The organism is Pseudomonas sp. WS 5059, from assembly GCF_012985525.1.
Taxonomy (GTDB): Bacteria; Pseudomonadota; Gammaproteobacteria; order Pseudomonadales; family Pseudomonadaceae; genus Aquipseudomonas.
The window spans coordinates 345158-460500 of record NZ_JAAQWO010000004.1 but is presented as its reverse complement, the minus strand read 5'-3'; the positions used below and the strand labels follow the sequence as shown (position 1 = coordinate 460500).

The following is a 115343-nucleotide window of genomic DNA, read 5'->3' as shown; positions in this document are numbered from 1 at the left end:
GGCCGCTTCGTCGGCACCAGCAACGTGCACCTGGCCCGCGAGCTGGACATGAAGCCCCTGGGCACCATGGCCCATGAATGGATCATGGCCCACCAGCAACTGGGCCCGCGCCTGATCGACAGCCAGATCGCCGCCCTCGATTGCTGGGTCCGCGAGTACCGTGGCCTGCTGGGCATCGCCCTGACCGACTGCATCACCACCGATGCCTTCCTCAGCGATTTCGATCTGTACTTCGCCAAGCTGTTCGACGGCCTGCGCCATGACTCCGGCGACCCGGTGCAGTGGGCCGAAAAAGCCATCGCCCATTACCACAAGCTGGGCATCGAGCCGATGAGCAAGACCCTGGTGTTCTCCGACAGCCTGACGCTGCCCAAGGCCCTGGAGATTTTCCGTGCGCTGCGCGGGCGGATCAATGTCAGCTTTGGCATCGGCACCAACCTGACCTGTGACATTCCAGGTGTGGAACCGATGAGCATCGTGCTTAAAATGACCGCCTGCAATGGCCAGCCCGTGGCGAAGATCTCCGATGAAGCGGGCAAGACCCACTGCACGGATCCGAACTTCGTCGCCTATTTGCGCCACGTTTTCAAAGTACCTGCCATCTCTAGCGAGGAGTGAATCATGCAAGCCGTACAGCGTGAGATTGCCCAACAGCTCAAGGTCCAACCACCGTTCCAGGACCACGCCGCCCTTGAAGCGGAAGTGGCCCGGCGGATTACCTTTATCCAGGACTGCCTGCTCAACTCGGGGCTCAAGACCCTGGTACTGGGCATCAGCGGCGGTGTCGACTCCCTGACCGCAGGCCTGCTGGCCCAGCGGGCGATGAAAGAGCTGCGCGCGCTCAAAGGTGATGAGGCTTACCGCTTTATCGCGGTGCGCCTGCCTTACGAGACCCAGTTCGACGAGCACGATGCCCAGGCCAGCGTGGACTTTATCAACCCCGACGAACGCCACACGGTCAATATCGGCCCGGCGGTCAAGGCCCTGGCCAACGAAGTAGCGGCCTTCGAAGGCAAGGCTGCGGTGTCTCGTGACTTTGTGCTGGGCAATACCAAGGCGCGGATGCGCATGGTTGCGCAATACACTATCGCCGGCGCAGCGAGCGGCCTGGTGATCGGCACCGACCATGCGGCGGAAGCGGTGATGGGGTTTTTCACCAAGTTCGGTGATGGCGCGTGCGACCTGGCACCGTTGAGCGGGCTGGTGAAAAACCAGGTACGCGCGATTGCGCGGCACTTTGGTGCGCCGGAGTCGCTGGTGGAAAAAATCCCGACGGCCGACCTGGAAGACCTGTCACCGGGCAAGCCGGATGAAGCGTCCCATGGCGTGACCTATACCGAGATCGATGCGTTCCTGCACGGCCAGCCGGTGCGTGAGGAAGCGTTCAGGATTATCTGCGAGACCTATCGCAAGACTGAGCACAAGCGGGTGATGCCGTTTGCGCCTTGAGGTGAGGCGGGGGGTTGTGTATTGATTGTCAGGCCGCTATCGCGGGCAAGCCCGCTCCCACAGTTGAATGTATTCATACATCAAAATGTGGGGGCGGGCTTGCCGGTGATGAACGATAACGCGGCCTGTGGCCTTACTTCAGGGTCACAGTGCCTTTCATCATCGAGATGTGGCCTGGGAACGAGCAGAAGAACATGTACTTGCCGTCAGCCTTGAGCTTGGACACGTCGAAAGTCACCGAATCAGTCTCGCCAGCGCCGATGATCTTGGTGTGGGCGATGATGCGGGCGTCGTCTTTTTTCAGGTAGTTGTTGTCGATACCGGCGGCCATGCCTTCGGTTGCAACCGGCTGCATATCCGCCTCAGTGGTCAGCACCCAGTTATGGCCCATGACGTTCTTTGGCAGGTTACCGGAGTGCTTGAGCTCAACGGTGAACGTCTTGCAGCTCTTGTCGATTTCAATGGCCTTGGTGTCAAAGGACATTTGGTCGGTGGAGTCGACAGTGACCTTGCACTCTGCAGCAAGCAACTGGCCGCTAGCCAGAGTCAGCAGGGAAACAGCAACGATTTTGGCAAACATGTGAATCTCCAAGGCAGGGTTTAGAAAACGCATATGCGACAAGGGTGCCTGAGGCAGGCAGATGTTCCAATGATCTGAATCAACAAATTGTATACAACTTTAGGCTATCAGACTGATCGACAGAATCAACCAGCCAAAGTGCCGCACGGGGCCTATGATCGGCTCATCTTTGTTTCCTGGAGTCCGAGCCATGCACCTCAATAGCCTGTTATGCAGCCTGCTTGCCGCTTATGCCTGTGGCGCCAGCGGTACTTACGAAACGGTTAATGTCGACTAACGTTTAACCTAGAGAGGCGATTCTGAAACCCGATTAACCCTTGGGGCACGTTTAAAGGCAGAATACCCGCCGCTCAACCTCACCTTCGACCCCAGAGGATCGCCCATGGCAAAACCTAATTACTCCTTCGCCAAACGTCAGAGAGACTTGGCCAAGGAACAGAAGAAAGAGGAAAAGCTGCAACGCAAGAAAGCTGCGGCCGACGAAGAAGCAGGCGCACTGAACCCGGATGCCGAGGGTGAAGTGGCTGCTGACGATACCCAAACACCGAAAGACCAGGCACCCGAGGCCTGAGTAACCACACAGGCTTATGTAGGAGTCGGCTTGCCGGCGATGGCGGCGCCCGGTAGACCACTGTCGCCGGCAAGCCGGCTCTTACAGTGGGTCTAATGGCATCACCGTCACTCGCACTTCCGGGTCATGGCTGCCCCCTCCCAGGATCACCCCGCGCAACGGCGAGACATCGGAGAAATCCCGGCCCCAGGCCAGGGTGATGTGTTCCAGTGCCGGCTGCACATTGTTGGTCGGATCAAAATCCACCCAGCCCGACAACGGGCAAAACACCGACACCCATGCGTGCGACGCATCGGCGCCGATCAGCCGTGGCTGGCCGGGCGGCGGCTGGGTCAGCAGGTAGCCACTGATATAACGCGCCGCCAGGCCCCGTGAGCGCAGGCAGGCGAGCATCAGGTGGGCAAAGTCCTGGCACACACCCCGTCGACGCTCCAGCACCTCCACCAGCGGCGTGGCCACCTGGGTGGCTTCGGCATCGAAGGTGAACTCGCAAAAAATCTTCTCCATCAACGCCTGTACCCCCAGCAACAGCGGCCGGCCGGGCGCAAAGCAGCTCTGGGAGAACTCGACGAAGTTTTTCTTCAAGTGCACGTAGGGCGACTCGAAACGATAGCGGCACGCCTCGATGGCCTCCAACGACAATGGCTGGCCGCTGTAGGTCAGGCGGTTGCGGGTCTGGTCCCAGGGCGGTGACTGGCTGAAGTCCAGCACAGGCCGGGCCAGCACTTCCACGGTCAAGCCAGCGTTGACCAGCAATTCATCATGGGGCCGCTCGAACGCCAGCCGGGTGATCGGGTTGCCAAACACGTCCAGCTCGTCACGACGCGCCGTCGGCTCGGGGCTGATCTCCAGTTGCCGCAAAGTGCAGCGCTGCCAGGCACACGGGCGCGGCCATAAGTGCGCCAGTTGCTGGGCCAGGGACACCGGGCTGTCATAGTGGTAATGGGTATCGTGAAATATCTGGTAGCGCGCGCTCATCACACAGACACCGTTTGCTGGCTGACATCATCTACATGGGCAAAATGGCGCAGGGCCAGGCGATCGGAGACCTGCCCGCTTTCATCGGCGACGGCCTGCAGCAGGTCCGCCAGGCCATCGAGGGCCGCGCGCACGCTGGCATCACCAAACAGCGGGTTCTCCAGGCAGCCCAGGTCAAAGCGCGCCAGGCGCTCTACCAACGGCGCCAGCCCGGCCTCGCGGGGCACGCCGAAATCATCGTTGAGCCGACGCAAGGTGCGGCTCACCAGCTTGAGCTGGAACAGCACCGCATGGGGGTTCTGTTCATCCAGCAACAGCAGGTCCAGCACCGGAATCAATTGCGGCACCGCCAGGTAGCGCGAACGGTAGGTGATGCTGCTGTTGCCCAGCTCCAGCAACCATTCCAGCCCGGCCTGGTCGAACACCGCCACCCCGCGCAGGAAGGCCGCGAGGCTGCTGCTGAGAAATTGCAGGCGCTCGATGCGCCGGCCCATCATCAGAAAACGCCAGCCTTCGTCGCGGGTCATGTCGTCGAGGGCAAAGCCGGACAGCGCCGCCAGGGACATCACCAGGCGGTTGAGGAAGTCCAGCAACTGGCCAAAGTCCGGCGCTTCGCGCTCCAGCTCTATGGCTTCGCGCTGCAGCTCCACCAGAGCCTGCCAGTTCTCCCGGGACAGCTTGCCGCGCACCTGGGACGCCGCCCACTGCAAGCGCTGCAGGTTGGCACGCAGGCTCGACGGCCAGTCATCACCGAGCAGGGCCTGTAGCAGGCGCTCGGGCAACTCGCCCTCCTCCGGCAGCAGGCGCAGGCTTTCGCCGAGTTCCACGGCGGCCTGCAAGGCCAACGGGTCGTCACCATCGACATAGCGGGCGAGGACGATGCGCAGCCAGCGCGCGCTGTCATCGCAGCGCTCGCAGTAGCGGCCGAACCAGAACAGGTTTTCTACCACGCGCGACGGCAGGTACGGATCGCGGCGCACCAGGTCATGGGTGCCGATCACCCTTTGCGCGCGCCATTGCTCGCCGCCGGGGGCACGCTCGCCCAGCACCCAGGTGTCCTTGCTCGCCCCGCCACGCTGCATCGACACCACTTCGGCGTCCGCATGGGCTGCCACGCGGGTCAGGCCACCCGGCAGCACCCGGTAGCCATCCTCACCGGCCACCGCGTACACACGCATGCCGATGGCGCGATGTTGCAGATGGTCATCCACGGTGTGCCAGACCGGCGCCTGAGACAGCTGCGCCAGCTCCTGGGCCACGTAGGCGTATGGGCGCGCCTGCATGCGTTCGGCCAGGGCCTGGCGTTGTTCGGCATTCAAGTCGCGGCCAAATACCGGGGCAAAACTCTGCGAGGGAAATGCTGGCTTGATCAGCAGCTCCGGCAGTTTTTCCAGGGCTTCGGCCAGCACCGGCGCTTCGCCGCACCACCAAGTGGCGATGGACGGCAGGATCAGTTCTTCGCCAAACAGAAACTGATTGATCTTCGGCAGGAAACCCAGCAGCCCAGGGGACTCCAGCACGCCGGCGCCCAGGGCGTTGGCCACCAGCACATTGCCCTGGCGCACCGCGTCCAGCAGGCCGGGCACGCCCAGGGCCGAGTCGGTGCGCAGCTCCAGGGGGTCGCAAAAATCATCGTCCAGCCGCCGCATGATCGCGTGCACGCGGCGCAGGCCGCTGAGGGTTTTCAGGTACACGGTGCTGTCGCGCACGGTCAGGTCGCCGCCTTCTACCAGGGGGTAGCCAAGCTGGCGGGCCAGGTACAGGTGTTCGAAATAGCTTTCATTGAAGCGCCCTGGGGTCAGCAGCACGATCAGCGGCGGCTGGTCATCGCCGGGGGCCTGGCGGGCCAGGGTTTCCTGCAAGGTGCGGAAGAACCCGGTGAGGTGCTGCACCTGCAAGTCGCGATACAAATCCGGGAATGCGCGGGAAACGATGGTGCGGTTTTCCAGGGCGTAGCCGGCACCGGACGGCGCCTGGGTACGGTCCGCCGTGACCCACCAGCGGCCATCCGGGGTGCGCGCCAGGTCCACCGCGTACAGGTGCAGGAACACCCCATCGGGCGGCTGGATGCCCTGGCAAGGCCACAGGAAGTTGTTATGCCCAAACACCAGCTCTGCCGGCAGCAAGCCTTCGGCAATCAGGCGTTGCGGGCCGTACAGGTCGGCCAGCACCGCATTGAGCAAGCGCGCGCGTTGGGCAATGCCTGCCGACAAATGCGCCCACTCATCCGCCGCCAATACGTGGGGCAGCAGGTCCAGTTCCCATGGGCGATCGGCGCCCTTGGGGTCGGCATAGACGTTGTAGGTCACGCCGTTTTCCTGGATCTGCCGCGTCAACAACGCCTGGCGCTGGGCCAGTTGCGCCGGGGTGCTGCGTTGCAGATGGTCGAGCAGGCGCTGCCAATGGGCGCGCACGGCGCCGCTGTCATCCAGCAGTTCGTGATAGGTGCCCGCAGTCAGCGGGTAACGGTCGAGCAAGTCGGACATGGAACGCTCGGCAGGGGCAAGGGGGCTCAGATTAACCCAACAAACATTGCAAATCCTCTGTGGAAACTGGGCTTGCGTGGGAGCGGGTTTGCTCGCGATAGCGGTGGGTCGGCCAATGCATGTACTGGCTGGTACTCCGTCATCGCGGGCAAGCCCGCTCCCACACAAGCCCGCTCCTATAGGTGGAGTTGTGTTTAGTCATTTTTATTGGCGAAGCGCCGCAGATCCAGGGTCATTGGCAGTTCATCGTTGATCACCACCGTCGGCACCGGCAATTTCCCCGGGCTGTGGCCCAAACGGAAGAACCGCGCCATGCGTCGGCTTTCCGCTTCGTTGGCATTCACCGGCAAGCTGTCGTAATTGCGCCCGCCCGGATGGGCCACGTGGTATTGGCAACCACCCAGGGAGCGTTGCATCCAGGTATCCAGCAAGTCGAATACCAACGGCGCATGCACGGCGATGGTCGGCTGCAGGCAATTGGCCGGTTGCCAGGCGCGATAACGCACACCCGCCACAAACTCGCCGACCCGGCCGGTAGCGTGCAGTGGCACGGCCACCCCGTTGCAGGTCAGCACATAGCGCTGTGGCGCCAGGCCGCTGAGTTTTACCTGCAGGCGCTCAAGGGATGAATCCACATAGCGCACCGTACCGCCCGCCGCGCCCTCTTCGCCCAGTACATGCCAGGGCTCCAGGGCCTGGCGCAGTTCCAACTCGATACCGCTGACGGCATAGTCGCCGACCTTGGGAAAGCGAAACTCCAGGTGTGCCGCGAACCACTCGGCACGCAGCGGATAACCGGTGGCGTTGAGCTCGACAATTACGTCGGCAAAGTCCTGCTCGATAAAGTGCGGCAGCAGGAAGCGATCGTGCAGCTCCGTGCCCCAGCGCGCCAGCTTCGGCGGCGCGTAGGGCTCACGCCAGAAGCGCGCCACCAGGGCGCGCAGCAGCAACTGTTGGGTCAGGCTCATGCGCGCATGGGGCGGCATTTCAAAAGCGCGCAACTCCAGCAGGCCCAGGCGCCCGGTGGCGCCATCCGGCGAGTAGAGCTTGTCGATGCAGAATTCGGCGCGGTGGGTATTGCCGGTGACGTCGATCAACAGGTTGCGCAGCAAGCGGTCCACCCGCCACGGCGGGCATTCCTCGCCTGGCGCCGGCATTTGCGCGAAGGCGATTTCCAGTTCATACAGCGCGTCGTTGCGCGCCTCATCCACCCGTGGTGCCTGGGAGGTCGGGCCGATAAACAGCCCGGAAAACAGGTACGACAGCGACGGGTGGTTATGCCAGTAGCTGATCAGGCTGCGCAACAGGTCCGGGCGGCGCAGGAACGGCGAATCCTTGGGCGTGGCCCCACCCAGCACAAAGTGGTTACCGCCGCCGGTGCCGGTGTGGCGCCCGTCGATCATGAATTTTTCGGTGGTCAGGCGGGTTTGCCGGGCCTCTTCATAGAGGAACTCGGTGCGCTCCACCAGTTCGTCCCAGGTGGCGGACGGCTGCACGTTGACTTCGATCACGCCAGGGTCTGGCGTCACACGGAAGTTGCTCAGGCGTGGGTCACTCGGCGGCTCGTAACCTTCCAGCAGCACCGGGCAATGCAGTTCCTGGGCGGTGGCCTCGATGGCACTCACCAACTCCAGGTAATCCTCGACCCGCTCCAGGGGCGGCATGAACAGGTAGAGCCGCCCGCCCCGCGCTTCGGCGCACAAGGCGGTACGGGTCAGCCAGTCGGCAGACTCGTCGATCTTGGGCACACGCTCATCGCTGGGCGCAGGCTCGCCAGGGCCTGGCGTGGTGATGGCCAGCGCCGGCAGATCCTGATTGGGATCGGTCGGATGCACAAAGGGGTAATCTGCCGCCGTCACCCAGGGCTGCGCGGCCAGGGGCAGGCGATAGCCCAGTGGCGAATCACCCGGCACCAGCCGGCAGTGGGTGTCGCGCAGGTACCAACGGCCACTCTGCCAGCGGTCGTTGGCCGCCGTGCGCGCCAGGGGCAGTACGTGGCCGATGACTTTATCCAGGCCCTGGCTGAACACCTTGCGCAGGCGTTCACGCTCCAGCTCATCGTCCAGGCGCGAATCCTGGGGGCTGACGTTCTGCGGCAAGGCTCCTTCGCGCCACAGGTAGTAAAAATTGTCCTCGAAGGCCGGGAATACAAAGCGTGCGGGGAGCTTCAGGCGCTCGGCAATGCTCGCCAGGAAGCGCCCGGCCATCACGTCATCCGCACCGTAGTCCTGCTGCTCGTCGGCAATCAACGCGTCGTTGTGCCAGACCGGCACGCCGTCCCGACGCCAATGGCAATTGAGCGACCAGCGCGGCAGTTGCTCGCCGGGGTACCACTTGCCCTGGCCGAAGTGCACCAGGCCCTTGGGCGCGTAGTGCTTGCGCATGCGCTGGAACAGCTCGGCAGACAGCCGGCGCTTGTCCGGGCCGAGGGCGGCGGTGTTCCACTCGGCGCTGTCGGGGTCGTCGATGGAAACAAATGTCGGCTCGCCGCCCATGGTCAGGCGCACATCGTCCCTGAGCAGGTCGCTATCAATCTGCCGCCCGAGGGCCTGGATCGCCAGCCATTGCTCTTCGGTGTAGGGCTTGGTGACGCGCGGCGCTTCCCAGATGCGCTCTACCGACATTTCGTGGGTAAATTCGCACTCGCACGGTTCCACCAGCCCACTGATCGGGGCGGCAGACGATGGATCGGGGCTACACGCCAACGGGATATGCCCTTCACCAGCGAACAGGCCGGAGGTGGCATCCAGGCCAATCCAGCCGGCACCGGGCAAGTACACCTCGCACCAGGCATGCAGGTCGGTGAAGTCCACCTCGGTACCGGAGGGCCCGTCGAGGGCCTTGACGTCGGCGGTCAACTGGATCAGGTAGCCGGAGACAAACCGTGCCGCCAAGCCCAGGTTGCGCAGCAATTGCACCAGCAGCCAGGCCGAGTCACGGCAGGAGCCGGAGGCGTTTTCCAGGGTGAATTCGGGGGTTTGTACGCCAGGCTCCATGCGGATCAGGTAGCCGATATCGGCGGCCAGGCGCTGGTTGAGGCCGACCAGGAAATCCACGGCCGGCAGCGGCGTGCGGTCGATACCGGCCAAGTACGCGGCAAACTTGGGGGTCAGCGGCAGGGTTTCCAGATACGGTGCCAGCTCGCGCTGCTCATCGGCGGCGTAGCTGAAGGGGATGTGTTCGGCGTAGGGCTCAAGGAAAAAGTCGAACGGATTGAACACCGCCATCTCGGCCACCAGATCGACCTCGATGCGCAGCTCGTCAGTCTTTTCCGGGAACACCAGGCGCGCCAGGTAATTGCCCTGGGGATCTTGCTGCCAATTGATGAAATGCTGCTCGGGCAGCACCTTCAGCGCGTAGGACAGGATCCGCGTGCGGCTATGGGCTGCCGGGCGCAGGCGTACAATCTGCGGGCCAAGCTCCACAGCGCGGTCGTAGCGGTAATGCGTAACGTGGTGCAACGCGACATGAATCGACACGGCGGCCTCCTGCGAGCCAGGGCATGGAAACAAAGCGCGCAAGACTTATGCCAGTGCGGCGGTCATTGCGCTTTATCGAGGGACCCGGTGCAGTACAGCACCAAAACGGCGCGAGAGTGACCGCCGTGGTGCGAGGGTTGCACATATTTGTGGCGCAAGCGCGGGGCGCAGTGGTGAATCTACCCAATCAGCGCGTTTTGCGCGCGGCGATGACGGCTTGGCGCATGGAGTATGTGGCGCTGGTGCTTGATGTTGAGCTGGTTTTCTCTCTCGAGGTCGAGGGTGGCTGGTCTGGCGTCATCGCAGGCAAGCCAGCCCCCACAATTTTAAATTGTGAACCTGATCAGATGTGGGAGCTGGCTTGCCTGCGATGACGGCTTGACGGGCGCCACCTTAACAAGCAGGTTTCCCACCCGCGACAAAGCAAAACGCCAGCACGGAGGCTGGCGTTTTGCATTTCAGGCGGCGATCAACGCGGCACGACCGGCTTGCGCGCAGGCTTCTTGCCTTTGCCCTTCGCCGCGTCAGTGCGTTCTTTAGCTGCCTGCTTGTTGCGCGCCATGGCCGCGGCCTTGGCTTGTTCGCGCTTGTCCCACGGGTTGCTGCCGTCGCTGCCACGGGGCGGCAGGCCGGTGTGCTGGGTGAGGATCTTGGTGGTGGTTTCCTTGGCGACCTTATGGCTGCCCACCGGCGTCGAGTTCTTGCGACGAGCACTCTGGTAGCTGTCGGTGGACGGCTGGTGCAGCGGGATCAACTGCTCCTTGCCCGGCCCGATCAGGTCGGCGCGGCCCATGCGCGTCAGCGCTTCACGCAGCATCGGCCAGCCTTTGGGGTCGTGGTAGCGCAGGAACGCCTTGTGCAGACGGCGCTGGTCTTCGCTCTTGACGATGGTCACCGCGTCGCTCTTGTAGGTGACCTTGCGCAGCGGGTTCTTGCCCGAGTGGTACATCGCGGTGGCGGTGGCCATTGGCGAGGGGTAGAACGCCTGCACCTGGTCGGCACGGAAGCCATTGCCCTTGAGCCACAGGGCCAGGTTCATCATGTCTTCATCGGTGGTGCCGGGGTGGGCGGCGATGAAGTACGGGATCAGGTACTGCTCCTTGCCCGCTTCCTTGGTGTACTTCTCGAACATGCGCTTGAACTTGTCATAGCTGCCGATGCCCGGTTTCATCATCTGGTTGAGCGGACCTTCCTCGGTGTGTTCCGGGGCGATCTTCAGGTAACCACCGACGTGGTGGGTCACCAGCTCTTTGACATATTCCGGCGACTCCACGGCCAGGTCGTAGCGCAGGCCGGAAGCGATCAGAATCTTCTTCACACCCGGCAACGCACGGGCGCTGCGGTACAGCTGGATCAACGACGAGTGGTCGGTGTTCAGGTTCGGGCAGATGCCTGGGAATACGCAGGACGGCTTGCGGCACGCGGATTCGATTTCCGGGCTCTTGCAGGCAATGCGGTACATGTTCGCGGTCGGCCCACCGAGGTCGGAAATCACCCCGGTAAAGCCCGGGACTTTGTCGCGGATTTCTTCGATCTCGCGAATGATCGACTCTTCGGAACGGTTCTGGATGATCCGGCCTTCGTGCTCGGTGATCGAGCAGAAGGTACAGCCGCCGAAGCAGCCACGCATGATGTTCACCGAGAAACGGATCATGTCGTAGGCGGGGATCTTCTCTTTGCCATACACCGGGTGTGGGACACGGGCGTAAGGCATGCCGAACACGTAGTCCATTTCTTCGGTGGTCATGGGAATGGGCGGCGGGTTGAACCACACGTCCACTTCGCCATGCTTCTGTACCAGCGCGCGGGCGTTGCCTGGGTTGGTTTCCAGGTGGAGCACGCGGTTGGCGTGGGCATACAGCACCGAGTCGCCACGGACTTTTTCCACGGACGGCAGACGAATGACCGTCTTGTCACGGGTCATGCGCGGGCTGGCCAGGATCTGTACGACCTTGGCCTCTTCCGGGTCTTCAACCGGGCCCTTTTCCTGCTCGATGGCACAGGCCTGGGTGTCCTGGGTATTCACGTACGGGTTGATGATCTTGTCGATCTTGCCCGGACGGTCGATACGGGTGGAGTCCACTTCGTACCAGCCTTCCGGCGTGTCACGGCGAATGAACGCGGTGCCGCGCACGTCGGTGATGTCTTCGATCTTGTGGCCCCACGACAGGCGCTGGGCAACTTCGACAATCGCCCGTTCGGCGTTGCCGTACAGCAGGATATCGGCGGTGGCGTCGATCAGGATCGAGTTGCGCACCCGGTCCTGCCAATAGTCGTAGTGGGCGATGCGGCGCAGCGAAGCCTCGATACCACCGAGCACGATCGGCACGTTTTTGTAGGCTTCCTTGCAGCGCTGGCTGTACACCAGGCTCGCCCGGTCCGGGCGTTTGCCGGCCATGCCGCCTGGGGTGTAGGCGTCGTCGGAGCGGATTTTCTTGTCGGCGGTGTAGCGGTTGATCATCGAATCCATGTTGCCGGCCGCGACGCCGAAGAACAGGTTCGGCTCGCCGAGCTTCATGAAGTCGTCTTTGGACTGCCAGTTGGGCTGGGCAATGATCCCGACGCGAAAGCCCTGGGACTCCAGCAGCCGGCCGATGATCGCCATGCCAAACGACGGATGGTCAACGTAGGCATCGCCGGTGACGATGATGATGTCGCATGAATCCCAGCCAAGCTGATCCATCTCCTCCCTGCTCATGGGCAGGAATGGCGCTGGACCGAAACATTCGGCCCAATACTTGGGATAGTCAAATAACGGCTTGGCTGTTTGCATGACGGTGACCGGTGTTGAGATGAAAAATCGCGGGCGCGGAATATAGCACAAATTTTGACCAATTCCGACCTTTGCAGTCGGAATTGGCGAGACCGTCTTTTACTCGTCCTCGAAGTTGTAGCTGCCCGGCGCGAGGTTTTCGAAACGTGTGTATTTACCGATAAACGCCAGGCGCGTGGTGCCGATCGGCCCGTTCCGCTGCTTACCGATAATGATCTCGGCGATGCCTTTGTGTTCGGTCTCCGGGTGATAAACCTCGTCCCGGTACACGAACATGATCACGTCGGCATCCTGCTCGATCGCTCCGGATTCACGCAAGTCGGAGTTGATCGGACGTTTGTTCGGGCGCTGCTCCAGGGAGCGGTTGAGCTGCGAGAGCGCAACCACCGGGCAGTTGAACTCCTTGGCCAGGGCCTTGAGGGAGCGCGAGATTTCGGAAATCTCGTTGGTCCGGTTGTCGCCGCCGGAACCAGGGATCTGCATCAATTGCAGGTAGTCGATCATGATCAGGCCGACATCGCCGTGCTCACGCACCAGGCGCCGGGTGCGTGCGCGCATTTCCGACGGGCTGATGCCCGCGGTGTCGTCGATGAACAGCTTACGGTCGTTGAGCAGGTTGACCGCCGAGGTCAGGCGCGGCCAATCGTCGTCTTCGAGGCGACCGGCACGCACCTTGGTCTGGTCGATGCGGCCCAGGGACGAGAGCATCCGCATGATCAGCGATTCACCTGGCATCTCCAGGGAGTACACCAGTACGGCCTTCTCGCTGCGCAGTACCGCGTTCTCCACCAGGTTCATGGCAAACGTGGTCTTACCCATGGACGGACGACCGGCGACGATGATCAAGTCAGCCGGTTGCAGGCCGCTGGTCATGCCGTCGAGGTCGGTGTAGCCAGTGGACAGGCCGGTGATGGCATTGTCGGTGTTAAACAGCGTGTCGATGCGGTCGATGGCCTTGGTCAACAGGTCGTTGACGCTGACCGGGCCGCCGGTCTTGGGCCGCGCTTCGGCGATCTGGAAGATCTGCCGTTCGGCTTCATCCAGGATTTCTTCTGCCGTGCGGCCTTCGGGGTTGAAGGCGCTGTCGGCGATTTCCGTGGCGATGCCAATCAGCTGTCGCAAGGTGGCCCGTGCGCGAACGATCTGCGCGTAGGCCTTGATGTTGGCGACAGATGGCGTGTTTTTCGCCAATTCGCCCAGGTAACCGAGGCCGCCCACCTGCGAGGTCTGACCTTCCTTGTCCAATTGCTCGGCAAGGGTCACGACATCGATGGGGGAGTTAAGGTCGGCCAGTTTGGCGATGGCGCGGAAAATCAGGCGGTGGTCATGGCGATAGAAATCACCGTCCGAGACTTGATCGAGCACGCGTTCCCAGGCGTTGTTGTCCAGCATCAAGCCACCGAGCACGGCCTGTTCGGCCTCGATGGAATGCGGCGGCACCTTCAGGGCAGCGGTTTGCAGATCGTATTGCTCAGGAGCGGAGATATCGTTCATGGCCACTTGAAATTAGGGGGTCTGAAAAAACAAAAGGCACGACCTGTAAACAGGATCGTGCCCGATGTTAACCGCCTGGCACCGGGGGTGCCAGTCAGTTAGCTTGCTTTAAGCTGCTACCACTACAACGCGTACGGTGGCTTCAACTTCAGCGTGCAGGTGCACGGCTACGTCGAATTCGCCTACGTTGCGGATGGTGCCGTTCGGCAGACGAACTTCGCTCTTCTGCACTTCAACGCCGGAGGCGGTCAGTGCATCAGCGATGTCGTGGGTGCCGATCGAACCGAACAGCTTGCCTTCGTCACCGGCGGTGGCAGTGATAGTCACTTCCAGCTCAGCCAGTTGGGCGGCACGGGTTTCAGCCGAAGCTTTCTTGTCTGCTGCAGCTTTTTCCAGCTCAGCGCGACGCTCTTCAAACGCGGCCAGGTTGGCAGCGGTTGCAGCGGTGGCTTTGCCGTATGGCAGCAGGTAGTTACGACCGTAGCCGGCCTTAACGTTTACTTTGTCGCCCAGGTTGCCCAGGTTGGCGACTTTTTCCAGAAGGATCAGTTGCATGTGAAAATCCTCTAACTTTTAACCTTCACCGTTCGCGTTATCGGCGTCTTTCGGCGCCAGACGACCGCGAAAATCAATCAGGCCGTCGACAATGGCCAAGACCACGAGTAACGGATAGATCAGTTGCATAAACAGCAACAGCGTCACGTACAACCCCACCAGCCAGAACCTGGCCAGGCGCTTTTGCGCCACCAGCCCGTGAATCAGGGCCAGCCCGGCAATCACCAGCGGTACGCTGCACAACGGCGTCAACATGGCCATTTGCGGACCGAAGTTCGGCCCTACAAGCATGCACGCCAGCAGCAACATCGCTGGTCCTGCGGGGATTCTGATACTGCGAAACTCGCGACCAAAACCACCTGGGTTATACAACAACGCCTGCCAGTAGCGCCCAAGAATCAGGCTCAGCACACTGACGATCTGCAACAGTGCCGCTATCAGGCCGGTAAGGACCGGAGCAATCAGTGTGGCCATGCGCGCTCGCTCATCTACCGACAATTGCTGGTAGAGATCCCCGAGGGCCAGTGGCAGGATTTTTACCAACTCCTGCGACAGCGCCTCGATTTGCGGGCGGAAAGCCGCGCCAAGCACCACTGAATACACCACTCCCAATGCCACGCTGACCAGCAGCGTACGGACCCAGGACTCACTTGCGCGCAGAACCAACGCAAGGCTCGAAGACCCCAGCAGTACCAGAAGTACCCGTGGATCGTCGAATTGCAGCCACCAGATCAAGGCCGGCAGCAACCCCAGGGCAAGGACGCCCAGGGCGTCCTTCAAACCGCGCCGCAGCAGCACAAGGCTTCCTGCGGCAGCACCCAACCAATACAACAACGGCAATGCAGCACATCCAGCCACTACCAGAGTGGCCTGCACACGACCGCGCATGATGAACTCAGCTAAGGCGCGCATGCATTCAATCCCTTACTACTTGTCGACTGCCCGGTCTCAGCGGCCGTGGCTGTCGGTGTAGGCCAGCAGGGCCAGGAAGCGGGCGCGCTTGATAGCGGTGGCCAGCTGACGCTGATAACGAGCTTTGGTACCGGTGATACGGCTTGGAACAATTTTGCCGGTCTCGGATACGTAGGCTTTCAGAGTGTTGAGATCTTTGTAGTCGATCTCCTTCACTTCTTCAGCGGTGAAGCGGCAAAACTTACGACGACGGAAGAAACGTGCCATTTGATAGGCTCCTTAATAAGGTCCGTGGATTACTCGTCAGCGTTATCGCTGTTGTCGCTGTCATCACTATCAGCGCTTTCAGCGCCTTCGTGCTCAGGACGGTCGCGACGCTCACGGCGCTCACTGCGGTTTTCTTCAGCCTTGAGCATCTCGGATTGGCCGGTAACGGCTTCTTCGCGACGGATGACCAGGTTACGGATCACTGCATCGTTGTAGCGGAAGTTGTCTTCCAGCTCGGCCAGGGCCTTGCCAGTGCACTCAACGTTCAGCATCACGTAGTGAGCCTTGTGAACATTGTTGATTGCGTAGGCCAGTTGACGACGGCCCCAATCTTCCAGACGGTGGATTTTGCCGCCGTCTTCTTCGATCAGCTTGGTGTAACGCTCAACCATGCCGCCGACTTGCTCGCTTTGATCCGGGTGGACCAAAAAGATGATTTCGTAATGACGCATGAATGCTCCTTACGGGTTGTAGCCTGCCGCTCAAAAACGGTCAGACAAGGAGTGAATGACACTTAGGAATCTTGCCGAAGGGAGGCACATCGGTGCCCGCCAGGAAGGCAAGGGGCGCAATTGTAGAGAAGGGGGAGAAAGGGTGCAAGGCAATTGGTGATTATTTGACCAAAAACCAATGTGGGAACAGGCTTGTGTGGGAGCTGGCTTGCCTGCGATGCAGACACCTCGGCACATCAGGTGTACTGAGGTGATGCTATCGCAGGCGAGCCAGCTCCCACACAAGCCCGCTCCCACATTTGGACCTGCGCCAGACCTGATTACTTCTTGGCCTTGGCCTTGGCACCGCGCTGACGCTGCGCCTCGAACAGGCATACGCCGGTCGCAACCGATACGTTCAAGCTGCTGACGCTACCCGCCATCGGCAAGTGCACCAGGTAATCGCAATGCTCACGGGTCAGGCGCCGCATACCCTTGCCTTCGGCACCCATGATCAGGATGGTCGGGCCAGTGAGGTCCTGGTCATAAATGCTGACCTCGGCCTCCCCCGCCGTGCCCACGACCCACAAGCCGCGCTGCTGGAGTTTTTCCAGGGTGCGCGCCAGGTTGGTCACGGCCACCAGCGGAATCACTTCCGCCGCGCCGCAGGCGACTTTACGCACAACCGGCGTCAACGTGGCCGACTTGTCTTTAGGCACGATCACCGCCAGCGCACCGGCAGCATCCGCCGAACGCAGGCAGGCGCCGAGGTTATGCGGGTCGGTCACGCCGTCCAGCACCAGCAACAGCGGCGCGCCTTCGGTACGGTCCAGCAGCTCGTCGAGCATCGCTTCGCCCCAGACCTGGCTCGGACTCACGTCCGCTACCACGCCCTGGTGCACGCCTTCGACCCACACATCCATTTCGCGACGCTCGGCCTGGCCGATGGCAACCTTGTTCTGGTTGGCCAGCTCCACCAACGCTTGCACGCGCGGCTCGCTACGACCTTCGGCCAACCACACTTGCTTGACGCGCTTGGGATGGTGACGCAGCAACGCTTCTACGGCGTGTACGCCGTAGATTTTTTCCAGACTCATGACTTGGCCTTAGGTTTGCGCGACCCGCCGCTCTTGGCAGGGGCCGAACCCGCTTTTGGCGGGCCTTTACGGTGTTTACTCGGTTTGCTCGACGGCTTGTCGGCGGCCTGGGACTTTCCCCCAGACGCCGCTTTACCACCGCTTTTGGCTTCATTGAGCAACTGCTGCTTCAACTCGCGACTCTTGCGCAGCTCGGCGTTTTTCGCCGCCGCATCGCTAGGGCGGTAAGCGTCACTGACCTTTTCCTTGCTCGACGAACGGCGAGCAGGCTTGGCGGCTGGCTCGGCGGCAACAGCCGCGGCAGCTTTGGCCGGAGCGCCTTTTTTCGCCGGCGCTGCAGTTTCAGCACCACGCTTCTTGCGACCAATCGGTGCATCGATGGTTTTTTCGGCCATCTCGAAGTCGATCTTGCGCTCGTCGAGATCGACGCGCATGACCCGCACTTCCACGGTATCGCCCAAGCGGAAGCTGCGACCGGTGCGCTCGCCCGCCAGGCGGTGATGCACAGGGTCGAAGTGGTAGTAGTCACCCGGCAAGGCAGTGACGTGCACCAGGCCTTCGACGTAGATATCGGTCAGCTCGACGAACAGGCCAAAGCCAGTCACCGCGGTGATCACGCCCGGGAACGACTCGCCTACGCGGTCTTTCATGAACTCGCACTTGAGCCAGTTCACCACGTCACGGGTGGCTTCGTCAGCACGGCGCTCGCTCATGGAGCACTGCTCGCCCAACTGTTCCAGGGCCGCTTCGTCGTACGGATAGATCCGTGCCTTCGGAATGGTCATGGCACCGGCACGCTTGACGTGCGGGGTGTTCTGCTTGGAATGGATCACGCTGCGGATAGCACGGTGCGTGAGCAGGTCCGGGTAGCGGCGGATCGGCGAGGTGAAGTGGGTATACGCCTCGTAATTCAGGCCGAAGTGGCCCTGGTTGTCGGCGCTGTACACCGCCTGGCTGAGGGAGCGCAGCATGACGGTCTGGATCAGGTGGAAATCCGGACGGTCCTTGATGCTGGCCAGCAGAGCCTGGTAGTCCTTGGGCGACGGGCCGTCCTTGCCTTTGTGCAGGGATAGGCCAAGCTCACCGAGGAAGGCGCGCAGTTTTTCCAGGCGCTCCGGCGGCGGACCATCGTGCACTCGGTACAGCGCAGGAATCTCGTGCTTTTTCAGGAATTCGGCGGTGGCCACGTTGGCCGCCAGCATGCATTCCTCGATCAGCTTGTGCGCGTCATTACGGGTGGTCGGCGTGATTTCGGCGATTTTGCGCTCGGAACCGAAAATGATCCGGGTTTCCTGGGTTTCAAAATCGATCGCGCCACGCACATGACGTGCGCCCAGCAACACCTTGTACAGCGAGTAGAGCTGCTTGAGGTGCGGGACTACGTCGGCGTACTGGCTGCGCAAAGCCTTGGCTTCGCTGGTCTTCGGTGTTTCCAGGATGGTGCTGACCTTGTTGTAGGTCAGGCGCGCCTGGGAGTGGATCACCGCTTCATAGAACTGGTAATCGGTCATTTCGCCGGTTTTCGAGATAGTCATCTCGCACACCATGGCCAAACGGTCGACTTTCGGGTTCAGGGAGCACAGGCCGTTGGACAGCTGCTCCGGCAGCATCGGGATCACGCGCTCAGGGAAGTACACGGAGTTGCCGCGCACCTGGGCTTCGTTATCCAGGGCCGAACCGATCTTCACGTAGCTGGATACGTCGGCAATCGCGACAAACAACTTCCAGCCGCCGGAGAACAGGCGCAGCTTGCCGGGCTTGGCTTCGCAGTAGACCGCATCGTCGAAGTCGCGGGCATCTTCGCCGTCAATGGTGACGAACGGCAGATGGCGCAGGTCGATGCGTTTCTCTTTGTCTTTTTCTTCGACTTCCGGCTTGAGCTTGGCGGCTTCTTTGAGCACTGCCTCAGGCCAGACGTGAGGAATATCGTAGGTGCGCAGCGCAACGTCGATTTCCATGCCCGGCGCCATGTAGTTGCCGACCACTTCGACGATATCGCCCTGTGGTTGGAAGCGCGGGGTTGGCCAGTGGGTGATTTTCACCTCGACGAACTGACCGACCTTGGCAGCGCCGTTGCGGCCCGGGGTCACCAGCACTTCCTGCTGGACCTTGGGGTTGTCCGGAATCACGAAGCCGATGCCGCCTTCTTCGAAGTAACGGCCGACGATGGACTCGTGGGCACGGGACACCACTTCGACGATCACGCCTTCGCGCCGACCGCGACGATCCAGGCCCGACACACGCGCCAGGGCACGGTCGCCATCAAACACCAGGCGCATTTGCGCCGGGCTCATGAACAGGTCATCGCTGCCATCATCAGGGATCAGGAAGCCGAAGCCGTCACGGTGACCGGCAATGCGGCCAAGGATCAGGTCGAGCTTGTCCACCGGTGCGTAAGTGCCGCGGCGGGTGTAGATCAACTGTGCATCGCGCTCCATGGCGCGCAGGCGGCGGCGCAGCGCTTCGAGTTGGTCTTCGGTGGTCAGACCGAATTCTTCAACCAGCTGCTCGCGGCTAGCAGGCGAACCCCGATCGGCGAGATGCGCCAGGATCAGTTCGCGGCTAGGAATAGGGTTTTCATATTTTTCCGCTTCACGAGCGGCCTCGGGATCGAGGGACTGCCAATCGGCCATTAGAGAGTTTTCACCTTGTCTATATGTGGGTTAGTTTGGCATACGCGTATTGAAACGGGAAATTTCCAGCAATAACTAGCCGGGAAATGCGTTTTATAGCCCCGCAAAACCACCTTGCGCGACCGCCCGCGAAATTTTCCAGGCTTTTTTGATGACGGGGGTTTACAGCTCAAAAGTCACTCCGTATAGTGCGCGCCATCGACGACGGCAACGTTGAAGATACTGCCCAGATGGTGAAATTGGTAGACACGCCAGCTTCAGGTGCTGGTGACCGCAAGGTCGTGGAAGTTCGAGTCTTCTTCTGGGCACCAATTCAAAACTTGAGGTTTGCGCCTTGAGTCTCACAAAAACCCGCGAAAGCGGGTTTTTGCGTTACAGGCCTTTGATTTTTAACCGAAAAATTGATTTATAAAATCAAATCAGGGGTTTACAGATCAAAAAGCCCGCCGTATAGTTCGCCCCATCAACAGCGGCAACGTTGTTTGATAATGCCCAGGTGGTGAAATTGGTAGACACGCCAGCTTCAGGTGCTGGTGATCGCAAGGTCGTGGAAGTTCGAGTCTTCTCCTGGGCACCAAATTCAGATCAAACCCGCGAAAGCGGGTTTTTTCGTTTCTGGGGTTTAAAAACTCCCACTGCATTGCTCCCCTGTCCGCACTTGAGAAGTTTTATCGTTTATCCTTGCAATGATTTGTTGCACTCAAGTGAGGAAAACCCCGGATGATGATCCGCGATACCCGTCTCAAGACATCCCTTCTGCGTGGCCTGACCATCACTCTGCTCGGCCTGACCCTGCTCTCTCCCGCCGCCTACGCCGCCGACAAGGTTGAACTGACCCTGTACAACGGCCAGCACAAGGAAGTCGGCGATGAACTCGCCAAGGCCTTCGAAGCCAAGACCGGCATTCATGTGAATGTGCGCAAGGGCAGCAGCAACCAATTGGCCAGCCAGGTCGTCGAAGAGGGTGAGCGCTCCCCCGCCGACGTGATCTACACCGAAGAATCCCCGCCGCTCAACAAGCTCGGCGAACAAGGCCTGCTGGCCACTATCGACGCCAGCACCCTGGATGTCTTGCCCAAGGAATACGTAGCTGCCAACGGCGCCTGGATGGGCGTGACCGCACGCACCCGGGTCGTGGCCTTCAACCCAAAGTTGATCAAGGAAGAAGAACTGCCCAAGTCGGTCCTGGATTTCGCCGGCCCCGAGTGGCAAGGCAAGGTTGGTTTCGTCCCCACCAGCGGCGCCTTCCAGGAACAGGCCGTGGCCATCATCAAGCTGCATGGTCGTGAAGCCGCCGAGGAATGGCTGACCGGCCTGCGCGCGTTCGGCAAGGTCTACAGCAACAATATGGTGGCCCTCAAAGCCGTGGAAAACGGCGAAGTCGCGACGGTATTGGTGAACAACTACTACTGGTTTGCCCTGAAAAAAGAAAAGACCAACCTGGATTCGCAACTGCACTATTTCACCGATGGCGATGCCGGCGGCCTGATCACCGTATCGGCAGCGGCGGCACTCAAATCCAGCAAGCACCCCAAGGAAGCCCAGCAACTGCTGGCTTTCATGGCCAGCGAAGAAGGCCAGCGGGTTATCACCAATACCTCGGCTGAATACCCGTTGCGCAAGGGCATGGAGTCCAATCGCGGCCTCAAGCCTTTCAGCGAGCTGCAACCGCCAAAAGTCACTCCCGCCGACCTGGGCAATGCCGAAGAAGCCCTGGAGCTGGAACGTGAGGTTGGCCTGAACTGATGAACCCATCGCTACCGACCCCCGCCTTGCGCGGGGGTTTTAGTCCACGGCGCAAGCGCCCTTCAATCTGGTTGCTGCTGCCGGTCTTGCTCCTGGTGGGCCTGAGCCTGCTGCCATTGGTGTATGTGGGCCTCAAGGCCTGGCAAGCGGGCTGGACCGAAGCGGTGCATCTGCTGTGGCGCCCGTATGTGTTCGGGTTGCTGCGCAACACGTTGGCACTGATGGTTGGCGTGACCATGGCCTGCGCGGTGATCGGCCTGTCCCTGGCCTGGCTGCTGGAGCGCAGCAACCTGCCGGGCCGGCGGATCTGGGGAGTGATCCTGTGCCTGCCGTTTGCCGTGCCAGCGTTTGTCAGCAGCTTTACCTGGGTGTCGCTGAGCGCCCAGTTCGAAGGCCTGGGCGGTGCGATCCTGGTGATGACCCTGTCCAAGTACCCATTGGTGTTCCTACCGGTGGCGGCCACCCTGCGCAACCTGGACCCATCCCTGGAAGAGTCGGCCCGCACCCTGGGCCTGAATCGCTGGGGGGTATTCTTTCGCATCACCCTGCCGCTGCTGTGGCCATCACTGTTGGCCGGCGCGCTGCTGATTGCCCTGCACATGCTGGTGGAATTCGGCGCCTTGTCGATCATCGGCCTGCAAACCTTCACCACGGCGATCTACCAACAGTTCGAGCTGGAATTTAGCAACGCCAATGCGGCGATGCTGTCTGCGGTACTGCTATTGATGTGCCTGACCCTGCTGTGGCTGGAGTTGCGCGTGCGCGGCAAGGGCCGGCATGTGCGCACTGGACAAGGCGCGGCGCGGCATGCCGAACAGGTTCGATTGGGCAGATGGGCGCCACTGGGCCAGTTGTATTGCGTGATGCTGGCGATCATTGGCAGTGGCATTCCGTTAGGGATGCTCGGTTACTGGCTGGCCGTGGGCTCTTCGGCGGCCTTCCCGGTTGCGCAAATCAGCGAGGCGCTGCTGTCGTCCCTGGCCCTTTCCCTCGGCGGCGCCGCACTGTGCCTGGCGCTGGCTGTGCCGGTAGGCCTTTTGGTGGTGCGCTACAAGGGTCAACTGGCGCTATGGGCCGAACGCCTGCCGTACCTGCTGCACGCCCTGCCCGGCCTGGTGATTGCCCTGACCCTGGTGTATTTCGCCCTGCATTACGTGCCGGCGCTGTACCAGACCTCGGCGCTGCTGCTGATCGCCTATGCGCTGTTGTTCCTGCCACTGGCCCAGGCACCCATCCGCACTGCGCTGAACAAGGCTGCGCCGCAGTTGGAAGAGGCGGCACGCACACTGGGCGCATCGTCGTTCAGCGCGTTCTGCCGGGTGACCCTGCCGATTATCTTTCCGGCATTGGGTGCGGCGTTTGCGCTGGTGTTCCTCGACGCGATGAAGGAATTGACCGCAACCTTGCTGCTCAGCCCTACGGGGCTGAATACCCTGGCCACGGCAGTATGGGCACACACCTCGAATGTGGAGTTTGCGGCGGCGGCGCCTTATGCGGCGTTGTTGATTCTGGTGTCGGGGTTGCCGGTGTATCTGCTGACGACGCGGATGTATCTGAGTCGCTGAGAGCGTTATCGCGGACAAGCCCGCTCCCACACCTGTGGAGCGGGCTTGCCCGTGATAGCGCCCGATGAGGCGACGCTAGGCCCGAAACTGCCCCAGGCTGGCCTTCAACTGCGCCGCCAACCCATCCAGCACCTTGCCACTGGCCGTGGTTTCCACCACCGCCTGCGCCGCACGCTCGGCCTGGGCGTGGATCACCTCGACCCGCCCCCGCACCGCATGCGCGCCCTGCGCCTGGTGCTCGGCAGCCCGGGTCGCCAGGCCAATCGCCGCGTGCACCTGCTCTACCGAGGCCTGCACCGTTTGCTGCAGGCGCACGCTGTCACGCAGCACCAGCAGACCTTCGCTGGCCTGGCGCCCGGCCTTGCCGATGGTTTCGACTGCCTCGCGCGCGCCTTGCTGCAACGCCACGATGTGCGCCTGGATATCACCAGTGGAGCTTTGGGTTTTACTCGCCAGCGCCCGCACTTCGTCCGCCACCACCGCAAAACCGCGCCCGGTCTCGCCGGCACGCGCCGCTTCGATGGCCGCATTCAGGGCCAGCAGGTTGGTCTGCTCGGCAATCCCGTGGATCACCGTCAGCACCACTTCAATCTGCTCGCTTTGCTGGGCCAGGCGCTCGATCACCTTGGAACCGGCCTGCACCTGGCCTGCCAGTGCTTCGATCAAACTGCCGACCTCAGCCGAGGTCCGCGAATTTTCATCGGTGGCCTGGCGGATATCCACCACCTGCTGCAACGCGGCCTGCATGGCGTGACTTTCGGCCTGGGCCTCGTCGGCCATTTGCGACAGCGCCCGCAGGCTTTCGGCCACTTCGTCGCGCTGCAAGCCCGCCGCCGCATCAGCACCAGCATTGCGTAGGGTCATCGCGCCGATTTCCACACCAGTACGCTGGGCCACATCGCCCGCCTCGCGCACGATGGGCTGCAACTTATCCACAAACCGATTGACCGCCGAAGCCATGGCGCCGATTTCGTCCTGGCTGTTGATCTGCACACGCTTGGTCAGGTCGCCCTCGCCAGCGGCCAAGTCATCCATGGCGGCAATCAGCAGCTTCAGGCGATTGACCACCCGCCGCCCCAGCACCACGGCAATCAGCAACAGCACGCCCAGGCCAACCACCGCCAGGCCCAGACCAATCCGCCAGCGCAGGGCCTGCGCGGCCTCTTGTACGGCGCTTGAGGTGTTAGCCGTCATTTGCGTGGCCGTGGCCTGCGCCGACTGCAAGCGTGCGCCCATGGCCGCTGCGCTGTCAGCCGCCGCGCCCTTGAGGCTATCGCCCACCAATTGACCGCCACTGGCGATCAGCGCAATGAAACGCTGGTCCAGCGCCGCCAGATCCGCCTCGACCGCAACGGTGGAAACCCCCATGAGCACCTTGCCGATCTCCACGCCATTGGGGCTGATCGATGCCTCAACGTAATACACCGACGGGTCGTTTTTCGCGGCATTCAACACTTTATCCAGCGCGCGGTCGCCTTCGCCTTTCTCCAACAGCGCCTTATTGATCGGGTTTTCCCGGTTCAGATAACGGGTCAGGTGCTGGCCCGTGGCATCGTCGTACACCACAAACAGCACGTTGGGGTTGCGCTGGGCGCGTCGGGCGAACTCGGACAGCGCCGGGACATCACTGTCCCACATGGCACGCGGCGCAACCGAGGCCAGCAACTGCGCCATGTCATTGGCAGAGTCCTTCAGGTCCTTTTCCAGGGTCGCACGCAGTTGCTGCTGCTCTTGCTTGAGGCGCGCAGAAAGCCCGGCCGTCAGGCGGTCGCTGGTGCTGGTCGACAGGCTGTCCAGGCTGGATGTCACTTCCTTGCCCGCCTGGGTCAATTCGCCCGACAGTTTCTGGCTGTCCACACCCAGACGCTTGCCCAAATCGGCTTCCAGGGCCGTGACTGTGCTCCGGGTCAGGGCGACCGCCACCAGCACTTGCACCAAAAGAGCGATACCAAGGGTAACGAACACCGGCCGCAGCAGCCGGCTTTGTAACAATGAGAGAACGGCAGACATCGGGAATCCCTCCACCACGGGTGCCATTAAATTGATAGCACCGCGAAAGAGAGAAACATAGCAAGGGTCGTGCCGTGCGCAAGGCAGAAACGACAAAGGGCCCCCGAAGGGACCCTTTGCTTTTTACATCAACAGCTTATTAAGCGAACGGATGACGCAGAACGATGGTCTCGTTGCGGTCCGGGCCGGTCGAAATAATGTCGATCGGCGCGCCAATCAGCTCTTCAACGCGCTTGATGTACGCACGGGCGTTAGCGGGCAGTTCTTCCAGGGTCTTGGCACCCACGGTCGATTCGGTCCAGCCTGGTACTTCTTCGTACACAGGCTGCAGGCCGACGTAGCTGTCAGCGTCAGTCGGGGCCACATCATTACCTTCTGCGTCTTTGTAGCCGATGCAGATGTTGATGGTTTCCAGGCCGTCGAGCACGTCCAGCTTGGTCAGGCAGATGCCCGAGATGCTGTTCACATCGATAGCGCGACGCAGGATAACGGCGTCAAACCAGCCACAACGACGGGCACGGCCGGTAGTGGCGCCGAACTCGTGGCCTTGCTTGGCCAGGTGCGCACCGACGTCGTCAAACAGCTCAGTCGGGAATGGGCCCGAACCTACGCGTGTGGTGTAGGCCTTGGTGATGCCCAGGATGTAGTCCAGGAACATCGGACCGACGCCCGAACCCGTCGCAACGCCGCCAGCGGTGGTGTTGGAGCTGGTCACGTACGGGTAGGTACCGTGGTCGATATCCAGCAACGAACCCTGGGCGCCTTCGAACATGATGTCTTTGCCGGCGCGACGCAGGTCGTGCAGCTCGGCAGTCACGTCCAGCATCAGCGGCTTGAGCAGTTCAGCGTACTCTTTGCACTCAGCCAGGGTCTTGTCGAATTCAATGGCGGGCTCTTTGTAGTAACCAACCAGCATGAAGTTGTGGTAATCCACCAGCTCACGCAGCTTGTCTTCAAAGCGCGGCATGTTGAGCAGGTCGCCCACACGCAGGCCACGACGTGCAACCTTGTCTTCGTAGGCCGGGCCGATGCCGCGACCGGTAGTACCGATCTTCAGCTCGCCACGGGCCTTTTCACGGGCCTGGTCCAGCGCAACGTGGAAGGACAGGATCAGCGGGCAGGACGGGCTGATACGCAGGCGCTCGCGCACCGGTACGCCTTTCTCTTCCAGCTTGGTGATCTCGCGCAGCAGGGCGTCAGGTGCAACCACGACGCCGTTGCCGATCAGGCACTGCACGCCTTCGCGCAGGACGCCCGACGGGATCAGGTGCAAGACGGTTTTTTCGCCATCGATGACCAGGGTGTGGCCAGCGTTGTGACCACCTTGGTAGCGCACTACGGCGGCAGCATGTTCGGTCAGCAGATCAACGATCTTGCCTTTGCCCTCATCACCCCATTGGGTGCCCAGGACTACGACATTCTTACCCATAACACTTGTCCTCATTCGCGCAAACTTGGTGCCGGCATTGGCCGGCAGGAAAACTCAAGAAGCCAGTGGCGATACTTGCCAAAGCCCGTTCTGCTGAATCAATTGCCGGTCGCAGTCCGCTTCACGGGCGGCGGCCAATGGCTGCCCAGGCAAGGCCTGGACGACACGCTGACCCTCACTGCGCAACTGGCAGACCTGCTGCCAGAGTGCCGCGTCCGTACTGTCTGGCATCCAGATACCGCCAGACGGTAGCTCGACTTCAGCACGCCCCAGGGTCACCAGGGTTTTCAAATCGGTAGAAAAGCCAGTCGCCGGACGGGCACGACCGAAGTCGGCGCCGATATCGTCATAACGACCGCCCTGGGCGATGGCCTGGCCAACACCCGGAACAAACACGGCGAACACCACACCGGTGTGGTAGTGGTAGCCGCGCAGCTCACCCAGGTCAAAATACAGCGGCAGTTGCGGGAAGCGCGCCGACAACTGCTCGGCAATCGCCAGCACGTCGTCCAGGGCCGCCAACACCGGGGCCGGTGCGTTGGCGAGGCGATCACGGGCAGCGGTCAGCACTTCGCGACCACCACACAGGCCCACCAGCGCACGCAGCATGCCGGCCAGATCCTCAGGCACGCCTTCGGTCAGGGCGATCACTTCGTCGATGGCCTTGCGTTGCAGGGCATCGAACAACTGTTGCTCAACTTCGCCAGACAAACCGGCCGCACGAGCCAGGCCACGGTAGATACCGACATGCCCCAGGTCCATGTGCACATCCGGCACGTCAGCCAGTTGCAGCATCGCCAGCATCAGGCTGATAACTTCGACGTCGCTGCTCGGGCTCGCATCGCCGTACAACTCGGCGCCCAGCTGGATCGGGCTACGGGACGATGACAGGGCGCGCGGTTGCGCGTGCAGCACGCTGCCGGCATAGCACAGGCGGCTCGGCCCTTCACGGCGCAGGGTATGCGCATCGATGCGCGCCACTTGCGGCGTGATGTCGGCGCGAAAGCCCATTTGCCGGCCCGATTGCGGGTCGATGACCTTGAAGGTGCGCAGATCCAGGTCCTGGCCCGCGCCGGTCAGCAGGGATTCCAGGTACTCGATATGGGGAGTCACGACAAACTCGTAACCCCAGCTCTGGAACAGATCCAACACCTGGCGACGCGCGACTTCAATACGCGCAGCCTCTGGTGGCAGTACTTCTTCGATGCCATCTGGCAGCAGCCAGCGGTCTACCGTTGCCATTACGCCATTCCCCTATGACCCGGCCTGCCCTTGGGCGAGCCTTGAGTGAAGCAGAAAATACCCGGCCCCTGCATAAACCACGCGCAAGAGCGACGTGACGAATGGCCTGTAAACGGCCTCGTCGGGCACTTTCCTCGAAAAACCTGTCACGCCTGCAGCGTAAAACAGCAATCAAACATGCAGACGCAAAAAAGCCGGGAATTTCCCGGCTGCCGCATCATACACCCGTTTTCCGAAAGGATCACCCCGCCAAGCGTTTTAGCCGCCCGACGGAGTGGGTCCAGACAGTCAGCGGGTTACTTGGACTTTTCCAGGTAGCGGAAGAAATCGCTACTTGGGTCCAGCACCATGACGTCGGTTTTGTTCGCAAAGCTTTCACGGTAGGCACGCAGGCTACGGTAGAACGCGTAGAACTCCTGGTCCTGGCCATAAGCCTTGGCGTAGATCGATGCGGCTTGAGCATCACCGTCACCGCGAGCCTCTTCAGACTCACGATAGGCTTCTGCCAACAGTACGCGACGCTGACGGTCGGCATCCGCACGGATACCTTCAGCCAGTTCGTTACCCTTGGCGCGGTGCTCACGAGCCTCACGCTCACGCTCGGTGCTCATCCGCTCGAACACGCTGCGGTTCACTTCTTTGGGCAGGTCAATGGCCTTGACCCGGACATCGACCACTTCGATGCCCAGCTCTTTTTCAGCCATGGTGTTCAACGAACGCGTGATGTCAGCCATCAGCGCATCACGTTCACCGGATACCACCTCGTGCAGGGTGCGCTTACCAAACTGGTCGCGCAGGCCCGATTCCAGACGACGGGACAAACGCTCGTCGGCAATCTGCTTGAGGCCGGAAGTCGCGGTGTAGAAACGCTCGGCATCCTTGACGCGCCACTTGGCGTAGGCGTCAACCATTACGGCTTTCTTTTCCAGGGTCAGGAAACGCTGTGTCGGTGCATCCAGGGTCATCAGGCGGGCGTCGAACTTGCGCACCTGGTTGACGTAGGGGACTTTCACATGCAGGCCCGGCTGGACATCCGCCTGGACCACACGCCCGAATTGCAGCAGCACCGCGCGCTCGGTCTGAGCCACGATGTAGAAGCAGTTCCAGGCAGCGATGACCACGACGACGCCCACAATCAGGGCGGTCAGCGATTTATTGCTCATCAACGACTCTCCCTGGAACGTGTTTGCTGTTGCTGCAGGTCAGCGGCCGCACGGGCGCTCGCTTCGTTGGCAGCGGCAGTCGAACTGGCGGAAGACGAAGTACTGCCGGCACTACGACCACCTTCGATCATCTTGTCCAGCGGCAGGTAGAGCAGGTTGTTCTGCCCACCCTTGTTGCCGGTCACGAGAACCTTGCTGGTGTTGGTGAAGACTTCCTGCATGGTGTCCAGGTACAGACGCTCGCGGGTGACTTCCGGTGCCTTGCGGTACTCGGCCACCAGCTTGGTGAAGCGATCGGCCTCACCCTTGGCGCGGGACACGACTTCGTCGCGGTAACCGTTGGCATCTTCAAGGATGCGCTGGGCCTGACCACGGGCTTCCGGCACGACGCCGTTGGCGTAGGTTTCAGCCTGGTTGCGCGAACGCTGCTCGTCTTCACGGGCACGGATCACGTCATCGAAGGCTTCCTGCACTTCACGCGGTGCAGCTGCGCTCTGTACGTTGACCTGGGTAACGGTGATACCGGTGCGATAAGTATCGAGGAACCGTTGCAGGCGCTCCTTGATCTCGCTGGCCATCAGTTCACGGCCTTCGGTCAGCACCTGGTCCATCGCAGTGGAACCCACTACGTGGCGCAGGGCGCTTTCGGTCGCGTGCTGCAAGCTGATTTCCGGCTGGTCGACGTTAAGCACGAAGTCCTGCAGGTTGCTGATCTTGTACTGCACGGTCAGCGGCACTTCGACGATGTTCTCATCTTCGGTCAGCATCTGGCCCTGCTTGGTGTAGGCACGCTCACGCGTGACGTTCTCCATGTACTTCTTGTCGATCGGCGGGAAGTAGATGTTCAGGCCGGGGCCGACAGTCTCGTAGTACTTGCCAAAGCGCAGCACCACGGCTTGCTCCTGCTCGTCGACTACATAAACCGCGCTGTACAGCCAGACAGCCGCCAGCGCCACGAGGCCGAGGCCAAGCAGGCCGTAGCCGCCGCCCTTGCCTGTGCGACCGCCGTCGTCACCACCACGTTTTTTTCCACCACCGAACAACCCATTCAGGCTTTCCTGCAGCTTTCGGAAGGCCTCGTCGAGATCTGGTGGCCCCTTGCGGTCGCCATTATTGCGGCGTTTACCACCCCAAGGATCCTGATTATTCGAGTTGCCACCCGGCTCATTCCAAGCCATAGCGCTCTCCATCTGATAAAGCAAAGACGCACCCACGGCGCGCCGACCAATGCTACAGAATGCCTGCCACAGCGGCACAACCGCTTTCTCAGGCTTTTATTGCAAAGTGTGTTGTTCGAGGAACTCCGTCGGTACAACGCCCTCACGACTCACCAGTCGATTGAGCTCCGAACGGGGCAAACGAACAGCCAGCAGGCTGACACCTTCTTCGTCGTGTTCTTCTTTCTGTACGGCGCCCAACTCAAAAAATTGAGCACGCAGTCGAGCAAAACGCTGCGGCAAGCGCAAGGTGCCGACGAACAAATCGCCGCCCAGCAACTCTGCGATCGCCTGTTCAAGCAGTTCCAGGCCGCTACCGTCCCGCGCCGAGAGCCAGACCCGCTGGGGCCTGCCGTTTTCGTCGCGCTGGATCTGCGGCTCTACACCCTCGAGCAAATCGAGTTTGTTATAGACCTCGAGGATCGGCAAGTCTTGGGCACCAATCTCACCCAGTACTACCATGACCTGCTCGATCTGCAACATCCGGTCAGGCTCGGCCGCATCGATGACGTGCAGCAGCAGGTCGGAGTTGCTCGACTCTTCGAGCGTAGACCGGAATGCCTCGACCAGCTTGTGCGGCAAGTGGCGGATGAAGCCCACGGTGTCGGCCAGCACAATCGGCCCCAGGTCGTCGAGTTCCAGACGGCGCAAGGTCGGGTCGAGGGTGGCGAACAACTGGTCTGCCGCGTACACGTCCGACTTGGTCACGTTGTTGAACAACGTGGATTTACCGGCGTTGGTGTAGCCCACCAGGGACACGGTAGGGATATCCGCACGGGTACGTCCACGGCGTGATTGCTCGCGCTGGCTGCGTACTTTTTCCAGACGGCCCTTGATCTGGCGCAGGCGCACCCGCAGCAGACGCCGGTCGGTTTCAAGTTGGGTTTCACCCGGGCCACGCATGCCGATACCACCACCCTGACGCTCAAGGTGAGTCCAGCCACGAACCAGGCGGGTGCTCATGTGGTCAAGCTGGGCCAGTTCGACCTGGAGCTTGCCTTCATGGGTACGGGCGCGCTGGGCGAAAATATCGAGAATCAGACCGGTGCGGTCAATCACGCGACACTCGAAGACACGTTCGAGGTTACGTTCCTGACTGGGCGTGAGGATGTGATTGAAGATCACCAGATCGGCTTCTTCGGCATGGACCAGGTCGCGTAGTTCCTCGACCTTGCCGCTGCCAATCAGAAATTTGGCGGTTGGCCGATGACGCGGCACGTTAAAAAACGCGACGGTCTCGGCGCCGGCCGAATTTGCCAGCTCCTGAAACTCCTGCGGATCTTCGCGCGCCTCAGGGTCCTGTCCATCCAAGTGAACGAGGATCACTCGCTCACCACCACCGTGGCGCTCAAAGAACAAAGGAGACTCCTATCAGGCGTTACCTGGCTCAGCGTCACCCTGTTCGGATTCGGTTGCGCTAGGCAGACGAATTGGACGAACCGGCACTACTGTCGAGATAGCGTGTTTGTAGACCATCTGGCTTACGGTGTTTTTCAGCAGGATCACGAACTGGTCGAAAGACTCGATCGTACCTTGCAGCTTGATGCCGTTGACCAGATAGATGGAAACCCCAACTTTCTCTTTACGTAAAGTATTCAAGTAAGGGTCTTGTAGCGAATGCCCTTTTGACATGTGCCGCACTCCTTTAAGGATCAATAATAAAAAATCGGAAAAATAGATAGTTTGTAGCCGTCACACCCCCAAGGATAGACGGCAATTGCAAGGACTCAGCTCAATATGGAGACCGTTCCCAAGTATTTCAAGGCGCGTGACAGATTGTCGCAATCCAGACTGTCCAGCCAATGCAAGTCAGTCCAGCTGCGCAGCCAAGTGAACTGGCGCTTTGCCAATTGGCGCGTGGCAATAATGCCGCGCTCCTGCATTTCGGCTGACGTCAGCTTGCCATCCAGATGATCCCAGACTTGGCGGTAGCCTACAGCACGTATCGAAGGCAATCCCGGATGCAGATCACCTCTTGAACGCAGTGCTACGACCTCTTCCACGAACCCCTGTTCCAACATAATTGTGAATCTTTGTGCAATTCGCTCATGCAGCACCTGACGATTCGCCGGAGCGATGGCCAGATTGGCGACAGTATAGGGCAATTGTCCCGGTCCAGAGGTGCCTGCGTCAGTACTTTGCGCAGATTGTCTGAGGCGATGGGCCGTCATTGTCTGGCCACTCACGCGCCAGACTTCCAGGGCCCGGCTTAGGCGCTGGGGGTCATTGGGGTGAATGCGCGCGGCAGACACCGGGTCAATCGCCGCCAATTGCTCGTGCAGGGCCTGCCAGCCAAGGCGCGCAGCCTCTTCTTCGATCTCGGCGCGCACCTGTGGATCGGCGGGCGGCATGTCTGCCAGGCCTTCCTGTAGAGCCTTGTAATAGAGCATCGTGCCGCCCACCAGCAGCGGGATATTGCCCCGCGCGGTGATCTCAGCCATGGCGGCGAGGGCATCGGTACGGAAGTCCGCCGCCGAGTAGCTTTGCGACGGATCGATAATGTCGATCAGACGATGGGGATGGGCAGCCAATAGCTCTTTGGACGGTTTGGCGGTGCCGATATCCATGCCTCGATAAACCAGGGCCGAATCGACGCTAATCAGCTCACAGGGCAGGACCTTGGTCAGCTCGATCGCCAAGTCGGTCTTGCCGGCCGCTGTCGGGCCCATCAGGAAGATGGCGGGAGGTAGGGCGCTCATCAGCGACCGCGCAGGAATAGTTTGTCCAGATCATCCAGGCCCATCTGGGTCCAGGTCGGTCGGCCGTGGTTGCACTGGCCACTGCGCTCGGTGTTTTCCATGTCCCGCAGCAGGCCGTTCATTTCCGGCAGGGCCAGGCGCCGGTTGGCGCGGATCGCGCCGTGGCAGGCCATGGTGCCGAGCAGTTCGTTGATATGTGCCTGGATCCGGTCACTGGTGCCGTACTCCATCAGGTCCGCCAGCACGTCAGCCACCAGCCGGTTAGCCTCAGCCTGCTTGAGCAAGGCGGGAATCTGCCGGATAGCCAGGGTTTCCGGGCCCAGTCGCTGCAATTCAAAGCCCAGTTTCTGGAACACCGCGAGGTGCTCCTCGGCGCAATCGGCTTCGCGCTGGCTGACGGCCAGGGACTCTGGCACCAGCAATGGCTGGCCGCTCAGGCCTTCGCTGGCCATGGCGATCTTCAGGCGCTCGTACATGATTCGCTCGTGGGCTGCGTGCATGTCCACCAGCACCAGGCCGTGGGCGTTTTCGGCGAGGATATAGATGCCCTTGAGCTGAGCCAGGGCATAACCGAGCGGCGGGATATCACCGCCACCTTCCGGCAGGGCCACCGCGCCCGGCTCGGCACCAGGCAGCGGCGCAAAAAATTCGCGATAGGCCGCCTGTGCCTCGGCCACTGGCACCGCCGACTGCGGACGCGGGGTGTATTGATACTGATAGCCCGCCCCCGCGCCGGAACCCGCCGCCGGGTAGCTTGGCTGGGATTGCGGCGCTTGCAGCAGGTTGGCCGCCAGGCTCATTTCGCCCTGGGGCCCGAATTCACCGGCCTCAGGACCCGTCGGGCGGACGATGGCGGTGACTATCGGTGCCGCCAGTTGATCATCCGGACGCACATCGCCCAAAGCACGGTGCAAGGTGCCATAGAGGAAATCGTGGACCATGCGCCCGTCACGGAAGCGCACCTCATGCTTGGTCGGGTGCACGTTGACGTCGACTACTGCCGGGTCCACTTCAAAAAACAGTACGAAGGTCGGATGCCGGCCATTGAACAGCACGTCGCGATAGGCCTGGCGCACCGCGTGGGCCACCAGTTTGTCGCGCACTGCACGACCATTCACAAAAAAATACTGCAAGTCGGCCTGGCTGCGGGAGAACGTCGGCAGGCCGACCCAACCCCACAAATGCAGGCCGTTGCGCTCGATTTCAATCGGCAGCGCCTGCTCCAGGAACCCAGCACCGCAGATCGCCGACACGCGCCGGGCGCGGGCGGCATCGTCGTTGGCCTCGTGCAGGCTAAGGATGGTCTTGCCGTTGTGGCGCAGATGGAAAGCCACGTCGAAACGGGCCAGGGCCAGGCGTTTGATGACTTCTTGCAGGTGATCGAATTCGGTTTTTTCGGCCTTGAGGAATTTGCGCCGTGCCGGAGTATTGAAGAACAGGTCGCGCACTTCCACCGAGGTGCCTACCGGATGGGCCGCCGGCTGGACCCGAGGGGCCATGTCGCGACCCTCGGTCTCGACCTGCCAGGCTTGATCGGCGCCGCGGGTGCGGGAAGTCAGGGTCAGGCGCGCCACGGAGCTGATCGACGCCAGGGCCTCACCGCGAAAGCCCAGGCTCATCACCCGCTCAAGGTCTTCCAGGTCACGGATCTTGCTGGTGGCATGGCGTGCCAGCGCCAGCGGCAGGTCGTCGGAGGAGATCCCGCTGCCGTCGTCACGCACCCGCAGCAACTTGACTCCGCCCTGCTCCACGTCCACGTCAATGCGCTTGGCGCCGGAGTCGAGGCTGTTTTCCAGCAACTCCTTGATCACCGAGGCCGGACGCTCAACTACTTCGCCCGCAGCGATCTGGTTGGCCAGCCGTGGGCTGAGCAGTTCGATGCGCGAAGCGCTGTTCAATACCGATTCGCTCATTACTGGGCTGCCAATTCAGTGCCGGGGATGGTCAATACCTGGCCGACTTTCAGTTCATCGGTTTTCAGGCTATTGGCGCTGCGCAAGGTGGCAGCCGAGACCTGGAAGCGTACGGCCAGCATGGCCAGGGTGTCGCCGGGCTGCACCCGATGGTCACGCGGGCCCTGGGCAATTTTCCCGGAGTCCCGCAGCCAGGCGATATAAGTGCCCGGTGGCGGGTTCTGCTGGAAGAACTGGCGCACGCCGGCGCTGATGGAGCGCGCCAGCGCCTGCTGGTGGCTGGCGGAGGCGAGCTTGTTGGCTTCGTTGGCGTTGGAGATAAAGCCGGTTTCGACCAGGATCGACGGGATATCCGGCGACTTGAGCACCATGAACCCGGCTTGCTCCACCCGCTGTTTGTGCAGCGGCGTGACCCGGCCCATGTTGCTCAACACCTTCTGCCCGACGTTCAGGCTGGAGGTCAGCGAGGCGGTCATCGACAGGTCCAGCAACACACCTGCGAGCATGCGGTCCTTGTCATCCAGGGACACGTTGCCGGCACCGCCGATCAAGTCGGAACGGTTTTCGCTGTCAGCCAGCCAGCGTGCGGTCTCGGACGTGGCGCCACGATCCGACAGGGCAAACACCGAGGCGCCGAAGGCTGCCTTCGACGGTGCGGCGTCGGCGTGGATCGAAACGAACAGGTCCGCGCCCTTTTTGCGGGCGATTTCAGTACGTCCACGCAATGGGATGAAGTAGTCGCCAGTACGGGTCAATTCGGCGCGATAACCCTTCATCCCGTTGATCTGGCGCTGCAGTTCACGGGCGATGGCCAGAACCACATCTTTTTCGTGCTGGCCACGGGAGCCCGAGGCGCCCGGGTCTTCACCGCCGTGCCCGGCGTCGATCACTACGATAATGTCGCGCTTGCCGGCCGGCGCGGGTGGCAGCGGTGGCAACTTGACCTGGGGCTGCGCAGGATTGACCGGCACCGCCGGGGTGGTGGCAACCGCAGGGGTCGGCGCCGGGGTGGGCGCGGCGTCGGCAGGATTGTCAAAGAGGTCGACCACCAGGCGGTTGCCATACTGGGCGTTCGGCGCGAGGGAAAAACTCTTGGGCGTCACGACTTTCTTCAGGTCGATGACCACCCGCAGGTCGGTCGGCGTGCGCTGGGCCGAGCGCATCGCGGTAATCGGCGTGTTGGCGGTGGAAACCTTCAAGGGCGCAGCCAGGGTTGCACCGTTGATGTCGATCACCAGGCGATCAGGCGCCGTCAGGGTAAAGACGCTGTGCTGGACCGGGCCAGACAGGTCGAACACCAGTCGCGTGTTATCCGGTGCTCGCCACAGGCGCACACTTTTTACCTGTGAAGCGGCCAGAGCATTGACAGTCATTGCCGCAAGCAACACCCCCACGACAGCAACCAACGCGCGAAAGCGCATACCTAACCCACCCATTATTAGAATTCCAAAGCCAAAGCGGCGCACCAAGACTCACTGCGCGCGCTCTGGGACAACAATTTCAACTGACGCCCATGGTTATGCGGGGTAATGGTAATGGTCAGGTCAGGCTTTGGCAAAAAGCCTGTGCCCTTGTCCGGCCACTCGATCAGACATAAAGCATCGCCATCGAAGTAATCGCGGATGCCCATGTACTCCAACTCCTCAGGATCCACCAGGCGGTACAGGTCGAAATGGAACGCGCGCAGGTCACCGATCTCGTAAGGTTCTACCAGGGTGAACGTCGGACTTTTCACCGCGCCGGCGTGCCCAAGCCCGCGAATGATGCCGCGCGACAGCGTGGTTTTGCCGGCACCCAGGTCACCCTGCAGAAAAATCAGGCCCACGCCCTGGGTGATCTCGGCAATGCGTTTACCAAAAGCCACCATGGCCTCTTCATCGGCAATAAACAGGGTTACTTCAGACACGGTGACTGCTCCTCCAGCAACTGACGAATGGCAGGAATCAGGTCGCTGGCTACCAGGCCGCGACCAAAGGTGCCCTGGCGATCGCCCGCCGTGGCGTGCAACCACACCGCCAGGCTGGCGGCCTCGAACGCCGGCATGCCCTGGGCCAGCAGCGCGCCGGTCAGGCCGGCGAGCACATCCCCCAGGCCCGCCGACGCCATGGCCGGATGCCCCTGGTCACAACGCGATACCCGCCCATCCGGGCTGGCGATCAGGCTGCCAGCGCCCTTGAGTACCGTAACGGCATTGAATTTCTGGCTCAGCGCGCGCGCCACCTTAAGTCGGTCGGCCTGAACCTCGGCTGTCGAAATACCCATCAGCCGCGCCGCTTCCCCCGGGTGCGGGGTGATCACACAATCGGCCGGCAAGGTTACATGGCCTGCGGCCAGCAGGTTCAGCGCGTCAGCATCCCAGACCTGGGGTTGCCGGGCATTGGCCGCCACCGACAGCAGGCTCTTGCCCCACGCCATGTCGCCCAGGCCAGGGCCGATAACAATCACCGAGACTTTTTCCAGCAGGCCCATCAATTGGTTGGCCGAATGCACGCCCCGCGCCATGATTTCCGGCAAGCGGGTCAAGGCCGCCGGGACGTGTTCGCTGCGGGTCGCCAGGGACACCAGGCCAGCACCGCTGCGCAGCGCGCTTTCGGCACTCAGCAACCCCGCCCCGCCAAAGCCATGGTCGCCGCCAATCACCAGGACATGGCCAAACTGGCCCTTGTGGGCCTCTGGGGAACGCGCAGCCAGTTGCGGCAAATGGCCGGGCAACAGGGGCTGAACGTCAGTTATTTCGTGTTTTGTCTGCGGCATGCGTCTTCAAGCTCCGATGTCTGGCAGAATTATACGCATCTAACCTGCGGTTTCTCTCGTCTCATGCCTGCTATTACCACCGATCTGCCCGCCCTCGCCCAATCGATCAAAGACTGGGGCCGCGAGTTGGGCTTTCAACAAGTCGGCATCAGCGGCCTGGACCTGGCCGAGCATGAACAGCACCTGCAGCGCTGGCTCGACGCGGGCTATCACGGCGAGATGGACTACATGGGCGCCCATGGCAGCAAACGCTCGCACCCTGACGAGCTGGTACCCGGCACCTTGCGCGTGGTGTCCCTGCGCATGGATTACCTGCCCGGCGACACGCAGATGGCGCAACTGCTGGCCCAACCCGAAAAAGCCTACATCTCCCGCTACGCCCTGGGCCGCGACTACCACAAGCTGATCCGCAAGCGCGTGCAGCAACTGGCCGACCGGATCCAGGCACAGATCGGCCCGTTTGGCTTTCGCGCCTTTGTCGACAGCGCCCCGGTGCTGGAAAAAGCCATCGCCGAACAGGCAGGTTTAGGCTGGATCGGCAAAAACACCCTGGTCCTCAACCGCAAGGCCGGTAGCTACTTCTTCCTCAGTGAGCTGTTTGTCGACCTGCCGCTGCCCATCGATCCGCCCCACAGCACCGAACACTGCGGCCGCTGCACCGCCTGCCTGGATATCTGCCCGACCAATGCCTTCGTCGGCCCCTATGTGCTGGACGCCCGGCGCTGCATTTCGTACCTGACCATCGAACTCAAGAGCGCGATCCCCGAAGAGCTGCGGCCGTTGATTGGCAACCGGGTTTTCGGCTGCGATGACTGTCAGATCGTTTGCCCATGGAATCGTTTCGCCCGCCCCTCAGGAGAAAGCGATTTCAAGCCGCGCCACAATCTGGATAACGCCGAACTGGCTGAGTTATTTATGTGGGATGAGGATAAATTCCTCAGCAGCACCGAAGGCTCGCCGCTGCGCCGCGCCGGCTATGAGCGCTGGCTGCGCAACCTGGCCGTGGGCCTGGGCAATGCGCCCTCGAGCATTCCGGTGCTGGAAGCCTTGAAGGCACGCCTGGACTACCCCAGCGAACTGGTCCGCGAACATGTGGAATGGGCGCTGAACCAGCACGCGCTCCGTCAATGTTCGTCGTTGTAGACGAACTTGGGCATTTCCCAATGAAAGCGGATCGCCAGCAGACGCAATAGAAAACCGCTGAACAAGGTCAGCAGGATCGCCTGCTCGCTGGGCAATTCGAGGTAGATGCACAGCATGTAGCACCAGGCGGCGAGGAACGACACGCTGGCGTACAGCTCGCGGCGGAAGATCAATGGGATATCGTTACAGAAGATATCCCGCAGGATCCCGCCGAAGACCCCGGTGATCACCCCGCTGACCGAGGCCACCAGCATGCCGTGGCCCATTTCCAGGGCCGTCATGCAGCCGATCAGGGTGAACGCCACCAGGCCCACGGCGTCCAGCGCCAAAAACAGCGAACGCAAATGACGCATCAATGGGGCGATAAAGATCGTCACCAATGCCGCTACCGAGGTCAGCACCAGGTATTCCGGGTGTTTGACCCAGGTGAGCGGGTAGTGGCCAAGTAACACATCGCGCACCGAACCGCCGCCGAGGGCTGTGACGCACGCAATCAGCACCACGCCGAACCAATCCATGCCACGACGGCCGGCCGACAAGGCACCAGTCATGGCTTCGGCGGTGATGGCGATGAGGTAGAGCATCAGCAGCATGATGGCGATCCTTGCAAAGAGGCGCGCAGTCTAATCATTTGGCAGGGGCACCAAAAGGGGGCGGCCAGAAAACCCGCGCGAACATCCGTGTAGGAGCCCCGCTTGCCGGCGATGGGGCCCTTGAGGACGCCATCGCCGGCAAGCGGGACTCCTACAGAGGGCACCGCCCTGCTGCAAGTCAGGCCTTGATGAAATGCTTGCGATAGTGCTGCAACTCGGCAATCGACTCGCGGATATCATCCAGGGCCAGGTGGGTGCTGCCCTTGTGGAAGCTGTCCTTGACCTCTGGCGCCCAGCGCGCGGCCAGTTCTTTCAAGGTCGACACATCTAGGTTGCGATAGTGGAAGTAGCTTTCCAGCCCCTTCATGTGGGTATAAAGGAAGCGACGGTCCTGGCAGATGCTGTTGCCACAGATCGGCGACTTGCCTTTGGGCACCCACTTTTCCAGGAACGCAATCGTCTCGGCCTCAGCCTCAGCCATGCTCACGCGGCTGTCGCGCACGCGCTGGGTCAGGCCCGAGTTGCCGTGGGTGCGGGTGTTCCACTCGTCCATGGTGGCCAGCACCGCGTCGCTGTGGTGGATGGCGATCACCGGACCTTCGGCCAAGGTGTTGAGGTTGCTGTCGGTGACAATGGTCGCCATCTCGATGATGACGTCGGTGTCAGGGTTCAGACCGGTCATTTCCAGATCGATCCAAATCAGGTTCTGTGGGTTTTGCATGTCGTGGTTCCTTGGCACCTTGGCGTAGCTGCGCAGTTTAGCAGGCGGGGCGTGCTAGACTCGCGACCGTTTTATCCAACCTTTGCATTATCGACACGGAACACCAATGGCCAAACGCCAGCTCAACCGCCGCCAAAACTGGCGCATCGAAAAGATCCAGGGTGAACGCGCTGCCCGCGCCGCCAAACGTGAATCCTCTGCCGTAGAAGCGCTGGAGGGTGGCGACCTCGGCCCCGAGCAAACGGGCCTGGTAATCGCGCACTTTGGGGTGCAGGTCGAAGTCGAGGCCCTGGAAGGCGAACTGGCCGGCGCAGTGTTCCGCTGCCACCTGCGCGCCAACCTGCCGGCGCTGGTCACTGGCGACAAAGTGGTATGGCGTGCCGGCAACCAGGGTATCGGGGTGATCGTCGCGCAACTGCCGCGCACCACCGAACTGCGTCGCCCCGACAGCCGTGGCCAACTCAAGCCGGTGGCGGCCAACGTCGACATGATTGTCATCGTCTTCGCCCCGCTGCCCGAGCCCCACGCCAACCTGATCGACCGCTACCTGGTGGCGGCCGAACACGCCGGCATCCGCCCGCTGTTGCTGCTGAACAAATTCGACCTGATCGACGAACAGAACGCCCCGGCGCTCAATGCATTGCTCGCGGTGTATCGGCAGTTGGGCTACCCGGTGCTGGAAGTCTCGGCGCACCATGGCAACGGCATGGAACAGCTGCAACAGCAGTTGGACGGGCGCATCAGCGTGTTCGTCGGCCAGTCGGGCGTGGGCAAGTCGTCTTTGGTCAACAGCCTGCTGCCGGAAGTCGAGACCCGCGTCGGCCCGCTGTCGGAACTGTCCGGCCAGGGCACGCACACCACCACCACCGCGCGCCTGTTCCACTTCCCGGGCGGTGGCGAGTTGATCGACTCCCCCGGCATCCGTGAGTTCGGCCTGGGCCACGTCAGCCGTGCTGATGTCGAAGCGGGTTTCATCGAGTTCAACGACCTGATCGGCACGTGCCGCTTTCGCGACTGCAAGCACGACCGCGAGCCAGGCTGCGCCTTGCTCAAGGCCCTGGACGATGGGCGCGTGCAGCAACAACGGATGAACAGCTATCGCTCGATCATCGCCAGCTTGCCCGAAAGCAGCTATTAAGTCGTAGGTATGCGCTTGTGTGGGACCGGGCTTGCCCGCGATGCAGATAACTCGGTGCAATTGATGCACCGAGGTGATGCTATCGCGAGCAAGCCCACTCCCACCTAAGCCGCATCAGCTACCGGCCGGGGCTTCTCCGGGAGCCTTCACCCCACCCTCATCAAACAAATTCAGCTTCTGGCGCAGCTCATGGGCCGGCAACGGCTGCTGCTCGGGTGGCAGGGCGTTCGGGTCCACCGGGACTTCACCCGGAGCGCCCTCGCCCTGGGTCGGCACTGGCGGTGGAGTGCCCTGCTCGCCTTCGATGGCGCGCTGGGCTTTTTTGGTCAGCACCACGATGTCGATGCGCCGGTTGATCGGGTTGAATGGGTCCTGGGTATCAAACAACTGCGATGAAGCAAAGCCCACCACGCGCGCCACCTGGGTGTCTGGGTAACTGCCAGCCACCAGGGCGCGGCGGGCGGCATTGGCGCGGTTGGCGGACAGTTCCCAGTTACCGAAATCGCCCAGGCCCGAATACGGCTTGGCATCGGTATGGCCGCTGACGCTGATCTTGTTCGGCACCGCCTTGATGGTGTCGGCCATGGCCAGCAGGATGTCTTCGAAGTAGGGCTTGAGGCGCGCACTGCCAGAGTCGAACATCGGTCGATTGGCGTCATCCATGATCTGGATACGCAGGCCGTCCGGGGTGATCTCGAAGTGGATCTGATCCTTGAATTTTTGCAGTTGCGGGTTCTCGTCGACCTTGTTCTGCAGCTCTTGCAGCAACAACTCCAGGCGTTCCTGCTCGACCTGTTCGGCCATGCTCTCGACGGTCTGGCGTTCGATCGGGATGTTTTTCTGGGGCGCTTCGGTCTGGACTTCCGGGTTGATGGTGCGCTCGGGAGCCAACTCTGGCGAACCACCCAGGTCGATCACAAACGGCGTGCCACTCTCGGAGAAGCCGATGGGATCCTTGAAATAACCGGCGATGGCGATCTTCTGTTCCGGCGTCGCAGTGGACATCAGCCACAGCACCAGGAAGAACGCCATCATCGCCGTCGCAAAGTCGGCGAAGGCGATTTTCCAGGCGCCGCCGTGGTGCCCGGCAGCAAAGCGCTTGACGCGCTTGATGATGATTGGCTGGTTGTTTTCCATGGCTTAGCGACCGCGAACTGCTTGTTCCAGCTCGGCAAAGCTCGGGCGGTGCTTCGGATACAGCACCTTGCGCCCGAATTCCACGGCCAGGGACGGCGGCATACCGGAAGCCGAAGCCACCAGCGACGCCTTGATTGCTTCGTAGATATTCAGCTCTTCCTTGGCATCGTGGGCCAGGGAGGTGGCCAGCGGGCCAAAGAAACCATAGGCCGCGAGAATACCGAAGAAGGTCCCCACCAGCGCCGCGCCTACGTGCATACCGATGGCCGCCTGGTCGCCCTCGCCCAGGGACGCCATGGTCACCACGATACCCAGTACCGCCGCGACAATACCGAAACCGGGCATGCCGTCGGCGATGCCGGTCACGGCGTGGGACGGGTGCTCCAGCTCTTCTTTCAAGCTGAACAGCTCCATGTCGAACAGACCTTCCAGCTCGTGCGGGGCCATGTTGCCGGAGGACATGATGCGCAGGTAGTCGCAGATGTAGGCGGTCATGCGCTCGTCCTTGAGCACGGCCGGGTACTTGGCGAAAATCGGGCTCGCTGCAGCGTCCTCGATATCTGCCTCAATGGCCATCATGCCTTCGCGGCGGCTCTTGTTGAGGATCTCGTAGACCAGGCCCAGCACTTCCAGATAGAACGTGTGGGAAAAGCGCGAGCTGAACATGCCCAGCGACTTTTTGACCACGTGCATGGTCATGTAGCCTGGGTTAGCCTGCAGGAAAGCGCCAAACGCCGCACCGCCGATGATCAGCACTTCGAAGGGCTGGATCAGCGCAGCAATTTTACCGTGGGACAGAACGTATCCGCCGAGCACGCTTGCGATGACGACGATGATGCCGATAATTTTAGCCATAGGGGATGAGTACTTGCGCCGTCGGGTTCATGGACATATTCGGAAGATCTAAAAACTCTTCTTCTACTTATCGGCAAAACTGCGCCAGACTATAGCCCGTTAAGGCGAAAAGCCAGTTCGGCCCACTCCGGGCGTGTTGACCGCAAGTGATGATCGCGCCCCAATCATGGCAAACGAAACGACAGTCCCAACTGCAAAACCCAACTCCCTGGCTGGCTGGATCAAGCGTCTGGACGAGGTGCACCTGCCCGTCCCGCAAGCGAGCCACGTTGCGGTGTGCAAGGCCATCGGCGACAGCCGCCGTTCGTTGCGAGATATTGCGGAGCTGATGCAAGACAGCCCGGCGCTAGTCCTGAGCGTCATGCGCGAAGCCAACAACCAGGCCCACGGCAGCCTGGCAGAGCCGGCAGAAAACCTTGAAGTGGCAATCAACCGCCTCGGCCTCAAGCGCACCGAAGAACTGCTCGTGCGCCTGCCGTCGGTGCCGCTCAATGAAATCCCCGTGGCCCTGCGTCAACTGCAACTGATCAGCCAGCACGCCTCGCAACAAGCCAATGGCCTGTTCGCCAGCCGCCTGGCGCGCCTGTGGCAAGACATTCATTGGGGCAGCCTGCTGTTTCTCTCGCCGCTGTGGCCGATGGCCGTGGCCTACCCAAAGCTTTTGGAAGAATGGGAACTGCGGGTGATCCACAAGGGCCAATCGGCACGCAAGGTCGAGCAGGAACTGTTCGGCGTGCGCCTGCTGGAACTGTGCCTGGGGCTGACCGAGGCCTGGCGCTTGCCGATCTGGGTATCCCAGGGCTACCAACTGCTGCTCAAGGAACAACGCTTGCTGGTCAAGGCCCTGCACATCGCCCGCGATGAAGCGCCCCTGAGCCAGCAGCAAAAACTCGATGACGACCCAGCGCTGCGGCGCTGGCTGAACCAGCCGGCCAACACCGTGCTGCTGGCCAATGGCATGGCGCTGGCAGCGCAGGAGTCCTGGACCTGCCCGCACACCCAGCGCTGGCAGTACCTCACCGCACTGTACCTGCAACAACCGCTGGCCGATGTGCAGCAACAGGTGCACCAGCAGGCAGCCATCAGCGCCCGCCATACCTTGACCGCCGGTCTCTGGCACCCAGCGTTGGCACTGATCTGGCCGTGGCATGTGCAGCGGGTGCATCGCGGCCTGCTGCCAGCACCGCCGCCCACCGCCGAATCCCTGGCGGTCTGGCGCAAGCGCTGCAGCGAACTGTTGGTGGAGCCCAGCCGCTTCGCCAACGCCATGCACCTGACCACCTGTGCCAAGGAGGCCCTGGTGGCCAGTGGCATGCAGCGCGTCATGTTGCTGATGGCCGACAAGGCCTTGACCACGCTACGCGTGCATCAGGTCGATGGCCTGCCCAAGGACGCCGCCAACCTGAGCCTTGAAACCGCACAAAGCACGCTGCTGCAACGCCTGCTGGAGAAGTCTGCGCAGGTGCGCCTTAACCCGGACAATCACGCGCAATTCGCGGCACTGCTGCCGACCTCATTGCGTCGCCTGTTTGTCGGCGAGCACCTGCTGTTGCGCTCCCTGAGCTGTAACGGCCGGGTGGTGATGCTGATGGTGGCCGACCAGGGTGGCGGGCCGTTCTCCGAAACCACCGTGCAGGCCTTCGGTAAAACCGCCCAATGCATCGAGAAAGCCCTGCACTGCTTTACCAACCGCACCACCTGATGCTTGCGTTACAATCGCCCTCTTTTATCGCCCAACCTAGTGCCCGGGAGACCTCACATGCCTGACTTTTCTGGCTTGCCGCTGGTGATCGAGCCCAGCGACCTGCTTGGCCGCCTCGCCGCCGAGCCGTTGATTCTGGTGGACCTCACCAGCGCCGCCCGTTATGCCCAGGGGCATATCCCCGGCGCGCACTTTGTTGATCCCAAACGCACCCAACTGGGCCAGCCTCCGGCACCGGGGCTGCTGCCGGCCAAGGCCGACCTGGAGAAGCTGTTCGGCGAACTGGGCCACACTCCGGACGCCACCTACGTGGTGTACGACGACGAAGGCGGCGGCTGGGCCGGGCGCTTTATCTGGCTGCTCGACGTGATCGGCCACAAAAAGTATCACTACCTCGATGGCGGCCTGCTGGCGTGGCTGGATGAGCAGCACCCGGTGTCCACCGAGGCAACCGCCGCCGTGGGTGGGCCGGTCAGCCTGACCCTGCACGACGAGCCCACCGCCACCCGCGAATACCTGCAAAGCCGCCTCGGCGCTGCCGACCTGGGCATCTGGGATGCACGCGGGCCGCTGGAATATTCGGGAGAGAAAGTCCTCGCCGCCAAGGGCGGACATATTCCCGGCGCAGTCAACTTCGAATGGACGGCGGGCATGGACAAGGCGCGCAACCTGCGAATCCGCCGCGACATGCCGCAGATCCTCGAAGGCCTGGGCCTGAGCAAAGACAAAGAAATCATTACCCACTGCCAGACTCACCACCGTTCTGGCTTCACCTACCTGGTGGCCAAGGCGCTCGGTTATCCGCGAGTCAAAGGTTATGCCGGTTCCTGGGGCGAATGGGGCAACCACCCCGACACCCCCGTCGAGATTTAAGGTTTAAGGACAGTTCATGAAAAAGCGTTTGTTTATCCTCAGCCAGTACCTGCTGCCCCACCACCTGCTGTCGCGCCTGGCCGGCTGCATCGCCGAATGCCGTGTGCGCTGGTTCAAGAATGCCTTCACCACCTGGTTCGCCAAGCGCTACCAGGTGGATATGTCCCAGGCGCTGGTGGAAGACGTGACCGCCTACGAGCACTTCAACGCCTTCTTCACCCGCGCCCTGAAGGACGGCGCGCGCCCACTGGACCCAACCCCGGGCGCGGTGTTGAGCCCGGCAGACGGCGCCGTCAGCCAGCTCGGCTCGATCGAGCACGGTCGTGTGTTCCAGGCCAAGGGCCACAGTTTCAGCGTGCTGGAGTTGCTCGGTGGCGACGCCGCCGTTGCCGCACCGTTCATGGGCGGCGACTTTGCCACCATCTACCTGTCGCCGAAGGACTACCACCGCGTGCACATGCCACTGGCCGGCACCCTGCGGGAAATGGTCTACGTGCCTGGGCGGATTTTCTCGGTCAACCAGACCACCGCCGAAAACGTGCCGGAACTGTTTGCGCGTAACGAGCGTGTTGTCTGCCTGTTCGATACCGAACGCGGCCCGATGGCCGTGGTATTGGTGGGCGCGATGATTGTCGCGTCGATTGAAACCGTATGGGCCGGGCTGGTGACGCCGCCCAAGCGCGAGCTGAAAACCGTGCGCTACGACGAAGCCGCCCGTGCACCGATCCACCTGGAAAAAGGTGCGGAACTGGGGCGCTTCAAGCTGGGTTCGACCGCTATCGTACTGTTTGGGCCGGATCAGGTGCAGTGGGCTGAAGAACTGGTGGCAGGCACGCCGGTGCAGATGGGCCAGGGTATCGCGCTGCCAAAAGCCTGATGCAGCCTTCATTGTAGGAGCCGGCTTGCCGGCGATGACGGTGGTGAATCCAACACCGCTATCGCTGGCAAGCCAGCTCCTACATTTTGATCTCGGCTTACAGCTGCCCGTCGCGGTCGCGCAGGCCCAACAGATACAGCACACCGTCCAACCCCAACGTCGAAATCGCCTGCTTGGCCGACTGCTTGACCAGCGGCTTGGCACGGAACGCTACGCCCAACCCGGCGATAGCCAGCATCGGCAGGTCATTGGCGCCGTCGCCGACCGCAATGGTCTGCTCCAGACGTAAACCTTCCTTGTGTGCCAGCTCCCGTAGCAGATCAGCTTTGCGCTGCGCGTCGACAATCGGCTCGACCGCCACGCCCGTCACCTTGCCATCCACCACTTCCAGCTCGTTGGCGAACACATAGTCGATGCCCAGCTTGGCCTGCAATTGCTTGGCGAAGTAGGTAAAGCCGCCCGAAAGGATCGCTGTCTTGTAGCCCAGGCGCTTGAGTTCGGCGAACAGGGTTTCGGCACCTTCGGTCAAGCGCAGGGAGGCGCCGATAGAGTCGAGGACGCTGACGTCCAGGCCCTTGAGCAGCGCCAGGCGCTCCTTGAAGCTGGCGCGAAAGTCCAGCTCACCCGCCATCGCGCGTTCAGTGATCTGGGAAACTTGCTCGCCAACGCCCGCAGCCTTGGCCAACTCGTCGATGACTTCGGCTTCAATCAGGGTCGAGTCCATGTCGAACACCGCCAGGCGGCGATTGCGACGGAACAGCGAGTCTTCCTGGAAGGCGATATCCACGTTCAGTTCCTGGGCGACGCTAAGGAACTCGGCGCGCAAGGCCTGTGGATCGGCCGGCTCACCGCGCACAGAGAACTCGATACAACCCTTGCCCTGGTCCGCCGGCATGTCCAGCGGCATACGACCCGACAGACGGTCGATATGGTCGATGTTCAAGCCGTATTGCGCGGTGATCGAGCTGACCCGCTGCAACTGTTCGGCGGTGACCTTGCGCGTCAGCAGCGTGACGATGTGGCGTTTCTTGCCTTGGCCGGCCACCCAGTGCTGGTAATCCTCTTCGGATACCGGAGTGAACCGCACCTGCTGATCCAGCTTATAGGCCGTAAACAGGATGTCCTTGAGCACGGACGAGGCCTGCTCGGTATCTGGAATCTCCACCAGAATGCCGAACGACAGGGTGTCGTGGATCACGGCCTGGCCGATGTCCAGAATGGTCACGCCACCCTGGGCCAGGACACCGGTGATGGCTGCGGTAAGACCCGGACGGTCCTCACCTGTGATGTTAATCAGGACAATTTCGCGCAAAGCGCACCCCCGAGCTGGAAAAAAACCGCATTCTACCCACTTTCAGTGACCATCGGGCACAGCCAGCGCTTTGCCGGTCTTGGGCCTGTCGCTATACTGCGCGTCAACTTCACGGACCAAGAGCCGAGCGCAAGTGAACCGGCCCACGCCAGTAAAAACCGATAACTTCTTCCTGCTGATCTTCCGGGCACTGCGCCACCGCCGTGTACCGATCGCATTACGCATTGCCAGCCATAACGTGATCCTGGTCGCCCTGGCCCTGGTGATCTACGCGTGCGTGATGGGTTTGCAGTTCAAACAGGCCATGCACGAGCAAGCCGACGCCCTGGGCGAGAGCTTGACGACCCAGACCGCCACCTCGGCGACCGAGCTGTTGGTGTCCAATGACATCCTCAGCCTCAACGTGCTGCTCAACAACCTGACCAAGAACCCGCTGGTGGCCCACGCCGCCATCTACAGCGTGGACAACCGGATCATGGCCGAAGCCGGGCAACGCCCGAAAAACGGCCTGTTGGGTGAAGCCGAAGGCTTGTACCAGAGCAATATCACGTTTCAGGATGTGAAAGCCGGCCAATTGCGCATCAGCCTGGACATGCAACAGTTCCAGCAGCCGATGACCATCAGCCTGCAAAGCATGGGCATCCTCAGCGCGATCCTGCTGGCCCTGGCCCTGGCCTTGAGCCTGCGTCTGGGCCGGCATATCTCCACGCCCCTGATGCAACTGCGCATCTGGTTGCGCGACATCGACGAACACACTCCGGCCACCGACCGCCAGGATGAGATCGGCGACCTTGCCCGCCAGTTGCACACCAGCTTTGCCCCGGAGCCGGTCGTACCCGAAGCCAAGCCGGAGTCTGAGCCAGAGTTCGACGACACCGACTATGACGACGAGCCCGAGTTCGAAGTGCGCAACCTGCGCGACCCGAGCTTCGACGAATCGGCGCCGGTGGCAGGCCTCAAGCCGCTACCGCGCACCCTCATCAAGGCCGACGAAGACAGCCTGGACGAAGACGACCCGTTTGCCGACCTGCGTGACGAGTCGGCACCAAGCCCGGTGGTCGCGCCCAAACCTGCGAACAGCCAGCCCCAGCACAGCGCGGTATTGGCCGTGCAACTGGGCGCCCAGGAACAATTGCGCCGCCTGCCACGGGCACGCCTGACCGAGTTGCTGGAACGCTACCGCGACTGCCTTGACCAGGCGGCGTCGCTGTACCAGAGCGAGCTGCACACCCTCAACGATGGCAGCACGCTGATGCTGTTCCACAGCGAAGACAGCGGCGAAGATTATTTGACCAACGCCATCTGCTGCGGTGAGCTGCTGCGCGCCCTGGGCCATGCCTTGCAGATCGAAGTCGCTGACAGCGGCATCACCCTGCAACTGCAACTGGGCCTGACCTTGGGCGACGATCTATATGGCATGAGCCAGATCGACCTGTTGCTGACCGAAAACGCCCAGGATGCCCTGGCCTTGTCGCAACACAGCCGCAACCTGCTGCTGGTGGAGCGCAAGATCAGCGACGACGCCTTGATCCGCCAACGCGCGCGTATCCGCCCGATTGCCAGCCCTGAAGGCGCGTGCTGTGTAGAGCGTTTGATGGAGCCTTACCCGTCGATGCTGGAGCGCCAGCTGGCGCGGATGCATGAGACTCGGAACAAGCCCTAAACAACACTGCGGGCCCGCTCCCACATTTGATCTGCACCAAACAAAAAGGCCCGCTTACTCAGCGGGCCTTTTATTTGGCTGCGATCCAGGTCAGAACCTGAACACTTCCATATCCGTACGAATCGGCGAAGCCATCGGGATCTTTGGCTTTTCCGGAGCTGCCGGCTTGGCCGGGGCCGGGGCCTGTTTGCGTGGGGCTTCGGCAATCGGTGGCTGGTTGGCCAGCGGCTTGAGGGCTACCGACAACTGCTCAGCCAAACGCTGCAACAACACACCCTGGGCCTGGACCTGTGAAGCGGTGCTGCCGGCATGTTGCTCCTGCAGATGCACGATGCGGTTGTCCCGCACCTGGCCGCGGCGGTCGATCAGGCGCCATTGCGCGTCAAGGATCGCCGGCTGGGAAGCCCCGGAGTCCAGGCGCGTGATGGTCAGCAATACCTGCACATCGGGGGAGAAGCTTGTAGGCGCCGGCGACAGCACCACACGCTGGCTGTCCAAGTGGCCAGCCACCTGGCGCAACATCAACTGGTTGATATCCGACGACAGGCTACCGGCCCAACGGCCGTCGACGGAGCCTTGCAGGCTGCCATCGTCCTGGCGTTGCAGCAGGGTTTCACGTTGCAGGTAATCGGCAACCACTACCGGCCCGAGCAAGACCGCCATGCCAGCACTTTGCGCTGGCTGCGCCGGATTTCCGCTATCCAGCTGGTACAGCGACACCGGTTGGTGCGTAGTGCAACCCGCCAACCCCAAAAGGCCGGCGAGCATCAAAAATAAAGGAAGGCGTGGAGCAGTCATCATCCCATCCAGGTGGCTGCCACAAGGCAAACCACAATGTAATACTAAAAATAACCTATACGCGCTCAGCCACGCCGGCGCTGGAAAGGCCATATCATCCGTGAATATGCGCCATGACTCCAGCGCGAAAGCGCCGATCTACGCGTTAAATCGTAGATCGGGCGCTCTATATCGCTTTAAGCGGGTGTTTCTACCAGCAATGCATCTACCCGCTGGAAGCCACGGGGCAATTTGTTCCCGCGGCGTCCACGTTCGCCCTTGTAGTGCTCAAGGTCGTCAGGACGCAGGGACAACGTGCGTTTACCGGCCTGCAGCACCAGGGTCGAGCCTTCCGGGATCACCGCGATGTCGGTCACGTACTCTTCGCGACTGGCCACCCGCTCCCCTGGGATACCAATGATCTTGTTGCCCTTGCCCTTGCCCAGTTGCGGCAGGTCGCTGATCTTGAACACCAGCAAGCGCCCTTCGGTGGTCACCGATGCCAGCCAATTGCCCTCGCGGTCCTCGACCGGGCGCGGCAGGATCACCTTGGCGTTGTTCGGCAGGCTCAGCAGGGCCTTGCCCGCCTTGTTCTTGGCCTGCAAGTCCTCACCCTTGACCACAAAACCGTAGCCGGCGTCGGAGGCGATCACGTACAGCGAGTCATCATCGGGCAGCAATACACATTCAAAACTTGCCCCTGGCGGCGGCGTCAGGCGGCCGGTCAGCGGTTCGCCCTGGCCCCGTGCAGACGGCAAAGTATGGGCCGGTACCGAATAACTGCGCCCGGTGGAGTCGATAAACACGGCAAACTGGTTGGAACGCCCGGCTGCGGCGGTCTTGAACCCATCGCCCGCCTTGTACGACAAGCCAGTGGCATCAATATCATGCCCCTTGGCAGAACGAACCCAACCCTTTTCCGACAGAACGACGGTAATTTTCTCGTTGGGCAACAGCTCGGTTTCAGTCAGGGCCTTGGCTTCGGCGCGCTCGACAATCGGCGAGCGGCGGTCGTCGCCATAGGTTTCGGCATCTTTGATCAGTTCGCTGCGCACCAGCTTCTTGAGCTTGGCTTCGCTACCCAGCAGCGCTTGCAGCTTGGCTTGTTCCTTGAGCAACGCGTCCTGCTCGTCGCGCAGCTTCATCTCTTCCAGGCGCGCCAACTGACGCAGACGGGTATCGAGGATGTAGTCGGCCTGGATCTCGCTCAGTTCGAAACGCGCGATCAACTCGGCCTTCGGGTGCTCGGCGGTGCGGATGATGTGGATCACTTCATCCAGGTTGAGGTAGGCAATCAGCAAGCCGTCCAACAGATGCAGGCGGCGCTCGACCTTGTCCAGGCGGAACTGCAGGCGGCGGCGCACGGTATTGACCCGGAACTCCAGCCACTCCACCAGCAGGTTGCGCAGGTTTTTCAGCTGCGGCTTGCCGTCCAGGCCGATGATGTTGACGTTGACCCGGTAGCTGGACTCCAGTTCGGTGCTGGCAAACAGATGCTGCATCAGCACTTCGTGATCGACCCGGCTATTGGTCGGGATGATCACGATGCGGCAAGGGTTCTCGTGGTCGGACTCGTCACGCAAGTCCGCGACTTGCGGCAGCTTCGACGGCTTGGCCTGCATCAGCGCGGCAATCTGTTCCAGCACCTTGGCGCCGGAGACCTGGTGCGGCAAGGCGGTGACGATGATGTCGCCATCTTCGACGTGGTACACCGCGCGCATGCGCACCGAGCCCTTGCCGGTCTCGTACATTTTCAGCAGGTCGGCACGCGGCGTGATGATTTCCGCTTCGGTCGGGTAGTCCGGACCCTGGATATGCTCGCACAGCTGCTCGACCGTGGCCTTGGGCTCATCGAGCAGGCGCACGCAGGCGCTGGCGACTTCACGCAGGTTGTGCGGCGGAACGTCGGTGGCCATGCCCACGGCGATGCCGGTGGTGCCGTTAAGCAGGATATTGGGCAGGCGCGCCGGCAAGACCAGAGGCTCGTCGAGGGTGCCGTCGAAGTTCGGGCCCCAGTCTGCCGTGCCCTGGCCCAGCTCGCTGAGCAGCACTTCGGAGTAACGCGACAGCCGCGCCTCGGTGTAACGCATGGCGGCGAACGACTTGGGATCATCCGGCGCACCCCAGTTGCCCTGGCCATCGACCAGGGTGTAGCGGTAGCTGAACGGCTGGGCCATCAGCACCATGGCTTCATAGCACGCCGAGTCGCCGTGGGGGTGGAACTTGCCGAGCACGTCACCGACGGTACGCGCCGACTTCTTGTGCTTGGAGTCCGCGTCCAGGCCCAACTCACTCATGGCGTAGATAATGCGCCGCTGTACCGGTTTCAGGCCGTCGCCGATATGCGGCAAGGCACGGTCCATGATCACGTACATGGAGTAGTTGAGGTAGGCATTTTCGGTGAAGTCAGCCAGCGACCGGCGTTCTACGCCGTCTAAGCTGTCTGCAAGGATGTCACTCATGCGGGCCTCATCATTGTCTGGTCTGGCGCAGCAGCAAGGTGCCGCCACGCTGGGTAAATTCAAGTTGTTTCAATGCGCTCATGCCCAACAGCACTTGCTCGCCACCCAGGCCCGGCGCCACCAGGGCGCGTACGTCCTGCAGGACGATATCGCCCAACTGCAGGCGGTCGAGGTGGGTGCGATAGCCCTGGCTACGGCCGTTGGCGGTGCTCAAGGTCACCGGCAAACCGCGCTTGAGCCCCAGGCGCTCGGCCAACTCGGCCGGCACCGCCACATCGGTGGCACCGGTGTCGAGCATGAAATCCACCGGCTGGCCGTTGATCTGGCCAGTGGCGACAAAATGCCCCTGGCCGTTGCCGACCAGTTTCACTTCTATATAACCCGCGTGTTGCTGCGAGGTGACCACGGCGTTGGGGTTTTCCTGCCGCGCCTCCCATTGCCCAAAAAACCGTGTTGCCAAAAACAGCCCCGCGCCCCAGGCCACGAACATCAATAGGCGTCCAGCGCGCTTGCCGGGCGGTTGCGTGCTCACGGCTGGGCGCTCCAGCCACCGGCCGGGGCGGCAAAACGATAGACCATCGGGCGTTTTTCACCATCGGCCCGGGCGCCGAAATTATTGTCGATGCCAACCCAGGCACCGTCAGCGTCAATCAGCAGCGCTTCCGCCAGCCCGTAACTCTGGGGGTAGCGCCGATTTGGCAGCAGGGCCTCATCGGCGTACGACCAGCACAACTCGACCTTGGCCGTCACGCTGTCGCGCCGGCAGATCTGGAACGCGTTGCGCTCCAGGGTAAACAGCTTGCCGTTGAACAGCGCCAGGTCGGCAAAATCCTTGGACACCGCCCTGGCCCCCGGAAACTGCGCCGGCTGCATTTCCTGGCCGGCTTCGCTCAACAGTACGCATGGGCCATCACAATCCCAAACGCTTTGCCCGCGCTTGATCGAGATCAGCCCACGCCGCTCGCGCTCGGCCGCCAGCCAGATCTGATTGCCCTCGGGGTTGATCGCCAGGCCTTCAAACAACGCATTGAAGTGCAGCAGCAAGCCACTGGCCCGCGCTTCGCGAACCATGCCAGGGGCAATTTTCAGCCACTCTGGATCACCGCTTGCCGGCACCTGCAGCACTGCCGCATGGGCTTCGCTGACGATGTAGCGATTACCTGCGGCGTCACAGCTGATGCCTTCAAAATCCAGGTCGCCGCCGCGTATCACCGACGCTGCCGTGGTGCGCGCGCGCAAGCCCCACGGCAGGCCCGACTCGGGCACTGGTGGCACGTCGAGCTTTACCGTCTCGGCCTGCCAGGTGTCGGCGCGGGTGTCGAGGCGGTAGATCTGGTCGTCGTCGCGGTCAGAGACCGTCCACAACTCCTTGCCACACAACGCCAGGCCCGACAGGTTGCCGCCGCGCATGCCGTCTACCGGGTGTTCGGACAGCAACTTGAGCTCGACCGCAGGCTGGGCAACTGCCTGGGTAGCTGCCAACCCGCTCAACAACAGTATCGCCAGGGCGAAACCGCTGCGCATCAGCCCAATACCTCGGCCAGGTTGCCTTTGGACTCCAGCCAGGCCTTGCGGTCGCCGGCGCGTTTCTTGGCCAGCAACATGTCCATCATTTCCGAGGTGGCGGCGTAGTCGTCCAGGGTCAACTGCACCAGGCGCCGAGTATTCGGGTCCATGGTGGTTTCGCGCAGTTGCGGCGGGTTCATTTCACCCAGGCCCTTGAATCGGGTGACCTGCGGTTTGCCGCGCTTCTTCTCGGCTACCAGGCGGTCGAGGATGCCGTCGCGCTCGGCTTCGTCCAGGGCGTAGAAAATCTCTTTGCCCAGGTCGATGCGGTACAGCGGCGGCATCGCCACGTAGACGTGACCGGCATCCACCAGCGGGCGGAAATGCTGGACGAACAAGGCACAGAGCAAGGTTGCGATGTGCAAGCCGTCGGAGTCGGCGTCGGCGAGGATGCAGATTTTGCCGTAGCGCAGCTGGCTCATGTCCTCGGCGCCTGGATCGACGCCAATGGCCACGGCGATGTTGTGCACTTCCTGGCTGGCCAGCACTTCGCTGCCATCGACTTCCCAGGTATTGAGGATCTTGCCGCGCAGCGGCAGGATCGCCTGGAACTCCTTGTCCCGTGCCTGCTTGGCCGAACCGCCGGCGGAATCACCCTCCACCAGGAACAGTTCGGAGCGCATCGGGTCCTGGCCGGCGCAGTCCGCCAGCTTGCCGGGCAATGCCGGGCCCTGGGTGATGCGCTTGCGCTCGACCTTTTTGCTGGCCTTGAGGCGACGGCCGGCGTTGTTGATCGCCAGTTCCGCCAGGGCCAGGCCCAGCTCCGGATGTTCGTTGAGCCACAGGCTGAACGCGTCCTTGACCACACCCGAGACAAACGCCGCGGCCTCGCGGGACGACAGGCGTTCCTTGGTCTGGCCGGAGAATTGCGGCTCCTGCATCTTCATCGACAGCACAAAGGCGATGCGCTCCCAGACGTCTTCCGGCGCCAGCTTCACGCCGCGCGGCAGCAGGCTGCGGTATTCGCAGAATTCACGCATCGCATCCAGCAGGCCCTGGCGCAGACCGTTGACGTGGGTACCGCCCTGGGCGGTGGGGATCAGGTTGACGTAGCTTTCCTGAACGCTGTCGCCACCCTCGGGCAACCACAGCAAGGCCCAGTCCACCGCCTCCTTGTTACCGGCCAGGCTGCCGCAGAACGGCTCGTTGGGCAGGCGTTCGAAGTCGCTGACCGAGTCTTCGAGGTAGGAGCGCAGGCCGTCTTCGTAGTGCCACTCGACCTTTTCGCCGGTGCCTTTGTCTTCAAAACTGACCAGCAAGCCCGGGCACAACACGGCCTTGGCCTTGAGTACGTGCTTGAGGCGGCTGATGGAAAATTTCGGGGAATCGAAGTATTTCGGATCCGGCGCAAAGTACACGCTGGTCCCGGTGTTGCGCTTGCCGACGGTGCCGACCACTTCCAGCTCGGTGGCCTTGTAGCCATCGGCGAAGGTCATCTGGTATTCGTTGCCGTCGCGCTTGACCTTGACCCGCACCTGCGTGGACAAGGCGTTGACCACGGAAATACCAACACCGTGCAAGCCACCGGAGAACTGGTAGTTCTTGTTGGAGAACTTGCCGCCGGCATGGAGCTTGGTGAGGATCAGCTCGACACCCGAAACCCCTTCCTCGGGGTGAATGTCCACCGGCATACCGCGCCCGTCGTCGGACACTTCCAGGGAGTGGTCGGCGTGCAAAATGACCTGGACCGACTTGGCGTGCCCGGCCAAGGCTTCGTCGACGCTGTTGTCGATGACTTCCTGGGCAAGGTGGTTCGGCCGACTGGTGTCGGTGTACATGCCGGGGCGTTTGCGCACCGGGTCGAGGCCCGAGAGGACTTCGATGGCGTCGGCGTTATAAGAGCTAGCGCTGGGAGTGGCCATGGGGTCTCGTCGTGAGTCGTTCGATTAAAAAGTAACCTGCGGTTTCACAATGCGGTGAAATCGAAGGATTGGTACTGATCTGCGCCAATGCCGGCAAAACTCAACAACGCCGGCAACTGTCGGCCAAAACCCTGGTAACCGTGGTCGCCGCCAGCCTGGATACGCAAGGCACAGGCCCGGTAATACTGCTCGGCGAGGCGATAATCCAGTGTTTCGTCCCCGGTCTGCAACCACACCTGATAGCGCTGGGCATCCTGGGGCGCTGCAACCTCAAGCTCAGCCAGGGCCGCGACGTGATCGTGGGTCAGTTCCCAGGTTTCATCGGTATAGAGGTTCTTCTGGGTGCCCAGGTAACCGTCGAACATGCGATGGGGGCTGACCGCCGGGTTGACCAGCAGCGCCTTGAGGCCATGGCGTTCGGCAAGATGGGTTGCATAGTAGCCGCCGAGTGAGCTGCCGACCAGCAGCGGCCGCCCCAGCTCGCCGATCGCCTGCTCCAGCTGGGCAATCGCCTGGCGCGGGTGGTGATGCAAGGCCGGCACCCGCAGTTGGTCGGCCAGACCGAGACTGTCCATCACGCCCATCAGCAAGCTGGCCTTGGTCGAGGCTGGCGCGCTGTTGAAACCGTGGATATACAAGATCGAAGCGGACATGCCGGGCTCTCCGTGCGTTATCGGCCAAAGGGGCGCAGTTTACAGGGAATGACGCAGTGTGAGCAGGGTTACTGCCGAACGCGGTCTGCCAGGGGTGTGGGAGCGGGCTTGCCCGCGATGGCGCTATATCAGTGATAGATTTGTTGGCTGACCCACCGCAATCGCGGGCAAGCCCGCTCCTACATTTTGATGTGTGTTTGCAGGTTTAGTAGCCGTTACTGCCGTAATCCACGGTAAAGGTGAAGTCTTTGACCCGCTCTACCCCAGTGTCCAGCCGTCCATCCGGATGCAGACGCAGCCAACGATAGCCTGGCGCCTCTTCACTGACCTTGAAATCCTCACTGCCGGGGGCGAACTGGATGCAGGTCGACGGCGACGCCAGCAAGCGCACGCCATGGCGTTCCCGGTCGATTTCCTGGTGCACATGCCCCCACAGCACCGCCCGCACCTGGGGGAAGCGATCGAGCACGGCGAACAGCGCCTCGGGGTTGCGCAGGCCAATCGGCTCCATCCAGGCACAACCGATAGGCACGGGGTGATGATGGAAGCACACTAGGTGATGGCGGCCCGGTGCTTCACTCAAGGCTTGCGCCAGCAATTGCAGTTGCGGCTCGGCCAGATAACCCGGCACCGAGCCCGGCACGGCGGAGTCCAGCAAAATCACCCGCCAGTTGCCCACATCCACCACCGGTTCCAGCAGTGCGCTGCCCATGGTCGCCTGGGCCATGACCTGCGGCTCATCGTGGTTGCCCGGAATCCAGCGCGCCGGGACGCCAAGCTGCTGGCTCAGGTCGCGAAACTGCTGGTACGACGCAAGCGTACCGTCCTGGGACAAGTCACCGGTGGCCAACAGCAAATCAATCTGCGGTTGCTGGGCCCGAACCAGCTCGATCACCCGTTGCAGGCTGTCGCGGGTGTTCATGCCCAGCAGCGTGCCGTCGGCCTCGGCAAACAGGTGGCTGTCGGACAGTTGCACCAGCAACGCCGGCGCATCAGGGTTCACGGTGGATACGCTCGGCAAGGCGTTCTCCCAGGGCGATCACAAAAATGGACAATGGGCGCAATTATGCTGGGGCAGGACACAAAGAGGAAACCCGTGAAGCGTACGCAGTTCACCTCTAGCGCACGACTTCAAACTCATGGCCCAAGGCCAGGCAATGACTCAACCATTCACCGAGGAACACATTGAGCTGTGCTTTCTCATCGGGCTGGTGCATGAACACATTGGGGTAAGGATAGATGCTGCGAAAGCGCCGCGCATGTTCGGCGCTGACCACTTCGGCCATCCGCGCATCGTGATACACCTGCACTTCCAGCTGCGGCACCGGCAGCCATGGCAGGCTGTGCTCCTGGCGCACGCGCAGGGTGCTGGTGTACGGGCAGGTGAGGATGACTTCCAGGTTCAGCACGCCGAGCATCTGGTCGCCGTGGGTCACGGCAATGCGCCGCGCTTGCGGCGTGCGGCGCATGTCTGGCAGCAGGCGCATCAGCCGCGCATAGTTAGCCTCGCAAGCGGCTTGCAAGCCGATCAGGTCGACCCGGTAGCGTTCCCGTGTCTTTACTGCCATAGCCCCCTCACTTCCGCGCGATTAAGCGCAAGCCATTGCAGGGCGATAATGCTGGCTGCGTTGGAAATCTTACCGTCGCGCACCGCTTGCAGGGCATCTTCAAATGCCCAGGTGGTGACGCGGATATCTTCTGCTTCTTCGGCCAGGCCGTGGATACCGCCGGCACCGGTACTGTCGCAACGCCCCAGGAACAGGTGGACGAATTCGGTGCTGCCACCCGGCGAGGGGAAATATTTGGTAATCGGCCACAGCGCCGAGAAGGTCAGCCCAGCTTCCTCCTCGGCTTCGCGGTGCGCAACCTCCTCCGGTTGCTCGTCCTTGTCGATCAGGCCGGCAACCATCTCCACCAGCCAGGGGTTGTCGGTGCGCCCCATGGCGCCCACGCGAAACTGTTCGATCAACACCACTTCATCGCGCTGCGGGTCGTAGGGCAGTACACACACGGCATCGTGGCGCACAAAGACTTCACGATTGATCACCGGGCTCATGCCACCATCGAACAGCTCGTGGCGCAGCTGTACACGATCGAGCTTGTAGAAGCCCTGGTAGGCATTGTCGCGCTGAACGATTTCAATTTTGTTCGGCGTCGATTTCGCACTGTCGGTCATATCAACCCTCGTTTAATACGGTGTGTGTCTGAGCATCGCGCCATCCTACAGCGCCCGCGTGCCTCGGTGCAGCCCCTTTGCAGTTGCCGGGACGGGCGGCGGCGGTCAAACTCACTGTAATCAGCTTAGTGGCGAACTGACTGGGATGCCGATAGTCCAAGCCCCATCTCTTTCGCTCTTCTCCGCTTTATGAAGGACGCCCATGTCGCTGTTAAAAGTCGCCTCCGTGGCCTGTATTGCCTTGACCCTCGGCGCTTGCCAGAGCCTGTTCCAATCCAGCTACCGTGCACCGCTGGAAGCCACCCGCGATGCCTCCGAGGTGGTGCAACCCGGCTGCACCACCGCCGACTGCCCACTGGTGAACATCGATACCGTGCATTTCGCCAACGAGCCCAAGCTCGATGCGCTGATCGAGCAACGCCTGCTGGAAATGACCCGCACCACGCCCGGCGCCCCATTGCCAGCGACACTGAACGCCTATCGGGAAAAATTCCTGCGCGAGTCCGGCCCGCGCAACAGCATGTACTTGCAGGCCAAGGTACGGGAGCAGCATGACGGCTTGGTGATCATCGAACTGTCCAGCTACCTGGACACCGGCGGCGCCCATGGCGAACCTGGCCGCGGCTTCATCAACTACTCGCGCCAGCAGCAAAAAAACCTGACCCTGGCGGACATGCTGCGCCCCGGCAAGGAAGACGCGTTCTGGAAAGCCGCCCAGGTGGCCCACAACAGCTGGCTGATCAGCACCCGCCTGAGCCTGGAGCCGGACTACGTGAAAAGCTGGCCCTTCCAGAAAACCCCGAACGTGGCGCTGACCTACGGCGCGGTAGTACTCAAGTACCCTACCGCCACCATCGCGCCCTACGCCATGGGCCACGTCGAGTTGCAGATTCCTTACGCTCGCCTCGACGGCATCATCAAGCCTGAGCTGGTGCCCGTGCGCCGCTGAAGGCGCGCCCGAGGATAAATTGCAGCAGCCCTGCCAGCACCAGTGCCGGCAGGGTCGCGCCAACATCCGGGTACAGATTGGCCAGCAGGTGATAGGTACTGATGCCCCCCAACCAAGCCAGCAGCGCCGGCCAACGCAGGCTTGCAACCAGCGCCTGGCCACGCCGGCGCAGGATGAAGTGGTCTACCAGCACCACACCAAACAGCGGCGCGAATACCGAGCCGATCAACAGCAGGAAGTTCTGATACTGGGCCAAGGGCGCAAAGCAGGCGATCAGCGTGCACACCAGCCCAATCGCCAGCGCCAGGTGCTCGACTTTCAGGCGCAACAGCATGCCGCTGGACACCGCCGCCGAGTGGATGTCGGCGAAGGCGTTTTCTGACTCATCCAACACAATCAGCAGCAGCGGAATCCCCAGGCCTGCCCCGGCCAACGCCAACAACAGCGCATTGACTTCACCACTGGGCGCGAACGCCAGGGTGTAGGCCACGCCCAGGCTCATCAGCCAGAAATTGCCGATAAAAAAGCCCAGGGCCGTGCCGCCGAACACACGGGTGGCGCGCTGGCCGAAACGTGAGTAATCGGCAATCAGCGGCAGCCAGGACAACGGCATGGCAATGGCGATATCAAACCCGACGGCAAACGGCAGCGAACCGTCGCCAGCCTGGGCCCACAGCGCGGCCAGGTCAGCCTTGGCGAACAGGTTCCAGGTCAGCCACAGGCACGCTGCCAGCAGCAGCCAGATTCCCCATTTGCGCAGGATCTTTCGCACAAAGGTCAACGGGCCGCTGATTGCGAGCAAAGTGGCGAGGCCGCCGAAGAACACGGTCCAGAGCAACGGGCTGGCCAACAGGCTGCCTGCACTGAAGGCGCGGGTGCCCAGCAGGCTGGCGGCATCGCGCATGACGATGATCTCGAACGAGCCCCAACCGATCAGTTGCAACAAGTTCAACAGCGCCGGCAGGCTGGCGCCTTTGGCACCCAGGCTGAGCTTGAGGGCGGCCATGGACGACAGGCCGGTGTCACTGCCGATCACCCCGACGGCGGCCAGTAACAGCACGCCCACCAGGGTCCCGAGGAAGATGGCCAGCAACGCCCCCGACAGGCCAAGCCCCGGCGCCAACAGTGCACCGGTTTGCAGGACCATCAGGCCGATGCCGAGGGAGAACCACAGGGAAAACAGATCGCGGGCGCCGAAGACACGTTTGTCTATTGGGACTGCAATGTCGGGAGAGTAGGTACTCGGTTGAATGCTCAAGGGGGTCATCTCAGAGGGACATTTGTTATTGGAGAGATTGCTATCGCGGGCAAGCCCGCTCCCACACATTCAAAAATGTGGGAACGAGCTTGCCCGCGATGAGGCCAGTAGAAGCACCTCCAATCCCAAGTCAGACCTTTTTGTAGAGCTGACTGCCTTCCTGCTTGAACCGCTGCGCCTGCTCGGCCAGGCCCTTGGCCACATCCACGTCCACCGCCTCGATGCGCTGGTTGGCCGCGTATTCGCGCACTTCCTGGGTGATTTTCATCGAGCAGAATTTCGGCCCGCACATCGAGCAAAAGTGCGCGACCTTGGCCGAATCCTTGGGCAGGGTTTCGTCGTGATAGGAGCGCGCGGTGTCCGGGTCCAGGCCGAGGTTGAACTGGTCTTCCCAGCGGAACTCGAACCGTGCCTTGCTCAACGCGTTGTCGCGGATCTGCGCACCGGGATGGCCCTTGGCCAAATCCGCCGCGTGGGCCGCAATCTTGTAGGTAATGATCCCGGTCTTCACGTCATCCTTGTTCGGCAAGCCCAGGTGCTCCTTGGGCGTGACGTAGCAAAGCATGGCGCAACCGAACCAGCCGATCATCGCCGCGCCGATGCCCGAGGTGATGTGGTCGTAGCCGGGCGCGATATCGGTGGTCAGCGGGCCCAGGGTGTAGAACGGCGCTTCGTCGCAGCACTCCAGCTGCTTGTCCATGTTCTCCTTGATCAACTGCATCGGCACGTGGCCGGGGCCTTCGATCATGGTTTGCACGTCGTGCTTCCAGGCGATCTTGGTCAGCTCGCCGAGGGTTTCCAACTCACCGAACTGCGCCGCATCGTTGGCGTCGGCAATCGAGCCCGGGCGCAGGCCATCGCCGAGGGAGAAGCTGACGTCATAGGCCTTCATGATTTCGCAGATTTCGTCGAAATGCGTGTAGGTAAAGTTCTCTTTGTGGTGCGCCAGGCACCACTTGGCCATGATTGAGCCGCCACGGGACACGATGCCGGTGACGCGCTTGGCGGTCAGCGGTACATAGCGCAGCAACACACCGGCGTGGATGGTGAAGTAATCGACGCCCTGCTCGGCCTGCTCGATCAAGGTGTCGCGGAACAGTTCCCAGGTCAGGTCTTCGGCGGCACCGCCGACTTTTTCCAGGGCCTGGTAGATCGGCACGGTGCCGATCGGCACCGGCGAGTTGCGGATGATCCACTCGCGGGTTTCGTGGATGTGCTTGCCGGTGGACAGGTCCATCACCGTGTCCGAGCCCCAGCGAATGCCCCAGGTCAGTTTCGCCACTTCTTCTTCGATGGACGAACCCAGGGCGCTGTTGCCGATGTTGCCGTTGATCTTCACCAGGAAGTTACGGCCGATGATCATCGGCTCCAGTTCGGTGTGGTTGATGTTGGCCGGGATGATGGCGCGGCCGCGGGCGATTTCTTCGCGTACAAATTCCGGGGTGATGATTTTCGGCACGCTGGCCCCGAAGCTGTGCCCGGCGTGTTGCTGGTCGAGCAGGCCACTGGCACGGGCTTCTTCAAGCTTCATGTTTTCGCGGATGGCGACGTATTCCATCTCGGCGGTAATGATGCCCTGGCGTGCGTAGTGCATCTGCGTGACGTTGGCCCCGGCCTTGGCGCGGCGCGGGTTTTTCACATGGGCAAAACGCAGGGCGGTCAGCTCGGCGTCGCTCAGGCGCTGTTGGCCGAAGTGCGAACTCAGGCCCGGCAGGCGCTCGGTGTCGCCACGGGATTCAATCCACGGCGAGCGCACATCGCCCAGGCCTTTGCGCACGTCAATGATCACGTTGGGGTCGGTGTACGGGCCGGAAGTGTCGTAGACCACCACGGGCGCATTGATCTCGCCGCCGAAATCGGTGGGGGTCACGTCCAGGCTGATTTCGCGCATCGGCACGCGGATATCCGGGCGAGTGCCCTGCACATAGACTTTTTGCGAGCGGGTAAACGGCTGCACGGATCCCGAGTCAACCTTGGCCGACTCACTCAAATGCACGGTGTTTTTTAGTTTTGTACTCATCACGGGCTCTCCAGACACATCCAGGCAGTGGATTTTTGTCGGAGCGAACCTGTGACGGACGGACGCACTGGAAGCAGTGCTGTGCTTGGCGCACGAGGGCTGTTCGATTGTCGAACAACATCCCGGACGAAGCACAAGAGGACTCGCCGGGTGACGAGAAATCTTGTTCCCTACGCAGGCGCTAACCTGATCAGGTTCAACGGGATCCGGTATTTACCGATCTCAGCCTCATAGCAAGGCACCCCGACAAGAACGCGGCCAGTCTAGACCATGGAGCAGGCAAATTGCCAATAGCGGTGCATTCAGCGTGATGAATGGCGCAATTACAGGATTGTTGTGCGGGGGTGTGGCCACTACACTCGCCTACTGTCTCAACGCCTTGACGCTATGGATTGCTCGTCGTAGCCTTGGGCGCTAAATTATCGCCGTAATATTTATCTAGGGATCGCCTCATGCTGCGCAAACTTTCACTGGCTCTTGCCGTGTCTTGTGCGACCAATGGAATGGTCTGGGCAGCAGAAGCGCCCTTGTCGACCAAAACCGACTTGGTCAGCGTCTACCAGGAAGCGGTGGACAACAACGCCGACCTGGCCGCCGCCCGCGCCCAGTACGGCGCGCAGAAAGAAGTGGTGCCCCAGGCCCGCGCCGGCCTGCTGCCCAACCTCTCGGCCGGTGCCGACGTGAACAACGTGCGCACCCAGATCGACACACCGTCGGCCACCGCCAATCGCGACGCCCATACCTGGCGCGCAACCCTGAGCCAGCCGCTGTTCCGCGCCGACCGCTGGTTCCAGTTGCAAGCTGCCGAAGCCGTCAATGAACAAGCTGCCCTGCAGCTGTCGGCCACCGAGCAGGAACTGATCCTGCAAAGCGCGGAAAACTACTTCGCCGTGCTACGCGCCCAGGACAACCTGGCCTCCACCAAGGCCGAAGAGGCCGCCTTCAAGCGCCAACTGGACCAGTCCAACGAGCGTTTTGACGTGGGCCTGTCGGACAAGACCGACGTGCTGCAATCCCAGGCCAGCTACGACACGGCGCGGGCCAACCGGATCCTCGCCCAGCGCCAGGTGGATGACGCGTTTGAAGCGCTGATCACCCTGACCAACCGCCAGTACAACGCGATCCAGGGCATTGTCCATACCCTGCCCGTTTTGCCGCCAGCACCCAACGACGCCAAGGCCTGGGTCGACACCGCCGGGCGCCAGAACCTGAACCTGCTGGCCAGCAACTATGCGGTCACCGCCGCCGAAGAAACCCTCAAGCAACGCAAGGCCGGCCACGCGCCGACCCTGGACGCGGTGGCGCAATACGAAAAAGGTGACAACGACGCCCTCGGTTTCAGCAACCCCAACGCCTTCGGCCAGCCCTATCGTGGCGACGTCGAGCAACGCACCATCGGCCTGCGCCTGAATATCCCGCTGTACAGCGGCGGCCTCACCAGCTCCCAGGTACGCGAATCCTATTCGCGCCTGGGCCAGACCGAACAGCAACGCGAAGGCCTGCGCCGCCAGGTGGTGGAAAACACCCGTAACCTGCACCGCGCGGTGAATACCGATGTAGAACAGGTGCAGGCACGCCGCCAGTCGATCATCTCCAACCAGAGCGCAGTGGAAGCCACGGAAATCGGTTACCAGGTGGGCACGCGCAATATCGTCGACGTGCTCGACGCCCAGCGCCAGCTGTACACCTCGGTGCGCAACTACAACAACAGCCGTTATGACTACATCCTCGACAACCTGCGCTTGAAACAGGCGGCGGGAACGTTGAACCCGGGGGATCTGCAGGACCTGGCGCGCTACCTGAAAGCTGACTACAACCCGGACAAGGATTTCCTGCCGCCGGACCTGGCCAAGGCCGCGGCCGAACAACTGAAGGCCCGCCCCAGCAACTAAACCCACCACATGACAACTGTGGGAGCGGGCTTGCCCGCGATGGCGGTGGGTCATGTAAGGATGTGCTGACTGGCCTACCGCTATCGCAGCGATGCGGCGACCCGACAAGCCAGCTCCTACATTTTTGACCGAGCTGGTTCAGGGTTTGAGCAGTCTGTCCAAGCCATCGAGCAAACGCTTCAACGCGCCCTGATTGGCCTGCATCACTTTGAGCCCCGCCAGCGCCCGCTTGTGCGCATCCTGTGGCAGTTCGAACAGTTGCCGCACTACCTCGGCCAACCCTTCGGCATCATCCACTTCCTGCAACGCCCCGGCGTCGCGCATCATTGCGGCGATTTCGAGGAAGTTGAACAGGTGCGGGCCGCTGATCACCGGCTTGGCCAGCGCCGCAGGCTCCAGCAGGTTGTGCCCGCCGTTGGGCACCAGGCTGCCGCCGACAAAGGCGCTGTCGGCCAAGGCGTAGAGAAACAGCAGCTCGCCCATGGTGTCGCCAAGCAATACCGAGGTGTCGGCATCGACCGGCGCCCCACTGGAGCGCTGCACCGTGGCAAAACCCTGCTGTTGGCACAGCTCCAGCACCGTGTTGAACCGCTCCGGATGACGGGGCACCAGGATCAACAGCGCGTTGGGGTAGCTGGCGAGCAACTGCCGGTGGGCTGCCAGCACCACTTCATCTTCGCCCTCGTGGGTACTGGCGGCGATCCATACCGGGCGCTCGCTGGCCTGCCACTGCTCACGCAACGCGGCGGCGCGTGCCAAAAGCGCTGGGTCGATGGTCAGGTCGAACTTGATCGAGCCGGTGACTTCGACCGTTTCCGGGCGCGCGCCCAGGCTGCGAAAGCGCTCGGCCTCGGTGGCGGTCTGCACCGCGAACAGGCTCATGTCTGCCAGCATCGGCGCGGTCAGCTTGGCGAAACGCCCGTAACCCTTGGCCGAACGTGCCGACAGCCGCGCATTGGCCAGGGCTACGGGTATCCCGCGCTTGGCGCATTGGTGAATATGGTTGGGCCACAGCTCGGTTTCCATGATGACCGCAAGCCTGGGCTGGACCCGGTCCAGGAAACGCTTGGCGGCACACGGCAAATCGTAGGGCAGGTAGCAATGCTGGATGCGCGGTTCGTTGGCAAACAGTGCCTGGATCCGCTCGGAACCGGTGGGCGTCATGCAGGTGACGGTGATCGGCAGCTGTGGATGACGCTCCAGCAAGCCGCGGATCATCGGTGCGGCGGCGATGCTCTCGCCCACCGACACCGCGTGCACCCAGATCCCGCCGGGTTTGAGTACCGGCAAACCGTAGGAAAAGCGCTCGCTGACGCGCTTGGCGTAGGCCGGCGCCTTGCGGGCACGTAGCCATAGTCGTAAGGCCACCAACGGCAGCGCCAGGTAAAACAGACAGCTGTAGAGAGTTCTATTCATGGCGGCGGAGTTTATCGGCTTTTTCAGCCGATCGCCTGCAAACACGCGGTAAAACGTTCGGCCAGAAAGCGCGCGGCCGGACCCAGGGGCTCATCGCGCCGCCACACCAGTTCCACCACCAAGGCCGGCGGCGTCCATTCGCTGTCCAGCTCGACCATCTGCCCGTGATAGGTCGGGTATTGCACCACATGCCGGGGCAACCAGGCCCAGCCCAGGCCACGGGCCAGCCATTCGGCCAGCACATAGAAGCTGTCGGCGCGCCACACCTGCGGGCTGGCCGCCTCGCTGCCGGGGTAGACGCTGGTCTGGGTCGACATCAGCAATTGGCGAAACTGCGCCAGGCGCTGGCAATCGACAAAACCTTCCCTGGCCAGCGGATGCCCGACGCCACACACCGTGACCATCTCCACACTGCCAACCACCCGCCGCTCAAGGGCTTCGGGGATCTGGTCGTGGTAAAACAGCAACCCCAGGTCAGCCTTGCGCTCCACCAGCTTGCGCGCGACATCGCCCTGGGCCGTGCTGGACAACTGCACCTCCAGGCTGGGAAATTTCCCCGCCAGCGCCTCTAGGCTGTCGAGTACCGGCTGATAGAGCATGGCTTCGTCCTGGGCCAGGCGCAGCCGTGCTTCTTCGCCGCGCATCAACGACAGGGCGCGGCCATTGAGGCGCTCACACTGGCGCAGCACTTCCCGGGCCTCCTCCAGCAGCACAGTGCCGGCCTCGGTCAGGCGTGGCTGGCGACCGCTACTACGCTCAAACAGGCTCACGCCCAGGTCGGCCTCCAGCAAGGCAATGCCGTTGCTCACCGCCGACTGCGCCTTGCGCTGGTGCCGTGCCACCGCCGAAAACGAGCGCTGCTCGGCGACGCTGACAAACAGGCGCATCTGCTCCAGGTTCCATTGCACGCTCATTGGCTAAACCCATCTTAAATTCGGATAGGTAATGACTTTACCCCATCTACGGATTCTCTAGAATGCCGGCCTTGTTATGCGCCCCTATTTCCGAGGAACACCCCCATGAACGCCGCCTACTACTACCTGGCCATTGCCATTTGCTCGGAAGTGATCGCCACCGTTTCCATGAAAGCGATCAAGGGCTGGAGCACGCCAATCCCGCTGCTGCTGGTTATCGTCGGCTACGGCGTGGCGTTCTGGATGCTCACGCTGGTGGTGCGCACCGTACCGGTGGGCGTGGCCTACGCGGTGTGGGCGGGGCTGGGGATCGTCATGGTCAGCATCGCAGCGCTGTTTATCTATGGGCAGAAGCTCGATCTGCCGGCGATGCTGGGGATGGGCTTGATCGTGCTGGGCGTGGTGGTGATTCAGTTGTTTTCGAAAACAGCCGGCCACTGACCTTCTACAGTTGTTGATCCTGGGCAAAGATCCCGCTGTCGAGTCTGTATACTTGGCCTCTTGTTCTGAACACTGAGGTCGCCCCATGCCATCCGTTATTTCCACCGACGTCCTGATTGTCGGCGCCGGGGTTGCCGGCCTCTGGCTCAACGCGCGCCTGCGCAGCCAGGGGTTTTCCACGATTGTGGTGGAAAACGCGACCCTGGGTGGCGGGCAGAGCGTGAAGTCCCAGGGGATCATTCACGGTGGTGCGAAATACGCCTTGCACGGTGCCCTGACCGGCGCTTCCGAAGCCATTGCCGACATGCCGCGACGCTGGCGTGAAGCGCTGGCGGGCACCGGCGAGCTGGACCTGACGGGCGTGCGCCTGCTGTCCCAGGCCCATTACCTGTGGTCGCCCGGCACCCTGGCCGGCAACCTCACCAGTTTCTTCGCCAGCAAGGCGGTGCGTGGCCGCGTCGACCAGGTCAAGGGCGACGATTTGCCGCCGGCCCTGCAAGACCGCCGCTTCAAGGGCAAGGTCTATCGCCTGGCCGAACTGGTGGTGGACGTGCCGAGCCTGATCGACCGCCTGGCGCAACTGGCCGGCGATGGCCTGCTCGCCGGGCAACAGATCGAGCCGCTGCTGGAAGGCGGCATCCTGGTCGGCCTGAAAGTCGATGGCCGGGCGATCCGCGCCCAGCGCATCGTGCTGAGTGCCGGCGGCGGCACCGCCGAGCTGCTGACGGCCCTGGGCCTGAGCCAGCCGGCCATGCAAAAGCGCCCGCTGCATATGATCATCGCCAAGGGCCCCGGCCTCAAACCCCTGTACGCGCACTGCCTGGGCGGCGGCACCAAGCCACGGATCACCATCACCACGCACCCGGCCGCCGATGGCCATTGGGTGTGGTACATGGGCGGTGATATTGCCGAGACCGAAGGCGTGCACCGCACGCCCGCCGAGCAAATCGCCACCGCGCAAAAGGAGCTGGCGCACCTGCTGCCGTGGATCGACATGAGCCAGACCCAGTGGGCAACCCTGCGGGTGGATCGCGCCGAGCCCCTGCAAACGGGCCTGACCCGGCCAGACAACGCGTTCCTCGCCGAACAGGGCCGCCTGTTGGTGGGCTGGCCAACCAAGCTGGCCCTGGCGCCGGACTTCGCCGACCGCGTGCTCAGCGCCCTGGAACGTGACGGCATCCAGCCAACCCCAAGCACGCCGCTGCCTGAACTGCCACGCCCAGCCATCGCCCAACCCGCCTGGGAGCAATTGTTGCCATGAGCCTGCCGACCCTGCATGACCTTCATCGCCCCCTGGGCAGCACCGGCCTGCTGGTATCGCCGCTGGGCCTGGGCACCGTGAAGCTGGGCCGCGACCAGGGGGTGAAGTACCCCAATGGTTTTCAGATCCCCAATGATGAAGAAGCGCGGATGTTGCTGCGCCAGGCGCGCGAGCTGGGGATCAACCTGATCGACACCGCACCGGCCTACGGCCATAGCGAAGAGCGCCTGGGGCCGCTGTTGCGCGGCCAGCGCCAGGACTGGGTGATTGTCAGCAAGGTCGGCGAAGAGTTTGCCGACGGCGTGTCCCACCATGACTTCAGCGCGGCCCATACCCGGTTGTCCGTGGAGCGCAGCCTGAAACGCCTGGAAACGGATTTCATCGACCTGGTGCTGGTGCATTCCGACGGCAATGACTTGCATATCCTTAATGACTGCGAGGTCTACCAGACCCTGGCGCAGCTCAAGGCCGAGGGCAAAATTCGCGGCTTCGGCTTCTCCGGCAAAACCGTCGAAGGCGGCGTGAAGGCTCTGGAACAAGGTGATTGCGCCATGGTCACCTACAATCTGAACGAGCAAAACGAAAAAGCCGTGATCGATTACGCCGCCGCCCATGGCAAAGGCATCCTGGTGAAAAAGGCCCTGGCCAGCGGCCATGCATGCCTTGAGCCTGGAGTGGATCCAATTCATGCCAGTTTCGTCTTGTTGTTTGCGCAAACGGGCGTGGCCAGTGCTATTGTCGGGACCATCAACCCGCTGCACCTTGCCCATAACGTGGCAACCGCTGCCAAGATCATTCGCCAATCCTGATGCCGCCGACGCGGCCGACCCCGACGCAAGAAGGAGCCGACATGCCGCGAACGCTCATAAGAAAAAACCCCAGTAACTTTAAAACACTGCCGCTGTACGTCGAAGCCACCCCCGAAGGCCTGAGCTACCAGAGCGTGGGCATGCCGCTCAACTTTGCCCAGACTCTGCAGCGGCGCAAGCCGGTGGAGGTGGCGGATGCCGAACGCTTCGCCCTGGAACTGGCCAACCTCGGCGTATCGGTGCGCCTGACACTGCACTGGCAAAACCGCGATTACTGGGTGTTGGTGCGCCAGCGCCGGCAGGACCGTGGCGATGTGGTGCTCAAGCTGATTTCCGGCTACGTACCGGCCCCTGAACTGAACCTGCCGTTGCACACGGCCATCCAGGAAATCGCCGAGGAATGCCTGCTGGAAACCCCGGAAGGCTGGCTCGGCGGGCGTTTCAACGACACCTGGCTGCCGGCGCCCTACTCCAGCGCGCTGCATTACCGTGAGGCCTTGCCGTTTCGCCTGTCACCGCTGTCCGGCGCCGCCCGCCCGGTGCGCTGCGCCAGCATGCAACTGATCGAACGCCCCCGGGCCTATGTGCACCTGCCCACGGCCTCCCTGCAATTGATCTATGACCTGCGCCTGGAAGTGCCCAAGGAAGCCAAGTCCTTGAGCCTGTTCCATGTGGACGAACGTCTGGAGGGCGATCAACTGGTGGCGCGCCTGGACCGCCAGCGCCCGGACCTGTACCTGATGCCCCTGAAGGACGGCCAGCCGTGCGCCGAGCTGTATACCCTGAAGAAGGATCAACTGATCCCGGCGAGCACACGCGGCTTGTACCTGGCCGAGAGTTTTGCCCAGCAGGAAGGCTGGCTGGTGCGCGATGAGCGGATCCGCTGGAAGGACTGGCTCAGGCAACAGGGCCTGAGCGCGCCAGAGAAGGAATCGAAGTTGAGCCAGTTGACCGGGCGGGCCAGGCAGATCTTGCGCAAGATGGTGCCGAAGAAGGCGGGTCGCTGAAGCAGCCCCGCCTGTGGCGAGCGGTATCTATTGGTTGAGTAGTTTTTCCAGCCCGGCCTTCAGCGGCGTCGGCTCAGGCAATGTGAAGCTCGCCGCCAAGCGCTGGTTGTTGGCCCTGGAATGCCGGATATCCCCCGAGCGCGGCGCGGTGTAGCTGACAGCCGGCAATGAGCCGACGATTTGCGACAGCGCCTGCAGCAACTGCTTGAGGGTGGTGGTGCGGTTCCAGCCGACATTGATCGCGCCCAGCGGCGCATCGGCCATTTCCACGGCTTGCACCAGCACGGCTACCAGATCCCCGACGTACATGAAGTCACGGGTTTGCTCACCGTCGCCGAATACGGCAATCGGCAGGCCTTTTTGCGCGCGCTCGCTGAAGATGCTGATCACCCCGGAATACGGCGATGAAGGATCCTGGCGCGGCCCAAAGATGTTGAAGAAGCGGAAAATCACCGGCTCCAGGCCATGCTGGCGACGGTAGAAGTCAAAATAGTGCTCGCTGGCCAGCTTGTCCGAAGCGTATGGCGTCAACGGTGCCTTGGCGGTTTGCTCATCGATGGAGTCGCCTTCGCCGTTGTTGCCATACACCGCCGCACTGGAAGCAAACACCACGCGCTTGACCCCAGCCTGGCGCATGGCTTCGCAAACATTGAGGCTACCCACGAAGTTGCTCTGGTGCGTACTGACCGGGTCATCCACCGACGCCTGCACCGAAGCGACTGCCGCCAGGTGCACTACCGCCGTAACCCCTACCGCTGCACGAGCGACCAGTGCGGCATCGGCCACATCGCCTTCGAGCAGTTGCAGGCGTGGGTTGTCCAGCGGCAGGTTGCTGCGCTTGCCGGTGGACAGGTTATCCAGCACGCGCACCGCGTAGCCCTTGGCCAGCAGTGCATCGACCAGATTGGAACCGATAAAGCCAGCACCACCGGTAATCAGTACGAGAGCATCAGACATAGCGGCAAACCCTATTGAGCAGCATCGTTGGTTTGGCGAATTTTTTCGACAATCGCGGTGGTCGAGCTGTTTTCCACCAACCCCAGGACTTTGACCTTGCCGCCATAGGCGTTGACGATATCGGCGCCGACCACCTGGTCGACCGAGTAGTCGCCGCCCTTGACCAACACGTCCGGCTTGACCTGGGCCAGCAGGTTTTCCGGGGTGCCCTCGGAGAAACTGATCACCCAGTCCACCGCGCCCAACCCAGCCAGGACCGCCATGCGCCGATCCACACTGTTGATTGGCCGGCCAGGGCCTTTGAGGCGGCTGACCGAAGCATCGTCGTTGATCGCCACGATCAGGCGATCACCCTGGGCGCGGGCCTGCTCCAGGTAAGTCACATGGCCGGCGTGCAGGATGTCGAAGCAACCGTTGGTGAAAACGATGCTTTCGTTATGGGCACGGGCATCGTCAATCGCCAGCAGCAATTGCTCAAGGCTCAACACGCCGCGCTCCGAGCCTTCCTCGCGCTGGATCGCACGGCGCAGTTCCGGGGCGCTGATGGATGCCGTACCCAGTTTGCCCACCACAATGCTCGCCGCCAGGTTGGCCAGGGCCACCGCGTGGGGCAATTCCTCACCGGCTGCGATCGCCGCCGCCAGGGTGGAAATAACGGTGTCGCCGGCGCCGGTGACGTCGAATACTTCCCGCGCCCGCGCCGGCAGGTGCATGGCCGGGTGGCCGGGGCGCAGCAGGGTCATGCCGTGTTCGCCACGGGTCACCAGCAAGGCACCGAGGTCGAGGTCGGCCATCAGGCGTGCGCCTTTGCTCACCAAGTCGTGCTCATCGGCGCAGCCGCCGACGATGGTTTCAAATTCGCTGAGGTTCGGCGTGATCAGGCTGGCGCCCCGGTAGACCGAGAAGTCCTTGCCCTTGGGATCGGCCAGCACCGGGATACCCCGGGCCTTGGCGGCCTGGATCAGCACCTGGTGGTTTTTCAACGCGCCTTTGCCGTAGTCCGACAGCACCAGCACCTTGATGCCTTCGAGCAACGTGTCGACCTGGTCACTGAGGGCCAGGGCGTCGGTGGCGAAGGGTTCTTCAAAATCGATACGCAGCAATTGCTGGTGACGGCTCATGACCCGCAGCTTGACGATGGTCGGCTGGTGGGCAATGCGCTGGAACAGGGCACGCACGCCAGCGCCGCGCAGGCTGTTGGTCAGGCTGTCGGCGGCTTCGTCGTCGCCGGTCACGCCGACCAGGGAGGCCGGGGCGCCGAGTGCAGCGATGTTAAGGGCGACGTTGGCAGCGCCGCCTGGACGGTCTTCGATTTGCTCGACCTTGACTACCGGTACCGGTGCCTCAGGGGAAATCCGTGAGGTACCGCCATGCCAGTAACGGTCGAGCATGACATCGCCGACCACCAAGACAGGGGCTTGATCGAATCGCGGCATGGACAACTTCATGGAGCAACCCACATACAAAATGAACAGGGGCGCGATATTAGCACAGGGAAAAGCATCGACCGATTCAATCCTGGCGGTCGATCCCAGCCTGGCTGCAATAGCGCCTCAATAGGCATCTGTCACGTGGGAGGGCGCCACAGGGTCACCTTCTTCGAACTCCTTGGCGTGCAAGCGGGCGTAGTAACCGTTCTTCGCCAGCAGCTCGACATGGGTGCCGCGCTCGACAATCTGGCCGTCGTCCATCACCAGGATCAGGTCGGCTTTCTCGATGGTGCTCAGGCGGTGGGCAATCACCAGGGTCGTGCGGTTCTTCACCACATGGTCCAGGGCCGCCTGGATATGGCGCTCGGACTCGGTGTCCAGGGCCGAAGTCGCCTCGTCGAGAATCAGCAGCGGCGCATCCTTGAGCAAGGCCCGGGCAATCGCAATGCGCTGGCGCTGGCCGCCAGACAGCAGCACGCCATTCTCGCCCACCAGGGTTTCGTAGCCCTGGGGCATCTTCACGATGAACTCGTCGGCATAGGCTTCGCGAGCGGCATGGTGTACCGCGTCTGCGGGCGCTCCGGCCAGGTCGCCATAGGCGATGTTGTTGGTCACGGTGTCATTGAACAAGGTGACCTGCTGGGTCACCAGGGCAATTTGCCGGCGCAGGTTGCGCAGGGTGAAATCCTGCACGCGTACGCCGTCGAGCAGAATCTGCCCCTGTTCGTGCTGATAGAAGCGCGGGATCAAGCCCGCCAGGGTCGACTTGCCGCTGCCCGAACGCCCCACCAGCGCGACCATTTGCCCAGGCTCGACGATAAAGCTGATGTCGTTGAGCACCTTCTTGTCGCTTTCCGGGTATTGGAAGCTGAGGTTGCGCACTTCAATGCGCCCAGCCAGACGTTCATGCTCGATCACGCCCTGGTCGACTTCGACCGGCTCATCCAACTGCTCGAAAATACTCTCGGCACCCGCCACGCCCTTTTGGATGGTCGAGCTGACTTCGGACAGCTGGCGAATCGGCTTGGGCAACAGGCCGGCCATGGTGATGTAGGCCACCAGGTCGCCGGGCGAGGCATCGCCACGCAAATACAGGACCAGGAACATGACCACGGCCATCGCACTGTAGGTCACCAACTGCAGCATCGGCGTGTACACCGCGCCGGTCTTGGTCATCGCCAGTTGTTTCTCGGTATTGCTCAGGCTCGCCTGCTCGAAGCGCACCTTTTCATATTTCTCGCCGCCAAAGCTGCGGACCACACGGTAGCCGTGGATCGTCTCGGAGGCCACATGGGTCACGTCGCCCATGGACACCTGGATTTTCTTGCTTTGCTTGCGGAATTTACGGCTGGTGCTGTTCACCATCATGCCGATCACCGGCAGGATCGCCAGCATCACCAGGGTCAGCTTCCAGTTCATCCACACCAGGGTGCAGAACAGGAAAATCACGGTCATGCCTTCGCGGATAACCACCTTGATCGCATCGGTGGCTGCACCGGTGACCATGGTGACGTTGAAGGTAATGCGCGAAATCAGGTGGCCGGAGTTGTTCTTGTCAAAAAAGCGGTTGGGCAACTCCAACAGTTTGTTGAACAGCACCACGCGCAGGTCGTGGACCAGGCCCAGGGAAACCCGTGCCAGGAAGAAGTTGCCGAGGAACGAACCCACGCCCTGCCAGGCCGCGATCAGCACGATCATCAGCGGCACGGTTTCCAGTAACTGCAACTTGCCCAGATAAGGGTTGCCGGGGAACAGGCTGGCCTCGGGATTCGCCAGGCCATCGACGAAATACTTGAGGATATAAGCGAGCATCGGCTGGGTCGATGCGAAGATCAGGAACCCGACGATACTCAGGATGAACAGACCCACATAAGGCCGTACGTAAGTCAGGAGGCGGAAGTAAATCGCCAGCGTCGACTGGGTTTTCGGTTCAGGACTGCTCATGGGAATCCGCGCAAATCAGTAAGGCGCGGATCATATCACAGGCCTCTTCGCCCCAAAAAACATGAGCAGGGGCCAGCCTTGCATCAAGTCGGTTAAGATAACCGGCTATTGATGGGAGTCAGGCATGCAAGTAATCGATCACAACACCTATGAGGCATTGCGCGCCGGCGCGCAGGTGCTGGAAGCCGATGGTTCTGGCGACAAGGTGCTCCGGTTGACCGATGGTTGCATGCTCAAACTGTTCCGGCGCAAGCGCCTGCTCAGTTCGGCGCTGTTCTACCCGTATGCCCAGCGCTTCGCCAACAACACCCGCGCATTGCAGCAACGGGATATCCCCTGCCCGCGCATCATTGCGGTGTATCGCATTCCCAGCATTGCGCGGGACGCGGTGTATTACAGCCCGCTGGCCGGGGAAACCATCCGCCAGTTGAAACTCGCCAAGGCCGAGGCCGACGCCTTGCGTGTGCGCCTGGGCTGTTTCATTGCGCAACTGCATGAGAAGGGCGTGTACTTTCGCTCGCTGCACTTTGGCAACGTGGTCCTGACTCCGGAAAACACCCTGGGGCTGATCGACATTGCCGACCTGAGTTGCCAGGCCGCCGCCCTGAGCCAGAGCAAGCGCCTGCGTAACTTCAGCCATCTGCGGCGCTATCCCGAGGATCGGCAATGGCTGCTGGGCGATGATGCCGGGCAAGCCTTCTTCGATGGCTATCGCCAGGGCTTGCCGGCCGGCAGTCGGCAGGCGCCGCTGATTGAGCGCCTGCGGCAATTACTGGACTGACTTCACCGGGTGATGATCAGCACCGTGGCGCCTCGGCGATTGGCGAAGCGCTCGACGATGCGCATGTTGCGCTCGGCCAGCCAACTGATGAGCCAGGGCTCGTTACCGCGGGCTTCGATCAGGAAATAGCGGAATTGATCCGCATAGGCCGGCGACATCGCCGCTTCCCGGGTCAATTGCTTGAGCAGATAACCACGCCCGGCGTAATAACCGATCCGGCCGTCATCGAAATACGCTGGGACATCCGGCTCGACATTCGCCGCCATCCAGCGCCCCGCGTCAACGTACTGGACCTTGCCCGGCCCGGTGGACACCACATTGGACAACATCACCAAAAGGCAGACCGCCACCAGACCCTTGCCCAGGCGCGGGAACTGTTGGGCAAACATCTGCATCGCCAAGGCCAGCGCCGGCACAAACAGTAGGTTCAGGAAGCTCATGTAGCGCAAGTTCATGAACTGCTGCTGGATAAAGAACAGCAGCAATACCAACAGGTACAACAGCGCCGCCCAGGCAAAAGGCCGGTATTCGTGCCAGTAGCGCTTGATCGCCTGCCAATTGCGGCCACGCAAAAACGGCACGGCAAACGGACCGCAAATATTTACAAAGCCGATGGCCATGGCCGCCAGGATGCCAAAAAAGATGATGCGTCCGGCTTCATCCTGGGAGTACTTGTTGATCAGCGAGTTGGCGAACTGATCGCGCAGCAAGTCAAACGACGCCAGCACCTGGTTGGGGTTGATCAAGCCCAGATAGTAGTCAACACGAGCCGATGTAAAACCATCCGTGGCCGAGACCAGCACTATCCCCGCCACGACACCCAACAGCGGCAGCGCCACAAACTGCAGGAGCGCCAGGCGCCGCTCGCGCACCCACAGGCCAGGCAACTGCCATAAGCCCAACGCCGGCAACAGCAACAACGCTTCCAGCCGGAAGGCTGCCGCCGCGACAATCACCAGGTGGATGATTGCCGCCCGCAGCCATCCACCGCGGGCCTGCCAGCGCATGGCCAGCCAAAGCGTCAGGATGCAGAAGAACCAGAAGCCGAACTCACGCAGGATCTCGCCACGAAACTGGTTGAACGCAGGCATCGCCAACACCACCAGGCAAGCCCAAGGCGCCACCTGCACCGAGCGTTGGCGCACGCAGTCAACCAGTAGCGCACAGGTCCCCGCAGCAAACAGCGAACACCACAAGTACGCACTCAGTTCTATGGGCAGGGCTGAAACCGAATGGGTGCCCGCCAGGAGCAGAGAGAACCAGGGCCAGTTGAATACGGCAAAGGCGGCTTTCGGGCCATGGACGTGAGCGTCCTGGGCAATGGTCAGGTAGAAAGCAGCATCACGTCCGACAGTCGCTGCGCCCAGCACAGCGATCAGGGACAGCAGCAGGCTCCCAAAAAATGCCACTCGAACAGGATGCTCGACGACAATACTCAACACCCGGGCCCACAACTTGCTGCCTATACCAACCACACCCCCCCCTTAAAACCTGGCGTCACATCGCGTGCACAAGATTTGAAAACATACATTCCAGAAAAACCACTGCACCACGAAAACCCAGCGCCCAGTCATTGCAATCAACTCGGTGCTGCATAGGTAATTCCCGGCGTAGCGTAACAGGCTATAAAGCGCTTACTTGAACATCAGCTGAAGCGCCTTGCGTGTGTACGACCAGCGCGTCAGGGCGCGCCAGTCGGTACGTACCGCCTGGCAGTAAAACTGCCTGGCAAGCGTGTATTCCCCAGCACTGAAGCAATTGCGAAACAACGACAGGCAGCGCTGCGCGAGAAACGCACTGCGCAGGCCTTGCAACTCTGCTGGCATACGCACCGGCGAAAACACCTCGTCTACCAGGCTCACGCCCGCCGCGACACTGTGGTTGATGTCATGTCGCAAGCTGTCCGCATGCTTGTAGATCAGCGCCAGTGGCTGGTCGATGACCGTGCAAGGCACGCGCGCCAGGGCCTGGGCAAACACCGGGATATCCTCGGCGTTACGCATGCGCTCCGGGTAGTTGCCCACCGCGAAGATGTCGCGGTGCATGGCGCAAGCGCCATTGGAGATCGCGATGGTCTTGTCCAGCAAGTACCCGCGAACCCGCTGGTATGGGGTGGCAGGCAGCGGCTTGACGGCATGCAGGCGGCGCTTGCCATCTTCAAATACCGACCAGTGGCCACCGATGATCAGGCGGCTATCCGGGTGAGCAGCAATATGCTGCGCAACCAGGGCCAGGGCGCCTGGGGCCATTTCATCATCGGCGTCGAGGAACATCAGGTACTGGCCCGCAGACTCCTCAATCCCGCGATTGCGCACCGAGGCCAGGCCGCCATTGGGCTTGCGCAGGGCCTGGAAACGCCCGGGGTGCTTGGCCAGCAGAGCTTCCAGCACCTGCGGCGTCTCATCGGTAGAGCCGTCATCAATCACCAACAGCTGCGCATCGGCTTCGTCGAGTTGCGCCAGCACCGACTCAACCGCGCGCCCCAGGGTGCGCGCGTAGTTGTAGGCCGGGATGACGACGCCAATCAGTGCTTCAGTCAACGGCTTGCCCTTCCACACCGTCTTTGACGACCAGGATGTCTTCCATGATCAGGTACTGCAGGTCGGAGCCGAAGAACATGTTCAGGGCGTCGGTCGGCGAGCAGATCATCGCTTCGCCGCGGCGGTTGAGCGAGGTGTTCAGGGACACACCGTTGCCGGTCAGCACTTCCAGCTCTTTCATCATGTCGTAGTAGCGCGGGTTGTACTCGCGCTTGAGCACCTGGGCGCGGGAGGTGCCATCTTCATGGACCACTTCCGGCACGCGGGTTTTCCACTCTTCGGCCACTTCAAAGGTGAAGGTCATGAACGGGGCCGGGTGATCGACCTTGATCATCTGCGGGGCCACGGTGTCGAGCATCGACGGGCAGAAAGGCCTCCAGCGCTCGCGGAACTTGATCTGGTGGTTGATCCGATCAGCCACGCCCACGGCGCTCGGGCAACCAATGATCGAACGCCCGCCCAGGGCGCGCGGGCCAAACTCCATGCGGCCCTGGAACCAGGCCACCGGGTTGCCGTCGACCATGATCTGGGCGATGCGCTTGGGCATGTCGTCGATCTGGCGCCACTTCGGCTTGCTCGGGTGCTTGGCGCACGCGGCAATCACTTCTTCATTGCTGTAGGACGGGCCGAGATAGACGTGTTCCATCTTCTCTACCGGTACCCCACGGGCATGGGACACATAGGCCGCCGCGCCCACGGCAGTGCCGGCATCGCCGGACGCCGGCTGCACGAACAGCTCCTTGACGTCGTCGCGGGCAATGATCTTCTGGTTCAACTTGACGTTCAGCGCGCAGCCGCCGGCGAAGGCCAGCTTGCCGGTTTCCTTGAGGATATCGCCCAGGTAATGGTCGATCATCTGCAAGGCCAGTTTCTCGAACAGCGCCTGCATGCTGGCTGCGTAGTGGATGTACGGCTCGTCGGCGATGTCGCCTTCACGCTTGGGACCCAGCCACTCAATCAGTTTTGGCGAGAAGTAGAAGCCCTTGCCCTTCTCTTTATAGCGGCGCAGGCCGATGACGTTGGCGTAGTCGGTGTTGATCACCAGCTCGCCATTTTCAAAGGAAGCCAGGCGCGAGAAATCGTACTTGCTGGCATCGCCATAGGGTGCCATGCCCATGACCTTGAACTCGCCGTCGAGCATTTCAAAGCCGAGGAACTCGGTGATCGCGCCGTACAGGCCGCCCAGGGAGTCCGGATCGTAGAATTCCTTGATCTTGTGGATCTTGCCGTTTTCGCCGTAGCCGAAGAAGGTGGTGGCGTACTCGCCCTTGCCGTCGATCCCGAGGATCGCGGTCTTCTCCTGGAAACCCGAGCAGTGATAGGCGCTGGAAGCGTGGGCCAGGTGGTGTTCAACCGGCTCGATCTTGATCTTCTTCGGATCGAAGCCCAGTTGTTCCAGGCACCAGACAATCTTGTTGCGGTAGCGCTTGTAGCGCCGGTTGCCCATCAGGATCGCGTCAAGGGCGCGGTCCGGGGCATACCAGTAACGCTTGGCATAGTGCCAGCGAGCCTCGCCGAACAAGCTGATCGGGGCAAACGGGATCGCCACCACATCAACGTCGGAGGGTTTGATGCCAGCCTGTTCCAGGCAGAACTTCGCCGACTCGTAGGGCATGCGGTTCTTTGCATGTTTATCGCGTACGAAGCGCTCTTCTTCGGCGGCCGCGATCAGCTTGCCGTCGATATACAACGCTGCGGAAGGATCATGGCTAAGGGCGCCGGACAGGCCAAGAATCGTCAATGCCACTGGGGTCTAGCCTCTTTTAGTCTGCATGCAGGCGCTGGCGCCTGAAAAAATGTGAGCCCCTCGCCTCGGCGAGAAAAGCTAAAGGGCGGGATTATAGCTTAAAAGCGGCAAAACGCCTCTAGCCGCAAATGGCACGGAGAAACAAGAGGCATCATCGGAAAATCTCGATACTGCCGTCTCGATTTTGCCGGTAGACGGTGTAGGGCAGTACCAAAGTATCGAGAACGCCCGATAGCACGAAATCAATGGCTATCCACGGCACCGAGGCGATCTGCTGGTCTTCCAGGCTTTTTTTGCTGTTGGGTTCGCCATTGAGGGAGCAGAAGTCATACACCACCCCGCTGTAGATACGGGGCACGCTCTCGCAGTGGCTGCGCAGGTCCTTGAGCTTCTGGCTGGCCACCGCGTCTTCGCGAAACACCGTATTCAGGGTGCCGCAGGCCGTGGTCGAAAGGACAATGGCGGCGAGCAGCAGAATGTTTGTAGGATTCACGGGTAACCCTCTTTGGTATGGGGCGCACAGCCTAACCCAAGACTGTGTAAGACGAATATGCCGGCATTTTGCGGGAATATTCTTCAAAAAACGCCGCGCAGAATCGTTAAACTCGCGCCCTTTTTCCGCGCCCGCGCTGCGCGTCATGGAAGTTGGTTTGCTCATGAAAGTTGTTGCTCCCACGTGTTTTGCGATGTTGCTCCAGAGCCTGCCGGGCCTGCAGCAAACTGCCCTGGCCGAAGATGCCCTGCTGATCCTCGACCCCAGCGTGGTGACAGGTTCGCGCAGCGCCAGTCGCAGCTTCGACCTGCCCTACTCGGTGGACAGCATCAGCCGTGAGCAGATCAGCGACGGCCAGTTGGGTATCAATGCCTCGGAGGCCCTGTCCCGCGTGCCGGGGCTGGTGGTGCAGAACCGCCAGAACTACGCCCAGGACCTGCAGATTTCCTCCCGCGGCTTTGGCGCGCGCTCGGCGTTTGGCGTGCGCGGGATCAAGCTGATTGCCGATGGCATCCCCGCCAGCACCCCGGATGGCCAGGGCCAGGCCGCCACCTTCAACCTCGACACAGCGGACCGCATCGAAGTACTGCGCGGCCCGGCCGCCACCCTGTATGGCAGCAACGCCGGCGGGGTAATCCAGATGTTCTCGCGCAATGGCGAAGGCCCGCCCCGTATCGGCGCCGAAACCCTGTTTGGCAGCGACGGCCTGAACAAGAACCACCTCAGCGCCGAAGGCGCGGTGCAGGGCGCCGGGTTTGTCCTCGATGCCTCGCGCATGGACACCGACGGCTACCGCGACCACAGCAGCGCCCGCCGTGACCAGACCTTCGCCAAGCTCAACCTCGAACCCGATGACGACAGCAAGCTAGCCCTGATCTATAGCAGCCTGGAGCAAAACGGCACCCAAGACCCGCTGGGACAAACCTGGGCAGGCTACAAGGCCGACCCGCGTTCGGTAAACAGCAATGCCCTGGCGTACAACACGCGCAAGAGCATTGATCATCAGCAACTGGGGATGAATTACGAGCGGTACATTGGCGATGCAACGTTGCAGGTGAATGCCTATACCGGGCGGCGGAGTGTGATTCAGTATTTGTCGATTCCCAAGGGCGTAGCGAGCAACGAACGCGGCGGCGGCGTGGTGCAATTCGACCGCAAGTTCTACGGCGGTGGCGTGCGCTGGATGCAGCCCATCGACAGCGTGCCGGGCGAATTGATGATCATCACCGGCCTGGACTTCGACCAGAGCGAAGACAGCCGCCACGGCTACCAGAACTACAGCGGCAACACCCTCGGCGTGAAAGGCGAATTACGCCGCAATGAAATCGACACCGCCCGCAGCCTCGACCCGTACATCCAGGCCAACTGGGCCATCGAGCGCTGGACCCTGCAAGCCGGGCTGCGCCACAGCACGATGGAAATGGACGTGGATGACCAGTTCCTGAGCAACGGCGATGCCAGCGGCAATAAGACCTACCAGAAGAACACGCCCTCGATGAGCGTGATGTACGCCTTCACCCCAGACCTGCACGGCTACGTCAGCGCCGGCAAGGGCTTCGAAACGCCGACCCAAGCCGAAATGGCCTACGCCCCGGGCACCATCGAAGGCTTCAACTTCGGCCTGAAGCCGTCAGAAAGCACTCAATATGAAGTGGGATTGAAGGCGCAGGTGAACAACAGCACGCGGGTCAACGCTGCTGTGTTCCAGATCACCACTGAGGATGAGTTGGTAGTCGCACAGTCCAATGGCGGACGCACCAGCTACCAAAACGCCGGCCGCACCCTACGCCGTGGCTTTGAGCTGGGCATCGAAAGCCAACTGAGCGAACAGTGGAGCGCCAACCTCGCCTACACCCGCCTGCAAGCCACCTACGACAGCAACTTCAGCAATAGCGGCAAAACCGTGGACAAGGGCAACTACCTACCCGGCGTCCCACAGACCACGCTCTTTGCCGAACTGAACTGGAAACCAAGGGACTGGGTGAGTACCGCCGTCGAAGGTATGTACCGCAGCAAGATCTATGTCGAAGACACCAACCAGAAGCATGCTGCTCCGGGTTACAGCGTTTTCAACTGGCGTGCACGCTTTGAGCAGAAGGTCGAACACTGGACCTTTCACCAGACCCTGCGCCTGGACAACCTGCTGGATCGCCAGTACGTCGGTTCGGTGATTGTTGGCGATGGCAACGATCGTTATTACGAAGCCGCGCCCGGCAGGTCGTGGTATGCGGGCGCAGGAGCCCAGTACAGCTTTTGAGTGATAAAAACCAATGGGCAAATAACATTGCCCATTTGGTTCCCACATTAATAACAGACACTTCCTATAACCCAGCCCCTACACTTTGGAAAAGTACCCACCAAAATCATAAAGAACTATAAACGCAAACACCTACTCAACTTTTGAGCAATCACCCATCAGCCTTTAATTGCCACTCTCCATTAGCCCCGTAAACCAGTTCATGATCTATGGGCTCTCGATAGGGATCACCAAAGTTCACATGACCACCATCACCTTTGCCATTAGAGGCGGTTGGCTGCCATTCCTGGGTATCGGCGTTAAAAAATTCGGCGTCATCACCAGCGGTTGTGTCCTTTGGATTGCGGACACCCGACTGCACTTTATCTATCGGACTTGTTGGATTCACCGGATCTATCGGCTTATTTTTACCGGCCAGATCACTGTAAAAAGAAAACGGTTGAAAACCTGTTATCGAAGTCATTTGCACACTCCCGGAATTAACATTTCGATCACTCAATAAACATCTATATAAGATATTTTTATCACGCGTCGATACAACCTATTAACCCCAACGAACAATGTCCAGAGCACTACTTAATCAAAATATCAAGTAATGCCCCTTGCCTTCGAAAACACTGTGACTTCCCAGACCTGAAAAAATCGCTACGACTTATGACGGCCTCACGCGGATCACCTAGCTAACGCGCTCACCTTGGGCAAGCGCTGATCAATCACGCGATACAAAGCACTATCAGCCGGCCAGTTGCGCATAAACCGCGCACGGTCCTTGGCAAACGCCGGCGCGAAGCTGCTCAGCGAGCCATGCTGACACATCGAATCCAGATCAATCAGCACCCAACGCCCTCCCTGCCAGAACAGGTTGCGCCCCTTGAAGTCGCCATGGCTGATCCGCTCGCGAATCAGTTCGCCAAACAGGCGCTCCAGGGCCAGCAGTTCAGGCTCGGGCACCTCGCCGCTGTCCACGTAAGGGGCCAGGTGCTCGATCAGGTCGGGCCCGGACAGGTGCTCGGTGACCAGATAAGCCCGGCCGCGCAGCCAGAAAAAGCGTCGTTCCAGAAGCGCCAGGGGCTTGGGCGTGGCAATCCCCAGGAATGTCAGGCGGTTGCCTTCGCTCCAGGCGTGCCAGGCGCGGCTGGGCCTCCAGAAGCGCCTGAGCCAGTGTGTAAAACCCTTGATGTTGTAGCGTTTGATCACCAGCGGCCGCCCCGCGACATCCACCCTGGCCACCGTGGCCGAGGCGCCGGCCTTGTACATCTGGCCCTGGTCGATCAGCCCATCGACCTGTGCCAGTACTGGCAGCAGGGTGGCTTCTTCTTCACGCCGGATCGCCCGCAGCCCAAAGGCCCCGCGCACTACGCTGAACAAGGTGCACTCACGGCCGATCTTGCCCATGAAGTCTTTCAGGCGCCATGCGCGCACTTTGCGCACCTGTTTTTGCAAGGCTTCCAGAGGCAACGCGTGCTCGCCGTTGCTTAACAGGTAGTGCACCAGTAATTCTTCGGTAAACGGTTCGAGGTCGCTCGGTAACTGGGCAAAAAACACCCCGAGGTTTTCCAGCACCCGGTTGCGTGACAGGGGTTTACCCGCCTGCTCGACGCAGATGCCCCCCCCGTCGATCAAATACAGCTTGTCAGCCTGACGCATCAGGTTGTCCAGGTGCAGATCTTCCTGCCACAAACCCTTGGCGTGCATCTGGGCAATCGCACCCAGCGCTTGGGCCAGTACTGCCTGTTGCTCATCGGCCAAGAGCGGCAAGGCTTCGACTGCTGCCCAGGCGTCGGCCAGGCTTTGGGCCCCTTCCAGAAACTCGAACAGCAGCCAGCCACCCTCACCGTCTTGCAGGCCGTCGGCGAGCAACAGCGGGGTAGTGAGGCCTTGCTCGGCGAGCAGGCGCACGCCCTGGAGTTCGCGCTGGAAATGTCGCGCGGCGTTGCTACCCACCAGCAACTTGGCCAGCACCGGCCGGCCGCGCCAGATGGCCGCGCCCACATAACGCTGGCCGGGCAACACCCGCAACAGGCTCAGCAGCTGCAACTGCCCAGGGCCCGCTGCATCCGCCAACTCAATACTCAACGGCAGCGCGGGGGTGCGCCCGGCGTTTTTGAGTTCAGACAGCCGCATCAGCGGGCCTCCTTGTGACTGCGGCGCCCCGCCAGGTAAGTTGCCCAGGTATCCACCAGCGAACTGTCGACCGGCTGGTCGAGGTAAGCCGCCAGAAATTGCCGCACCTGCTCTGCGGTCCATGCCCCGGCACGGCGCAGCAGCGGCTCCAGATCCTTGACCCGATCACGCCGGCCCAGCAACAGCGGCCGGGTTTTTTCCAGGTCGATCAACTGCGCCGCGTAACCGTCGCCGGTGGCCTGCAGGAAGATGTGCTTGGGGTAAAAACAGCCATGCACCTGGCCGACACCATGGAGCTTGCGCGCCAATTGGCCGCAGGCCACGAGGATTGCGTGGTGCTGGGCTTCGCTCAGGGCCGGCCACTGCTCCAGGAGTGAATCCAGGTCATTCCAGCCATCCAGCGCGCGGGTCAGCAGCAAGGCGCGGTATTCGCCGGCAACTTTGCGCTCGCCATAAAAGGCGGCCTGCAAGGCTGGGATCGCCTTCTGCCGATAGCGGCTGATATTGCGAAACTCGCGGGCAAAGGTTGGCTCGCCAAACGGCCGATGCAGGGTGCGCGTCAGGTAGTTGCTCTGGCGCTTGAGGTAGAAGCCACGGCCCTCCAGCTCCAGGCGGAACACACTGCTCCAGCCGCCGCGACTGGTGTTGGGCTCGTCCACTGCATCCAGTTGCCTGGCCCACAGGGCATCGAAGTCAGCCAGGCCATTGCGCTCCAGCAAGGCCCGGTCTTCAGTTGCCAGGAAGTCGTTCATTCGCGTCCCTCGAAAAACTTCAGCACATGGCGGATCCGCTGTTTATCCGATGTGTTCAGGTGCTTGCGCCGACGATATTGCATGTAGAAGCGTAGGCGCTGGGTGGCCGACAAGTGGTATTTGGCGACCTTGTCCAGGCACGCCAAGTCCTTGGTGATCCGGTATTTGAGCCAGAAGCCGCGCCAAAAGTCGCCGTTGGGGCAGTCGATCAGGTACAGGGTTTGCTGGTCGTCGATCAACAGGTTGCGCCACTTCAAATCGTTGTGGGTAAACCGGTGGTCGTGCATGGTCCGGGTGTATTCGGCGAGCTGGCGGCTGACCTTGTCGACCCACGCCGGGTCGGACAATTGCGGGTCCTTGCGTTCGGCCAGGGCCGCCAGGTCTTCAGTGCGCGGCAACTCGCGGGTGATCATCGCCCCACGGTCATAGGCCAGGCCCTTGCGCTCCAGGCCCCAGGCCACGACTTCGGCCGTGGGGATGCCCCACTTGGCGAAGCGCTTGAGGTTCTGCCATTCGGACTTGACCCGTGGCTTGCCCAGGTAACGCCGCAAGCCTTTGCCGGCGCCGGTGTAGCGCTTGACGTAGTAGTTGACCCCACCGCGCTCCACGCGAATCACTTCGGACAGTGGGTCTCGGGTCAGCCGCTCGCCTTGCAGGGCGAACACCGCGTCGAGGCTACCAAAATCGTCCACAAGCTCCGAGTAAGCAGGTTCCAGGTTCCAACCCGCCATCAGAGCGCGCCTCCATAGCGGATTTTACGGTCATAGAGCTTGCTGGCCTTGCGCTCCAGCCACTGCAGCAACGCGCCTTCCTCGGCCAGGATCTGGCGCAGGGGCTGCTGGAAGTAGCCCTTGAGGAAGCGCAATTTGTCGCGGCGGGTCAGGCCGATATCCAGGATCGAAAAATACAGGGCCGCCAGGTCCTTGTTGCGCCAGCGCTGACTGATGCGCGGCCGCACCTGGGCGCGGTGCAGGTCGATCACCGACAGCTTGAAGTCATCGGCCGTCACCGGCTTGTCGGTGTGCAGCAGGAAGTGGCAGATGTAGCAGTCACGATGGTTGACGCCGGCGCGATGCATCATCCCGGTCATGCGCGCCACTTCGGCAATCAGCGCGCGCTTGAGACGCGGCTCGGGCGGCTGCTTGAGCCAGTCCATGCTCAAGTCTTCCAGGCTGATGGTCGGCGCCAGCTCTTGGGTGACAATAAAGGAATGCTGGTCGGCCGGGTTGGCGCCACGTTCGCCGTAGGCCACGGCGGTCATGGTCGGGACGCCCACTTCGTGCAGGCGCTGGATCGCCTGCCACTCCTGCCCGGCGCCCAGCACCGGCAATTTGGCGGTGAACAGGTTCTTGAAGATTTCACCCCAGCCGATGCCACGGTGGATTTTCACAAAGTAGCCGCGCCCATCCACCTCGGTGCGCAAGGTGCGACGGGCTTCCAGTTCACGGTAAACCTCACCCTCCAACAGCTCGACTTCGGCGAACGCATCGCGCCCGGCCCAAAGGCTCTTGAACGGTTCGGCAAGAATCAACTTCATCAGTGTTGCTCCGCCAGAATTACATCCGCAGCGTGCTGCGGCATGCTATAGAGGTCGGCCGTCTCGGCGAAGGCCAGACCATTGCGGCTCCAGGCCGCACGTTGCTGCTGATCACTGAGCATCCCGGCCAGGTACTGGTTGAGCTGGGCCTGCTCGAAAGGCTCGTCAAGCACACGCCCGCAATCGGCCTCGCTGATGTAATGGGCATAACCACACACCGCCGTGACCAATACCGGCAACCCGGCCACCAGGGCTTCGAGCAGCACGGTCCCGGTGTTTTCGTTGTACGCCGGGTGAATCAACAGGTCGGCGCCCAGCAAAAAACGCGGGATATCGCTGCGCCCCTTGAGGAACTGCACATTGTCGCCCAGGCCAAGGGTAGCACTCTGCAATTGGAATACTTTGGGGTCGTCCTGGCCAATTACAAACAGACGGGTGCGCTTTTTCAGGTCTGGCGGCAGTGCGGCCAGTGCCTTGAGGCTGCGATCCACGCCCTTGGTCTTGAAACCCGAGCCGATCTGCACCAGCAGCAAGTCATCGTGCGCAAGGTTGAATTCGGCGCGAAAGCCTGCGCGGATCTCGGCCGCATTCGGCGGCGCCCGACGATCCTGGGCGATACCCGGTGGCAGCAGGTGGAAGCGCGCCAGCGGCGTGTCGTAGTGCTTGATAAACAGCGGCTGCTGGACCTCGGAGATCATCAGCACTTGGGTCTTGGCGTCCTTGGCAAACACCGCCCGCTCGTACTCAGCAAAGTGCCGGTAGCGGCCGAAGCTGCGATACAGCGAGTGCCGCAGGTTCTGCGCCTTGTCTTCAAAACAGCCGTCTGCCGCGTAGTACACATCCAGGCCAGGCATTTTGTTGAAGCCGATCAAGCGGTCCACCGGGCGCTTGGCCAGGTCGGCCTGCATCCAGGCGGTCAACTTCTCGTTGCGCCGATGGTTGAAGAACGCCTTGACCGGCGCCACCAGCACTTCAAAACCTTGGGGCACGTCGCCTTCCCAGATCAGGGTGTAGACACGGATCTGGTGGCCGCGCTGCTGGCACTCCAGGGCGATGCGCATGAAATCGCGCTGCAAGCCACCAAAGGGGAAATATTTGTACAGTACAAATGCCAGTTGCATTAGTGCAGCTCCTCAGCCAATAACAACGTGCTCAGTCGGCTGGCCACACGCTCAGGGTTCAGGCGAGTGAAGCACAACGGCCACTCGCGCTTGAGATCAAACCGGCGCTGGTCTTCGGCGGTCGGTTGGTAGGTGCATTTCTTTTGCAGGCAGGGCGCGCAGGGGAAATCGCTGCCCAGATGGATCTGCGCCTTGCCGTAGGCACCGGTCAGGCCCGGATTGGTCGGGCCGAACAGGGAAATTGTCGGCACATCCAGCGCGGCGGCCAGGTGCCCGAGGCCGGTATCCACCGCCACACAGGCCCTGGCGCCGGCCAGTACCCGCGCCACACCGGCCAGGTTCAGCTTGGGCAGCACCTCGGCGTTGGCCAGGCCTTGGGCCAGGCGCTCGGCGCGGGCTTTTTCGGCGGCATTGCCCCATGGCAACTTCACGTCCACCCCCAGGCTGCCCATGCGTTCGGCCAGGTCGCGCCAATAGGCTTCGGGCCAGTGCTTCGTGTCCCAGGTGGTGCCGTGCAGCAGCAGCACAAAGGGCTTCTTCGGCGGCAGGCCGAGCAGTTTTTCGGTGCTCAGGCCGTAATCCCCCAGGCCTTTGGGCAGGTCATAGCCCAGGGCCACGGCGAACAACTGGCGCAGGCGCTCCACCGCATGCTGCCCACGCGCAACCGCCAGGCGCCGGGAATAGAAGCGCGCGGCGATGGGTTCGCGGGCTGAATGTTGGTCAAAGCCCGCCACCGGCGCCCGCACATAGCGGGTCAGCCAGGCGCTTTTCAGCAGGCCCTGGGCATCGATCACCAAGTCGTACTTGGTCGATTGGACCTGCTTCTTGAAGCGGCGCCACTCGCCACTCTTGAAGGTCTGCCAGAGGTTCTTGCGCCAGCGGCGAATCGCCACTGGGATCACCTTGTCCACCGCCGGATGCCAGGTGGGGATTTCGGCGAAGCCTTCTTCCACCACCCAGTCGAAACGGATCCCCGGGATCGCCCGGGCCGCGTCGGTCAATGCCGGCAAGGCGTGGATCACATCGCCCAGGGATGAGGTCTTGATTACCAGTACCCGCAACTCAGTGAACCTCGACCACGTTGCCCTGCAAGCGCTGCAAGGCTTGGGCTACCGAGTCGGGCAGCAACTGGCGCAGGCAGTTGTAGTGGCCGAAACGGCAGGTGCGGTCAAAGCACGGGCTGCACTCCAGGCCCAGGCGCACCACCTCGACCTTGTCGGCCAACGGCGGCGTGAAGCCTGGCGAAGTGGAACCGTACACCGCCACCAGCGGGCGGTTCAGCGCGGCGGCCACGTGCATCAGGCCAGAGTCGTTGGACACCACCGAGTCGGCGCAGGACAGCAGGTCGATCGCCTCGGCCAGGGACGTATCGCCACTGAGGTTGACCGCTTCTTCGCGCAGGCCGGGGATCAGGCGTTGGCGGATGTCCTCCCCCACCGAATGATCGTTTTTCGAGCCAAACAGCCAGACTTGCCAGCCTTCGCGGATTTTCAGCTCGGCAACCTTCGCATAATGCTCCGACGGCCAGCGCTTGGACTCGCCAAACTCGGCGCCTGGGCACAGTGCCAGCACCGGGCGGTCGAGGCTCAGGCCGAACTTGGCCAGGGCTGCATCGCGGGTGACCGGGTCGATTTGCAGGCTCGGCCGTGGATACGGTGTCGGCAGCTCGGCATTGGCCGCATAGGCCAGGGCCATGAAGCGCTCGATCATCAGCGGGTAGCGGGCCTTGTCGAGCTTGCGCACGTCGTTGAGCAGGCCATAACGGAACTCGCCGCGCCAGCCGGTACGCTTGGGGATGCCGGCGAAGAACGGCACCAGGGCCGACTTCATCGAGTTGGGCAGCAGGATCGCCTGGTCGTACTGGCCGGCCAGGGACTTGCCGATCCGCCGCCGGGTCGCCAGTTCCAGCGCGCCATGGCCGAGCGGGAAGCTCAAGGCCTGCCGTACTTCGGGCATGCGCTCCAGGATCGGCCGGCTCCACTCGGGGGCGAGCACGTCGATTTGGCAGTCGGGATGACGCTGTTTCAGGCACTGGAACAGTGTCTGCGCCATCACCATGTCACCGACCCAACTGGGCCCAACGATCAGAATATTCATGTAGTTTCCACAAACGATTCGGGGAGGCTCATGCCTCCCCGCCTCGATAATTACTGTAGGTCACGGTGTGTGGGGGAGCGGGCTTGCCCGCAATAGCATCACCGCGTGCTGTCAGCCAGACCGCAGCGCCTGCATCGCGGGCAAGCCCGCTCCCACATAAAGCCGGTCTCCACATTCAATTGGGGTCGCTGTAGTGTTTTAGCTTAACCCCAGTTCTTGCCAGATCCGTTTCACCTGGCGCCGTTCGTCAGCAAACTGATCCCCGGCAACCACCCCCGCCTCGTTCTGCAAGGCCTGGCGATGGGCCGCCGAGCGGTAGGCCTTATACACCTCACGCAACAGGTGGGCATCGGCGGCGGGCATCAGCCCGACCTGCTCCAGGCCTTCCAGGATGCGGATATTGTCGGTGTAGCGCAGTAACGATGGATGCTGCGCAGACCACGCCAAAGCGGCGTATTGCACCATAAATTCAATATCGACGATACCTCCGGCGTCCTGCTTGAGATCGAACAGCGCCGTGGGCTCGAAGGCGTTCGCCGCCGTGCCGGCCCCGGTCGACTTGGTGCCCAGGTTATCGCGCATCTTGGCGCGCATCTCGCTGACCTCCTGGCGCAGCTTCGCCAGGTCCTGCGTGCGGCCCAATACCTGCGCACGCACGCCTTCAAACGCGCGGCCCACGTCCTGGCTGCCGACCAGCACCCGCGCCCGCACCAGGGCTTGATGTTCCCAGGTCCAGGCCTCGTTTTCCTGATAACGGGCAAAAGCCCCCAGGGAGCTGACCAGCAGCCCGGATGCGCCAGAAGGTCGCAGGCGCATGTCCACCTCGTACAATTGCCCGGAGTTGGTCTGGGTGGTCAGCAGGTGAATGATGCGCTGGCCCAGGCGAGTAAAGAACTGCGCGCCATCGATCGGCTTGGCGCCGTCGGTTTCGGCCTGCGGGTCACCATCGTGGATAAACACCAGGTCCAGGTCCGAGCCATGCCCCAGCTCGATCCCGCCGACCTTGCCATAGCCGACAATAATGAATCCGGGGTCGCACAGGGTGCCGTCCAGGCGTTGCGGCGTGCCGTGGCGCGCCACGGTCTGGCGCCAGGCCAGGGCCAGCACCTGCTCCAGAATGGCCTCGGCGAGCCAGGTCAGGTAATCGCTGACCTTCATCAGCGGCAGGCTGCCGGCGATTTCCGAAGCGGCGACCCGCAGGCGGTGCGCCAACTTGAAGTGGCGCAGGGCTTCCATCTGCTGCTCAAGGTCATCTTCGGGGATGCGCGTGAGGCGCTCGCGCAGTTCGGCGGCCAGTTCCGGCGCCAAGGGCGGCTTGAACAGGCGGCCTTCGTTGAGCAGTTCATCCAGCAGCAGCGGGAAGCGGGTGATCTGCTCGGCAATCCACGGGCTGGCGGCGCACAGGGTCAACAGCCGACGCAGGGCGTCAGGGTTTTCCGTCAACAGCACCAGATACGCAGAACGCCGCGCGACAGCTTCTACCAGCGGCAGTACGCGCTCCAGCACCAGGTCCGGGTTGGCGTGTTCGACGGCCTGGGCCAGCAGGCGCGGGATAAACGCATCCAGGCGCTCACGTCCCAGGCGCTGCATCGCCCGCAGTTGCGGGCTGCCGCGCAGGCTGGCCAGGGCTTTCAGGGCCTTGGGCGCATCGGCAAAGCCGCCTTCGGCCAATTGGCGACAGGCGGCCTCCTCATTTTGGGATTCTTCCCACAAGGGCAGCCACTCGCCGCCGACCACCAATTCGCTTTCCACCCCCTCCTCTTCGTCCGGATCAGCGATCACCTGGCGGAAATGCCAATCCACCCGGCCACGCCAGTACATCAACTGCCCGTGGAACGCGGTCCAGTCGGCAAAGCCCAGCATGAACGCGATCCGCGCCTGGTCTTCATCACTGTGGGGCAACATCTGGGTCTGGCGGTCGGCGATGGCCTGGATCGCGTGTTCGGTGTAGCGCAGGAACTCATAGCCGCTGCGCAACTCGGCAATCACCGCCGGCGGCAGGTAGCCCTGGCCTTCCAGGGTGCCCAGCACCTTCAGCAAAGGCCGCTGTTGCAGGCTCAGGTCGCGGCCGCCGTGAATCAGCTGGAACGCCTGGGCGATAAATTCCACCTCACGGATACCGCCCGCGCCCAGCTTGATGTTGTCGGCCATGCCCTTGCGCCGCACTTCCTGCTGGATCAACTGCTTCATGGTGCGCAGCGCTTCGATCGCAGAAAAGTCCAGGTAGCGCCGATAGACGAACGGGCGCAACAGGTCGAGCAATTGCGCGCCGGCCACCTGGTCGCCGGCCACCACCCGCGCCTTGATCATCGCGTAGCGTTCCCAGTCGCGGCCCTGATCCTGGTAGTACTGCTCCAAGGCATTGAAACTCAGCACCAGCGCCCCGGCGGAACCGTAGGGCCGCAGGCGCATGTCGACCCGGAACACAAAGCCGTCGACGGTCATCGGGTCCAGGGCCTTGATCAGTTTCTGGCCCAGGCGGATGAAGAACTCCTGGTTGTCCAGGGCACGCTTGGCCCCCACGGTCTCGCCGCCCTCGGGGTAGGCAAAGATCAGGTCGATGTCCGACGACAGGTTCAACTCCACCGCGCCCAGCTTGCCCATGCCGAGGATGACCATCTGCTGCGGCTCGCCGCTACGCCCGCCGGTGGGCGTGCCGAATTGCGCGCAGTGACGCTGGTACAGCCACTGGTAAGCCTGGTCGATGCTGGCGTCGGCCATGTCCGACAGGTCGCGGCAGGTCTGCACCAGGTCCGCCTGTCGGGTCAGGTCGCGCCAGATGATGCGCACTTGCTGGCGGGTGCGCTGGCGGCGCAGCACGCGACCCAGTTCGTCTTCTGTTTGCGCCTGTTGCACGGCTGCGGCAATCTGCCCACACAGCTCATCGGGCGCAAAGCCGCGATCCAGCTCGCCCCAGGCCACCAGCTCAAGCAACATCAAAGGGTCACGAACACTCTGTTCAATCACAAAGTCACTGGCGGCGCACACCCGGGCGAAGTCGGCCCAACGTTGCGGCGTCCACGCGGACAGGCCATGATCGGCATCCAGCATGGCCACCGCGTCACGAAATGACTGCTCGGCCCGGCTGGCAAATGGCAACAGAATGGCTGGGAGTTCAACCAGCATTGGAAGGCTCATGGTCTATCCTTGATCGGCGCGTAAATGACTTGTAGCTGTGAACGCAAGAACCACGCTCGATGAAGGACTGTCGAACAAAGGTTAGAAATAGCTGAAAGTTCTTTAATTTTGGCAGGCAACATTAAACTTCTACCTTTTCTTGTTCGCAAAAGATCAACAATAACGATTATGCTCACCAGCCAGACCGAGCCATACGCTCAGTCTTGTGTAGTTTTACTACTCGTATATACATTCGAAAGGCTGAAATGGCCGACGATTTGTAGTAAAACTACAGGACGCCGAAGCAACCTTCGGCCATCCAAGAATTTATGTCGTCTGCCCACAAGGCCAGTCGCAAACTTCAGGCAACCGATTCTGGTAGCCTTTCCGCCCTGGAGCAAGCCATGCAAGACCTCGATCCCGTCGAAACCCAGGAATGGCTGGACGCCCTGGAATCGGTTCTCGACAAAGAAGGCGAAGACCGTGCGCATTACCTGATGACCCGTATGGGCGAACTCGCGACCCGCAGCGGCTCGCAACTGCCCTACGCCATCACCACGCCATACCGCAACACCATCCCCGTTACCCACGAAGCACGCATGCCTGGCGACCTGTTCATGGAACGCCGCATTCGCTCGCTGGTACGCTGGAACGCGATGGCGATGGTTATGCGCACGAACTTGAAAGATTCTGACCTGGGCGGTCACATCTCCAGCTTCGCTTCCAGCGCAACCCTGTATGACATCGGCTTCAACTACTTCTTCCAGGCCCCGACCGAAGAACACGGCGGCGACCTGATCTACTTCCAGGGCCACACCTCGCCAGGCGTCTACGCCCGTGCGTTCATGGAAGGTCGCATCACCGAAGACCAGATGAACAACTTCCGCCAGGAAGTCGACGGTGGCGGCCTGTCGTCGTACCCGCACCCTTGGCTGATGCCTGACTTCTGGCAGTTCCCGACTGTATCCATGGGCCTGGGCCCGATCCAGGCGATCTACCAGGCACGCTTCATGAAGTACCTGGAAGCCCGTGGCTTCATCCCCGAAGGCAAGCAGAAAGTCTGGTGCTTCCTGGGCGACGGCGAGTGCGACGAGCCGGAATCCCTGGGCGCCATCTCCCTGGCCGGCCGCGAGAAGCTGGACAACCTGATCTTCGTCATCAACTGCAACCTGCAGCGCCTCGACGGCCCGGTTCGCGGCAACGGCAAGATCATCCAGGAACTCGAAGGCGTGTTCCGCGGTGCCCAATGGAACGTGACCAAAGTCATCTGGGGCCGTTTCTGGGACCCACTGCTGGCCAAGGACGTCGACGGCATCCTGCAACGCCGCATGGACGAAGTCATCGACGGCGAGTACCAGAACTACAAGGCCAAAGACGGCGCGTTCGTACGTGAACACTTCTTCAACACGCCTGAACTCAAGGCGATGGTTGCCGACCTGTCCGACGACGAGATCTGGAAACTCAACCGTGGCGGCCACGACCCGTACAAGGTCTACGCGGCATACCACGAAGCGGTCAACCACAAAGAACAACCGACCGTCATCCTGGCCAAGACCATCAAGGGTTATGGCACCGGTGCCGGCGAAGCGAAGAACACTGCGCACAACACCAAGAAAGTCGACGTCGACAGCCTGAAGTTGTTCCGCGACCGCTTCGACATCCCGGTCAAGGACGAAGAGCTGGAGAACCTGCCGTTCTTCAAGCCCGAGCCAAACAGCGCCGAAGCCCGCTACCTCAGCGAGCGTCGCACTGCACTGGGCGGTTTCGTGCCACAGCGCCGCGCCCAGAGCTTCAGCGTACCGACGCCACCACTCGATACCCTCAAGGCTATCCTGGACGGCTCGGGCGACCGTGAGATCTCCACCACCATGGCCTTCGTGCGGATCCTCGCGCAGCTGGTCAAGGACAAGGAAATCGGCCCGCGCATCGTCCCGATCATCCCGGACGAAGCCCGTACCTTCGGTATGGAAGGCATGTTCCGCCAGTTGGGCATCTACTCCTCCGTCGGCCAGCTCTACGAGCCAGTCGATAAAGACCAGGTGATGTTCTACAAGGAAGACAAGAAGGGCCAGATCCTCGAAGAAGGCATCAACGAAGCGGGCGCCATGAGCTCCTTCATCGCTGCCGGTACTTCGTACTCCAGCCACAACCAGCCGATGCTGCCGTTCTACATCTTCTACTCGATGTTCGGCTTCCAGCGTATTGGCGACCTGGCCTGGGCAGCAGGCGACAGCCGTACCCGTGGCTTCCTGATCGGCGGTACTGCCGGGCGGACCACGCTGAACGGCGAAGGCCTGCAACACGAAGACGGTCACAGCCACATCCTGGCTGCCACCATCCCGAACTGCCGCACCTTTGATCCAACCTACGGCTACGAGCTGGCGGTGATCATCCAGGACGGCATGAAGAAGATGACCGAAGAGCAGCAGGACGTTTTCTACTACATCACCGTGATGAACGAGTCCTACCAGCAACCAGCCATGCCGGCCGGTGTTGAAGAAGGCATCATCAAGGGCATGTACCTGCTCGAAGAAGACACCAAGGAAGCGGCACACCACGTACAGCTGATGGGCTCCGGCACCATCCTGCGTGAAGTGCGTGAAGCGGCGAAGATCCTGCGTGAAGAGTTCAACGTCGGTGCTGACGTATGGAGCGTTACCAGCTTCAACGAACTGCGTCGCGACGGCCTGGCCGTGGAACGCAGCAACCGCCTACACCCAGGCCAGAAGCCTGCGCGCAGCTACGTCGAAGAGTGCCTGACCGGCCGTAAAGGTCCAGTCATCGCCTCTACCGACTACATGAAACTGTTTGCTGAACAAATTCGCCAGTGGGTCCCGTCCAAGGAATTCAAAGTCCTGGGCACCGACGGTTTCGGCCGCAGTGACAGCCGCAAGAAGCTGCGTCACTTCTTCGAGGTCGACCGTCACTTCGTGGTGTTGGCAGCCCTGGAAGCCTTGGCTGACCGTGGTGAAATCGAACCCAAGGTGGTAGCAGACGCTATCGTCAAGTTCGGGATCAACCCGGAAAAACGCAACCCACTGGACTGCTGAGGAGATTTTTTGTGAGCGAACTCATTCGCGTACCTGACATCGGCAGCGGTGAAGGTGAAGTAATCGAGCTGTTTGTAAAGGTCGGCGACACCGTCGAAGCCGACCAGAGCATCCTGACCCTGGAGTCGGACAAGGCGAGCATGGAAATCCCTGCTCCCAAGGCTGGCGTGGTCAAGAGCCTGAAAGTGAAGCTGGGCGACCGCCTGAAAGAAGGCGACGAACTGCTGGAGCTGGAAATCGAAGGTGCCGCTGATGCGGCCCCGGCGGCGGCGCCTGCTGCCGCTGCTGCACCGGCGCAGGCTGAAAAGCCAGCGGCGGCTGCCGAGGCCCCTGCGGCCCCGGCTGCTGCACCGGCGGCGGCGACTGTCCAGGACATTCACGTCCCGGACATCGGTTCGTCGGGCAAGGCCAAGATCATCGAGCTGCTGGTCAAGGTCGGCGACACTGTCGAAGCCGACCAGTCGCTGATCACCCTGGAGTCCGACAAGGCCTCCATGGAAATCCCATCGCCGGCTGCCGGCGTCGTGGAAAGCATCGCGGTCAAGCTCGAAGACGAAGTCGGCACTGGCGACTTCATCCTCAAGCTGAAAGTACAAGGCGCTGCGCCTGCTGCTGCCCCGGCGCCGGCCGCTGCTCCTGCCGCCAAGGCTGAAGCTGCACCGGCTGCCGCCGCCCCGGCTCCTGCGGCAAAAGCCGAGGCCGCACCGGCCCCGGCGGCTGCCCCAGCGCCAAGTGGTGCCAAGGCTCACGCCGGCCCTGCCGTGCGTCAACTGGCCCGTGAGTTCGGCGTCGAGCTGAGCGCTGTCAGCCCTACCGGCCCACACGGTCGTGTGCTCAAGGAAGACGTGCAGGTCTACGTCAAATCCATGATGCAGAAGGCCAAGGAAGCTCCGGCTGCCGGCGCTGCTACCGGTGGCTCGGGCATTCCGCCGATCCGCACCGTAGACTTCAGCCGCTTCGGCGAAATCGAAGAAGTGCCGATGACGCGCCTGATGCAAATCGGCGCAGCCGGTCTGCACGCCAGCTGGCTGAACATTCCGCACGTGACCCAGTTCGACCAGGCCGACATTACCGACCTGGAAGCTTTCCGCGTTGCGCAGAAAGCCGTGGCCGAAAAGGCCGGCGTGAAACTGACCGTGCTGCCACTGCTGCTCAAGGCCTGCGCGCACCTGCTCAAGGAACTGCCGGACTTCAACAGTTCGCTGGCACCAAGCGGCAAGGCGATCATTCGCAAGAAATACGTACACATCGGCTTCGCGGTCGACACCCCGGATGGCCTGCTGGTACCGGTCATCAAGAACGTCGACCAGAAGAGCCTGCTGCAACTGGCTGGCGAAGCGGCTGCACTGGCTGCCAAGGCCCGCGACAAGAAGCTGACTCCGGACGACATGCAAGGCGCCTGCTTCACCATCTCCAGCCTCGGGCACATTGGCGGTACTGGCTTCACGCCAATCGTCAACGCGCCGGAAGTGGCGATCCTTGGTGTTTCCAAGGCCACCATCCAGCCTGTGTGGGACGGCAAGGCCTTCCAGCCGAAGCTGATGCTGCCACTGTCGCTGTCCTACGATCACCGTGTGATCAATGGCGCGGCCGCTGCACGCTTCACCCAGCGCCTGAGCCAGTTGCTCAACGACATCCGCACCATCCTGCTGTAAGCCGCAGCAGCCTCCCCTTCACCGGGGAGGCTGGTTGCAACGATTTCCGAGCGCCACGCTCGTACCTCAACCCCGCCAATTTGGCGGGGCTTTTTTTGCCTGTGGTTTGCAGGAGCCGGCTCCTACAGGGAATCGACAGACCATCTATCAGGCCGACTGTAGAAAACCGCCCTGCGGCCGATAACCCACTTATAGCACTTAGCCTTCATCCTCTCTTGTCAGTCCGCGCTGCATGATGCAACCTTGCCGCAGACAGCAGCAAAGAGGGCGATAGCCCGGCGCGATGCGCATTTTTCCAAGCGAGTTCCCCCATGAAAAGCCAACCCGATGTCGCCCGAACGGCGGCCGAGGTCGTGACGCAATTACCGGTGCCTTCGCGCCTCGGTATGCTGCGTTTCGAGCGGCTGAATGAGGCTAGCTGGGCGCTGCTGTACCTCGACCCCAATTGTGAACGCCAATTCGGCTTGCCCGCAGTAGAGCTGTGCTCGCTGATCGGCTCGCCCTACGCCAGCCTGATGGAACCCCAGGCGCGCTATCAGTTGCACGACACGATCCAGCAGCAACTGACCACCAGCCCCCATTACCTGGTGCGCTACACCCTGCACACCAACGACGGCCCGCTGAGCCTGCTGGAGGTCGGCGAGGCCTACAAGCAACACAATCGCCACCTGCTGCGCGGCTACCTGATGGTGGTGGACGGTTTATTCAGCAACCTGGCGCCGCTGCCCGCCGCCGACCTGGAAGACCAGAACAGCCGCCTGCAGATCGCCCTGGAGCTCAACCAGCGCGCCCAACAGGAGCAGTTGCAGCACCTGGAGCGGGTGCGCGCCCAGCAGGAACTGATCCTGCTGCTGGCCCGCCAGCGCTACAGCACCAACAACTCCCTGCAAGAAGCCGCCGAACTGATCACCCGCAGTGCCTGTGACATCTACCAGATCGACTGCGCCAGCATCTGGAACCTCGAAGGCCAGCAGTTGGTGCCGATCTCTGCGTTTCACCGCGCCGACCAGCAACACCATATGCCGGCGCCGATTGATGCCAGTGGCTTCCCGGACTACCTCGAAGCCCTGCAGAGCTGCCGCGCCATCGATGCCGGCAATGCGATGCGCGACCCGCGCACCCGGGACATGGTCGAAAGCCTGCGACCCATGGACATCCACGCCATGCTCGACGCCAGCATCCGCGTCGATGGCCAGGTGGTGGGCGTACTGTGCCTGGAACAAAGCGCTGGCACCCGGGACTGGCTGTCCGATGAAATCGCCTTTGCCGGCGAATTGGCCGACCAGTTCGCCCAGGTCATCAACAACCATAACCGGCGCACCGCCACCAGCGCCCTGCACCTGTTCCAGCGCGCCGTGGAGCAAAGTGCCAATGCCTTCCTGCTGGTCAATTGCGACGGCGTGGTGGAGTACGTCAACCCCAGTTTCACCGCGATCACCCAGTACAGCACCGAGGAAGTCCACGGCCATCGCCTGGCCCAGTTGCCGGCCCTGGAAAACCTCAGCGAACTGCTGTTCGACGCGCCCTCCAGCCTTGCCAAGAGCAACAGTTGGCAGGGCGAGTTCAAGAGCCGGCGCAAAAACCTCGAACCGTACTGGGGCCAGCTGTCGATCTCCAAGGTGTATGGCGACAACCGCGAACTGACCCACTACATCGGCATCTACGAAGACATCACCCAGACCAAGCTGGCCCAGCAGCGTATCGAGCGCCTGGCCTACACCGACAACCTGACCAACCTGGGTAACCGCCCGGCGTTTATCCGCAACCTCGACGAACGCTTCGCCCGCGACAGCGACGCGCCCATCAGCCTGCTGCTGGTGGATATCGACAACTTCAAGCGGATCAACGACAGCCTCGGCCACCAGACCGGCGACAAGCTGCTGATCAGCCTGGCCCGACGCCTGCGCAACAGCCTCAATGCCGGCGGCAGCCTGGCACGCTTTGCCAGTAACGAATTTGCGGTACTGCTCGACAACGCCGACCTTGAGGCCGGCCAGCAAATGGCCTGCCAGTTGCTGATGACCCTCGACAAACCGATGTTCGTCGACAACCAGTTGATCAGCGTCACCGGCTCCGTGGGCCTGGCCTGCGCGCCGCTGCATGGCCGCGACCCGCAGACCCTGATGCGCAACGCCGGCCTGGCGCTGCACAAGGCCAAGGCCAACGGCAAGCACCAGGTGCAGGTGTTTACCGAGGCCCTGAATGCCGAGGCCAGTTACAAACTGTTCGTCGAAAACAACCTGCGCCGCGCCCTGACCCAGAACGAGCTGGACGTGTTCTACCAGCCCAAGCTGTGCCTGCGCAGCGGGCGCCTGCTGGGCATGGAGGCGCTGCTGCGCTGGAACCACCCGGAAAAGGGCATGATCCGCCCGGACCAGTTCATCAGCGTCGCCGAAGAGACCGGCCTGATCATCCCCATCGGCAAATGGATCGCGCGCCAGGCCTGCCGCATGAGCAAGCAGTTGAGCGCCGCCGGCCTGGGCAACCTGCAGGTGGCGATCAACCTGTCGCCCAAGCAGTTTTCCGACCCGGACCTGGTGGCCTCCATCGCCAGCATCCTCAAGGAAGAACAGCTGCCGGCCAACCTGCTGGAGCTGGAGCTGACCGAGGGCCTGCTGCTGGAAGCCACCGAAGACACGCGCCTGCAACTGGACCAGTTGAAGAGCTTTGGCCTGACCCTGGCCATGGATGATTTCGGCACCGGTTACTCGTCCCTCAGTTACCTGAAGAAATTCCCCATCGACATCATCAAGATCGACCGCAGCTTTATCCATGAGATCCCGGACAACCAGGACGACATGGAAATCACCTCGGCAGTGATCGCCATGGCGCACAACCTCAAGCTCAAGGTGGTCGCCGAAGGCATCGAGACCGCCGAACAACTGGCGTTCCTGCGCCGCCATCGGTGCGACGTCGGCCAGGGCTACCTGTTCGACCGGCCCATTCCCGGCTCCGAGTTGCTAGAGAAGCTCAAACGCTATCCGCGCGGGCCAATCGCCTGACAGCGCTGTAACACTCGGGCACACTGGTGGTCTGAACTGTTAACTCAACCTGACGAGAGGACTGATCATGGTCTTGCGCTCGGAAATCCTGGTGAATAAAAACGTGCTGCCTACTGCCGAACAAGCCTTGCCTGGTCGTGAAACCCCGATGAACCTGCCCGAGACGCACTTCGTCAACGGTAACCCGCTGCTGGGCCCGTTTATGGACGATGTGGGCTTTGCGATCTTTGGCCTCGGTTGTTTCTGGGGCGCCGAGCGCAAATTCTGGCAGCGCGACGGCGTGGTCAGCACGGTGGTCGGCTACGCCGGCGGCTTCACTCCAAACCCGACCTATGAAGAAGTCTGCTCGGGCCTGACCGGCCATAGCGAAGTGGTGCTGGTGGTGTATGACCAGGCCAAGCTCAAGTACGAAGACCTGTTGAAGATGTTCTGGGAACTGCACAACCCGACCCAGGGCATGCGCCAGGGCAATGATATCGGCAGCCAGTATCGCTCGGTGATCTATGCCACCACGCCTGAGCAACTGGAGGCGGCGCAGGCCAGTGCACAGGCTTATCAGGAAGAACTGACCAAGGCTGGCCTGGGCGAGATCACCACGCAAATCGACCAGGCGCCAACGGTGTACTTCGCCGAGGCCTACCACCAGCAGTACCTGGCGAAGAACCCGCAGGGTTACTGCGGGATCGGCGGTACTGGCGTGACTTGCCCGATCTGACCTCAAAAGCATCGCGGGCAAGCCCGCTCCCACATGGGGTCGCATAACCATGTGGGAGCGGGCTTGCCCGCGATAGCAATCTAAAGAGCGATGCCGTTATTCGGCGATCAACCAATCCATCTGCCAGCCACCCTGGGTCTGCCCCAGTTTCTTTGACAGCCACGGCAGCAGCTCACGCAGTTCCTCCTCCAGCCCCCACGGCGGGTTGGCAATCGCCAGGCCCGAGCCGGTCAGGGTGTTGGGCGTGTCCAGCGGATGCACCAGCAATTCCACACGCAGCAGCTTCGGCGCGCCGGTGCCGGCCAGGTCCTGGTAGAAGCGGCGCAACATGCGCTGATCCTTCACCGGGTACCAGATCGCGGCGACCGTCTGGCGCATGCGGCCCACGGCTTCCTTGAGGGAGGCGGCGCAGCGCTGCATCTCGTCGAGTTGCTCGAACGGTGGGTCGATCAGCATCAACGCGCGCTTTTCCGGCACCGGCAGCAAGGCCCGTGGCACGTGCCAACCTTCGCCCAGATGGACCTTCACACGCCGATCGCCCTTCATGTTGTCCTTGAGCAACACACCGTCTTCGGGATGTTTTTCGTTGAGCAGTACGCGGTCCTGGGGCCGGGTCAGGCGCCGCGCCAGCTCTGGCGAACCGGGGTAATAGCGCAATTGGCCATCCGGGTTCATCTCGTGCAGCACCCGCATGTAGTCAGCGGTCAGCGCCGGCAGGTCCGCCTCGCCCCACAGGCGGGCGATGCCTTCCAGGTATTCACCGGTGCGGTTGGCCTGGTCGCCTTGCAGGTCGTACAGACCAATCCCGGCGTGGGTGTCGAGATAGGCAAACGGCTGCTCCTTGCGCGACATCAGGGCGATGAGGCGGGTCAAGGTCAGGTGTTTGAAGACATCGGCATGGTTGCCGGCGTGAAAGGCGTGACGATAATTCATGGTTGCTCCTGCGCAGGGGGCGAAGTTTACCTTTTACGCGGGCAAAGGTGCAGGGCTGCATGCTGGGCGGTGCTTATGTCGCAAATGTAGGAACAGCAGCAAAAACGTTCTAGCGAGTTATGTGCGAGCGGGCTTGCCCGCGATGCAGGCGACGCGGTATTACCCGTACTCTGCGCTGATGCCATCGCAGGCAAGCCAGCTCCTACCTTATCCGGGGCTGCCCCATGCAATCCAGGGAGGTCAGTAACACTCATGAAAGACGCCACAATCGCATTGCATCACGGCTTCAAGTCGGACCCGACCACCAAGGCCGTCGCCGTGCCGATCTACCAGAACGTCGCGTTCGAGTTCGATAACGCCCAGCACGGCGCCGACCTGTTCAACCTCGACGTGCCCGGCAACATCTACACACGGATCATGAACCCCACCAACGATGTGCTGGAGCAGCGCATGGCGGCGCTGGAAGGCGGGATCGCGGCCCTGGCCGTGTCGGCGGGCAGCGCGGCGATCCACTATGCCATCCAGGCCCTGACCCGCGCCGGCGACAATATCGTCTCCACCCCGCAGTTGTACGGCGGCACCTACACCCTGTTCGCCCACCTGCTGCCGAGCTTCGGCGTGGACGTGCGCTTCGCCCGTGATGACTCGGCCGAGGCCATCGCCGAGCTGATCGACGACAACACCAAGCTGGTGTACTGCGAAAGCATCGGCAACCCGGCCGGCAATATCGTCGACCTGCAGGCCCTGGCCGACGTCGCCCATGCCCGTGGCGTACCGCTGATGGTGGATAACACCGTCGCCACACCGATCCTGTGCAAGCCGATCCAGTTCGGCGCGGACATCGTCGTGCACTCCCTGACCAAGTATGTCGGCGGCCACGGCAACTCCCTGGGCGGGGTGATCGTCGACAGCGGCACCTTCCCCTGGACCGACTACCCGCACAAATTCCCCGGCCTCAACCAGCCGGAGCCGGCCTACCACGGTGTGGTGTACAGCGAAAAATTCGGCCCGGCGGCCTTTATCGCCCGTGCCCGCACCGTACCGCTGCGCAACACCGGCGCAGCCTTGGCGCCAATGAACGCCTTCCTGCTGCTGCAAGGCCTGGAAACCCTGGCCCTGCGCATGGAGCGCCATACCGAGAACGCGCTGAAAGTCGCGCAGTTCCTGCAAGCCCACGAGCAGGTGGAATGGGTCAGCTACGCCGGCCTGCCGGATCACCCGCACCATCACCTGGCGCAAAAGTACATGCAGGGCAAACCCTCGGCGATCCTGTCCTTCGGCCTCAAGGGCGGCTATGCGGCCGGTGTGCGTTTCTACGATGCGCTGCAAATCTTCAAGCGCCTGGTGAATATCGGCGATGCCAAATCCCTGGCCTGCCATCCGGCGTCCACCACCCACCGGCAGATGAACGAAGACGAGCAAGCCAAGGCCGGGGTACGCCCGGAGATGATCCGCCTGTCGGTGGGTATCGAGGCGATTGAAGACCTGCTCGATGACCTGCAACAGTCACTGAACGCCTGACTCACCCGCGCACGCAGCCAGGCAAGGCTGGCGTGGCTGCGTGCGCTACAGGCAATTTCAGTAAATCCCGACACAAAAAAAGGCCCGCCATCCAAGGATGCGGGCCTTTTTCAGTTCACCTGGCCATCAAGGCCAACACGAACGCCTCATTTGTTGAGGTTGTAGTCTTTCTCGGCAGCAGTGAAGCGCTCAACCATACCGGCAGTCGGGGCGCCCATCTTGCTCACGAAGTAGATCGCCAGGCTGGCGAACAGGAAGCCTGGGATGATTTCGTACAGACCCAGCAGTTCGAAGTGTTTCCACACGATCACGGTGATCGCGCCGACCAGGATCCCGGCCAGTGCGCCGTTGCGGGTCATGCCTTTCCACAGGACCGAGATCAGCACCACAGGACCGAACGCAGCGCCGAAGCCGGCCCAAGCGTAGCTCACCAGGCCCAGTACGCGGTTTTCCGGGTTGGCGGCCATTGCGATCGCGATCAACGCCACCACCAGCACCATGATCCGGCCGACCCATACCAGCTCAAGCTGGGACGCGCCCTTGCGCAGGAACGCCTTGTAGAAGTCTTCGGTCAGGGCGCTGGAGCACACCAGCAGTTGGCAGCTCAGGGTGCTCATCACGGCAGCCAGGATGGCCGACAGCAGCACGCCAGCAATCCACGGGTTGAACAGCAGCTTGGCCAGTTCGATGAACACACGCTCAGGGTTTTCGGTCACGGGACCGGCGACTTCAGGGTGTGCCGAGAAGTAGGCAATACCGAAGAAGCCTACCGCCACGGTGCCGGCCAGGCACAGGATCATCCAGGTCATGGAGATACGACGGGCATTGGCAATCGACTTGACCGAATCCGCCGCCATGAACCGCGCGAGGATGTGCGGCTGGCCGAAGTAGCCCAGGCCCCAGCCCATCAGCGAGATGATGCCGATGAAGGTGGTGTTTTTGAGCATGTCGAAGTTGGTTGGATCGTTCGCTTCGATAGCCAGGAACGTGGTATCGACACCGCCGGTGGCCAACAGCACGATGATTGGCGTGAGAATCAACGCGAAGATCATCAGCGTAGCTTGTACGGTATCTGTCCAGCTCACTGCCAGGAAACCACCGATGAAGGTGTAGGCAATCGTCGCCGCAGCACCGGCCCACAGCGCAGTCCCGTAGGACATGCCAAAGGTGCTTTCGAACAGACGCGCACCCGCGACGATGCCGGAGGCGCAGTAGATGGTGAAGAACACCAGGATCACTACCGCCGAGATAATCCGCAGCAGGCCGCTTTTGTCTTCAAAGCGGCTGGAGAAGTAGTCCGGCAGGGTCAGGGCGTCGCCGTTGTGTTCGGTCTGCACGCGCAGGCGACCGGCCACAAACAGCCAGTTCAGGTAAGCACCGACGATCAGGCCGATGGCGATCCAGCTTTCCGACAGGCCCGACATGTAGATGGCGCCCGGCAGGCCCATCAACAACCAGCCGCTCATATCCGAGGCGCCAGCCGAGAGTGCGGTAACGACGCTGCCGAGGCTGCGACCACCGAGGATGTAATCGGAAAGGTTATTGGTGGAGCGATAGGCCATGAGACCGATCAGCACCATTGCGGCGATGTAGATCACAAATGTGATCAGGGTTGGATTACTTACGCTCATTGAGTTACGCCCTGGCTTTGTTTTTATGTAGCGGCGGTCTGTCAGCTCTTGTAGACGAAGCTGCATGCCGCGCATTTATGACTGACGTTTCCCCAGGAAAGCCATCAGCCGATGAACCGAACTTTACAATTGGTTGCACCTTGGCCGCGAATGCTATTCAACAAAGCAAATAAGGTGCAACCAGTTTCTTGAGAATTAGTTGCACCTGTAGGCGTTTTTCGGCAAATGGCAGTTTTTTGCTCCTTTTCGGAGCAAGAACAGCCAAATCCAGAAGTAAATGCACCAACAGCAAGCCGATTCCGTCGAGTGAAAATGAATTCTGACGAGCAGTGCGGTTTTCCTGAAGAAAATGGGTTGCACCCGGTTGCACCTCGTACGGCGCAAAGCTAATCTTGCCGCCAGCTGATGCCACGCAGTAGTGGCACCCATGAGGATAAAAATATGGCTACGACCACCCTTGGGGTCAAACTCGATGACCCGACCCGCGAACGCCTGAAGGCCGCCGCGACCTCCATTGATCGCACGCCGCACTGGCTGATCAAGCAGGCAATTTTCAATTACCTGGAGAAACTGGAGGGTGGTGCAACCCTGACCGAACTCAACGGTTCGGGCCTCAAGGACGCGGACGACGCCGGTGAGGTGCAGAACGACCACGCCCACCAGTGCTTCCTCGAATTCGCCGAAAGCATCCTGCCGCAATCGGTGCTGCGCGCCTCGATCACTGCCGCCTACCGCCGCCCTGAGCCGGAAGTGGTGCCGATGCTGATCGAGCAGGCCCGCCTGCCGGCCCAGATGGCCGAAGCCACCAACAAGCTGGCCGCCTCGATTGCCGAAAAACTGCGTAACCAGAAGAGCGCCGGCGGCCGTGCCGGTATCGTCCAGGGCCTGCTGCAGGAATTTTCCCTGTCGTCCCAGGAAGGCGTGGCGCTGATGTGCCTGGCCGAAGCGCTGCTGCGTATCCCTGACAAAGGCACCCGTGACGCGCTGATCCGCGACAAGATCAGCACCGGCAACTGGCAGCCGCACCTGGGCAACAGCCCGTCGCTGTTCGTCAACGCCGCCACCTGGGGCCTGCTGCTGACCGGCAAACTTGTCGCCACCCACAACGAGGCCGGCCTGACGTCCTCCCTGAGCCGCATCATCGGCAAGAGCGGCGAGCCGATGATCCGCAAGGGCGTCGACATGGCCATGCGCCTGATGGGCGAGCAGTTCGTCACCGGCGAAACCATCGCCGAAGCCCTGGCCAATGCGAGCAAGTTCGAAGCCAAGGGCTTCCGCTATTCCTACGACATGCTCGGTGAAGCTGCACTGACCGAACACGATGCACAGAAGTACCTGGCCTCGTACGAACAAGCCATTCACTCCATCGGCAAAGCCTCTCACGGCCGTGGGATTTATGAAGGCCCGGGCATCTCCATCAAGCTGTCGGCCCTGCACCCGCGCTACAGCCGTGCCCAGTACGAGCGCGTGATGGACGAGCTGTACCCGCGCCTGCTGTCCCTGACCCTGCTGGCCAAGCAATACGACATCGGCCTGAACATCGATGCCGAAGAAGCCGACCGCCTGGAGCTGTCCCTGGACCTGCTCGAGCGCCTGTGCTTCGAGCCGCAACTGACCGGCTGGAACGGTATCGGTTTCGTGATCCAGGCCTACCAGAAGCGCTGCCCGTACGTGATCGACTACGTGATCGACCTGGCACGCCGCAGCCGTCACCGCCTGATGATCCGCCTGGTAAAAGGCGCGTACTGGGACAGCGAGATCAAGCGCGCCCAGGTCGAAGGCCTGGAAGGCTACCCGGTCTACACCCGCAAGGTGTACACCGACGTTTCCTACATCGCCTGCGCACGCAAGCTGCTGTCGGTACCGGAAGTCATCTACCCGCAGTTCGCCACGCACAACGCCCACACCCTGTCGGCCATCTACCATATTGCCGGCCAGAACTATTACCCCGGCCAGTACGAGTTCCAGTGCCTGCACGGCATGGGTGAACCGCTGTACGAACAGGTTGTAGGCAAGGTTTCCGAAGGCAAGCTGAACCGTCCGTGCCGCGTGTACGCTCCGGTCGGCACCCACGAAACACTGCTGGCCTACCTGGTGCGTCGCCTGCTGGAAAACGGCGCCAACACCTCGTTCGTCAACCGGATCGCCGACCAATCCATCTCGATCCAGGAGCTGGTGGCCGATCCAGTGGCCAGCATCGAGCAGATGGCTACGCTGGAAGGCGGCTTCGGCCTGCCGCACCCGCGTATCCCACTGCCGCGCGACCTGTATGGCAGCGAGCGCGCCAACTCGGCCGGTATCGACCTGGCCAACGAACACCGCCTGGCGTCGCTGTCCTGCGCCTTGCTGGCCACCGCGCACAACAACTGGAAAGCCGCGCCGATGCTCGGCTGTGCTTCGAGCAATGAAGCCGCTGTGCCGGTACTGAACCCGTCCGACCTGCGGGATGTGGTCGGTCATGTCCAGGAAGCCACGGTCGAAGACGTCGACAACGCGATCCAGTGCGCCCTCAACGCCGCACCGATCTGGCAGGCCACCCCGCCGGCCGAACGCGCCGCGATCCTGGAACGTGCCGCCGACTTGATGGAAGGCGAGATCCAGCCGCTGATGGGCCTGCTGGCCCGCGAAGCCGGCAAGACCTTCGCCAACGCCATCGCCGAAGTGCGTGAAGCCGTGGACTTCCTGCGCTACTACGCAGTGCAGGCGCGTAACGACTTCACCAACGACGCCCACCGCCCACTGGGCCCGGTAGTCTGCATCAGCCCGTGGAACTTCCCGCTGGCGATCTTCAGCGGCCAAGTCGCCGCCGCACTCGCCGCCGGCAACCCGGTACTGGCCAAGCCGGCCGAACAAACCCCGCTGGTTGCCGCGCAAGCCGTGCGCCTGCTGCTGGAAGCCGGCATCCCTGAAGGCGTGCTGCAACTGCTGCCGGGCCAGGGCGAAAGCGTCGGTGCCCGCCTGGTGGGTGATGATCGCGTCAAAGGCGTGATGTTCACCGGCTCCACCGAAGTGGCGCGCCTGCTGCAACGCAACGTCGCCGGGCGCCTGGATGCCCAGGGCCGCCCAATCCCGCTGATCGCCGAAACCGGTGGCCAGAACGCGATGATCGTCGACTCCTCGGCCCTGACCGAACAGGTGGTGATCGACGTCGTGTCCTCGGCCTTCGACAGTGCCGGCCAGCGTTGCTCTGCCTTGCGCGTACTGTGCCTGCAGGAAGACTCGGCAGACCGCGTCATCGAAATGCTCAAGGGCGCCATGGCCGAATGCCGTCTCGGCAATCCGGAGCGCCTGTCCGTGGATATCGGCCCGGTAATTGACGCCGAAGCCAAGGCGGGCATCGAGAAACACATCCAGGCCATGCGCGACAAGGGTCGCACCGTGTATCAGGTGGCAATCGCCGACAGCGAAGAAATCAAGCGCGGCACCTTCGTGATGCCAACCCTGATCGAGCTGGAAAGCTTCGACGAGCTGCAACGGGAGATCTTCGGCCCGGTCCTGCACGTGGTGCGCTACAAGCGCAAGGAAATCGACCAGTTGATCGGTCAGATCAATGCTTCTGGCTACGGTCTGACCCTGGGCGTGCACACCCGTATCGACGAGACCATCGCCAAGGTGATCGACAACGTCCATGCCGGTAACGTCTACGTCAACCGCAACATCGTCGGGGCCGTGGTCGGCGTGCAGCCATTCGGCGGCGAAGGCTTGTCGGGCACCGGTCCGAAAGCCGGTGGCCCGCTGTACCTGTACCGCCTGCTGTCGACACGTCCTACCGATGCGATCGAGCAATCCTTCGTACGGGGTGACGCACTGGCCGCGCCGGATGTACGTCTGCGTGACGCCATGAGCCAACCGCTGACCGCCCTGAAAACCTGGGCCGAGAGCAATAAGTTCAGCGACCTGGGCGCCCTGTGCAACCAGTTCGCCGCGCAATCGCAAAGCGGTATCACCCGCCTGCTGGCCGGCCCGACCGGCGAGCGCAACAGCTACGCCATCCTGCCCCGCGAGCACGTACTGTGCCTGGCAGAGGTGGAAGGCGATCTGCTGGCGCAACTGGCGGCGGTATTGGCTGTAGGCAGCTCGGCGGTATGGCCGGAAACTGACCTGACCAAGGCGCTGTTCCCACGGCTGCCGAAGGAAGTTCAGGCGAAGATCCAGCGCGTGGCCGACTGGACCAAGGACGAAGTGATCTTCGATGCGGTCCTGCACCATGGCGATTGCGACCAACTGCGCGGGGTTTGCCAGCAAGTGGCGCAGCGTAGCGGCGCGATTGTCGGGGTCAACGGCCTGTCTTCGGGCGAAACCAACATTGCGTTGGAGCGCCTGGTGATCGAACGTGCATTGAGCGTCAACACCGCTGCGGCGGGTGGTAACGCAAGCTTGATGACCATCGGCTAATCAATCCAGTGGGGCACCTGCAATGGGTGCCCCGCTGCATTGCATGGGTCGAAACCGGATAAATGTGGGAACGGGCTTGCCTGCGATAGTGGCGGGTCAGCCAAGCAAATATTGCCTGGCCTACCGCCATCGCCGGCAAGCCAGCTCCCACATTGACCGCGTCATACCTTTGCGCTGTGTTTTGCTGCTCCATCACCCAGATCAATCTTGCTATCGCGCCTCTATTCGCGCACTTAGACTGCGGCCTATTCCCACATAGGTAAGCCGCCATGTCCGAGACGCTCCTCAGTTCCCGCAATCTGGCTTTCGAGCTGTATGAAGTCCTCGATGCCGAGGGCCTGACCCAGCGCGAGCGGTTTGCCGAACATAATCGCGAAACCTTCGATGCCGCCATCGGCACTGCCCGCAGCGTCGCCGAAAAGTACTTCGCCCCGCACAACCGCAAAGGTGACGAAAACGAACCGCGCTACGAAGACGGCCAGGCGATCCTGATCCCGGAGGTGAAACCTGCCGTGGATGCCTTCCTCGAAGCCGGCTTTCTGAATGCGGCGCGCAGTTTCGAAGCCGGGGGCATGCAACTGCCGACACTGCTGTCCCAGGCCTGCTTTGCGCATTTCCAGTCAGCCAATGCGGCTTCCACTTCGTACCCGTTCCTGACCATGGGCGCGGCCAATCTGATCGAAAGTTTTGGCACCGAGGAGCAGAAGCAGCGTTTTCTGCAACCGATGATCGAAGGCCGGTTCTTCGGCACCATGGCCTTGACCGAGCCCCATGCCGGCTCGTCGCTGTCGGATATCCGCACCCGCGCCGAACCGGCGGCGGACGGCACTTACCGGCTCAAGGGCAACAAGATCTTTATCTCCGGTGGCGACCACCCGCTGTCGGAAAACATCGTGCACATGGTCCTGGCCAAACTGCCGGACGCGCCCGCTGGGGTGAAGGGCATTTCGCTGTTTATCGTGCCCAAGTTCCTGGTCAACGAGGACGGCAGCCTGGGCCCGCGCAATGATGTGCTGCTGGCCGGGCTGTTCCACAAGATGGGTTGGCGCGGCACCACTTCGACGGCGCTGAATTTCGGCGATAACGGCGAGTGTGTCGGCTATCTGGTGGGCAAGCCGCACCAAGGCCTGGCGTGTATGTTCCAAATGATGAACGAGGCACGGATTGGCGTCGGCATGGGCGCGGTGATGCTTGGCTACGCCGGTTACCTGTATTCCTTGGAGTACGCCCGGGAACGCCCGCAAGGCCGCCTGCCGGACAGCAAGGACCCGAACACCGCACCGGTGTCGATCATCCAGCACGCCGATATCAAGCGCATGCTGCTCACGCAAAAAGCCTATGTGGAAGGCGCCTTCGACCTGGGCCTGTACGCCGCGCGGCTGTTCGATGACACCACCACCCTGGACAACGAAACCGCGCGCAAGCAGGCCCATGAATTGCTCGATCTGCTGACGCCGATCGTCAAGTCCTGGCCCTCGGAGTTCTGCCTCAAGGCCAACGAACTGGCGATCCAGATTCTCGGCGGCCACGGCTACACCCGCGAATACCCGGTGGAGCAGTACTACCGCGACAACCGTCTGAACCCGATCCACGAAGGCACCCACGGCATCCAGTCCCTGGACCTGCTGGGACGCAAGCTGGGGCAAAACGGCGGCGCGGGCTTGAAGCAGTTGATTCGCCTGATCGCCGAGACGGGCGCACGGGCGCAGGAATATCCGTCACTCACGCCATTGCGCGAGCCGCTGGAGCAACTGGTGACACGCCTGCAAAGGGTGACCCTGGGACTGTTGACGGATCTCGCCCAGGGCAAGGTCAACAGTAGCCTGGCGAACTCGGCGCTGTACCTGAAAGTGTTTGGGCATACGGTGATTGGCTGGCGCTGGCTGGAACAGGCGATCCGCGCCGAAGAAGGGTTGGCCAGGGGCAATGCGGCGGATGTGGCCTTCTATAAAGGCAAGCTGCAAGCGGCCCGGTACTTCCTGACGTGGGAAGTACCGGGCTGCCATCATGAACTTTCGATCCTGGAAACTCGGGACGATACGTGCCTGGCCATGCAGGATGAATGGTTCTGATCAGGGCTGGCCGATGGCCTTGGCAATCACGTCGACCGTGGCGCTGACTTGCTCTTGGTAACGGTCGAGTTCCTGCTGGTGACGCTGCTGCATGTCGATCTGCTCGGCACATAGATTCAGCGCCGCCAGCACCAGCAGCTTGTCGCCGATCAGGGTCGGGTACTTCTGCTTGGTGGTGGCCAGGGACGCCTTGAGCAGGGTCACGGCCTTGAGCAGGGTGTTGTCTTCCCCGTCCGGTGCCTTGATCGAGTAATCCTCACCGAGAATCGAAACGACCTTTATCCCTTCACTCATGCGCTCACAGGACCTGCGCTCACACGCTCAACCAACGCCTGGATACGGGCTGCAGTGGCGCCCTGCTTTTCTTCCTGTTCCATCAGGTTCAGTTGCAAGCTGTCGTTCTCATCCTTGGCGCGGGCCAGTTCCGCCTTGAGGGATTCGTTGGTGCCCAACAATGCTTGATTCTGCTGCACCAGGTCACTGACCAGTTGTTCCAGTTGGCTGAGGGATGTTTCTAACATTTTGAATTCTCGGGCTTTTTCAAAGGGCGGTGACGATAAAGAAAATTCACCGTGGAAGCCAGGGTTATCCTGGCGCGCAGCCCCGATTTCACGGGTCAGGCCACGCTGTGGAGCCTTAGTGACTGCATTTACGCCATCTGGTTCCTGAATCCATTCCAATGCGCGCAAGGTGCGACAAAAGCGCACAGCCCCTCAAGACTTTAGTCGTATGTCCGATAGGTCATGCTTACCCCGCCTCAAAGCCGCACGGATCGCGCCTCTCCCAGGACCATTGCATGTCTCTTCGTAATATGAATATCGCGCCGCGCGCGTTTCTCGGCTTCGCGTGCATTGGTGCGCTGATGTTGTTTCTCGGTATTTTTGCGCTGAACCAGATGAGCAAGATCCGTGGCGCCACCGAAGACATCACCCTGCGCAGCGTGCCGAGCATTCGCGCGCTGGACGACTTCACCCAACTGACCCTGCGCCTGCGCGTGCTGTCCTACCGCTTGCTGACCAACCGCGAGCCGGATGTGCAACAAAAGACCCTGGAAGCCTTTGAATTGCGCAACCAGCAGATTCGTGCCGCCCAGAGCGTGTACGAAAAGCTGATCGACAGCCGCGAGGAGCGCTCGGCCTACGACGATTATGTACGCCTGCTGGGCCAGTACCGGCAGATCGAAGAGCGGATGAAGAGCCTGTCGCGCAACAATCAGACCGAAGAGCTGCGCACCTTGCTCAACACCGAACTGCTGAGCAACTCCGAGGCGGTCAACGCGGTGCTGACGCGCCTGCTGGACATCAACAATTCGATGGCCAACGACAGCAACCAGAAAGCTGCCGATCAATATGATTCAGCCTTTGACCTGGTAGTGGCCCTGCTGGTGCTGGCCACGGCGCTGACTGTGCTGTTTGCCTGGCTGCTGACCCGCAGCATCACCCTGCCCATTGCCCAGGCCCTGGACGCCGCCGAGAACATTGCCGAAGGCAACCTGACCCAGCCGATCAAGGTCGATGGCGACGACGAAGCCGGCCGCCTGTTGCGCGCGATGAATAAAATGCAGGAGAAATTGCGCGACACCCTGCAGCGCATTTCCGGCTCGGCCACTCAACTGGCCTCGGCTGCCGAAGAGCTGAACGCCGTCACCGACGAAAGCGCCCGTGGCCTGACCCAGCAGAACAACGAAATCGAGCAGGCAGCCACCGCTGTCAACGAGATGACCAGCGCCGTCGAAGAAGTCGCGCGCAATGCGGTCAGCACCTCCGAGGCCTCGAAAAACGCCACCACCTCGGCGGGCGATGGCCGCGACCTGGTGCAGGAAACCGTCAGCGCCATCGAACGCATGAGCGGCGATGTACAGGGCACCGCCACCCTGATCGGCGCCCTGGCCGAAGAATCGCGGGATATCGGCAAGGTGCTGGATGTGATTCGCGGCCTGGCCGACCAGACCAACCTGCTGGCCCTGAACGCCGCCATCGAAGCGGCGCGTGCCGGGGAAGCCGGGCGTGGTTTTGCGGTGGTTGCCGATGAAGTAAGGGCCCTGGCCCATCGCACCCAGCAATCGACCAGTGAAATCGAGCGGATGATCGGCAGTATCCAGGCCGGCACTGAACAGGCGGTGGACTCGATGCGCAACAGCACCGAGCGCGCCGAGTCGACGCTCAATATCGCCAAAGGCGCAGGGATGTCCCTGGATACCATCAACAGCGCGATTATCGAGATCAACGAGCGCAACCTGGTGATCGCCAGCGCCGCCGAAGAGCAGGCCCAGGTCGCGCGGGAAGTGGACCGCAACCTGGTGAACATCCGCGACTTGTCGGTGCAATCGGCCACGGGCGCCAGCCAGACCAGTGCGGCCAGCGGCGAGTTGTCACGCCTGGCGGTGGATTTGAATGGGATGGTGGGACGTTTCCGCCTCTGAAATACAGTCACCCCCTGTAGGAGCTGGCTTGCCTGCGATGGCAGCGCCGCGGTGAGCCTGATTCACCAAGGCGCTGCCATCGCAGGCAAGCCAGCTCCTACAAAAGCTTTTTGACAGCGCAGCAATTCAA

At 61.9% G+C, this 115343-nt stretch carries 91 protein-coding genes, 2 tRNA genes, 1 pseudogene and 1 riboswitch (1 of these 95 cut by a window edge); of the genes and pseudogenes, 31 read left to right on the top strand and 63 right to left on the bottom strand.

Annotation, left to right across the window (positions count from 1 at the left end; translation table 11 throughout):
• Both pncB and nadE read left to right on the top strand, forming a co-directional pair.
• A protein-coding gene (gene pncB, locus HBO12_RS14410; RefSeq protein ID WP_169952179.1) for a nicotinate phosphoribosyltransferase crosses the window boundary here: on the top strand, positions 1 to 618 show its 3' portion. It extends 597 nt beyond the left edge of the window; 618 of the gene's 1215 nt are visible here — the last part of the coding sequence; its start codon lies off the left edge, out of view; it ends in the stop codon at positions 616 to 618.
• A gap of 3 nt (positions 619 to 621) precedes the next feature.
• Entirely contained in the window at positions 622 to 1449 is an 828-nt protein-coding gene (gene nadE, locus HBO12_RS14405) for an ammonia-dependent NAD(+) synthetase (protein WP_169952181.1), read from the top strand.
• A 133-nt stretch (positions 1450 to 1582) separates the two neighbouring features.
• On the opposite strand, the gene azu is transcribed toward nadE, so the two are convergent.
• Positions 1583 to 2029: an azurin gene (gene azu / locus HBO12_RS14400; RefSeq protein ID WP_169952184.1), complete on the bottom strand. Its 447-nt coding sequence runs from the start codon at positions 2027 to 2029 to the stop codon at positions 1583 to 1585.
• A gap of 382 nt (positions 2030 to 2411) precedes the next feature.
• Here azu and HBO12_RS14395 point away from each other — a divergent pair, with 382 nt between their 5' ends.
• Positions 2412 to 2600, top strand: coding sequence for a hypothetical protein (locus tag HBO12_RS14395; RefSeq protein WP_169952186.1), 189 nt, complete (start codon positions 2412 to 2414; stop codon positions 2598 to 2600).
• Between the two features lie 81 nt (positions 2601 to 2681).
• Here the strand turns inward: HBO12_RS14395 and HBO12_RS14390 are convergent, their stop codons facing one another.
• The 3 genes from HBO12_RS14390 to HBO12_RS14380 form a co-directional block, all read right to left on the bottom strand.
• On the bottom strand, positions 2682 to 3578 hold the full coding sequence (locus tag HBO12_RS14390) for a transglutaminase family protein (RefSeq protein ID WP_170042468.1): 897 nt from the start codon (positions 3576 to 3578) through the stop codon (positions 2682 to 2684).
• Entirely contained in the window at positions 3578 to 6064 is a 2487-nt protein-coding gene (locus tag HBO12_RS14385; RefSeq protein WP_170042466.1) for a circularly permuted type 2 ATP-grasp protein, read from the bottom strand. The genes HBO12_RS14390 and HBO12_RS14385 overlap by 1 nt, the downstream gene beginning before the upstream one ends.
• Before the next feature lie 194 nt (positions 6065 to 6258).
• Positions 6259 to 9543, bottom strand: coding sequence for a transglutaminase family protein (locus tag HBO12_RS14380; RefSeq protein WP_170042465.1), 3285 nt, complete (start codon positions 9541 to 9543; stop codon positions 6259 to 6261).
• Positions 9544 to 9566: 23 nt separating this feature from the next.
• On the opposite strand from HBO12_RS14380, the gene HBO12_RS14375 reads away from it, so the two are divergent.
• A complete protein-coding gene (locus tag HBO12_RS14375) occupies positions 9567 to 9917 on the top strand; it encodes a hypothetical protein (protein ID WP_170042463.1) in 351 nt (116 codons plus the stop codon).
• A gap of 95 nt (positions 9918 to 10012) precedes the next feature.
• Here the strand turns inward: HBO12_RS14375 and HBO12_RS14370 are convergent, their stop codons facing one another.
• The 8 genes from HBO12_RS14370 to rnr form a co-directional block, all read right to left on the bottom strand.
• Entirely contained in the window at positions 10013 to 12316 is a 2304-nt protein-coding gene (locus HBO12_RS14370; RefSeq protein WP_169952196.1) for a YgiQ family radical SAM protein, read from the bottom strand.
• A 99-nt stretch (positions 12317 to 12415) separates the two neighbouring features.
• Entirely contained in the window at positions 12416 to 13810 is a 1395-nt protein-coding gene (dnaB, locus tag HBO12_RS14365) for a replicative DNA helicase (protein WP_038445597.1), read from the bottom strand.
• A gap of 108 nt (positions 13811 to 13918) precedes the next feature.
• Positions 13919 to 14365, bottom strand: coding sequence for a 50S ribosomal protein L9 (rplI, locus tag HBO12_RS14360; RefSeq protein WP_003171376.1), 447 nt, complete (start codon positions 14363 to 14365; stop codon positions 13919 to 13921).
• Between the two features lie 18 nt (positions 14366 to 14383).
• Entirely contained in the window at positions 14384 to 15277 is an 894-nt protein-coding gene (locus tag HBO12_RS14355; protein ID WP_170042461.1) for a YybS family protein, read from the bottom strand.
• A 36-nt stretch (positions 15278 to 15313) separates the two neighbouring features.
• A complete protein-coding gene (gene rpsR / locus HBO12_RS14350) occupies positions 15314 to 15544 on the bottom strand; it encodes a 30S ribosomal protein S18 (protein ID WP_003171373.1) in 231 nt (76 codons plus the stop codon).
• A 29-nt stretch (positions 15545 to 15573) separates the two neighbouring features.
• Positions 15574 to 15996, bottom strand: a complete 423-nt coding sequence (gene rpsF / locus HBO12_RS14345; protein ID WP_003217491.1) for a 30S ribosomal protein S6 — start codon at positions 15994 to 15996, stop codon at positions 15574 to 15576.
• Between the two features lie 320 nt (positions 15997 to 16316).
• On the bottom strand, positions 16317 to 17072 hold the full coding sequence (gene rlmB / locus HBO12_RS14340; protein WP_003217493.1) for a 23S rRNA (guanosine(2251)-2'-O)-methyltransferase RlmB: 756 nt from the start codon (positions 17070 to 17072) through the stop codon (positions 16317 to 16319).
• Entirely contained in the window at positions 17069 to 19705 is a 2637-nt protein-coding gene (rnr, locus tag HBO12_RS14335; RefSeq protein ID WP_170042459.1) for a ribonuclease R, read from the bottom strand. Before rnr ends, rlmB begins: the two co-directional genes overlap by 4 nt.
• Positions 19706 to 19929: 224 nt before the next feature.
• Here rnr and HBO12_RS14330 point away from each other — a divergent pair.
• The 4 genes from HBO12_RS14330 (at position 19930) to HBO12_RS14315 (ending at position 23016) form a co-directional block, all read left to right on the top strand.
• Positions 19930 to 20016: transfer RNA gene (locus HBO12_RS14330), tRNA-Leu, on the top strand.
• Between the two features lie 179 nt (positions 20017 to 20195).
• Positions 20196 to 20282: transfer RNA gene (locus HBO12_RS14325), tRNA-Leu, on the top strand.
• A gap of 143 nt (positions 20283 to 20425) precedes the next feature.
• Complete coding sequence (locus tag HBO12_RS14320; RefSeq protein WP_169952203.1) at positions 20426 to 21451, top strand: extracellular solute-binding protein; 1026 nt, start codon at positions 20426 to 20428, stop codon at positions 21449 to 21451.
• Complete coding sequence (locus tag HBO12_RS14315; RefSeq protein ID WP_170042457.1) at positions 21451 to 23016, top strand: ABC transporter permease; 1566 nt, start codon at positions 21451 to 21453, stop codon at positions 23014 to 23016. Before HBO12_RS14320 ends, HBO12_RS14315 begins: the two co-directional genes overlap by 1 nt.
• Positions 23017 to 23091: 75 nt before the next feature.
• Here the strand turns inward: HBO12_RS14315 and HBO12_RS14310 are convergent, their stop codons facing one another.
• The 12 genes from HBO12_RS14310 to HBO12_RS14255 form a co-directional block, all read right to left on the bottom strand.
• Positions 23092 to 25026, bottom strand: a complete 1935-nt coding sequence (locus HBO12_RS14310; protein WP_170042455.1) for a methyl-accepting chemotaxis protein — start codon at positions 25024 to 25026, stop codon at positions 23092 to 23094.
• Between the two features lie 139 nt (positions 25027 to 25165).
• The gene (locus tag HBO12_RS14305; RefSeq protein WP_169952210.1) at positions 25166 to 26455 is read right to left on the bottom strand and encodes an adenylosuccinate synthase; all 1290 of its coding nucleotides are present in this window, start codon (positions 26453 to 26455) and stop codon (positions 25166 to 25168) included.
• 54 nt (positions 26456 to 26509) lie between these two features.
• Positions 26510 to 27697: an ATP phosphoribosyltransferase regulatory subunit gene (locus tag HBO12_RS14300; RefSeq protein WP_169952212.1), complete on the bottom strand. Its 1188-nt coding sequence runs from the start codon at positions 27695 to 27697 to the stop codon at positions 26510 to 26512.
• Between the two features lie 296 nt (positions 27698 to 27993).
• Positions 27994 to 28860 carry a protease modulator HflC gene (hflC, locus tag HBO12_RS14295; protein WP_017849753.1) on the bottom strand — a complete coding sequence of 289 codons (867 nt, stop codon included), beginning with the start codon at positions 28858 to 28860 and terminating at the stop codon, positions 27994 to 27996.
• A complete protein-coding gene (gene hflK / locus HBO12_RS14290; protein WP_115127254.1) occupies positions 28860 to 30038 on the bottom strand; it encodes an FtsH protease activity modulator HflK in 1179 nt (392 codons plus the stop codon). Before hflK ends, hflC begins: the two co-directional genes overlap by 1 nt.
• Before the next feature lie 96 nt (positions 30039 to 30134).
• Positions 30135 to 31436, bottom strand: coding sequence for a ribosome rescue GTPase HflX (gene hflX / locus HBO12_RS14285; RefSeq protein ID WP_029299582.1), 1302 nt, complete (start codon positions 31434 to 31436; stop codon positions 30135 to 30137).
• 12 nt (positions 31437 to 31448) lie between these two features.
• Positions 31449 to 31709: an RNA chaperone Hfq gene (gene hfq / locus HBO12_RS14280; RefSeq protein WP_010221594.1), complete on the bottom strand. Its 261-nt coding sequence runs from the start codon at positions 31707 to 31709 to the stop codon at positions 31449 to 31451.
• A 95-nt stretch (positions 31710 to 31804) separates the two neighbouring features.
• Complete coding sequence (miaA, locus tag HBO12_RS14275; RefSeq protein WP_170042453.1) at positions 31805 to 32776, bottom strand: tRNA (adenosine(37)-N6)-dimethylallyltransferase MiaA; 972 nt, start codon at positions 32774 to 32776, stop codon at positions 31805 to 31807.
• Positions 32776 to 34674: a DNA mismatch repair endonuclease MutL gene (gene mutL / locus HBO12_RS14270; protein WP_170042563.1), complete on the bottom strand. Its 1899-nt coding sequence runs from the start codon at positions 34672 to 34674 to the stop codon at positions 32776 to 32778. The genes miaA and mutL overlap by 1 nt, the downstream gene beginning before the upstream one ends.
• A 14-nt stretch (positions 34675 to 34688) precedes the next feature.
• Positions 34689 to 36110 carry an N-acetylmuramoyl-L-alanine amidase gene (locus tag HBO12_RS14265; RefSeq protein ID WP_169952436.1) on the bottom strand — a complete coding sequence of 474 codons (1422 nt, stop codon included), beginning with the start codon at positions 36108 to 36110 and terminating at the stop codon, positions 34689 to 34691.
• Positions 36111 to 36127: 17 nt separating this feature from the next.
• Complete coding sequence (tsaE, locus tag HBO12_RS14260) at positions 36128 to 36595, bottom strand: tRNA (adenosine(37)-N6)-threonylcarbamoyltransferase complex ATPase subunit type 1 TsaE (RefSeq protein ID WP_169952216.1); 468 nt, start codon at positions 36593 to 36595, stop codon at positions 36128 to 36130.
• On the bottom strand, positions 36583 to 37443 hold the full coding sequence (locus HBO12_RS14255; protein ID WP_169952218.1) for an NAD(P)H-hydrate dehydratase: 861 nt from the start codon (positions 37441 to 37443) through the stop codon (positions 36583 to 36585). Before HBO12_RS14255 ends, tsaE begins: the two co-directional genes overlap by 13 nt.
• 63 nt (positions 37444 to 37506) lie before the next feature.
• Between HBO12_RS14255 and queG the strand changes: the two genes are divergently transcribed.
• The gene (gene queG / locus HBO12_RS14250; protein WP_169952220.1) at positions 37507 to 38586 is read left to right on the top strand and encodes a tRNA epoxyqueuosine(34) reductase QueG; all 1080 of its coding nucleotides are present in this window, start codon (positions 37507 to 37509) and stop codon (positions 38584 to 38586) included.
• Here queG and HBO12_RS14245 read toward each other — a convergent pair.
• Complete coding sequence (locus HBO12_RS14245; protein ID WP_169851492.1) at positions 38568 to 39182, bottom strand: trimeric intracellular cation channel family protein; 615 nt, start codon at positions 39180 to 39182, stop codon at positions 38568 to 38570. The two genes, queG and HBO12_RS14245, sit on opposite strands and share 19 nt — an antisense overlap.
• A gap of 175 nt (positions 39183 to 39357) precedes the next feature.
• Positions 39358 to 39900, bottom strand: a complete 543-nt coding sequence (gene orn, locus HBO12_RS14240; protein WP_169952222.1) for an oligoribonuclease — start codon at positions 39898 to 39900, stop codon at positions 39358 to 39360.
• Positions 39901 to 40006: 106 nt separating this feature from the next.
• Between orn and rsgA the strand changes: the two genes are divergently transcribed.
• A complete protein-coding gene (gene rsgA, locus HBO12_RS14235; RefSeq protein ID WP_170042451.1) occupies positions 40007 to 41038 on the top strand; it encodes a small ribosomal subunit biogenesis GTPase RsgA in 1032 nt (343 codons plus the stop codon).
• A gap of 114 nt (positions 41039 to 41152) precedes the next feature.
• On the opposite strand, the gene motB is transcribed toward rsgA, so the two are convergent.
• Both motB and motA read right to left on the bottom strand, forming a co-directional pair.
• Positions 41153 to 42175: a flagellar motor protein MotB gene (motB, locus tag HBO12_RS14230; RefSeq protein WP_169952225.1), complete on the bottom strand. Its 1023-nt coding sequence runs from the start codon at positions 42173 to 42175 to the stop codon at positions 41153 to 41155.
• A 3-nt stretch (positions 42176 to 42178) separates the two neighbouring features.
• Positions 42179 to 43030: a flagellar motor stator protein MotA gene (gene motA, locus HBO12_RS14225; RefSeq protein WP_169952227.1), complete on the bottom strand. Its 852-nt coding sequence runs from the start codon at positions 43028 to 43030 to the stop codon at positions 42179 to 42181.
• Between the two features lie 166 nt (positions 43031 to 43196).
• On the opposite strand from motA, the gene HBO12_RS14220 reads away from it, so the two are divergent.
• Genes HBO12_RS14220 through asd form a run of 3 tightly spaced genes read left to right on the top strand, consistent with a single transcriptional unit; the run spans position 43197 to position 46482 of the window.
• Positions 43197 to 44732, top strand: coding sequence for an HDOD domain-containing protein (locus tag HBO12_RS14220; protein ID WP_170042449.1), 1536 nt, complete (start codon positions 43197 to 43199; stop codon positions 44730 to 44732).
• A 57-nt stretch (positions 44733 to 44789) separates the two neighbouring features.
• Entirely contained in the window at positions 44790 to 45605 is an 816-nt protein-coding gene (locus HBO12_RS14215; RefSeq protein WP_169952231.1) for a rhodanese-like domain-containing protein, read from the top strand.
• Between the two features lie 16 nt (positions 45606 to 45621).
• Positions 45622 to 46482, top strand: coding sequence for an archaetidylserine decarboxylase (asd, locus tag HBO12_RS14210; RefSeq protein ID WP_170042447.1), 861 nt, complete (start codon positions 45622 to 45624; stop codon positions 46480 to 46482).
• A gap of 97 nt (positions 46483 to 46579) precedes the next feature.
• Here the strand turns inward: asd and serB are convergent, their stop codons facing one another.
• Positions 46580 to 47794 (bottom strand): phosphoserine phosphatase SerB, encoded by a 1215-nt coding sequence (serB, locus tag HBO12_RS14205; RefSeq protein ID WP_169952235.1) that lies wholly within the window; start codon positions 47792 to 47794, stop codon positions 46580 to 46582.
• A gap of 133 nt (positions 47795 to 47927) precedes the next feature.
• On the opposite strand from serB, the gene HBO12_RS14200 reads away from it, so the two are divergent.
• Positions 47928 to 49457: an AhpA/YtjB family protein gene (locus HBO12_RS14200; protein WP_169952237.1), complete on the top strand. Its 1530-nt coding sequence runs from the start codon at positions 47928 to 47930 to the stop codon at positions 49455 to 49457.
• Positions 49458 to 49547: 90 nt separating this feature from the next.
• Here the strand turns inward: HBO12_RS14200 and HBO12_RS14195 are convergent, their stop codons facing one another.
• The 9 genes from HBO12_RS14195 to HBO12_RS14155 all read right to left on the bottom strand — a co-directional run bounded on the left by HBO12_RS14195 (position 49548) and on the right by HBO12_RS14155 (position 58953).
• Positions 49548 to 50255, bottom strand: a complete 708-nt coding sequence (locus tag HBO12_RS14195; RefSeq protein ID WP_170042445.1) for a PqiC family protein — start codon at positions 50253 to 50255, stop codon at positions 49548 to 49550.
• 176 nt (positions 50256 to 50431) lie between these two features.
• Entirely contained in the window at positions 50432 to 52696 is a 2265-nt protein-coding gene (parC, locus tag HBO12_RS14190; RefSeq protein WP_170042443.1) for a DNA topoisomerase IV subunit A, read from the bottom strand.
• 10 nt (positions 52697 to 52706) lie between these two features.
• The gene (locus HBO12_RS14185) at positions 52707 to 53228 is read right to left on the bottom strand and encodes a TIGR02281 family clan AA aspartic protease (RefSeq protein WP_169952241.1); all 522 of its coding nucleotides are present in this window, start codon (positions 53226 to 53228) and stop codon (positions 52707 to 52709) included.
• Positions 53225 to 54220, bottom strand: a complete 996-nt coding sequence (locus tag HBO12_RS14180) for an esterase-like activity of phytase family protein (RefSeq protein ID WP_169952244.1) — start codon at positions 54218 to 54220, stop codon at positions 53225 to 53227. Before HBO12_RS14180 ends, HBO12_RS14185 begins: the two co-directional genes overlap by 4 nt.
• Positions 54220 to 56124, bottom strand: coding sequence for a DNA topoisomerase IV subunit B (parE, locus tag HBO12_RS14175; protein WP_170042441.1), 1905 nt, complete (start codon positions 56122 to 56124; stop codon positions 54220 to 54222). Before parE ends, HBO12_RS14180 begins: the two co-directional genes overlap by 1 nt.
• Positions 56125 to 56168: 44 nt before the next feature.
• The gene (locus tag HBO12_RS14170) at positions 56169 to 56777 is read right to left on the bottom strand and encodes a YqiA/YcfP family alpha/beta fold hydrolase (protein ID WP_169952248.1); all 609 of its coding nucleotides are present in this window, start codon (positions 56775 to 56777) and stop codon (positions 56169 to 56171) included.
• A gap of 205 nt (positions 56778 to 56982) precedes the next feature.
• Positions 56983 to 57798, bottom strand: coding sequence for a 3',5'-cyclic-AMP phosphodiesterase (gene cpdA, locus HBO12_RS14165; RefSeq protein ID WP_170042440.1), 816 nt, complete (start codon positions 57796 to 57798; stop codon positions 56983 to 56985).
• A 97-nt stretch (positions 57799 to 57895) separates the two neighbouring features.
• A complete protein-coding gene (locus HBO12_RS14160; RefSeq protein ID WP_169952252.1) occupies positions 57896 to 58345 on the bottom strand; it encodes a DUF1249 domain-containing protein in 450 nt (149 codons plus the stop codon).
• Positions 58336 to 58953 (bottom strand): NUDIX domain-containing protein, encoded by a 618-nt coding sequence (locus HBO12_RS14155; protein WP_169952254.1) that lies wholly within the window; start codon positions 58951 to 58953, stop codon positions 58336 to 58338. The genes HBO12_RS14160 and HBO12_RS14155 overlap by 10 nt, the downstream gene beginning before the upstream one ends.
• A 202-nt stretch (positions 58954 to 59155) precedes the next feature.
• Here HBO12_RS14155 and HBO12_RS14150 point away from each other — a divergent pair, with 202 nt between their 5' ends.
• Positions 59156 to 59902, top strand: a complete 747-nt coding sequence (locus HBO12_RS14150) for an RsiV family protein (RefSeq protein ID WP_169952256.1) — start codon at positions 59156 to 59158, stop codon at positions 59900 to 59902.
• Here the strand turns inward: HBO12_RS14150 and cytX are convergent.
• Complete coding sequence (cytX, locus tag HBO12_RS14145) at positions 59871 to 61160, bottom strand: putative hydroxymethylpyrimidine transporter CytX (RefSeq protein WP_170042438.1); 1290 nt, start codon at positions 61158 to 61160, stop codon at positions 59871 to 59873. The two genes, HBO12_RS14150 and cytX, sit on opposite strands and share 32 nt — an antisense overlap.
• Before the next feature lie 130 nt (positions 61161 to 61290).
• Complete coding sequence (thiC, locus tag HBO12_RS14140; protein WP_169952260.1) at positions 61291 to 63180, bottom strand: phosphomethylpyrimidine synthase ThiC; 1890 nt, start codon at positions 63178 to 63180, stop codon at positions 61291 to 61293.
• Positions 63181 to 63330: 150 nt separating this feature from the next.
• Positions 63331 to 63436: riboswitch (TPP riboswitch) on the bottom strand.
• A gap of 196 nt (positions 63437 to 63632) precedes the next feature.
• Between thiC and HBO12_RS14135 the strand changes: the two genes are divergently transcribed.
• Complete coding sequence (locus HBO12_RS14135) at positions 63633 to 65072, top strand: TolC family outer membrane protein (protein WP_169952262.1); 1440 nt, start codon at positions 63633 to 63635, stop codon at positions 65070 to 65072.
• A gap of 138 nt (positions 65073 to 65210) precedes the next feature.
• Here the strand turns inward: HBO12_RS14135 and waaA are convergent, their stop codons facing one another.
• The gene (gene waaA / locus HBO12_RS14130; protein WP_170042436.1) at positions 65211 to 66488 is read right to left on the bottom strand and encodes a lipid IV(A) 3-deoxy-D-manno-octulosonic acid transferase; all 1278 of its coding nucleotides are present in this window, start codon (positions 66486 to 66488) and stop codon (positions 65211 to 65213) included.
• Between the two features lie 23 nt (positions 66489 to 66511).
• Positions 66512 to 67402, bottom strand: a complete 891-nt coding sequence (locus HBO12_RS14125; protein ID WP_169952266.1) for a LysR family transcriptional regulator — start codon at positions 67400 to 67402, stop codon at positions 66512 to 66514.
• A gap of 105 nt (positions 67403 to 67507) precedes the next feature.
• On the opposite strand from HBO12_RS14125, the gene HBO12_RS14120 reads away from it, so the two are divergent.
• The 4 genes from HBO12_RS14120 to HBO12_RS14105 all read left to right on the top strand — a co-directional run bounded on the left by HBO12_RS14120 (position 67508) and on the right by HBO12_RS14105 (position 70920).
• Positions 67508 to 67843, top strand: a complete 336-nt coding sequence (locus HBO12_RS14120; RefSeq protein WP_099170110.1) for a DMT family transporter — start codon at positions 67508 to 67510, stop codon at positions 67841 to 67843.
• A gap of 85 nt (positions 67844 to 67928) precedes the next feature.
• Positions 67929 to 69104, top strand: a complete 1176-nt coding sequence (locus HBO12_RS14115) for an NAD(P)/FAD-dependent oxidoreductase (protein ID WP_170042435.1) — start codon at positions 67929 to 67931, stop codon at positions 69102 to 69104.
• On the top strand, positions 69101 to 69913 hold the full coding sequence (locus tag HBO12_RS14110) for an aldo/keto reductase (RefSeq protein WP_169952270.1): 813 nt from the start codon (positions 69101 to 69103) through the stop codon (positions 69911 to 69913). The genes HBO12_RS14115 and HBO12_RS14110 overlap by 4 nt, the downstream gene beginning before the upstream one ends.
• A 41-nt stretch (positions 69914 to 69954) precedes the next feature.
• A complete protein-coding gene (locus HBO12_RS14105) occupies positions 69955 to 70920 on the top strand; it encodes a metal ABC transporter ATPase (protein ID WP_170042433.1) in 966 nt (321 codons plus the stop codon).
• 27 nt (positions 70921 to 70947) lie between these two features.
• Here the strand turns inward: HBO12_RS14105 and HBO12_RS14100 are convergent, their stop codons facing one another.
• From HBO12_RS14100 to msbA, 3 genes are all read right to left on the bottom strand, one after another.
• Entirely contained in the window at positions 70948 to 71877 is a 930-nt protein-coding gene (locus HBO12_RS14100; protein WP_170042431.1) for an NAD-dependent epimerase/dehydratase family protein, read from the bottom strand.
• 11 nt (positions 71878 to 71888) lie between these two features.
• On the bottom strand, positions 71889 to 73325 hold the full coding sequence (gene hldE / locus HBO12_RS14095; RefSeq protein ID WP_170042429.1) for a bifunctional D-glycero-beta-D-manno-heptose-7-phosphate kinase/D-glycero-beta-D-manno-heptose 1-phosphate adenylyltransferase HldE: 1437 nt from the start codon (positions 73323 to 73325) through the stop codon (positions 71889 to 71891).
• A 105-nt stretch (positions 73326 to 73430) separates the two neighbouring features.
• A complete protein-coding gene (gene msbA, locus HBO12_RS14090) occupies positions 73431 to 75251 on the bottom strand; it encodes a lipid A export permease/ATP-binding protein MsbA (protein WP_169952278.1) in 1821 nt (606 codons plus the stop codon).
• A 124-nt stretch (positions 75252 to 75375) separates the two neighbouring features.
• On the opposite strand from msbA, the gene HBO12_RS14085 reads away from it, so the two are divergent.
• The gene (locus HBO12_RS14085; protein WP_170042428.1) at positions 75376 to 76032 is read left to right on the top strand and encodes a phosphotransferase; all 657 of its coding nucleotides are present in this window, start codon (positions 75376 to 75378) and stop codon (positions 76030 to 76032) included.
• 2 nt (positions 76033 to 76034) lie between these two features.
• On the opposite strand, the gene HBO12_RS14080 is transcribed toward HBO12_RS14085, so the two are convergent.
• The 4 genes from HBO12_RS14080 to HBO12_RS14065 all read right to left on the bottom strand — a co-directional run bounded on the left by HBO12_RS14080 (position 76035) and on the right by HBO12_RS14065 (position 80812).
• Positions 76035 to 77507: a hypothetical protein gene (locus HBO12_RS14080; RefSeq protein WP_170042427.1), complete on the bottom strand. Its 1473-nt coding sequence runs from the start codon at positions 77505 to 77507 to the stop codon at positions 76035 to 76037.
• A gap of 159 nt (positions 77508 to 77666) precedes the next feature.
• Positions 77667 to 78572, bottom strand: coding sequence for a glycosyltransferase family 2 protein (locus tag HBO12_RS14075; RefSeq protein WP_169952283.1), 906 nt, complete (start codon positions 78570 to 78572; stop codon positions 77667 to 77669).
• A complete protein-coding gene (locus HBO12_RS14070; protein WP_169952285.1) occupies positions 78565 to 80319 on the bottom strand; it encodes a carbamoyltransferase C-terminal domain-containing protein in 1755 nt (584 codons plus the stop codon). The genes HBO12_RS14075 and HBO12_RS14070 overlap by 8 nt, the downstream gene beginning before the upstream one ends.
• A gap of 151 nt (positions 80320 to 80470) precedes the next feature.
• Complete coding sequence (locus tag HBO12_RS14065; protein ID WP_346266505.1) at positions 80471 to 80812, bottom strand: YceK/YidQ family lipoprotein; 342 nt, start codon at positions 80810 to 80812, stop codon at positions 80471 to 80473.
• A gap of 163 nt (positions 80813 to 80975) precedes the next feature.
• On the opposite strand from HBO12_RS14065, the gene HBO12_RS14060 reads away from it, so the two are divergent.
• Positions 80976 to 83069, top strand: a complete 2094-nt coding sequence (locus tag HBO12_RS14060) for a TonB-dependent receptor family protein (protein WP_170042425.1) — start codon at positions 80976 to 80978, stop codon at positions 83067 to 83069.
• A gap of 151 nt (positions 83070 to 83220) precedes the next feature.
• Here HBO12_RS14060 and HBO12_RS14055 read toward each other — a convergent pair whose 3' ends face one another.
• The 9 genes from HBO12_RS14055 to glnE all read right to left on the bottom strand — a co-directional run bounded on the left by HBO12_RS14055 (position 83221) and on the right by glnE (position 93838).
• A complete protein-coding gene (locus HBO12_RS14055; protein WP_170042423.1) occupies positions 83221 to 83532 on the bottom strand; it encodes a hypothetical protein in 312 nt (103 codons plus the stop codon).
• 209 nt (positions 83533 to 83741) lie between these two features.
• Positions 83742 to 85193, bottom strand: a complete 1452-nt coding sequence (locus tag HBO12_RS14050) for a lipopolysaccharide kinase InaA family protein (protein WP_170042421.1) — start codon at positions 85191 to 85193, stop codon at positions 83742 to 83744.
• Entirely contained in the window at positions 85193 to 85945 is a 753-nt protein-coding gene (locus HBO12_RS14045) for a lipopolysaccharide kinase InaA family protein (protein WP_169952293.1), read from the bottom strand. The genes HBO12_RS14050 and HBO12_RS14045 overlap by 1 nt, the downstream gene beginning before the upstream one ends.
• Positions 85942 to 86676, bottom strand: coding sequence for a lipopolysaccharide kinase InaA family protein (locus HBO12_RS14040; RefSeq protein WP_170042419.1), 735 nt, complete (start codon positions 86674 to 86676; stop codon positions 85942 to 85944). The genes HBO12_RS14045 and HBO12_RS14040 overlap by 4 nt, the downstream gene beginning before the upstream one ends.
• Positions 86676 to 87482, bottom strand: a complete 807-nt coding sequence (rfaP, locus tag HBO12_RS14035; protein WP_169952297.1) for a lipopolysaccharide core heptose(I) kinase RfaP — start codon at positions 87480 to 87482, stop codon at positions 86676 to 86678. The genes HBO12_RS14040 and rfaP overlap by 1 nt, the downstream gene beginning before the upstream one ends.
• Positions 87482 to 88603, bottom strand: coding sequence for a glycosyltransferase family 4 protein (locus HBO12_RS14030; RefSeq protein ID WP_170042417.1), 1122 nt, complete (start codon positions 88601 to 88603; stop codon positions 87482 to 87484). Before HBO12_RS14030 ends, rfaP begins: the two co-directional genes overlap by 1 nt.
• A complete protein-coding gene (gene waaC, locus HBO12_RS14025; RefSeq protein WP_170042415.1) occupies positions 88603 to 89664 on the bottom strand; it encodes a lipopolysaccharide heptosyltransferase I in 1062 nt (353 codons plus the stop codon). The genes HBO12_RS14030 and waaC overlap by 1 nt, the downstream gene beginning before the upstream one ends.
• 1 nt (position 89665) lies before the next feature.
• Positions 89666 to 90700 (bottom strand): lipopolysaccharide heptosyltransferase II, encoded by a 1035-nt coding sequence (waaF, locus tag HBO12_RS14020; protein WP_169952302.1) that lies wholly within the window; start codon positions 90698 to 90700, stop codon positions 89666 to 89668.
• Between the two features lie 198 nt (positions 90701 to 90898).
• The gene (gene glnE / locus HBO12_RS14015) at positions 90899 to 93838 is read right to left on the bottom strand and encodes a bifunctional [glutamate--ammonia ligase]-adenylyl-L-tyrosine phosphorylase/[glutamate--ammonia-ligase] adenylyltransferase (RefSeq protein WP_170042414.1); all 2940 of its coding nucleotides are present in this window, start codon (positions 93836 to 93838) and stop codon (positions 90899 to 90901) included.
• Positions 93839 to 94221: 383 nt separating this feature from the next.
• On the opposite strand from glnE, the gene aceE reads away from it, so the two are divergent.
• From aceE to msrA, 4 genes are all read left to right on the top strand, one after another.
• The gene (gene aceE / locus HBO12_RS14010; protein WP_169952306.1) at positions 94222 to 96867 is read left to right on the top strand and encodes a pyruvate dehydrogenase (acetyl-transferring), homodimeric type; all 2646 of its coding nucleotides are present in this window, start codon (positions 94222 to 94224) and stop codon (positions 96865 to 96867) included.
• A gap of 11 nt (positions 96868 to 96878) precedes the next feature.
• Positions 96879 to 98522 carry a dihydrolipoyllysine-residue acetyltransferase gene (gene aceF / locus HBO12_RS14005; RefSeq protein WP_169952308.1) on the top strand — a complete coding sequence of 548 codons (1644 nt, stop codon included), beginning with the start codon at positions 96879 to 96881 and terminating at the stop codon, positions 98520 to 98522.
• Between the two features lie 311 nt (positions 98523 to 98833).
• Positions 98834 to 101524 carry a putative bifunctional diguanylate cyclase/phosphodiesterase gene (locus tag HBO12_RS14000; RefSeq protein WP_169952310.1) on the top strand — a complete coding sequence of 897 codons (2691 nt, stop codon included), beginning with the start codon at positions 98834 to 98836 and terminating at the stop codon, positions 101522 to 101524.
• A gap of 67 nt (positions 101525 to 101591) precedes the next feature.
• Positions 101592 to 102239: a peptide-methionine (S)-S-oxide reductase MsrA gene (gene msrA / locus HBO12_RS13995; RefSeq protein WP_170042413.1), complete on the top strand. Its 648-nt coding sequence runs from the start codon at positions 101592 to 101594 to the stop codon at positions 102237 to 102239.
• A gap of 96 nt (positions 102240 to 102335) precedes the next feature.
• On the opposite strand, the gene HBO12_RS13990 is transcribed toward msrA, so the two are convergent.
• Positions 102336 to 103172 (bottom strand): 23S rRNA (adenine(2030)-N(6))-methyltransferase RlmJ, encoded by an 837-nt coding sequence (locus HBO12_RS13990; protein WP_057958111.1) that lies wholly within the window; start codon positions 103170 to 103172, stop codon positions 102336 to 102338.
• Between the two features lie 252 nt (positions 103173 to 103424).
• Here HBO12_RS13990 and HBO12_RS13985 point away from each other — a divergent pair, with 252 nt between their 5' ends.
• A complete protein-coding gene (locus tag HBO12_RS13985; RefSeq protein WP_169952314.1) occupies positions 103425 to 104693 on the top strand; it encodes an O-acetylhomoserine aminocarboxypropyltransferase/cysteine synthase family protein in 1269 nt (422 codons plus the stop codon).
• 146 nt (positions 104694 to 104839) lie between these two features.
• Here HBO12_RS13985 and putP read toward each other — a convergent pair whose 3' ends face one another.
• Positions 104840 to 106324 carry a sodium/proline symporter PutP gene (putP, locus tag HBO12_RS13980; RefSeq protein WP_169952316.1) on the bottom strand — a complete coding sequence of 495 codons (1485 nt, stop codon included), beginning with the start codon at positions 106322 to 106324 and terminating at the stop codon, positions 104840 to 104842.
• A gap of 157 nt (positions 106325 to 106481) precedes the next feature.
• Positions 106482 to 106736: a hypothetical protein gene (locus HBO12_RS13975; protein ID WP_170042278.1), complete on the bottom strand. Its 255-nt coding sequence runs from the start codon at positions 106734 to 106736 to the stop codon at positions 106482 to 106484.
• A gap of 29 nt (positions 106737 to 106765) precedes the next feature.
• On the opposite strand from HBO12_RS13975, the gene putA reads away from it, so the two are divergent.
• Together putA and HBO12_RS13965 are read left to right on the top strand one after the other, a co-directional pair.
• The gene (gene putA / locus HBO12_RS13970; RefSeq protein ID WP_169952318.1) at positions 106766 to 110719 is read left to right on the top strand and encodes a trifunctional transcriptional regulator/proline dehydrogenase/L-glutamate gamma-semialdehyde dehydrogenase; all 3954 of its coding nucleotides are present in this window, start codon (positions 106766 to 106768) and stop codon (positions 110717 to 110719) included.
• 269 nt (positions 110720 to 110988) lie between these two features.
• On the top strand, positions 110989 to 112791 hold the full coding sequence (locus HBO12_RS13965) for an acyl-CoA dehydrogenase (protein ID WP_170042411.1): 1803 nt from the start codon (positions 110989 to 110991) through the stop codon (positions 112789 to 112791).
• On the opposite strand, the gene HBO12_RS13960 is transcribed toward HBO12_RS13965, so the two are convergent.
• Together HBO12_RS13960 and HBO12_RS13955 are read right to left on the bottom strand one after the other, a co-directional pair.
• On the bottom strand, positions 112792 to 113085 hold the full coding sequence (locus HBO12_RS13960; RefSeq protein WP_169952322.1) for a cell division protein ZapA: 294 nt from the start codon (positions 113083 to 113085) through the stop codon (positions 112792 to 112794).
• Entirely contained in the window at positions 113082 to 113312 is a 231-nt protein-coding gene (locus tag HBO12_RS13955; RefSeq protein ID WP_029299225.1) for a hypothetical protein, read from the bottom strand. The genes HBO12_RS13960 and HBO12_RS13955 overlap by 4 nt, the downstream gene beginning before the upstream one ends.
• A 158-nt stretch (positions 113313 to 113470) precedes the next feature.
• On the opposite strand from HBO12_RS13955, the pseudogene HBO12_RS28765 reads away from it, so the two are divergent.
• A pseudogene (locus HBO12_RS28765) lies at positions 113471 to 114310 on the top strand (MCP four helix bundle domain-containing protein); the annotation flags it as partial.
• 30 nt (positions 114311 to 114340) lie between these two features.
• Entirely contained in the window at positions 114341 to 115213 is an 873-nt protein-coding gene (locus HBO12_RS28760) for a methyl-accepting chemotaxis protein (RefSeq protein ID WP_463671614.1), read from the top strand.
• Positions 115214 to 115343: the final 130 nt, after the last annotated feature.

Excerpts from the sequence above, each read along its gene's own strand:
- nadE (WP_169952181.1), top strand. The coding sequence starts at position 622 with ATGCAAGCCGTACAGCGTGAGATTGCCCAACAGCTCAAGGTCCAACCA.
- azu (WP_169952184.1), bottom strand. The coding sequence starts at position 2,029 with ATGTTTGCCAAAATCGTTGCTGTTTCCCTGCTGACTCTGGCTAGCGGC.
- HBO12_RS14395 (WP_169952186.1), top strand. The coding sequence starts at position 2,412 with ATGGCAAAACCTAATTACTCCTTCGCCAAACGTCAGAGAGACTTGGCC.
- HBO12_RS14390 (WP_170042468.1), bottom strand. The coding sequence starts at position 3,578 with ATGAGCGCGCGCTACCAGATATTTCACGATACCCATTACCACTATGAC.
- HBO12_RS14385 (WP_170042466.1), bottom strand. The coding sequence starts at position 6,064 with ATGTCCGACTTGCTCGACCGTTACCCGCTGACTGCGGGCACCTATCAC.
- HBO12_RS14375 (WP_170042463.1), top strand. The coding sequence starts at position 9,567 with ATGGAAACAAAGCGCGCAAGACTTATGCCAGTGCGGCGGTCATTGCGC.
- HBO12_RS14370 (WP_169952196.1), bottom strand. The coding sequence starts at position 12,316 with ATGCAAACAGCCAAGCCGTTATTTGACTATCCCAAGTATTGGGCCGAA.
- dnaB (WP_038445597.1), bottom strand. The coding sequence starts at position 13,810 with ATGAACGATATCTCCGCTCCTGAGCAATACGATCTGCAAACCGCTGCC.
- rplI (WP_003171376.1), bottom strand. The coding sequence starts at position 14,365 with ATGCAACTGATCCTTCTGGAAAAAGTCGCCAACCTGGGCAACCTGGGC.
- HBO12_RS14355 (WP_170042461.1), bottom strand. The coding sequence starts at position 15,277 with ATGCGCGCCTTAGCTGAGTTCATCATGCGCGGTCGTGTGCAGGCCACT.
- rpsR (WP_003171373.1), bottom strand. The coding sequence starts at position 15,544 with ATGGCACGTTTCTTCCGTCGTCGTAAGTTTTGCCGCTTCACCGCTGAA.
- rpsF (WP_003217491.1), bottom strand. The coding sequence starts at position 15,996 with ATGCGTCATTACGAAATCATCTTTTTGGTCCACCCGGATCAAAGCGAG.
- rlmB (WP_003217493.1), bottom strand. The coding sequence starts at position 17,072 with ATGAGTCTGGAAAAAATCTACGGCGTACACGCCGTAGAAGCGTTGCTG.
- rnr (WP_170042459.1), bottom strand. The coding sequence starts at position 19,705 with ATGGCCGATTGGCAGTCCCTCGATCCCGAGGCCGCTCGTGAAGCGGAA.
- HBO12_RS14320 (WP_169952203.1), top strand. The coding sequence starts at position 20,426 with ATGATGATCCGCGATACCCGTCTCAAGACATCCCTTCTGCGTGGCCTG.
- HBO12_RS14315 (WP_170042457.1), top strand. The coding sequence starts at position 21,451 with ATGAACCCATCGCTACCGACCCCCGCCTTGCGCGGGGGTTTTAGTCCA.
- HBO12_RS14310 (WP_170042455.1), bottom strand. The coding sequence starts at position 25,026 with ATGTCTGCCGTTCTCTCATTGTTACAAAGCCGGCTGCTGCGGCCGGTG.
- HBO12_RS14305 (WP_169952210.1), bottom strand. The coding sequence starts at position 26,455 with ATGGGTAAGAATGTCGTAGTCCTGGGCACCCAATGGGGTGATGAGGGC.
- HBO12_RS14300 (WP_169952212.1), bottom strand. The coding sequence starts at position 27,697 with ATGGCAACGGTAGACCGCTGGCTGCTGCCAGATGGCATCGAAGAAGTA.
- hflC (WP_017849753.1), bottom strand. The coding sequence starts at position 28,860 with ATGAGCAATAAATCGCTGACCGCCCTGATTGTGGGCGTCGTCGTGGTC.
- hflK (WP_115127254.1), bottom strand. The coding sequence starts at position 30,038 with ATGGCTTGGAATGAGCCGGGTGGCAACTCGAATAATCAGGATCCTTGG.
- hfq (WP_010221594.1), bottom strand. The coding sequence starts at position 31,709 with ATGTCAAAAGGGCATTCGCTACAAGACCCTTACTTGAATACTTTACGT.
- miaA (WP_170042453.1), bottom strand. The coding sequence starts at position 32,776 with ATGAGCGCCCTACCTCCCGCCATCTTCCTGATGGGCCCGACAGCGGCC.
- HBO12_RS14265 (WP_169952436.1), bottom strand. The coding sequence starts at position 36,110 with ATGCGCTTTCGCGCGTTGGTTGCTGTCGTGGGGGTGTTGCTTGCGGCA.
- HBO12_RS14255 (WP_169952218.1), bottom strand. The coding sequence starts at position 37,443 with ATGCCGCAGACAAAACACGAAATAACTGACGTTCAGCCCCTGTTGCCC.
- queG (WP_169952220.1), top strand. The coding sequence starts at position 37,507 with ATGCCTGCTATTACCACCGATCTGCCCGCCCTCGCCCAATCGATCAAA.
- orn (WP_169952222.1), bottom strand. The coding sequence starts at position 39,900 with ATGCAAAACCCACAGAACCTGATTTGGATCGATCTGGAAATGACCGGT.
- rsgA (WP_170042451.1), top strand. The coding sequence starts at position 40,007 with ATGGCCAAACGCCAGCTCAACCGCCGCCAAAACTGGCGCATCGAAAAG.
- motB (WP_169952225.1), bottom strand. The coding sequence starts at position 42,175 with ATGGAAAACAACCAGCCAATCATCATCAAGCGCGTCAAGCGCTTTGCT.
- motA (WP_169952227.1), bottom strand. The coding sequence starts at position 43,030 with ATGGCTAAAATTATCGGCATCATCGTCGTCATCGCAAGCGTGCTCGGC.
- HBO12_RS14220 (WP_170042449.1), top strand. The coding sequence starts at position 43,197 with ATGGCAAACGAAACGACAGTCCCAACTGCAAAACCCAACTCCCTGGCT.
- HBO12_RS14215 (WP_169952231.1), top strand. The coding sequence starts at position 44,790 with ATGCCTGACTTTTCTGGCTTGCCGCTGGTGATCGAGCCCAGCGACCTG.
- asd (WP_170042447.1), top strand. The coding sequence starts at position 45,622 with ATGAAAAAGCGTTTGTTTATCCTCAGCCAGTACCTGCTGCCCCACCAC.
- HBO12_RS14195 (WP_170042445.1), bottom strand. The coding sequence starts at position 50,255 with ATGACTGCTCCACGCCTTCCTTTATTTTTGATGCTCGCCGGCCTTTTG.
- parC (WP_170042443.1), bottom strand. The coding sequence starts at position 52,696 with ATGAGTGACATCCTTGCAGACAGCTTAGACGGCGTAGAACGCCGGTCG.
- HBO12_RS14180 (WP_169952244.1), bottom strand. The coding sequence starts at position 54,220 with ATGCGCAGCGGTTTCGCCCTGGCGATACTGTTGTTGAGCGGGTTGGCA.
- parE (WP_170042441.1), bottom strand. The coding sequence starts at position 56,124 with ATGGCCACTCCCAGCGCTAGCTCTTATAACGCCGACGCCATCGAAGTC.
- HBO12_RS14170 (WP_169952248.1), bottom strand. The coding sequence starts at position 56,777 with ATGTCCGCTTCGATCTTGTATATCCACGGTTTCAACAGCGCGCCAGCC.
- HBO12_RS14160 (WP_169952252.1), bottom strand. The coding sequence starts at position 58,345 with ATGGCAGTAAAGACACGGGAACGCTACCGGGTCGACCTGATCGGCTTG.
- HBO12_RS14155 (WP_169952254.1), bottom strand. The coding sequence starts at position 58,953 with ATGACCGACAGTGCGAAATCGACGCCGAACAAAATTGAAATCGTTCAG.
- HBO12_RS14150 (WP_169952256.1), top strand. The coding sequence starts at position 59,156 with ATGTCGCTGTTAAAAGTCGCCTCCGTGGCCTGTATTGCCTTGACCCTC.
- thiC (WP_169952260.1), bottom strand. The coding sequence starts at position 63,180 with ATGAGTACAAAACTAAAAAACACCGTGCATTTGAGTGAGTCGGCCAAG.
- HBO12_RS14135 (WP_169952262.1), top strand. The coding sequence starts at position 63,633 with ATGCTGCGCAAACTTTCACTGGCTCTTGCCGTGTCTTGTGCGACCAAT.
- waaA (WP_170042436.1), bottom strand. The coding sequence starts at position 66,488 with ATGAATAGAACTCTCTACAGCTGTCTGTTTTACCTGGCGCTGCCGTTG.
- HBO12_RS14125 (WP_169952266.1), bottom strand. The coding sequence starts at position 67,402 with ATGAGCGTGCAATGGAACCTGGAGCAGATGCGCCTGTTTGTCAGCGTC.
- HBO12_RS14120 (WP_099170110.1), top strand. The coding sequence starts at position 67,508 with ATGAACGCCGCCTACTACTACCTGGCCATTGCCATTTGCTCGGAAGTG.
- HBO12_RS14115 (WP_170042435.1), top strand. The coding sequence starts at position 67,929 with ATGCCATCCGTTATTTCCACCGACGTCCTGATTGTCGGCGCCGGGGTT.
- HBO12_RS14110 (WP_169952270.1), top strand. The coding sequence starts at position 69,101 with ATGAGCCTGCCGACCCTGCATGACCTTCATCGCCCCCTGGGCAGCACC.
- HBO12_RS14105 (WP_170042433.1), top strand. The coding sequence starts at position 69,955 with ATGCCGCGAACGCTCATAAGAAAAAACCCCAGTAACTTTAAAACACTG.
- HBO12_RS14100 (WP_170042431.1), bottom strand. The coding sequence starts at position 71,877 with ATGTCTGATGCTCTCGTACTGATTACCGGTGGTGCTGGCTTTATCGGT.
- hldE (WP_170042429.1), bottom strand. The coding sequence starts at position 73,325 with ATGAAGTTGTCCATGCCGCGATTCGATCAAGCCCCTGTCTTGGTGGTC.
- msbA (WP_169952278.1), bottom strand. The coding sequence starts at position 75,251 with ATGAGCAGTCCTGAACCGAAAACCCAGTCGACGCTGGCGATTTACTTC.
- HBO12_RS14085 (WP_170042428.1), top strand. The coding sequence starts at position 75,376 with ATGCAAGTAATCGATCACAACACCTATGAGGCATTGCGCGCCGGCGCG.
- HBO12_RS14060 (WP_170042425.1), top strand. The coding sequence starts at position 80,976 with ATGAAAGTTGTTGCTCCCACGTGTTTTGCGATGTTGCTCCAGAGCCTG.
- HBO12_RS14055 (WP_170042423.1), bottom strand. The coding sequence starts at position 83,532 with ATGACTTCGATAACAGGTTTTCAACCGTTTTCTTTTTACAGTGATCTG.
- HBO12_RS14050 (WP_170042421.1), bottom strand. The coding sequence starts at position 85,193 with ATGCGGCTGTCTGAACTCAAAAACGCCGGGCGCACCCCCGCGCTGCCG.
- HBO12_RS14045 (WP_169952293.1), bottom strand. The coding sequence starts at position 85,945 with ATGAACGACTTCCTGGCAACTGAAGACCGGGCCTTGCTGGAGCGCAAT.
- HBO12_RS14040 (WP_170042419.1), bottom strand. The coding sequence starts at position 86,676 with ATGGCGGGTTGGAACCTGGAACCTGCTTACTCGGAGCTTGTGGACGAT.
- rfaP (WP_169952297.1), bottom strand. The coding sequence starts at position 87,482 with ATGAAGTTGATTCTTGCCGAACCGTTCAAGAGCCTTTGGGCCGGGCGC.
- HBO12_RS14030 (WP_170042417.1), bottom strand. The coding sequence starts at position 88,603 with ATGCAACTGGCATTTGTACTGTACAAATATTTCCCCTTTGGTGGCTTG.
- waaF (WP_169952302.1), bottom strand. The coding sequence starts at position 90,700 with ATGAATATTCTGATCGTTGGGCCCAGTTGGGTCGGTGACATGGTGATG.
- glnE (WP_170042414.1), bottom strand. The coding sequence starts at position 93,838 with ATGAGCCTTCCAATGCTGGTTGAACTCCCAGCCATTCTGTTGCCATTT.
- aceE (WP_169952306.1), top strand. The coding sequence starts at position 94,222 with ATGCAAGACCTCGATCCCGTCGAAACCCAGGAATGGCTGGACGCCCTG.
- HBO12_RS14000 (WP_169952310.1), top strand. The coding sequence starts at position 98,834 with ATGAAAAGCCAACCCGATGTCGCCCGAACGGCGGCCGAGGTCGTGACG.
- msrA (WP_170042413.1), top strand. The coding sequence starts at position 101,592 with ATGGTCTTGCGCTCGGAAATCCTGGTGAATAAAAACGTGCTGCCTACT.
- HBO12_RS13990 (WP_057958111.1), bottom strand. The coding sequence starts at position 103,172 with ATGAATTATCGTCACGCCTTTCACGCCGGCAACCATGCCGATGTCTTC.
- HBO12_RS13985 (WP_169952314.1), top strand. The coding sequence starts at position 103,425 with ATGAAAGACGCCACAATCGCATTGCATCACGGCTTCAAGTCGGACCCG.
- putP (WP_169952316.1), bottom strand. The coding sequence starts at position 106,324 with ATGAGCGTAAGTAATCCAACCCTGATCACATTTGTGATCTACATCGCC.
- putA (WP_169952318.1), top strand. The coding sequence starts at position 106,766 with ATGGCTACGACCACCCTTGGGGTCAAACTCGATGACCCGACCCGCGAA.
- HBO12_RS13965 (WP_170042411.1), top strand. The coding sequence starts at position 110,989 with ATGTCCGAGACGCTCCTCAGTTCCCGCAATCTGGCTTTCGAGCTGTAT.
- HBO12_RS13960 (WP_169952322.1), bottom strand. The coding sequence starts at position 113,085 with ATGAGTGAAGGGATAAAGGTCGTTTCGATTCTCGGTGAGGATTACTCG.
- HBO12_RS13955 (WP_029299225.1), bottom strand. The coding sequence starts at position 113,312 with ATGTTAGAAACATCCCTCAGCCAACTGGAACAACTGGTCAGTGACCTG.
- HBO12_RS28760 (WP_463671614.1), top strand. The coding sequence starts at position 114,341 with ATGAATAAAATGCAGGAGAAATTGCGCGACACCCTGCAGCGCATTTCC.